The organism is Geodermatophilus sp. SYSU D01180 (genome assembly GCF_054050415.1).
The window spans coordinates 114,096-199,108 of sequence record NZ_JBJGZH010000006.1 but is presented as its reverse complement, the minus strand read 5'-3'; the positions used below and the strand labels follow the sequence as shown (position 1 = coordinate 199,108).

The following is an 85,013-nucleotide window of genomic DNA, read 5'->3' as shown; positions in this document are numbered from 1 at the left end:
GCGGCACCCGCTCGGGTGCCGCGCCGGACTGGCGACCTACTGGAACGGCCCCCTGCAGGGTCCCGACGCGAGCTCGCGAGCGTCGGGGGGCAGGGGGTGCTTCCTCAGGACTCGGCGCCCTCCTGCTCGGTGCTGCCGGCGCCGCGGCCCTGGTTCAGGACGTCGCGCGCCCCCGGACCGCCGACCAGGCGGTCGTCGCCGTTGCCGCCGTCGAGCGTGTCGACGCCGAAGCCGCCGAGCACCACGTCGGCACCGTTCTCGCCGGACAGCGTGTCGTCGCCGGCGCCGCCGCAGATGACGTCGTCGCCGTTGCCGCCGCTGATGGTGTCCTTGCCGCCGAGGCCCATGATCACGTCGACGCCGTTGGTGCCGCGCAGGACGTCGTCCCCGGCGGTGCCGCGCATCGTCGGGACGAGGCCGTTGCAGCGCTCGTCCAGGTCGATCCCGACCAGCAGCGGGTCGTGGTCGCTCGAGCGGTACGGGGTCGCGGCGTACAGCGCCTCGTCGCCCGCGTACTGGTAGGCGAAGGACTCGACCGAGTTGATGTTCCAGTGCACCGCACCGGTCACCTTCCCCGTCAGCGACGCGGTGGCCAGGGCGTGGTCGAGCGAACCGGACAGGTTGTCGAACACGTAGCTGTACCGCTCGGGGTCGAACCGCGAGCCCAGGTCGGTCAGCCCGGCGCCGCGGAGGGCCACGATCGGGTCCTCCTGCGTGTAGGCGTTGTAGTCGCCGAGGGAGATGACGTCGGGGTCGCGCTCCCGCAGCTCGTCGATGAACGCGGCGAGCGACCCGGCCTGGCGGACCCGGTCGCCGTTCCACGCGCCCTGGCCGTCGCCGGTGTCGGCGTTGTCCCCCGTGGCGCCGGTCGGCGAGCCCTTCGACTTGAAGTGGTTGGCCACCACGGTGAAGGCGTCGCCGTCCTTGACGAAGGTCTGCGCCTGCGGCTCGCGGGCGTTGTCCCAGACCTCCTCGTCGACCAGACCGACGGGCTCCCCGACCGGCTGGACGACGCCGGCCTGGTAGATGATCGCGCTGCGGATGACGTCCCGGTCGACGTCGTAGAGCTCCTCCGGCAGCGGGACGTAGGCCCACTTCTCGTACCGGGCAGCCGTGTTGAGGCGGGTCACCAGGTCGGCGAGCGCGGCGTCGGCGTTCCCCGGGTCGCGGCCGGTCGAGTCGGTGTCCTCGATCTCCATGAGCGTCACGACGTCGGCGTCGAGCGCGTTGATCGCCGGGACGATCTTCCCCGCCTGCTGCTCGAACTCACGCTGGCTGGTGGCTCCCCGGGCGTTGGGACCGCTGAGCGTCAGGAAGTAGTTCAGGACGTTGAACGCGCCGACCTGCACGTCGCCGCCGACCGCGTCCGGCGTGGCCGGACGGGTGTTCTGCGGCGCGAAGACGCCCGCGGCGGTGCCGTCGGCCGGCTGCAGCCGCCACTGGTCGAAGCCGTAGCCGAGGACCAGCGGCTCGGTGAACGCGAGCTGGTCGCCCACCCGGACCGGGGTCTCCGGCGTCAGGTACGGCCGGGTGGTGACGCTCACCCGGGCGCTGACGCCGTCGTCGAGGACGATGCCGCGCATCGCGTTCTCGGCGGCGATGGCCTGCGCCTCGGCGCCGGGGCGGGCGAGCTCCGTCGGCTGCACGAGCAGGCCGCCCTCGGAGAGGGTCAGCTCGCCGAAGCTGGTCAGGTCGAAGACCTCGCTGACGGTGAGCGTGTCGACGGGAGCGACGAGCATGCCCTCGAGCCGCTCACGGACGACGTCGTCGGCCGGCAGGTCCAGCGGGGCCGGGGTCGGCAGGTCCGCGGCGGTGCCGTCGGCGCAGACCGCGACGTCGGTGCGTGCGGTGATCTGCGTCTGGCCGCCGAACTCCTGGGCCTGGCCGGTGACGGCGACGGTGTCGCCGAGGCCGACGTCGACCGGGCTGAAGACGAAGATCCCGTCGGAGGTGGCGGTGTCGCCGTCGCCGTCCACGTCCTGGAGGTGGAAGCCGCTGAAGCCGGGGAGGTCGGCGACGACGGTGCCGCGGACGGTGACCTGCTGCCCAGCGAACGGGGTGGTGGCCCCGGCGCCCTGGACGGCGCCGATCTCGCGCGTCGGGTCGGCGTCACAGACATCGGTCCCGACCGGCGGAGGCGTACCGATCACCGGGTTCACAGCGCCCCGGGTGTTGGCCGCAGCCGCCTGCCACTCGAGCCCGCCTGTCGCCGTGTCGTAGACGCGGGACAGGGACTGCCCTTCGGGCACCGCGTTCTCCGAGACCCCGATGTCGGTGCTCGTCCGGCCCTGGGCCGGGCCGTTCGTGGGGGTCAGGACACCCTCGTACGAGAGGAACTCGAGCACCTCTGCCCCGCGGACCAGCGCGATGCCGTCGTTGCCACCGTTCTGCAAGCCGTCGACGGGGTAGTCGACGACCACCACGGCAGCGGCATCTGCCGGAGCCGTCGCCACGGGGACCGCCGGAGCGGCCGGCGTGTCGTAGCGCTGGTTGTTCCCGCCGTTGTAGCGGACGAGCTCGAGTCCCTCCGAGGTCGTCCCGGGCGGAAGCGTGATCTCGACGAATTCACCGCTGTCGGTGCTGGCGTCGTCGTAGTGGATCTCGGAGATGTACGGCGCGGTCGGCGCGGCGGCCGACGCGGCAGTGGGGAGACCCGTGACGGCGACGGCCACGGCGGCGGCGCCGAGTGCCGCCCGGCGCGCGAGCAGGCGCCGGGAGCCGGTTGATGAGAGCACTGAGGACCCTTCAGGCAGGTACCAGGACGTGAGCGACGCTAAGCAGCCGCCGTGCACACTCCAACAACGGTTCGTAACGAGTGGGTGACTACCCGCAGGGAGTGTGACCCGGATCACCGACTTGTCGGCGTGTCACCGAGTCGACACGCCGACACGGCGACATGGCGGCCCACAGCCGCTGTCCGAACGCGTGTTCGAGCCCCGTGTCAGACTGCCGGGGTGGCAGGCGGGATGCAGCGGGGCAGGTCACGGCCGTCGCTCGGCGAGCGGGCCGCGGACTCCGGCGTCGCGCCGGCCCTGCCCCCGGAGGCGCCGCCCCGGCCGCCCGTACGCGAGCCCGCGCCGGGCCGCCACTGCTGGGTGCGCACCCCGCCCGGCGCGGACCGGACCGTCCCCGGCCTGCTCGTGGAGTGGCGCCAGGCCGCCAGCGGCTGGCAGGGCCGGGTCGCCTACGCCGTCCCCGGACCGCACGGGCCGGTGCTCGTCGAGGCGTGGCTACCGGCGGGGTCGCTGGAGCAGCGCTAGGGGTTTCCCGCCCGCATCGAGGGCTATGGCCTCCGGGACCGATGGACGACGACGCAGCGGAGGCACTGCGATGACCGAACCCGACCGCCCGACCCTCGACGACGTCATGGACACCGAGGAGTCGGCGCCGCGCGACCGTCAGCAGCACGGCAAGACCGACCCGCGCCCCGACGACGACTGGCTGCAGCACCGCACCGAGCAGGAGCGGCAGGCCGTCGGCTCCGACGACGCCGACCCGGCCGGCGCGGAGTTCCACGCCGCCACCGACTGAGGAAGGACCCTCCTGCCCCCCACCCCTCGCTCCGCTCGGGCGGGCCCCTGCAGGAGGGCCGCACAGTACGTCTCTCGGGGCGGGCGCCGGACGGCGCCCGCCCCTCAGCCCCGGCCCAGCGCGGTGCTGCGCCCGAGCAGCAGAGCCAGCACCAGCGCCCCGCCGATGCCGGTGCCCGCGACCGCCACCGCGCCCGGCCACCCCGCGGTCGCCCAGGCCCGGCCGGCCAGCGTGCCGCCCACGGACGAACCGACGTAGTACCAGAACGAGTACAGCGAGGCGGCCTGGCCGACCGGCCGCTCCCCCAGGGCCGCCCGCGCGGCCACCCAGCCGCTGGCCACGCCGTGCGCGGCGAAGAAGCCGACCGTCAGCACCGCCAGGCCCGCGACGAACAGCGCCAGCGGCGCGGCCAGGGTCAGCGCGAGTCCTGCCGCGGTCACCGCCAGCGCCACCGGGACCACCACCCGCCGCCCGACCCGCTCGGCCAGGCCGCCGGCCACCGGCGAGGCCACCGACCCCAGCAGGTAGGTCAGGAACACCAGGCCGGCCAGCGCGGGCGACAGCCCGTACGGCTGCGCCTCCAGCCGGAACGTGCCCGCGTTGTAGACCGCCACGAACCCGCCCATCAGCAGCGCCGCCAGCCCGTAGAGACCGAGCAGCACCGGGTCGCCGAAGCCGCGGGCGAGCTGGTGGAGCACCGGCGTCCCCCGCGGCACGGCGACGAACCGGCGCGAGGCCGGCAGCAGCACCCAGACGGCGACCGTGCACGCCACCGCGAGCCCGGCGATGCCGCCGACCGCCGCCCGCCAGCCGCCGAGGTCGGCCAGCGCCCCGGCGACCACCCGGCCGCTGAGCCCGCCGATCGCCGTGCCGCCGACGAACAGCCCGATCGCCCGGGAGCTCACCGACGCGTCCAGCTCCTCGCGCAGGTAGGCGACGCCGACGGCGGGCAGCCCGGCCAGCGCGAAGCCCTGCAGGCCGCGCAGGGCCAGCAGCGCCTCCCACGCCGGCGCCACCGCGGTCAGCACCGCCAGGCCGCTCGCCGCCGCCAGCGCCGCCCGCAGCACCGGCCGGCGGCCGACCCGGTCCGACAGCGGGCCGAGCACCAGCAGCCCCAGCGCCAGGCCCGCCGTCGCCACCGAGACCGACAGCGTCGCCGCGGCCGGCGACACGGCGAAGGCGCGGGTCAGCTCGGGCAGCAGCGCCTGCGGGGCGTAGAGGACGGCGAACACGGCGACGCCGGCGAAGAACACCGCCAGCGACGCGCGGCGCAGCGCGGGGTCGCCGGCCCGGTGCCCCCGCGGCAGCGGCTCCTCCCCGCCCGGTGCGGCGGCGGGAGGGGACGGCACGCGCCCATCGTGCCCGGCTGCTGGGATGGTCCCGTGTCCCGCCTCCGGCCCGCCGACGTCGCCTGCTGGGTGGTCAAGACGGCCCGGCCGCCCGACGCCGTCGTCCCCGGCTGGCGTCCCGGGGAGCCGGCGACGTTCTCCCGCTGCCTGCGCCGCTCCTACCGGCTGGGGCTCATGCGCCCCGGCGACCCGTGCCTGCTGTGGCGGAGCGGCCCCGACCGCCCGGGCGTGCACGCGACCGGGGAGCTCGCCGGGGAGGTCGGCGAGGACGCGGACGGGCCGGTCGTCGTCGTCCGGCTCACCCTGCTCGCGGCCCCGGTGCCGCGCGGCGACCTGCTGGCCGACCCGGCCGCCCGCGACGCCGAGGTGCTGCGCATGCCCGCCGGCAGCAACCCCTCCTACCTGACGCCCGCGCAGCACGCCGCCGTCCTCGCCCACCTCGGCTGACCCGCCTCCCGCGCGCGAAAGGCGGCAGGGGCGGGCGCGGGACCGGCTGGGACCATGGGCCGCATGCCCGGCAAGCGGATCACCTGGGGGGCGGTCGCCTGGCTGCTGACCCTCCAGTTCTTCGTCGTCGAGACGGTCGTGCAGTCGCGGTCGGTGCTGCCGTACTCGCGCTCGGCCGACACCATCAGCGCCCTGGGGGACGCCACCCAGCCGGCGCACGCGCTGATGAACGCCTCGTTCGTGGTGCAGGCGGGGCTGATCGGCGCCGGGGCGGTGGCGCTGCTGCCGGTGCTGCGGGGGCGGGCGGCGCGCCCGGCGGTGGCGCTGCTCGGCGTGGCCGCGCTGGGGGTGCTGCTGGTCGGCGTCTTCCCGCGGCTGACCTCGCCGGGCCTGCACACCGCCGGCACGGTGCTGTACCTGGTCGGCGGCGGCCTCGGGCTCATCGCGCTGGCCTACGCCGTGCGGCCGTGGTCGGAGGCGCTGGGCACCACCGTGGTCCTGCTCGGCCTGTTCGCCACCGCGATGACCGTCTTCTACGGTGCCGGGGTGGTCGAGCTGCTCGGCGAGGGCGGCACCGAGCGCGCGGCGGCGTACGTGCTGCCGATCGGGCTGGCGCTGGCCGGGGCGGGGCTGTGGTGGCTCAGCCGGACCCGCGCGGAGCCCGACACCAGCCGCCCGACCCGGCGGCAGCTGCGCGCCCGGGAGCGCGAGCGGGAGCGGCTGGAGCGGGCGCGGCGCGCCGCCGAGCGGGACGACGCGCTCGAGGCCGCCGCCCGCCGCGCCGACACGACCCGGGAGATCCCGGCCGACGCCCACGACGACGCCGACGACGACCTGGACCCCGACGACCCGTGGGCCGGCCCGCGCCGGCGCCGGGAGGGCTGACCCGCTCGCGGGCGTCCCGGCGCGCGGCCACGATGGGGCCATGACCGCCGAGGAGACCGCGCCCGCCCTGCAGGAGATCCCCGTCGAGGAGTGCCACCGGCTGCTGGCCACCCAGGAGATCGGCCGGCTCGGGGTGAACGCCGAGCACCACCCGCTGATCTTCCCGGTCAACTACGCGATGGACGGCACCACGATCGTCATCCGCACCTCCCCCGGCACGAAGCTGGCCGCCGCGGAGCACGCCAACGTGAGCTTCGAGGTCGACGAGATCGACCGGCGCACCCGCAGCGGCTGGAGCGTGCTGGTGCGCGGCGTCGCCGAGGTGGTGGGCCCCGAGCACCGCGCCGACCTGGTCGCGCGCACACGGGCCACGGGCCTGGAGCCGTGGGCGCCCGGGGAGCACGGGCACTGGGTGCGGCTGATCCCCACGGCGGTCACCGGCCGGCGGATCGTGCCCGGCGAGCTGCCGCCCGCGGTGGACCCCCGCGCCTACCTCTGAGCGGCCGCCTCCAGCACCGGCTCCGGCTGCCGCACCCGGCCGCGGCGGCGGGACAGCGCCACCCCGGCCAGGCACACGGCACCCCCGGCGACGGCGAGCGCCGGCGGCACCTCGTCCAGCAGCGCCCACCCGAGGACGACGACCAGCGGCGGCACCAGGTACGTCGTGACGCCGAGCCGGCCGGCCTCCGTGCGCGCCAGCGCGTAGGCCCAGGTGCTGAACGCCAGCGCCGTCGGGACCACGCCCAGGTAGACCATCCCCAGCACCGACGACGCCGGCGCGGCGGCCAGGTCGGACACCAGCGCGCCGGCCCACGGCAGGCAGCACGCCGCCCCGATCGCGCAGGCGGTCGCGGTCACCTGCAGCGGCGGCAGCCGGCGCAGCACCGGCTTCTGCGCCACCACGCCGACGGCGTAGGTCACCGCCGCGACCAGGCACAGCAGCACCCCGAGCAGGTCACCGCCGCTCCCCCGGCCGGCCACCCCGATGAGCAGCACCCCGGCGAAGGCGACGGCGAGCCCGGCGACCAGCCAGCGCGGGAAGCCCTCGCGCAGCCACACCCCGGCGAGCACCGCGATCAGGATCGGCCCGATGTTGACCAGCATCGCCGTCGTCCCGGCGTCCAGGTGCCGCTCGGCGGCGTTGAGGGCGACGTTGTAGACGGCGAACCAGCCGACCCCGCAGACCGCCAGCAGCCCCCACTCCCGGCGGGTGGGGGCGACCCAGCCGCGGCCGAGCGACAGCAGCGCGAGCACCGCCGTCCCGACCAGGAGCCGCCCCAGCGCCAGCGCGCCCGGGGAGAGGTCGGCGCCGACGGCGCGGATGCCGATGAAGGCCGACGCCCAGGCGAGGACGGTGACGGCGACGGCGGCGAGGACGGGCAGGGACACCGGACGGGCGGGCACCAGCCGACGGTAGGGGCCGCGTGTGCCCGCGCACCGGCGGTTTCCGGACCTGGCGCTGTCCTTGCGGAGATCGGCAGGAACGGCCCCCTCGCAGGGGCCCGCCGCGAGCCTGCGAGCGGTGGGGGCGAGGGGGTCCTTCGTCAGCCGCGGAGGTGCTCGGCGTAGGTGACCCGCCCGCGCGCCGCCTGCGGGCCCGGCAGCACGCCGCCCTCGCGGAACGCGGCCGACAGCCGGCCCGGCAGCGGGGTGGACACCACCCGCACCGAGGGCTCGCGGGCGGCGACCCAGGCGCGGGCGAGGTCGGCCGCCGAGAGGTCCTCGGGCCCGCCGAACTCGACGACCTCCCCGCCGGACGGGGACCCGGCGACGACCCCGGTGAGGAACCCGGCCGCCTCGCCGACGTCGACCGGCGCGGCGCTCCAGCCCATCGGCACGATCAGCACCGGCCCGCGGCGGGCGGTGCCGAGCATCTCGTCGACGAAGTCGTGCCACTGGGTGATCCGCACGATGGTCACCGGCAGCCCCGACGCCAGCACCACCTGCTCGGCGGCGAACTTGGCCCGGTAGAAGCTCCACGGCACCCGGTCCACACCGACGATCGACACGTACACCAGGTGCTGCAGCCGGTCGCGGTCCAGCGCCTGCACCAGCCGCCGGGTGCCGGCGACGTCGACCTGCCACGGGTTGCCCCGTGGGTCGGTGGCGGCGTGCACGACCACCTCGGCGCCGCGCACCGCCGTCGCGAGGTCCCGGCCGGTGGCCAGGTCGGCCCGCACCCCGCCCGGGCCGGTCCCCCGTCTCGACACCTGCCGCACCTGGTGCCCCGCCGCCTGCAGCGACGGGACCAGGACCCGGCCCAGCCTCCCCGTACCTCCGGTGACCACGACGTCCATGGGTGCAGTCTGGCCGGACCGGTCCTTCCCGTTCCACCGGCGTGCCGCACCAGCCGTATCTCACGTGCGAGATACCGTTCCCGACCGTGACGGCGACCGAGCTCCCGGCCGAGACCACGACCACCTCCTCCCCCACTCCCTCGCCAGCGGTGAGCGCGACCCAGCGCATCGGCCTGCTGGTCCGCGACGCGCGGCGGCACCGCGGGCTGACCCAGCAGCAGCTGGCCGAGCGCCTGGGCACCAGCCAGAGCGCGATCGCCCGGATCGAGCAGGGCGGGCAGAACCTCACCCTCGACCTGCTCGGCCGGCTGTCCGAGGCGCTGGAGAGCGCACTGATCAGCGTCGGCCCGGCCGGCCCCACCCACCTGCGGGTCACCGGCGGCACGCCGCTGCGCGGCAGCGTGACGGTCAAGTCGTCGAAGAACGCCGCCGTCGCGCTGCTGTGCGCCGCGCTGCTCAACCGCGGCCGGACGACGCTGCGCAACGTCGCCCGCATCGTCGAGGTGGACCGGATCCTCGACGTGCTCCGCTCGATCGGCGTCGTCGCCACCTGGGACGGGACCGGCCGCGACCTGACCCTGCAGGTCCCCGACCAGCTCGACCTGGCCGGCATCGACGCCGACGCCGCCCGCCGGACCCGCAGCATCATCATGTTCCTCGGCCCGCTGCTGCACCGCGCCCGCACGTTCCGGCTGCCCTACGCCGGCGGCTGCGACCTCGGCACCCGCACCGTCGAGCCGCACATGATCGCGCTGCGCCCGTTCGGCCTGGAGGTCGAGGCGCACGCCGGCGAGTACCACGCCACCGTCGACCCGCGGGCCACCGGGCGGCGCACCATCGTGCTGACCGAGCGCGGCGACACCGTGACCGAGAACGCGCTGCTGGCCGCCGCCCGAACCGAGGGCACCACGGTCATCCGCAACGCCAGCTCCAACTACATGGTCCAGGACCTGTGCCTGTACCTGCAGCTGCTCGGCGTCGACGTCGAGGGCCTCGGGACGACGACGCTCACCGTGACCGGCCGGGCGGTGCTCGACGCCGACGTCGACTACACGATCAGCGAGGACCCGGTCGAGGCGATGAGCCTGCTGACCGCCGGCATCGTCACCGAGTCCGAGCTCACCGTCCGCCGCGCGCCCATCGAGTTCCTCGAGATCGAGCTGGCGGTGCTGGCCGAGATGGGCCTGCGGTACGACCTCTCCCCCGAGTACCTCGCCGACAACGGCCACACCCGGCTGGCCGACGTCACCATCCGCCCGTCGCAGCTCAAGGCCCCGATCGACAAGATCCACCCGATGCCGTTCCCGGGGCTGAACATCGACAACCTGCCGTTCTTCGCGGTCATCGCCGCCTCGGCCACCGGCTCGACGCTCATCCACGACTGGGTCTACGACAACCGCGCGATCCACCTGTCGGACCTGACCCGCCTGGGCGCCGACGTCCGGCTCATGGACCCGCACCGGGTGCTCGTCACGGGCCCGACCCGCTGGCGCAGCGCCGAGGTGGTCTGCCCGCCGGCGCTGCGGCCCGCGGTGTGCATCCTGCTGGGGATGCTGGCCTCGCGCGGCACGTCGGTGCTGCGCAACGTCGACATCATCGCCCGCGGCTACGAGCACCTCTACGAGCGGCTGATCGAGATGGGCGCCTCCATCGAGGTCTTCTCCGACTAGAAGGACCACCCTTCCCCCCACGCCTCGCTCCGCTCGGCGCGGGTCCCTGAAGGGTGGCCGCTCCAGTACGTCACCTCTCCTGGGCGGTGGGGCGGACGAGGACCTCGTTGACCGCCACGTGCGGTGGCTGGGACACCACGTAGACGATCGCCCGCGCGACGTCCTCGGCCTGCAGCGGCGTCATCTCGGTGTACATCCGCTGCGAGGCGGCCTTCGCGTCCGGCTGGGTGATGTGGTCGGTGAGCTCGGTGGCCACCGCCCCCGGCTCGACCAGCGAGACCCGCACGCCCCGGGTGGTCACCTCCTGGCGCAGCGACTCGCTGAAGGCGTTCACCGCCCACTTGCTGGCGTTGTAGACGCCGGCGCCCTTGCGCGCGGTGCGACCGGCGACGCTCGAGACGTTGACGACGTCGCCGGAGCCCTGCTCGACCATGCCGTCGATCGCGGCGTGGGTCGTGTACATCAGCCCGAGCACGTTGGTCGACAGCATCCGCCGCCAGTCCTCGACGTCGGCGCCGACGATCGTGCCGAGCAGCATCACGCCGGCGTTGTTGACCAGGACGTCGAGCCCGCCGAGCTCCTCCCGCGTCCGGGCGACGGCGGCCCGGCAGGACGCCTCGTCGGTCACGTCCAGGTCGAGGGTCAGCACGCGGGCGCCGTCGCCCGCCAGCTTCTCCGCCAGCGCGGACAGCCGGTCGGCGCGGCGGGCGCCGATCGCCACGGCGGCGCCGGCGTCGGCGAGCGCGACCGCGGTCGCCTCCCCGATCCCCGACGACGCCCCGGTGACCAGGGCGACCCTCCCGGACAGTGGTCGGCCGGCGTCGGTCATGCGGTCCTCCTCCCGGGCCGCGCGGTGCGGCACCCCGGCCAGCCTGCGCCCGCCCGCGGGATCCGGCAGCGCGGGCGGCTCAGCCCTCCGGCAGGACGACGCCGAAGCCGCGCACGGCCAGCCGCAGCAGCACCGGCCCGCCGCGCTGCAGGTCGGCCACCCGGGCGGCGGACGCCGCCTCGAGCTGGGCCACCCGGCGGGCCAGCGCCTCGGGCCCGTGCAGGCGCGCCCGGTGCAGGACGGTCGTGTTGCCCCACACCCGGCGGCGCGACTCGCGCAGCAGCACCCGGGCCGCCGTCCGGTTGAGCCCGCCCATGACCCGGTCGACCGGCGTGCGGCGGCTGCCCGCCGCCTGCAGGGCGAGGTCCTCGGCGGCCACCCGGCCGGCCAGCACCTCGTCGATGCGCTCGTGGTCGCGGCGGCGGGAGTCCAGCAGCGGCGGGTCGGCGAAGTCGGCCGGGCCGATCACCCGCACCAGCGACTGCGGCAGGTCGAAGTTGATGTGGGCGTTCATGCCGAGCAGCACGTGCGCCTCCGGCCGGGCGGCCGGGTCCGTGCCGAACGCGGCCCGCCACGGCGCCGGCGGGGTGGCCGGGTCCCGGCGGTGCGCCTCCAGGGCGTCGAGGTAGAGCCCGGCGAAGTCGACGTCCCAGTCGGTCACCCAGTCCGGGTCCTCGAACCGGCCGGCGTCGATCGCCGCGTTCACCGCCTCCGTGGTGCGCAGGTAGGTGCCGAGGAAGTGGCGGGCGGGGTCGCGAACCGCGACGAGGGCGTCGAGCAGGTCCTGCATGCGGGCGACCAGCTCGTCCACCGGTGCGGTCACGCCCCGATCGTCCCCCGCGGCGGGCGTCCCGCGCGCGTCAGGCCGCGAGCAGGACCGGCAGCCGGTCGAGGGCCGCCGTCACCAGGTCCGGCAGGTCCCCGGCCTCGCCGGCCAGCCAGCCGGCCTGGGCGACCTCGAAGCAGGCGACGACGAGCTTGGCCAGCAGCAGCGCGTCCCCCGCCGGGACGCCGCGGGCGGTGAGCCCGTCGGCGAGCGCGGCCTCCCAGCGGCGCAGCTTCGCCGCCGCCCGCGACCGCAGCGCCGGCACGCCGGCCACCACCCGCTCGCGGGTGAGCAGCAGGTCGCGCAGCGGGGCCACCTCCCCGGCGATCGCGACGGCGGCCGAGCGCAGCGCGGCCCACGGGGACAGGCCCGGCGGGGCCTCGGCCACCGCCGCCGCGGCGGCCGCGAGCAGGTCGTCCTCGAGGCCGAAGAGCAGGTCGTCCTTGTCGGCGAACAGCCGGAACAGCGTGCTGCGCGAGACGTCGGCCGCCGCCGCCACCTGCTCGGTGCTCGTGGCTGCGTAGCCCTGCTCGGCGAACAGCGCGACCGCGCGGCGGGTCACCTCGGCGCGCAGCCGCCGGCGCCGTCGCTCCGCGGCCGTCTCGGTCACCCGCCACCTCCTGTTGACACGGAGTCCCGTCCTGACACAGAGTCTCACATCGGGACGACGTCCCGCGAGAGGAGACGCGATGAGCGACATCCGCACGGCCCTGGTCACCGGCGCGACGTCGGGAATCGGGCGGGCCGCCGCCGGGCACCTCGCCGCCGGCGGGGAGTGGCGCCTGCTGCTCGGCGCCCGCGACGCCGCCCGCGGCGCCGCGGTGGCCGCCGAGCTGGGGCCGCCGGCCGAGGTGGTCGACCTGGACCTGGCCTCCCTCGACGCCGTCCGCGCGGCCGCCACCCGGGTCGCCGCCCGGGTCACCGCCGGGGAGCCGCTGGACGCGCTGGTGCTGGCCGCCGGCGTCCAGGTGCCGGTCGCCGACCGGGCGAGCGCCGACGGCTACGAGCTGACCTTCGCGGTCAACCACCTCGCACACTTCCTGCTCACCGTGGAGCTGCTGCCGCACCTGACGCCGGGCGCCCGGGTGGTGGTGGTCAGCAGCGGCACCCACTGGGGCACCTGGCGGAAGTCCGGGCCGTTCCCGGCGCCGCGCTGGGCTGACCCGCGCGAGCTGGCCCGGCCGCGGCGCGAGTCCGGGCAGCGCGCCTACGCGACGTCGAAGCTGGCCAACGTCCTCTTCGGCGCCGAGCTCGCCCGCCGGCACCCGGAGCTCGACGTCGCGGTGTACGACCCCGGCCTGGTGCCGGGCACCGGACTGCACCACCAGTACCCCGCCCCGGCCCGCGCGCTGTACACCGGACTCGCGCCCCTGCTCGCCCGGCTGCCGTTCGCGTCCGGCCTCGACGAGGCGGGCGCGGGGCTCGCCGCCGCGGTCACCGGGCCGGCCGGCACCAGCGGGCGCTACCTGGAGCGCGGCGTCGAGGCGCCGTCGTCGCCGGACAGCCGCGACCCCGGCCGCGCCCGGGAGCTGTGGGAGGCCGGCCTGGAGCTGACCCGCCCTCAGATCAGCGCGTCGTAGCCGTCGTCGGGGGGCAGCAGCCCCGAGTCGACCGGCGGGCGGTGCGGCTGGTCCAGCCCGCGCATGCGGGCCGCGTGCAGCGCCAGCAGCAGGTTCAGCCGCAGCGTGGGATCGGTGGTGAAGGGCCCGAGCAGCCGCTCGAGCTTGCCGATCCGGTAGCGCATCGTGTTGTAGTGGAAGTGCAGCCGGCGGGCGGACTCCGCGACGTTGAGGTTGGTCTCCAGCAGCACCCGCAGCGTCTCGCGCAGGTCGGCCGAGTCCGGGTCGGCGGCGTCGGCCAGCGAGCCGAGCACCTCGTCGACGTAGGAGCGCAGCTCCGTGCTGTCCGGGATGAGCGACAGCAGCCGGAACACCCCGAGCTGGTCGAAGTGGGTGACCGCGGCCGTCCCGTGGATCTCCTGCCCGACGCCGAGCGCCCGCTGCGCCTGCTGGTGCGCCTCACCCAGCGCCGAGATCGACCCGGCGGGGCGGCCGATGCCGGTGCCGAGCACCCGGCCCACCCGGCGCACCCGCGCGTTGACCCGCGAGGTCACCGCGGTCACCAGCGAGGTGATCTCCTCCGGCGTCCGCCCGTCCAGCGGCAGCACGGTGACGATCTCGGTGGACAGCCCCGCGACGGCGGCGCCGCTCACCTCGGTCTCCAGCGCCGCCCGCCAGCCGTCGGCCAGCCGGTCGAGGACGTCGAGGGCGCGGGTGGGGTCGGCCGCCGGGTCGGCAGCGGTCTCGGTGGCGGTGACCAGGACGACGACGGGGCCGTCGAGCCGCCAGCCGAAGGAGCGGGTCTGCGCCAGCGCCCGCTCGGTGTGCCGCAGCGAGCCGCCGACCAGCCGGCGGACCAGGTCGCCCTGGAAGCGGAGTTCCACCGAGTGCACCGCCTGCTGGCGGATCACCGACAGCGCCGAGACGACGGCGGCCCGCTCCAGCACACCGCCGGCGCCGACCACCATCTGGCCGCTGCGGTGCACGGCGACCAGCCAGCCGTGCCGCTGGTCGCCGGCCATGATCGGCGCGACCGCGTACTCCCCCACCCCGCCGGGCAGCTCGTGGTGGCCGGGGACGAGGAGGATGCCGTCGGCCGGGGACAGGTCGGCGTCGGCGAGGACGTCGGCGGGCGTGACGACGGTCTGGTCGGCGCGCACGCCCGACAGCCGGTGGGCCGGCGCCATCATGGCCAGCTCGTCCTCGGCCTCGGCGTCGAGCAGCCACAGCCAGTCGCTGATCTCGGCCACGTCGCCGGGCGGGCCGGCGCTGGTGACGATCTCCCGGTCGGGGCCGAGCCCGAGGACGGCGGCGCCCTCGAGGTAGGTGGCCAGCTGCTCGGTGACCTCGGCGAGGCCGCCGCCGCTCAGGGCGACGTCGATGAACTGGTCGTGCATGCGGGCGGAGACGGCCAGCGCCTCGCCCTGGCGGCGCACGACCGCGCCGAGCACGTCCGAGACCGCCTCGTCCATGCGGACGGCGGCCGGCAGGGCCACCACGGGGAACCCGTGCCGCTCGGCCTCGGCGAGCACCTCGGCCGGCACCGGGGGTGGCCCCTCCGTGCGGCGGAAGGCCAGCGCGGCGGCGCCGACCTGCAGCAGCCGGTCCACCAGGGCCCGGCAGGCGGCGGCGTCGGCCGGGGGCAGCCGGGCGCCGAGGACGACGAGGACGTCGGGGCCGGCGGTGGCCAGCGGGGCCGACGGGTCGTCGACGACCATGTGCCGGACGACGCGGCCGGTCCCGGCGCGGCCGGCGACCACCTCGGCGCCCAGCAGGCGGGGCAGGCGCAGCGCCTCGTCCAGGCGCAGGCCGACGTTGTCGCGCCACCCGGCGCGCTCGTCGCGGGGCGGCAGCGCGCGGGACGGGGAGGAGTTCTGCCACCCGTGCGGCAGCTGCAGCGGCGCAGTCGGGTACATCGCCGAGGTCATCGGCATCTCACTGTGAGTCACGACTCGCCCTCCTCCTCACCCGTCGTCCGTCTCGAGTTGCGGGAAACTGGCAGGTGTGCCTGGACGGGCACCCCCATTCTTGGCCACATTCGCCATAAGAGGACGTGCGACGCGCCGCATAGCTTCGAGTCAGTCGGTCCGTCCGCTGGATGGTAGGCGTTCCCCTCAGGTGGTGCGTCTCACCCTCCGACGGCCGGTCCGAGGGGCGGGAGTCGAGCGGAGGGTCGCTCCCGCTGTCCGACGGGGAAGGGCTGCACAGATGCGCACCATCGACCACTCGACCACCGGTTCTCCGACCGCACCGGGGCGCGCCGCCCGTGCCGGCGTCCCGACGATCCCCCTGCCCCGCTCGTCGGCGCAGGAGACGTTGCGGACCGCGTCGCCGGCACGCGCCGCCTCGGCCGTGCCGGCCTCGGCCAGCACCGGCGTGGCCGACCTGCTGCGTGGTCCCGTCCGCCCGGCCCGGGTGCTCATGAGCATGCCCGCGGCGGTGTACCTCCAGGTGCCCACCGAGCGCGGCACCGACGTCGTCGGGGTGCTCACCAGCGACGCCGCCCGGCTGCCCCTGGGGTGCGTGCTCTTCCGACCCAGCAACGGACGTCCCCTCGTCGCGCTGCCCAGCGGTGCGCCCGCCGAGGTCGGCGGCGGCCGGATCGTCGTCGGCGACCTGGTCGTGCGGGCCGCGGCCTGGTGGGACCCCCGGCCGCGGCTGCCCAGCCCGCGTCCGGCGCTGCTGCCCGAGGGCGTGCGCCAGCTGCGCACCACCCTCTACGGCGAGGGCGTCCCGCACAGCGCGTTCACGCTGCCCGGCCTGCCCGCCGGCCCCGGCGGCCCGCTGGCCGCGCTGCGGGGCGCGGTGCGCCGGGCCGACCTCGACGCCGCGCTGCGCACCGCCGCCCGGCTGATCGGCCTGGGCCCGGGCCTCACCCCCGCCGGCGACGACGTCATGGCCGGCACGATGGCCGGCCTGGTGCTGCTGCGGCACCCGGCCGCGGAGCGGTTCGCCGCCGGCGTCTACTCGCTGGCCGCCGGCCGCACCACCGAGCTCTCCCGGGCGCTGCTGCGGCACGCCGCGGCGGGCCGGGTCAGCGGCGAGTACGCCGCGGTGCTGCAGGGCCTGGTCGGCGAGCGCCCGCTCGGCCCGGCCATCGAGGGCCTGCTGGCCACCGGCTCCACCAGCGGCCGGGCCATGGCGCTGGGCCTGTGCACCGCGATCGACCTGGTCGACCGGACCACCCGCGCCCGCTGACCGCACGACGTCCCGACAGCGGCCCCCTCCTTCCCGGGAGGGGGCCGCTGTCGCGTGGGCGACGGGTCCGCCCGGCCCGGGCCGTCTCCCCTCCCGGCACCCACCGACCCCGAGGAGCACGCGATGTCCTTCCAGGCCTACCTCGACGCGATCGAGGAGAAGACGGGCCTCACCCCGCGCCAGCTGCTCGCGCAGGCGCACGAGCGGGGCCTCGACGCCCCGGGCACCAAGGCGGGTGAGGTGGTGGCGTGGCTGGCGCAGGAGCACGGTCTCGGCCGCGGTCACGCGATGGCGCTCGTGCACGTGCTGAAGAACGGCCCGGTCATCGACGGCAAGCACGTCGGGAGCACCGGCGCGCACCGCGACGCCTCCGACACCCTCTGGCTCGACGGCAGGGCGACCAAGCCGGCCGGGTGACGTGCCGCGGCGGGGTCCTCCGCTCAGAGGCGGCAGGCGTGGATGCTCGTCACGAGGATGGCGCGGGCGCCGAGCTCCCAGAGCTCGTCCATGACCCGGTTGGTGTCGGACTGGCGCACCATCGCGCGCACCGCCGACCAGCCCTCGGTCTGCAGCGGGCTGACCGTCGGCCCCTCCAGGCCGGGGGTGAGCTCGGTGGCCCGGGCCAGCAACTCGTTCGGGCAGTCGTAGTCCAGCAGCACGTACTGCCGGGCCACGAGGACCCCGCGCAGCCGCCGGCGCAGCTGGGCGACGGCGGGGATCTCCTCCGCGCCCTCGCGGCGCACGAGCACCGCCTCGCTGGTGAGCACCGGCTCGCCGATGATCCGCAGGCCCGCGGCGCGCAGCGTCGTCCCGGTCTCGACGACGTCGCACACGGCGTCGGCCACCCCGAGGCGGCAGGCGGTCTCCACCGCGCCGTCGAGCTTGACCACGCCGGCCTTGATGCCCGACTCGTCCAGGTACCGCTGCAGCAGCACCGGGTAGGCGGTGGCGATCCGCCGGCCGGCCAGCTTCTCGACCGAGTCGATGCCCGACTCGACCGGGCTCGCGAACCGGAACGACGAGCGGCCGAAGCCCAGCGGCATGACCTCGACGGCGGTCGGGCCCTCGCCGTCGGCCGGCGCGGTCTCCAGCAGCATGTCGCGGCCGGTGATGCCGACGTCGAGGGTGCCGGCGGCCACGTAGACGGCGATGTCGCGCGGGCGCAGGTAGAAGAACTCGGTGTCGCTCTCGGGGTCGTAGACCGCGAGGTCCTTGGTGCTGCGCCGCTGGCGGTAGCCGCTCTCGGCGAGCATCGCGGCCGCGGGCTCGCTCAGGACGCCCTTGTTGGGCACGGCGATGCGCAGCACTGGGTGGCTCCTTCGTTGAGTGCTCGTCCGATGGTCTCTCGGCCCTCCTGCAGGGTCCCGCCGCGAGCGTGCGAGCGGTGGGGGGCAGGAGGGTCCTTCCTCAGAGGTGGGTGTAGACGTCGTCGAGGGTCAGCCCGCGGGCGAGCATGAGGACCTGCACGCGGTAGAGGAGCTGGCTGATCTCCTCGGCGGTCCGCTCGGGCCCCTCGTGCTCGGCGGCCATCCAGGACTCCGCCGCCTCCTCGACCACCTTCTTGCCGGCGGCGTGCACGCCGTCGCGGACGGCGGTCACCGTGCCCGAGGCCGGGTCGCCCGCGGCGACCTTGGCCGACAGCTCGGCGAACAGCTCGTCGAAGCGCTTCACGCCTGCCCCTGCCCGACGGCGGGGGTGACCTGGAAGCCGGTGGAGTGCCGCGGCCCGCGGAGGTCGCGGAGGGTGAGCGCGGTGGCCAGCGCGGCGACGGCGGCCTCCCAGCCCTTGTCCTCGGCGGAGCCGGGCAGGCCGGCGCGGTCGCGGGCCTGCTCCTCGGTGTCGCAGGTGAGCACGCCGTTGCCGACCGGCTTGCCGGCGTCCAGCGCCACCCGGGTGAGGCCCGCGGTGACCGCGTCGCAGACGTACTCGAAGTGCGGGGTGCCGCCGCGGATCACCACGCCGAGCGCGACGACGGCGTCGTGCCGCTCGGCCAGCGCCTGGGCGACCACCGGCAGCTCCACCGCGCCCGGCGCCCGGACGACGGTCGGCTCGCCGACGCCGCTGGCGCGGGCGGCCTCGACGGCGCGGGCGAGCAGCGCGTCGGTGATCTCGGCGTGCCAGGTGGTCGCGACGATGCCCAGCGTCAGCCCGGCGGCGTCGACCGCGCCGGCCTCGGGACGTCCCTGTCCACTCACAGCTGCTGCTCCCGCCGGCCGAGCGGGACGTCGGTGCCGGGGACGGTGGCGTGCTCACCGGCGGGGACGTCGGCCGGGCCGGACTCCGTCTCGGGCTCGATGATGTCGAGCAGGTGGCCCATCCGGTCGCGCTTGGTGCGCAGGTAGGACAGGTTCTCGGCGGTGACGTGGCTGGGCAGCGGCACCCGGCCGGTGACCTTGAGGCCGTAGCCCTCCAGGCCCGCGCGCTTGGCCGGGTTGTTGGTCAGCAGCCGCATGGTGTGCACGCCGAGGTCGACGAGGATCTGCGCGCCGGTGCCGTAGTCGCGGGCGTCGGCGGGCAGGCCCAGGTCGAGGTTGGCGTCGACGGTGTCCACGCCGGCGTCCTGCAGCTGGTAGGCCTGCAGCTTGTGCAGCAGGCCGATCCCCCGGCCCTCGTGCCCGCGGATGTAGAGCACGATCCCGCGGCCCTCGTGCGCGACGGCGGCCAGCGCGGCCTGCAGCTGGGGGCCGCAGTCGCAGCGCAGCGAGCCGAAGACGTCGCCGGTGAGGCACTCGGAGTGCACGCGGACGAGCACGTCCTCGCCGTCACCGATGTCGCCGTAGACGAAGGCGACGTGCTCGCGCTCGTCGTAGGAGCTGCGGTAGCCCACCGCGGTGAAGGTGCCCGGCGCCAGCGGCACGGTGGCCTCGGCGACCCGCTCGACCAGCTTGTCGAACCGCTTGCGGTAGGCGATGAGGTCGGCGATGGAGATCAGGCACAGGTCGTGCTCGTCGGCGAAGACCCGCAGCTCCTCGGCGCGGGCCATGCCGGTCGGGTCCTTCTCGCTGACCAGCTCGCACAGCGTGCCCGAGGGGCGCAGGCCGGCCAGGACGGCGAGGTCGACGGCGGCCTCGGTGTGCCCGGGCCGGCGCAGCACGCCGCCGTCCTTGGCGCGCAGCGGCACGATGTGGCCGGGGCGGGCGAGGTCGGCCGAGGAGGTGTCCGCGGCGGCGAGCAGCCGGATGGTGTGCGCGCGGTCGGCGGCCGAGATGCCGGTGGTCACGCCCTCGCGGGCGTCGACGGTCACGGTGTAGGCGGTGCCACGGCGGTCCTGGTTCACCCGGAACATCGGCGGCAGGTCCAGCCGGTCGGCGTCGGCCTCGGTGACCGACACGCAGATGTAGCCCGAGGTGTAGCGGACCATGAAGGCCACGAGCTCGGGGGTGGCCAGCTCCGAGGCGAAGATGAGGTCGCCCTCGTTCTCGCGGTCCTCGTCGTCGATGACGACGACGGGGCGGCCGTCCTTGACCGCCGCGATGGCGCTCTCGACCGTGTCCAGGCGGACTGCTCCGCTCATCGTCGCGCTCCCAGCAGGCGTTCCACGTACTTGGCGATCACGTCGACCTCCAGGTTGACCGGGTCACCCGGGGCGCGGCCGCCCAGCGTGGTCTCCCGGAGGGTGGCGGGGATGAGGCTCACCTCGAACCAGGGCTCGGGGTCGTCGGCCGCGCTGAGCGCGCTGACCGTGAGCGAGACGCCGTCGACGGTGATCGAGCCCTTCTCGACGACGTAGCGCGCCAGCTGCGGCGGCAGCGCGACGCGGACGACGTCCCAGTGCTCGCTCGGCGTGCGCGAGACGACCGTGCCGACGCCGTCGACGTGGCCCTGCACGACGTGCCCGCCCAGGCGCCCCCCGGCGGCGACGGCGCGCTCGAGGTTGACCGGGTCGCCGTCGCCGAGGGCGCCGAGGCTGCTGCGGCGCAGCGTCTCGGCCATGACGTCGGTGGACCACACCTGGTCGCCGCCGGGGCCGGGCTCGACGCCGGTGACGGTGAGGCAGACGCCGTTGACCGCGATCGAGTCGCCGAGGCGCACGTCCTCGAGCACGCGGCGGGCGCGGATGCGCAGCACCGCGGCGTCGGCGGAGTCCTCCCGCGCGGCGAGGGAGCCGACCTCCTCGACGATGCCCGTGAACACGTCAGCCCCTCTCGTCCGCGACCGGTCGGTCTCCAGTGTGCCGGGTCGGCCGCAGGCGGATCTGCACGTCCCCGCCCAGCAGGGTGACGTCCCGGACCTCCAGGGACAGCGCCGCGCCGATCGTGCTGATTCCCAGGTCCCCCACCAGCGAGGGACCGGCACCCAGCAGCTTCGGCGCGAGGTGGACGACGGCCTCGTCGACCAGCCCGGCGCGCAGGAAGGCGGCGGCGAGCGTCGGGCCGCCCTCGAGCAGCACGCGGCGCACGTCGCGGTCGAACAGGTCGGCCAGGATCGCCGCCGGGTCCCCGACCCGCGTCAGGTGGGTCGGCGCCGCGTCGTCGAGGACGCGGGCCGTGGGAGGCACCCGGTGGCCGCGGTCGGCGACGACGCGGAGCGGCTGGCGGGCGGCGTCGCGGCCGTCGGCGTCGCGGACGGTGAGCTGCGGGTCGTCGGTGAGGACGGTGCCCGACCCGACGAGGACGGCGTCGCAGCGGGCGCGCAGCGCGTGGACGGCGGCGCGGGCGGTCTCCCCGGTGATCCAGCGGCTGGTGCCGTCGGCGGCGGCGACCCGGCCGTCGAGGGTGGTGCCGACCTTCCAGACGACGTGCGGCCGGCCCGCGCGGGCGCCGGTGAGCCACGCGGCGAGCGCGCCCTCCTCGGCGGCCTGCTGCTCGACGCCCACCTCGACGTCGACGCCGGCCGCACGCAGCCGCTCGGCGCCGCCCCCGGCCAGGCCGGTGGGCTCGGGCACCGCGACGACGACGCGGGCGATCCCGGCGGCCAGCAGCGCGTCGGCGCACGGGCCGGTGCGGCCGGTGTGCGCGCACGGCTCGAGGGTGACCACGGCGGTGCCGCCGCGGGCGTGCTCCCCCGCCCGGCGCAGCGCGTGCACCTCGGCGTGCGGCCCGCCGGGCGGGGAGGTGGCGCCCTCCCCCACGACCGCGCCGCCGGCGTCGAGGACGACCGCGCCGACCGGCGGGTTGGGGCTGGTGGTGCCGAGGACGCTCTCGCCGAGCGCGCGCGCCCTCGCCATGGCGGCCTGCTCGGCCGGGGTGACCGTCACCCGGCGGCCGCCGCCGTGGCCTGGGCGCGCAGCGCGGCGATCGCGCGGGCGGGGTCGTCGGCGCCGTAGACGGCGGAGCCCGCGACGAAGACGTCGGCGCCGGCCTCGGCGGCCCGCTCGATGGTGTCGGCGTTGATGCCGCCGTCGACCTCGACCAGCAGCCGCAGGTGGCCGGTGTCGACCAGCTCGCGGGCGCGGCGGACCTTGGGCAGCACGTCGGCGATGAACGCCTGGCCGCCGAAGCCGGGCTCGACGGTCATGACCAGGAGGGTGTCGAAGTCGCGGAGGACGTCCTCGTAGTCCTCCAGCGGCGTGCCGGGCTTGATCGCCAGGCCGGCCAGGGCGCCGGCGGCCCGGACGTCCCGGGCGACGCCACGGGGGTCGCGGGTGCATGCCTCGGCGTGCACGGTGACGTTGCGGGCGCCGAGCTCGGCGTACCCGGGCGCCCACCGCTCGGGCGCCTCGATCATCAGGTGGCAGTCCAGCGGGATCGGGCTCACCGCCTGGATCGCCTCGACCACCGGCCGCCCCAGGGTGAGGTTGGGGACGAAGTGCGCGTCCATGACGTCGACGTGCAGCCAGTCGGCGTCGGCGACGCGGGCCACCTCGTCGGCCAGCCGGGCGAAGTCCGCCGAGAGCAGACTGGGGGCGATCATCGGGGTCCGGGCGCCGTCGTCCGAGTGCACGTCGTCCGAGTCTAGGCAGCCGGTGATCACCCCCTCCGGCCGCGCCCGCTCAGTCCCGGTCGGGCAGGGCGGTCCAGTCGGCCCACGAGACGTCGCGGCCGACGTAGCGCGGCGCGCGCAGCGGCCACTCCGCGGCCAGCCAGCGCGGGACGAACGCGTCCAGCGCGGCCTCGACCTCGGTGCCGGCCAGCCGGTCGACCACCCACCAGGACACCTCGGCGTCGGCGTCGCCGGCCTTCTCCGGCGGGTCGACGTAGACGCAGCCGAGCAGCTCGGTCTCGTCCTCGTCGAGCAGCGCGTAGTTGAAGCTCTCGTGCGCCTCGATCTCCCGCTCGTGGCGGGCGAGGTCCTCGCGGTCCTGCTCCTCGGTCATCGTCGCAGGCGGCCAGCCCCACGCCTCGCCGTAGATCCCCCACAGCCGCTCGCGGGAGCCCATGACGGCGGGGAAGTCGATGGCGGTGTCGGCCGCGCGGATGGGGCGCAGGTGCTGACCGGTGGGCAGCTCGGCGCGGACGGGGTGGACGAAGTCGTCGGGGAGCCAGGAGTCCGAAGGCGAGGGCACGGCGGGGCAGGCTAGGCGACGGACGCCGGTCGTGGGGCCCCGCGCGTCTCAGCGGGTGCGGCGCAGCAGGGCCAGGAACATCGCGTCGGTGCCGTGCCGGTGCGGCCACAGCTGCCCGTACGCGCCGCGCTCCATCCCGGGGACCTCGGGGAACAGCGGCGCCACCGGCAGCACCTCGACGTCGTCCCGCGCGGCCGCGGCGTCCGCGACCGCGACGGTCTCCGCGGCGTGCGGCGAGCAGGTCACATAGGCGACGACGCCGCCGGGGCGCACCGAGGCCAGCGCGCGGTCCAGCAGCGCGGTCTGCAGGTCCACCAGCGGGCCGACGTCGTCCGGCGTGCGCCGCCAGCGCACCTCCGGCCGCCGGCGCAGCGCGCCCAGCCCGGTGCACGGCGCGTCGACCAGCACCCGGTCGAACGAGCCCGGCGCCCACGGCGGCTCGCGCCCGTCGGCGACGAGCACCTCGACGTCGCCCTCCCCCGCCAGCGCCCCGCGCACCAGCTCGGCGCGGTGCGGCGCGCGGTCGGCGGCGGTCAGGTGCACCCCGGCCGGGCGGACGGCGGCCAGCAGCCCCGCCTTGCCGCCGGGGCCGGCGCAGACGTCCAGCCAGCGGGCGTCCGGGCCCTCCAGCGGCGCGCGGGCGAGCAGCAGCGCGGCGAGCTGGCTGCCCTCGTCCTGCACCGCGGCCCGGCCCGCCCGCACCGACGGCAGCTTCCCGGGGTCTCCCCCGCCCAGGCGCACCGCGTACGGCGACCACGGCCCCGGCGTCCCGCCGGACTCCTCGGCGAGCGCCTCGCGGGGCACGTGCCGGGCGACCAGGTGCACCTCGGGCGCGGCGTCGTCGGCGAGCAGCGCCTCCTCGAGCTCGGCGTCCCCGCCCAGCGCCTCGCGCCAGGCCGACACGATCCAGCCGGGGTGGTCGGTGGCCAGCGCCAGCCGCCGGTCGCCGTCGGCGCCGAGCCGCTCGAGCCACGCCGCGCGGTCCCCGCCGGTGGCCACCTTCCGCAGCACGGCGTTGACCAGCCCGGAGGCGCCGGCACCGACGATCGCGCGGGTGAGGTCGACGGTGGTCGCGACGGCGGCGTGCGCCGGCACCCGCAGGTCCAGCAGCTGGTAGGCGCCCAGGCGGAGCAGGTCCAGGACGCGCCGGTCGAGGTCGGCCAGCGGGCGGTCGACCAGCCGGGCGAGCACCGCGTCGAGGGTGCCCTGCGCGCGCAGCGCCCCGTAGGCCAGCTGGGTGGCGAAGGCGGCGTCGCGCGGGTCGAGGTCGCGCTCGCCGAGCAGCTGCGGCAGCAGCAGGTTGGCGTAGGCCTCCCGCGCCGAGACGCCGTCGAGGACGTCGTAGGCGGTCAGCCGGGCGCCGTCGAGGGCCGGACGGCGGGGCGAGCGGTCGCGGCGCCCGCCGCGCGGGCCGGCCGGGCGCCGGGGCGGGCGACTCATGCGCCGAACCGCTCGCCGGGCGCCGGGCGGGCGCCGCGGGCCCAGTCGGCGGCCGGCAGCATCCGCTTGCCGGCCGGCTGCACCTCGCCCAGGCGGACCGAGCCGCGGCCGGTGCCGACGACGACGCCGCCTGGCCCGGCCGAGACCTCGCCGGGCGCGAGGGCCAGGGCGGTCGGCAGCGGCTCGACCGGTCCCAGGCGCAGCCGGTCGCCGCGCCAGGTGGTCCACGCCCCCGGCGCCGGGGTCACCCCGCGCACCCGCCGGTCGACCACGTGCGCGGGCAGCGCCCAGTCGACCCGGGCGTCGGCGGTCTCGATCCGCGGCGCGAGGCTGACCCCCTCGACCGGCTGGGGCCGCGGGACGAGCGTGCCGGCCGCGATGCCGTCGAGGGTGGCGACCAGCAGCCGGGCGCCGCTGACCGCGAGCCGGCCGAGCAGGTCGCCGGCGGTGTCGCGCGGGCCGATCGGCTCGGTGACCAGGCCGAAGACGGGGCCGGTGTCCAGGCCCTGCTCGAGCCGGAAGGTGCAGGCGCCGGTGACCTCGTCGCCGGCCATGACCGCGTGCTGCACGGGGGCGGCGCCGCGCCAGGCCGGCAGCAGCGAGAAGTGCAGGTTCACCCAGCCGTGCGCGGGCAGCTCCAGCGCCGCGGGCGGGACCAGCGCGCCGTAGGCGACCACCGGCGCGCAGTCGACGGCGAGGTCCGCGAGCTGCTCGAGGAACTCCGGCTCGCGCGGCGAGCGGGGCTGCAGCACCGGCAGGCCGGCGGCGTCGGCGCGCTCGGCCACCGGGGAACGGCTGACCTTCCGGCCGCGGCCGGAGCGGGCGTCGGGCCGGGTGAGCACGGCGGCCACCTCGTGGTCGGAGGCCAGCAGCGCCTCCAGCGAGGGGACGGCGGCCTCGGGCGTCCCGGCGAACAGGAGCCTCAGTGGGGGCTCACCTCCACGCGCGGGACCCAGGCCCCCATGCCCGCCCACTCGGCCTCGGCCAGCGCGGCCCGCGCCGCGGCGGCGGCCTCGGGGTCGAGCCGGTCGACGAACACGACGCCGTCGAGGTGGTCGACCTCGTGCTGCACCGCGCGGGCCAGCAGGTTCGAGCCCTCCACCCGCACCGGGTCGCCGTGCGCGTTCCACCCGGTCGCGACGACGTGCAGGTGCCGCCGGCAGTCGAAGCGGAAGCCCGGGATGGACAGGCAACCCTCGGGCGCCTCCTCGGTCTCGTCGCCGACCAGGTCGACCGAGGGGTTGACCAGGTGGCCCACCTCGCCGTCGACGTACCAGGTGAAGACCCGCAGCCCGACGCCGATCTGCGGCGCCGCGAGCCCGGCCCCGCCGGCGGCGTGCATGGTGTCGGTCAGGTCCGCGACGAGCCGGCGCAGCTCCGCGTCGAAGTCGACGACGGGCGCCGCGGGCCGGTGCAGGACCGGGTCGCCCAGCAGCCGGATGGGGGTGACGCTCACCGGTCGATGGTAAGTGAGCGGCAGGAATGGCCATTTCTGCCGCCCGGGGGCCGCTCAGACCAGGTCGAGCGGGTCGAGCTGGACGCGCACGTGCTCGGGCACCTTGCGGGCGCTGCGCACGCCCTGCACCTCGGCCAGGGCGGTCGCCAGCGCCAGGCCCTCGGTGCGCGGCACCCGCACGAGGTACCGCTCGCGCTCGCCGTCCTGCCCGGGCCGCGGCGGCTCGGGCACCGGGCCGAGCAGGTCGGCGTCGCCGGGCAGCCGCGCGGCGGCGAGGAACTCCGCCAGCGCGGCCGGCGAGCCGGACAGCGCGGCCATCCGGGTGGCCGGCGGGAAGCCGAGCTCGCGGCGGTCGGCGAGCTCGCGCGCGGCCAGCCAGCCCGGGTCCCAGCGGACCAGCGCCTGGACGACGGGGTGCGCGGCGTCGGCGGCGACGACGACCGAGCCGTGCGCCCGCACCAGCGTGGCGGCGTTCATCCAGCGGCGCAGGGTCTCCTCCCCCGCCCGCAGGTCCGCGCGCCCGAGCAGCGCCCACGAGTCGAGCAGCAGCGCGGCGCCGTAGCCGCCCTCGGCGACCGGCTCGGCGCCCGGGGTGGCCACGACCAGCTGCGGCCCGGCCGGCACCGACGGCAGCACGCCGGACCCGCGCCCGGACACCCGCACCGGCGCCCCGGGGAACGCCCGGCCCAGCTCCTCGGCGGTGCGGTTGGCGCCGACGACGGAGGCGCGCAGCTTCGTCCCGTGGCAGTGCGGGCAGTCGAAGGTGGCCGCGGGGCGGGCGCACCAGCGGCAGGCGGGCACCCGTGAGCCGCCCGGTCCGGGCGTGGGCGCGATGCCCAGCGGCCCGGAGCAGACCGCGCAGCGGGCCGGCGCCCGGCAGCGGTCGCAGGACAGCCCGGGCGCGTAGCCGGCGCGCGGCACCTGCACCAGCACCGGGGTGCCCTCGGCCAGCGCCGCGCGGGCCACCCGGTGGGCGAGGCTGGGCAGCCGGGCGGTGCGCGCGGCGGGGTCGCGGGCCAGCTCGTGGTCCTCTCCGAGAGCCTGCACCCGCGGGGCGACCGCGCGCAGCGTGGCGCGGTCGGCGGCGAGCTCGTGCGCCCAGCCGCTCTCCACCAGCAGCGCGGCCTCGGCGGTGCGCGCGGTGGCCGCGACGACTGCGGCGCACGAGGACAGGTGCGCGCGGTGCACCAGCACGTCGCGGGCGTGCGCGTAGGGGGCGCGCGGCTCGGCGTGCAGGTCGTCGCCGTCGTCCCAGATGGCGACCAGGCCCAGGTCGGCGACGGGCGCGAAGGCCGCCGCGCGGGTGCCGAGGACGACCTTCGCGCTGCCGCGGGCGGCGTCGAGGAAGCGGCGGTAGCGGGCGTCGGGGGCGGCGTCGGCGCGGAGCACGACGAACGACCCCGCCGGCAGCCGGGCGGCGGCCGCGGCCTCCAGCCGGTCCAGGTCCCGGCCGTCGGGGACGACCACCAGCGCGCCGCGGCCGCCGGACAGCGCCGCCTGGCACAGCTCGGCCAGCCGGGCGGGCCAGTCCTCCCCCGGCAGCGCCGTCCACACCGCGCGGGCGGGCCGACCCTCGGCGACGGCGGCCAGCAGCGCCGGCCCGGTCGGGTAGCGGGCGAAGCCGGCTGGGTCCGGCGCCGCCGGCGGGTCCGGGGGCCCTGCCGGCGGGCGCTTCTCCGCGGCCGCCCGGCGCGGCGGGACGGCCAGCCGCAGGACGTCGGTCAGCGTGCCGCCCCAGCGCTGCGCGACCGAGCGGGCCAGCGCGGCCACCTCGGGGGTGAGCACCGGCTCGGAGGAGACCAGCTTGGCCAGCGGGGCCAGCTTGCGGCCGGACTCGCTGACGTCGGTGAGCTCGAGCACGAACCCGTCGACCAGCTGCCCGGCGAAGCGCACCCGCACCCGGCAGCCGGCCCGGACCTCGCCGGCCATCTCGTCCGGGACCGCGTAGTCGAAGGCCCGGTCGAGATGGGCCAGCGGCACGTCGACGACGACCCGGGCCACGCGTTTCGGCCCCGCGCGGAGGCTCGCCCCGAGCTCGCGAGGGGGAAGGGGCGCGGGGTCCGTCGACAGCGCTGTTCTCCGTTCGGCGGGGTCGTGTCGCAGCAGTGTCCCCGCCGGGTCCGACGATCCTGGCCCCGCCGCGACCCCGGTGACGTCCTCCGTCAGCCCACCGCGGAGCGGAGGGCCTCCACGCGGTCGGTGCGCTCCCACGGCAGCTCGACGTCGGTGCGGCCGAAGTGGCCGTACGCGGCGGTCGGGCCGTAGATCGGCCGCAGCAGGTCCAGGTCGCGCACGATCGCGCCCGGGCGCAGGTCGAACACCGTGGTGACCGCCTTCTCCAGGACGTCGTCCGGGACGGTGCCGGTGCCGTGGGTGTCGACGAACAGGCCGACCGGGTGCGCGGCGCCGATGGCGTAGGCCACCTGCACCTCGCAGCGGCGGGCCAGGCCCGCGGCGACGACGTTCTTGGCCACCCAGCGCATCGCGTAGGCGCCGGACCGGTCGACCTTGGACGGGTCCTTGCCGGAGAACGCGCCGCCGCCGTGGCGGGCCATGCCGCCGTAGGTGTCGACGATGATCTTGCGGCCGGTCAGCCCGGCGTCGCCCATCGGGCCGCCGATGACGAACTTGCCGGTCGGGTTGACCAGCAGCCGGTATCCGTCGGTGGGCAGGCCGAGGGCCCGCAGCTCCGGCTCGACGACGAGCTCCTGCACGTCGGGGGTGAGCAGCTGCTCGATGGAGATGTCCTCGGCGTGCTGCGAGGAGACGACGACGGTGTCGACGCCGACCGGCCGGTCGTCCTCGTAGACGACGGTGACCTGGGTCTTGCCGTCGGGGCGCAGGTAGGGCACCGAGCCGTCCTTGCGGACCGCGGCCAGCCGGCGCGAGAGCCGGTGCGCCAGCGCGATCGGCAGCGGCATGAGCTCGGGGGTCTCGTCGGTGGCGTAGCCGAACATCAGGCCCTGGTCGCCGGCGCCCTGGCGCTCGATCTCGTCGTCGGTGGTGCCGGTGGTGCGCGCCTCGTAGGCGGTGTCCACCCCCTGCGCGATGTCCGGCGACTGGGAGCCCAGGGACACGCTGACGCCGCACGAGGCGCCGTCGAAGCCCTTGCGGGAGGAGTCGTAGCCGATCCGCAGCACGGTGCGGCGGACGACGTCGGCGATGTCGACGTAGCCGGCGGTGGTGACCTCGCCGGCGATGTGGACCTGGCCGGTGGTGATGAGCGTCTCGACGGCGACGCGGCTGCGCGGGTCCTGCGCCAGCATCTCGTCGAGGATCGCGTCGCTGATCTGGTCGGCGATCTTGTCCGGGTGGCCCTCGGTCACCGACTCGGACGTGAAGAGGCGGCGTGGCACTCGGTTCTCCCTGGGTCGGTGACGAGATCACGGCGCGGCCTGCCCGCGCCGTGGGAGCAACTTACCGGCGCGTCCCGCCCGTGGCAGCCGCCGGTCAGGCGAGACGGGGCAGGACGACCTGCCAGACGGCCGCGGCGACGGCGTCCTTGCTGCCGTGCGGCACCTCGGTGGCGGTGCCGTCGGCGGCGAGGACGACGGCGGCGTTGTCCGGGCGGCCGAACACCCCGCCGCCGGAGACGTCGTTGACGACCAGCAGGTCGCAGCCCTTGCGGGCGAGCTTGGCACGGGCGTGGGCCAGCACGTCGGCGTCGGCGTCCCCGGTCTCGGCGGCGAAGCCGACCACGAGCTGCCCGGGGGCGCGCTTGGTGACCAGCTCGGCGAGCACGTCGGGGTTGCGCACCAGCGGGACGGCGTCGGGCTCGCTCGCGCTGTCCTTCTTGAGCTTGGTCCCCGCGACTGTGGCCGGCCGGAAGTCCGCGACGGCCGCGGCCATGACGACGACGTCGGCTGCCGCCTCCCCGCCCGACCCGGCCTCGGCGAGCATCGCGGCGCGCAGCTCCTCCGCCGTCCCGACGGGGACGACGCGGACGCCGAACGGCGCGGGCAGGTCGACGTTGGCCGCGACGAGGGTGACGTGGGCGCCGCGGGCGGCGGCGACGCGGGCCAGCGCCCAGCCCTGCTTGCCGGACGAGCGGTTGCCCAGGTAGCGCACCGGGTCCAGCGGCTCGCGGGTGCCGCCGGCGCTGATCAGGACGCGGCGGCCGGTGAGGTCGGCGCGCACGACGTCGGCGCCCGCCGCGAGGACCACCTGCGCCAGCGCGGCCACGTCGGCGGGCTCGGGCAGCCGGCCGGGGCCGGAGTCGGGACCGGTCAGCCGGCCGACGGCGGGCGGCAGCACGACCGAGCCGCGGCGGCGCAGCGTGGCGACGTTGTCCTGGGTGGCCGGGTGCAGCCACATCTCGGTGTGCATGGCCGGCACGAACACCACCGGGCAGTGCGCGGTGAGCAGCGTGGCGGTGAGCAGGTCGTCGGCGCGGCCCGTCGCGGCGCGGGCGAGCAGGTCGGCGGTGGCCGGCGCGACGACGACGAGGTCGGCGGTCTGCCCGATCCGCACGTGGGCGACCTCGGGCACCTCCGACCAGACGTCGGTGGTGACCGGGTGGCCGGACAGCGCCTCGAAGGTCGCCGCACCGACGAAGTGCAGCGCACCGGGCGTGGGGACGACGCGGACGTCGTGCCCGGCCTCGGTCAGCGCGCGCAGCAGCAGGGCGGCCTTGTAGGCGGCCACGCCCCCGGCGACGCCCAGCACGATCCGGCTCATGCGGCCCATCCTCCCGCAGACGCGACGACGCCCCCGGCCCGGGCCGGGGGCGTCGTCACTCGCAAGGGGCTGGAACGGCCCCGTCGCAGGGCCCCGCGCCGAGCGTGCGAGGCGTGGGGGCGAGGGGGTCCTTCGTCTAGTTCTCGCCGGCGGTGTGGGTCAGCAGGCCCTCGTTGATCTCGCGCAGCGCGATCGACAGGGGCTTCTCCTGGGGCGCGGTGTCGACCAGCGGGCCGACGTACTCGAGCAGGCCCTCGGAGAGCTGGCTGTAGTAGGCGTTGATCTGGCGCGCGCGCTTGGCGGCGAAGATCACCAGGCCGTACTTGCTGCTGGTGCGCTCGAGCAGCTCGTCGATCGGCGGGTTGGTGATGCCCTCGGGGGCGGGTGCGACTCCGGACACGGGCGGGCGTGCTCCTCGGTTGGCTCGGTGGGAGTGAGGGGCCTCGGGTGGCCGGTCACTCGGAGGCGCCGACGGCCTTCCCGGACGACGGCGCGACCAGCAATCCTACCAACTCGTCCGCGGCCTTCGCGACGTCGTCGTTGACCACCACGACGTCGAACTCCCCCGAGGCGTCCAGCTCGGCCTGCGCGATCGCCAGCCGGCGCTCCTGCACGGCCGGCGGCTCCGAGCCCCGGCCGGCCAGCCGGCTCTTCAGCTCCGCCCACGACGGCGGGGCGAGGAAGACCAGCTGCGCCTCCGGGGCGCGCGCCCGCACCTGGCGGGCGCCCTGCAGCTCGATCTCGAGCAGCGCCGGGGCCCCGGCCGCGAGGCGCTCGCGGACCGGGGCGGCCGGCGTGCCGTAGCGGTTGCCCGCGTACTCGGCCCACTCGAGCAGGCCGTCCTCGGCGACCAGCCGGTCGAACTCGGCGTCGCTGAGGAAGTGGTAGTGCACCCCGTCGACCTCGCCCGGGCGCTGCCGGCGGGTGGTCACCGACACCGAGACCCACACGTCGGGGTACCGGCGGCGGACCTCGGCGACGACGGTGCCCTTGCCGACCCCCGAGGGTCCGGAGAGCACCGTGAGGCGCGCCGGGGCAGGGATCGGCTGGGCAGTCGGCAACGGGTGGTCCCTCGTGGTGCTGGTGTCGGGCGGGTGGTGCGGCGGGCTGACCTCAGACCGTCGAGTCGGCGGGCACCTGGTCGGCGGCCACCGGATCGCCGCCGAACTCCGCCTCCAGCGCCTTGCGCTGGTTGGCGCCCAGGCCGCGCACCCGGCGGGTCGGGGAGATCTCGAGCCGCTCCATGATCTTCGCAGCCCGCGCCTTGCCCACGCCGGGCAGGGACTCCAGGACGGCGGAGACGCGCATCTTGCCGATGACCTCGTCGGTCTCGCCCTGCTTGAGGACGTCGCCGACCGTGGCGCCCTTGCTCTTCAGCCGCTCGCGGAGCTCGGCGCGCGCCTTGCGGGCGGCGGCGGCCTTCTCCAGTGCGGCGGCGCGCTGTTCGGGGGACAGGTCGGGGAGGGGCATGGTGCGTCCCATCGTGTCGTTGCCGGGGATCTGCGACCCGGCGGGTACGTGCGGTGTCGGGTGCGGGCCCGCGGTCTGGGCACCGACGATCAACCTAGTAACCACGAATCCGCAGGTCACGCGCTGTTTGCACGAGCTCTTCGATCTGCCGTCGTCCGCTCGTGACGCCCCGTGGAGGGTCGGCGTGACCGTCCGTGAACACCGCAGGTCACAAAGTATACGAAACGCATTCGTATCGGCTCGGACGCCCCGTCGCATCGGGACGTGACACGCCGGACGACGCGCTCGGCACGCCCGTCCGGCGGCCGTCTCAGCTGGTGAGCTCCTCCGCCCACCGGGCCGCGGCGGCGCGCAGCGCGGCCGGGTCCGGGCCCGCGGCGAGCACGTCGCGGGAGACGGTCGGGACGACGGCGCGGCCGGTGCCGAACAGCCGCCGCAGGTCCGCGGCCGAGCCGCCCTGGGCGCCCAGCCCCGGCGCGAGCACCGGCCCGCCGAGCCCGTCGAGCTCGACGTCGGGCTCGCGCAGCGTGGCCCCGACGACCACGCCGAAGGACCCGGTCGTGGCGCCCCAGCGGCTGCGGAGGTCCTGCACCGCGCCGAGGTCGGGCAGCGGGTCGCCGACCGTCCAGCCGGGGGTGTTCCAGCCGCGCACGGTGTCGACGACGACCTGCGCCACCGACCGCTCCCCCACCGCCGCGTGCTGCAGCGTGCCGGCGTCGGGGTTGGACGTGCGGGCCAGCACGAACAGCCCGCCGCCGGTGAGCCGGGCGGTGTCCACGGCCGGCTGCAGCGAGCCGGGCCCGAGATAGGGGCTGACGGTGAGCGCGTCGACGGCGCACGGGTGCTCCGGGCGCAGCACGTCGGCGTAGGCGTCCATGGTCGAGCCGATGTCGCCGCGCTTGGCGTCCAGCAGCACCAGCGCCCCGGCCTCCCGCGCCCGGGCGACGGCGTCCTCCAGCACGGCCAGGCCGCGCGAGCCGTGCCGCTCGAAGAACGCCGACTGCGGCTTGAGCACGGCGACCTCGCCGGCCAGCGCGTCGACCACCGTGTCGGTGAACCGGCGCAGCCCGTCGACGTCGTCGGCCAGGCCCCAGCGCGCCAGCAGCGGCGCGTGCGGGTCGATGCCCACGCACAGCGGCCCGCGGGCGGCGACGGCGTCGGCGAGCCGCTGCCCGAACGGCGCGCTCACCGTGGCACCGCTCGCGGCAGGGTGTCGCCGTGCGCGGCGATGCAGTCGCGGGCGAGGAAGGGGTCGGCGAAGGCGCCCGAGGCGGACTGCACGGCGTCGGCGCCGGCGTCCCACAGCGCCGCGAACGACGCCGGGTCGGTCACCCCGCCCATCGCCAGCACGTCGAAGCGCCGGCCGGACGCCTCGCGCAGCGCCACCAGCCGGCGGGTGAACTCCAGGGCCTGCCCGCGGACCGCCGCCCCCGACAGCCCGGCCACCGCGCGGGCGGGGAAGGTCGGCTCGCCGTCGCCGCGCACCACCCGGCTCGCGACCGTGTTGATGCCGGCGACGCCGTCGACCAGCGGCGCCAGCCGGGGCACCAGCGCGGCCAGCCGGTCCTCGTCGAGCCAGGACAGCTTGGCGACCAGCCCGGTGCGGTCGGCCAGCGCGCGGCGCACGCCCTCGACGACGGCGACCGTGGCGTCCGCGTCCAGGCACAGCGGTGGCTCCACGCCGTCCGGGGAGGCCGACAGCGTGTTCGGGCAGGACAGGTTCAGCTCGACGACGGTCGCGCCGGCCTCCTGCGCCATCGCCGCGACGCGGGCGAAGTCGTCGACCAGGGCGGGGCCGTCGCCGGACCCCATGACGCTGACCAGCAGCAGCTGGTCGGCGTCGACGGTGGCCAGCGACCGCTCGAGGTCGGCCATCCACTCCTCCGGCGCCGGCGAGGGGACGCCGAACGAGTTGACCGTGCTGACGTCCGGGGAGCCGGGCTCGACCCAGTCCCAGGGGTCGGAGACGACGGCGTCGCCGGGCGGGCGCGGCGCGAACGTCCAGTTCGGCTGCACGTTGGGCTCGTGCGCCCGGCTGCGCACCGTCTTGTAGGTGAGCACGCTGAACCCGTTGCGGGCGTGGAAACGCACCCACTCCTCGCCGCCGTTCAGCACGCAGGCCGGCACACCCAGCGGGAAGGCGACGTCGCGGCCGAGCACCCGCCACCGCCGGTCGCCGGCCCGCGGCCGCTCGGGCAGCCGCGGGCCGACCGGGGTCGTCAGGTTGTCCCGGTAGGAGCCGAGCAGGTCGTAGGACGGCGTCCGCACCCCGTGCGCGGCGAGCAGCCCGCCGTGCCCGGCGAAGAACGCCACCCGGGTGAGCAGCGGCAGGTCGCCGTCGCCGGCCTCCCCTGTCGCCAGCCGGGCGGCCAGCCCCTCGGCGCCGCCGCGCAGGGCGTCGAGCTCGGACGCCGGCGGCGTCGCGAACCGGGTGACCCCGGCGAGGAACGACGCCGCCAGCCCGTCGAGCAGCCCGCGCGCGACCAGGTCGTCGCGCACCCGCCCGACGACGCTCACGAGCGCGGCGGCGCGGCGGCGATACCGGCGTGGACCTCCTGCAGGCTGCGCACCCCGAGCCCGCCGCGGCGCAGCGCCTCCACGCCCTGCACCGCCGCCGCCAGCCCCTGCACCGTGGTGACGCACGGGATGCCGGCGGCCACCGCCGCGGTGCGGATCTCGTAGCCGTCCAGCCGCGGCCCGCTGTTGCCCGGCGACCCGAACGGCGTGTTGACCACGACGTCGACGTCGCCGGCCAGGATCCGCTCGACGCAGTTGCCCGGGCCCTCGCTGTACTTGCCGACCACCTCGCACTCGACGCCGTTGCGGCGCAGCACCTGCGCGGTGCCGGCGGTGGCCAGCACCCGGAAGCCGAGGTCGGCCAGCCGCTTGACCGGGAACACCGCGGCCCGCTTGTCCCGGTTGGCCAGCGAGACGAACACCGTGCCCTCGGTGGGCAGCGAGCCGTAGGCGGCGGCCTGGGACTTGGCGAACGCCGTCCCGAAGCCGTCGTCGAGGCCCATGACCTCGCCGGTGGACTTCATCTCCGGCGACAGGACCGTGTCGACGCCGTGGCCCTCGACGGTGCGGAACCGGTGGAAGGGCAGCACCGCCTCCTTGACCGCGATCGGCGCGTCCTCGGGCAGGTCGGTGCCGTCGCCGGTGGCCGGCAGCACGCCGGCGGTGCGCAGCTCGGCGATCGTCTCCCCCACCGCGATCCGCGCCGCGGCCTTGGCCAGCTGCACCGCGGTCGCCTTCGACACGAACGGCACCGTGCGGCTGGCCCGCGGGTTGGCCTCCAGCACGTACAGGACGTCGTCCTTGAGCGCGTACTGCACGTTGAGCAGCCCGCGGACGCCGATGCGGGCGGCCAGCGCCTCGGTGGCGGTGCGGATCTGCGCCAGGTCCGAGGAGCCCAGGGTGATCGGCGGCAGCGCGCACGCGGAGTCGCCGGAGTGGATGCCGGCCTCCTCGATGTGCTCCATGACGCCGCCGAGGTAGAGCTCGGTGCCGTCGTAGAGCGCGTCGACGTCGATCTCGACGGCGTCCTCCAGGAACCGGTCCACCAGCACCGGGTGCTCGGGGCTGACGTCGGTGGCCTTGGCGATGTAGGCCTCGAGCGTGGCGTCGTCGTAGACGATCTCCATGCCGCGCCCGCCGAGCACGTAGGACGGGCGGACCAGCACCGGGTAGCCGATCTCGGCGGCGATCGCGCGGGCCTCGGCGAACGTCGTCGCGGTGCCGTGCTTGGGCGCGAGCAGGCCGGCGTCGGCGAGCACCCGGGAGAACGCGCCGCGGTCCTCGGCGTCGTCGATGGCCTCCGGGGAGGTGCCCAGCACCGGCACCCCGGCGTCCTTGAGCCGCTGGGCGAGACCGAGCGGCGTCTGCCCGCCGAGGGTGCAGATGACCCCGGCCACGGGACCGGCGGCCCGCTCGGCCTCGACCACCTCGAGGACGTCCTCGAAGGTCAGCGGCTCGAAGTACAGCCGGTCGGCGGTGTCGTAGTCGGTGGAGACCGTCTCGGGGTTGCAGTTGACCATCACGGCCTCGTAGCCGGCGTCCTGCAGCGCCATGACCGCGTGCACGCAGGAGTAGTCGAACTCGATGCCCTGGCCGATCCGGTTGGGCCCGGAGCCGAGGATCAGCACGGCCGGCTTGTCGCGCGGCTCGATCTCGGTCTCCTCGTCGTAGGACGAGTAGTGGTACGGCGTGCGGGCGGCGAACTCGGCGGCGCAGGTGTCCACGGTCTTGAACACCGGCCGGACGCCGAGCCGGTGGCGCAGCAGCCGGACGCCGTCCTCCCCCGACAGCTCCGGGCGCAGCGCGGCGATCTGCCGGTCGGAGAGCCCGTGCCGCTTGGCCCGGCGCAGCACCGCGGCGGTGAGCGCCGGCGCCTCGCGGACCTCGGTGCCGACCTCGCCGACCAGCGCGATCTGGTCGACGAACCACGGGTCGAACCCGCTGGCCGCGGCGACCTGCTCGACGGTGGCGCCGGCGCGCAACGCGGCCTCGGCGACGTAGAGCCGCCCGTCGACCGGCGTGCGCAGCGCCTCCAGCAGCTCCTCGGCGCTGGACCCGGCGACGTCTCCACCGGCCCCGCCGGCCCCGGTCCAGAACCCGGCGACCTTGGTCTCCGTGGACCGCATCGCCTTGCCCAGCGCCTCGGGGAAGTTGCGGCCCATCGCCATGACCTCGCCGACGCTCTTCATCGTCGTGGTCAGCCGCGGGTCGGCGCCGGGGAACTTCTCGAACGCGAACCGCGGGATCTTCACGACGACGTAGTCCAGCGCCGGCTCGAAGCTCGCCGGGGTGACGCCGGTGATGTCGTTGGTGATCTCGTCGAGGGTGTAGCCGATGGCCAGCTTCGCCGCGATCTTGGCGATCGGGAAGCCGGTGGCCTTCGACGCCAGCGCCGACGACCGCGACACCCGCGGGTTCATCTCGATGACGACCAGGCGCCCGTCGGCCGGGTTGACCGCGAACTGGATGTTGCAGCCGCCGGTGTCGACGCCGACCTCGCGCAGCACCGCGATGCCGACGTCGCGCATCCGCTGGTACTCGCGGTCGGTGAGGGTCATCGCCGGCGCGACGGTGACCGAGTCGCCGGTGTGCACGCCCATCGCGTCGACGTTCTCGATCGAGCAGATGACGACCACGTTGTCGCTGCGGTCGCGCATGAGCTCGAGCTCGTACTCCTTCCAGCCGAGCACCGACTCCTCGACGAGCACGGTGTGCACCGGGGAGTCGGCCAGGCCGTGGGAGGCCATCCGGCGCAGCATCGCCTCGTCGGTGGCGAAGCCCGAGCCCAGGCCGCCCATGGTGAAGCTGGGCCGGATGACGACGGGGTAGCCGACCTCGGCGGCGGTCTCCAGTGCCTCCTCGACGGTGGCGCAGACCCGCGAGCGCGGGGCGTCGGCGCCGATGGACCGGACGATGTCCTTGAACATCTGCCGGTCCTCGCCGCGGTTGATCGCGTCGACGTCGGCGCCGATCAGCCGGACGCCGTAACGCTCCAGCGTGCCGTTCTCGTACAGGCCGATCGCGATGTTCAGCGCGGTCTGCCCGCCGAGGGTGGCCAGCAGCGCGTCGGGGCGCTCCTTGGCGATGACCCGCTCGACGAACTCCGGCGTCAGCGGCTCGACGTAGGTGGCGTCGGCGACGTCGGGGTCGGTCATGATCGTCGCCGGGTTGCTGTTGACCAGGCTGACCCGCAGGCCCTCGGCGCGCAGCACGCGGCAGGCCTGGGTGCCGGAGTAGTCGAACTCCGCGGCCTGGCCGATGAGGATCGGCCCGGAGCCGATGACCAGGACGTGCGAGATGTCGGTGCGCTTGGGCATCAGGCGTTCTCCCCCGTGCTGGACTGGACCCGCGGCGCCGGGCTGACCGCTCTGCCGTCGTTCCGGTGGGCGTCCATGAGGTCGACGAACCGGCCGAACAGCGGCGCGGCGTCGTGCGGGCCGGCCGCGGACTCGGGGTGGAACTGGACGCTGAACGCCGGGGCGTCGAGCAGGCGCAGGCCCTCGACGACGTCGTCGTTGAGGCCGACGTGGCTGACCTCGACCCGGCCGTGGGCGGTGTCGGTGGGCCGGTCCAGCGGCGCGTCGACGGCGAACCCGTGGTTGTGGCTGGTCACCCGGACCGTGCCGCTCACCCGGTCGAGCACCGGCTGGTTGAGGCCGCGGTGGCCGAAGCGCAGCTTGTAGGTGCCCAGGCCCAGCGCCCGGCCGAGGATCTGGTTGCCGAAGCAGATGCCGAACAGCGGCCGGCCGGCGTCGAGCACGCCCCGCACCGCGGCGACGGCGTAGTCGGCCGCGGCCGGGTCGCCGGGGCCGTTGGACAGGAACACGCCGTCGGGGCCGGCCGCGAGCAGGTCCTGCGCGGTCGCGGTCGAGGGCAGCACGTGCGTCTCGACGCCGAGCTCGGCGAGGTGCCGCGGGGTCGCGGTCTTGATGCCGAGGTCGAGCGCGGCGATGGTGAACCGCCGCTCCCCCACCGCCGGGACGACGTAGGGCTCGCGGGTGCTCACGTGCGGCGCGAGGTCGGCGCCGACCATGCCCTCGGCGGCGCGCACCCGGGCGAGCAGCGCGTCGGCGTCGGTGGACTCGCTGCTGATCCCGGCCCGCATGGCGCCGCGCTCGCGCAGGTGGCGGGTCAGGGCGCGGGTGTCGACGCCGCTGATCCCGACGACGCCCTGCGCGGCGAGCTCGTCGTCGAGGCTGCCGGTGGCCCGCCAGTTGGCCGGGCGGCGGGCGGGGTCGCGGACGACGAACCCGGCCACCCACATGCGGCGGCTCTCGTCGTCCTCCCCGTTGACGCCGGTGTTGCCGACGTGCGGCGCGGTCATCGTGACGATCTGGCCGGCGTAGCTGGGGTCGGTCAGCGTCTCCTGGTAGCCGGTCATCCCGGTGGCGAACACCGCCTCGCCGACCGTCGTGCCGACCTTGCCGTAGGACTCGCCGCGGAACGTCCTGCCGTCCTCGAGGACGAGGATCGCCTCGCTCACTTCTGTGCCTTTCCGTCCAGGACGGTCGCCTCGCCCCGCAGGAACGTGGCGACCACGCGGCCGGGGAGCTCCCGGCCGGCGTAGGGGCTGTTGCGGCTGCGGCTGGCCAGCGCGGCCGGGTCGACGGTGGCCCGGGCGGCGGAGTCGAGCAGCAGCAGGTTGGCTGGCTCACCGGGCGCGATCGGGCGCCCGTGTCCGGTCAGGCGGCCGATGGCCGCCGGGCGGGCCGACATGCGGTCGGCGACGCCGGCCCAGTCGAGCAGGCCGGGCTCCACCAGCGTCTCCAGCACCACCGACAGCGCCTGCTCCAGCCCGAGCATCCCGGGCCGGGCCTGCGCCCACTCGCTCTCCTTGTCCTCCACCGCGTGCGGCGCGTGGTCGGTGGCGACGGCGTCGATGGTGCCGTCGGCCAGGCCCTGCCGGAGGGCCTGCGCGTCCTCGTCAGTGCGCAGCGGCGGGTTGACCTTGAACACCGGGTCGTAGGACTCGGCGCAGGCCTCGGTGAGCAGCAGGTGGTGCGGGGTGACCTCGGCGGTCACCTGCACGCCGCGGGACTTGGCCCACCGCAGGATCTCCACCGACCCGGCGGTGGAGACGTGGCAGACGTGCAGCCGGGCGCCCACGTGCTGGGCGAGCAGCACGTCGCGGGCGATGACCGCCTCCTCGGCGGCGGCCGGCCAGCCGATGAGCCCGAGCCGCGCGGAGCGGTCGCCCTCGTTCATCTGCGCGCCGGCGGTCAGCCGCGGCTCCTCGGCGTGCTGGGCGACGACGCCGTCGAAGGCCTTGACGTACTCCAGTGCGCGGCGCATGAGCGCGGGGTCGGCGACGCAGTGCCCGTCGTCGGAGAAGACCCGCACGCGGGCGGCGGAGTCGGCCATCGCGCCGAGCTCGGCCAGCCGCTCGCCCCGGAGGCCCACCGTCACCGCCCCGACCGGGACGACGTCGACCAGCCCGGCCTCCTGGCCCAGCCGCCACACCTGCTCGACGACGCCGGCGGTGTCGGCGACCGGGTCGGTGTTGGCCATGGCGTGCACCGCGGTGAAGCCGCCGAGTGCCGCGGCCCGGCTGCCGGTCTCGACCGTCTCGGCGTCCTCGCGGCCGGGCTCGCGCAGGTGGGTGTGCAGGTCGACCAGGCCGGGCAGCGCGACCAGCCCGTCGGCGTCGACGACGGTCGCGCCGGTCGCGGACAGCCGGTCCCCGACCGCGGCGACCCGTCCGTCCTTGAGCAGCAGGTCGGCGGGCTCGCCGCCGAGGACGCGCGCCCCCTTGATCAGCGTGGTCACGCGTTCCCTCCGAGCAGCAGGTAGAGCACGGCCATGCGGACGGAGACGCCGTTGCCGACCTGCTCGACGATCGTCGAGCGGACCGAGTCGGCGACGTCGGCGGCGATCTCCATGCCGCGGTTCATCGGGCCGGGGTGCATGACGATCGCGTCGTCGGACAACGCGGCCATCCGGTGGGCGTCCAGGCCGTAGCGGCGGCTGTACTCGCGGGCGCTGGGGAAGAACGAGGCGTTCATCCGCTCGGCCTGTACCCGCAGCATCATCACCACGTCGGCCTTGGGCAGCACGGCGTCGAGGTCGTAGGAGACCTGCACCGGCCAGGACCCGACGCCGACCGGCAGCAGCGTCGGCGGCGCGACGAGGGTGACCTCCGCACCGAGCGTCGTCAGCAGCCAGACGTTGGAGCGGGCCACCCGGCTGTGCAGGACGTCGCCGACGATCGCCACCCGCACGCCGTCGAGCCGGCCCAGCCGGCGGCGGACCGTGTAGGCGTCCAGCAGCGCCTGGGTGGGGTGCTCGTGGGTGCCGTCGCCGGCGTTGACGACGCTGCCGCGCACCCAGCCGGCCAGCCGGTGCGGAGCGCCGGACGCCGAGTGGCGGACGACGATCGCGTCGCTGCCCATCGCCTCCAGGGTGAGCGCGGTGTCCTTGAGGCTCTCGCCCTTGGAGACGCTGCTGCCCTTGGCGGAGAAGTTGATGACGTCCGCGGACAGCCGCTTGGCCGCGAGCTCGAAGGAGATGCGGGTGCGGGTGGAGTCCTCGTAGAAGAGGTTGACCACCGTGCGGCCGCGCAGCGTGGGCAGCTTCTTGACCTCGCGGCCGGCCAGCGCCTGGTCGATCTGCGCGGCGGTGTCGAGGACGAGCGTGGCGTCGGCGCGGTCGAGGTCGGCCGCGTCCAGCAGGTGCCGCTTCACCGGCCGGTCACCAGCACCTCGTCGGCGCCGTCGGTCTCGGCGAGGTGGACCCGGACCTTCTGCGCGCGCGAGGTGGGCACGTTCTTGCCCACGTAGTCGGCGCGGATCGGCAGCTCGCGGTGGCCGCGGTCGACCAGCACCGCCAGCTGCACCGCGCGGGGCCGGCCGAGGTCGCGCAGCGCGTCGAGGGCCGCGCGCACCGAGCGGCCGGAGAACAGCACGTCGTCGACGAGGACGACCAGCCGGCCGTCGATGCCCGCGGGCGGCAGGACGGTGTCCTCCAGCGCCCGGACGCCGCGCATCCGCAGGTCGTCGCGGTAGAGGGTGATGTCGACGGTGCCGACGTCGACCGCCGTGCCGGCGAAGGCGGCGATGCGGGCGGCCAGCCGGCGGGCCAGCGGGGCGCCGCGGGTGGGGATGCCGACCAGGACGAGGTCGGGCAGGGCGTCGCCGGCCTTCTCGATCACCTGGTGGGCGATGCGGTCGACGACGCGGGCGACGTCGGCAGCGGCGAGCAGCACGGTGGGCGCCGGGCCGCCGGACGGGTCTGTGGACTGGTTCCCGGGCAGGGGCCCGGTCGTGCCGGCCATCAGGCCTCCTTCCCCGCCTCACGGGACGGGTCGTTAAAGGAGTGGGTGGACCGGTCTCGACCGTACTGCACCCCTCCGTGTGACCGTCGTCGCGCGTCGTGGCCCCGCAGGTGGGCGCGGGAGTCCCAGGATGGCCCGCACGAGGGAGGCGCTGTTGCCATCCGCCACTTGTGAGTACGCTGCGTGACGACCCAGCCTCCGACACGACGACGGACAGTGAGCAGAGACGCATGAGCACGGACTACTCACGGGCACTCGGCGCCCGGCTGCGGGCCATCCGCAACCAGCAGGGTCTCTCCCTCCAAGGCGTGGAGGACAAGTCGCACGGCCGCTGGAAGGCCGTCGTCGTCGGGTCCTACGAACGCGGGGACCGCGCGGTGACCGTCCAGCGGCTCTCCGAGCTCGCCGTCTTCTACGGCGTGCCGGTCTCCGAGCTGCTGCCCGACCCGCGCCCCTCATCGGCCGTCACCTCGACGACCAAGATCGTGCTGAACCTCGAGTCGCTGGGCTCGCTGCCGGCCGACGAGGCCGGCCCCCTCGCCCGCTACGCCTCGACCATCCAGGCGCAGCGGCACGACTACAACGGCAAGGTCCTCTCCATCCGGGCGGAGGACCTCAAGTCGCTGGCGATCATCTACGACATGAGCCCCGACGAGCTCACCACCCGGCTCATCGAGTGGGGCGTGCTCAACCCCGGCATGGACGGCGTCGGCGGCCCCGTCGACGACGAGGACGAGGCCTGGGACCGTCGCCGCGCCCCCCGCTGAGGAGACACCGCTGCCCAGCGGCAGGCCTCGCGACAGCACGACGAGACCGGGCCACGGAGTGCGTGCGCCCCGGCCACCGGCCGGGTCGGTCCGGCTCGGGTGACCGGGGCACGTGTCCGCGCCCGCCCGGGCCCGCGGTCACAGCCGCGCGGACAGCCGCCGACCGCGTAGCGTCAACTCCCCCCGGGCGCCGTTCGAGGGGCCTGTGCGCGGTGGCGGGTCCACGAGCGCGTCGGACAGCTCGGTCCGACCGGTGATGCCGAGCTTGCCGTAGATGTGAGAGAGGTGCGCCTCGACGGTGCGCACCGACACGACCAGCCGGTCCGCGATCTGCACGTTGCTCAGCCCGAGGCTGGCCAGCCGAGCCACCTCCTGCTCCCGTGCGGTCAGGGACGGGGGCAGCAGCGCCTGCAGGGACTGACTGCCTGCCAGGCCGCACTCGCGTGCCAGCGTGACGGCCCGTGCCATGGCCGTGGCCGCCGCACGCCGCGCGCCGCGGCGCTCGTGGGCGGCCGCTGCCTCCGCGGCGGCGTCCGCAGCGGTCAGCACCAGGCCGGCCTCCTCGAAGCGGCGGCTCAGCACGTCGAGGTCGTCCCCGTTCTCGGCCACGATCGCCCCCACGTGGTCGGCGAGGTCCTGCACGTAGGCCGACTCGCAGCGCCGGGCGAGGACGCCGAGCCGGTCGACCACGTGGAGCGGGCGCCCGAAGCGGAAGGTGGTGTGCAGGACGACCGCCTCGGTCGCCACCTGCCCCTGTTCGGCGGCGCTCCGAGCGGCCTCCCGGCTGAGCCGGGCGGCCTCAGCGGAGTGTCCCTGGGCACCGGCCACCACGGCGCGTGCGACGAGGACGAAGGGGGCGTAGACGGGGAGCGCGGAGGCGGCTTCGTCGAGTTCGGCAACGAGCCCGCGTGCGGCGTCGACGTCGCCGAGGAGCGCCCGCGCCATCGCGAGCTGGGAGCGGCACAGCGGCAGGAGACCCAGCGGGTCGGCCCTCCGCAGGCCCGCGTACGCGCTCACCAGCCAGCGGGCCGCCAGTCGTACCCGCCCGGCGGCGAGCGCGGCCCAGCCACAGTGCAGGGAGGCGACGGCGTCCCCGTACCACTCCGGACCGGCCAGGTTGCGCCGGTGGAGGTCGGCCGCGAGGGACTCGAGCTCACGCGCCCGTCCGCTCAGGCGGAGCGCCATGACCTCGGCCTGCGTCAACGCCAGGTACACGAAGGCGGGCACGCTCCTCCCATCCGGCCACGTCAGACGGGCCCGCCCCTCGGCGACCCTGGACAGCGCCGACCGCGGAGCTCCGGTGACGGCGTGCCCCAGTGCAGCCGCGGCGGTCGCGATCTGCCAGGCCGGCTCCCCTTCGCGGGCGGTGGAGCGCACAGCCGTTGCCTGGTCCACCGCCCCGACCGGGTCGCCGCTGCAGAAGGCGAGAACCGCCCCGGTCGCCGCGAGGAGGGAGCGGCCGTGGTCCGAACGGACTGCCGGGACCACCGCGTCGAGCACGGCCTGCGCCTGGGCGACCTGACCGAGGGCGCAGGCCAGGTCGAGCACCCGGATCACCGTGGCCTCGACGCGGTCGTCGTCCGTGACGGCGACCTCTGCGGCGTGGCGGGTGAGGTCCTCGGTCTCCACCGGGGACCCGGGCCAGGTGGTGGCCTCCACCAGCGCGAGGTACGCCGGCGCCTGCCCGCCCGCCTCGACGGCGGCCCGCGCCAGGCGCCCGGCGAGGCGGTGGTCGAGCATCGCGGCCGCACTCCGTGCGGCCGCGGCGAGCTGCCCGGCGTCCGGCACCGGCTCCCCCCCGTCGAGCAGCGCCAGGCACCGGGCTGCGACGTGTGCCGGGGACCGGTCGTTCCCGGAGCCCGCGAGGAGCTCGCGGCGGATGGATCGGAGCACCGCCTCCGGTGTACGGCTCCGGACGACCTCCGTGTACAGCGGGTGTGCCGTACGGACGAGACCCGGCGTCCCCTCGGCGTCGTCGACGACGACGCCGAGGCGTTCGAGCCGGGCGACGGCCTCACGGCTGCTCAGCGCCTCGACCTCGCGGGCCGACAGCGGTTCGACCGTGGCGAGGACCTCCAGCACCCGCCACTCCGCGGCATCCAGCTGCCCCAGCTGGGCCAGCACGATCTCACCCAGCCGCTGGGACGGCAGCATGGCGTCCTGCCACCGCCACGCCCCCTCGCACCTCGTCAGCCGCCCGCTCCAGACGCCGTCCTCCAGCAGCTCCCGGAGGAACAACGGGTTGCCTTGACTCAGGTGCCAGAGTCGCTCACCCGTCCGGGCGTCCACGTCCCCGCCGAGCACCTGGCCGACCAGCCGGACGAGCTCGGCGCGGCGCAACGGCTCCAGGTGGATCCGGTCGGCCAGCCCGTCCTTCCACAGCGGGGCGGCCGGATCCGGCTCCGTCGCGCCGGTGCGCACGGTCAGGACCAGCATGACCGCACCGCTCGCGGCGAGCTGGTGCAGGAGGGTCACCGACATCTGGTCGAGCAGATGGGCGTCGTCGACGCCGAGGACCGGGGTCGGACCGGTCCCGTCCCCGGCTATGGCCGCGGTCGCCCGTTGCAGCAGGGCCAGTCCGGTTGCGCCGTCGTCCACCGCGGGCAGGAGGTGGGCCAACGCGCCGAGCGGCACGAGCGCCGCGGCACTGGTGGCCACGGCCCACGCGGTCGGGTGGCCCCGCTGGGCGGCGGCGGTCAGGGCCTCCCGAGCCAGTCGGGACCGCCCCACCCCCGGGGGACCTGTGATCACCAGGCTGCGCTCCGGCCTCGCGGTGAGCGCAGCGTTCATGGTCCGGAGCTCGGCTTCCCGACCCATGAGGGGCCAGCGCATCGCCTCCATCAGACGGGACGAGCGCGATCAGGGACGGACCACGGCATCCCGTGTCCCGTCCGTCGTTCCACCGCTCCCGGCATGAGCTCCCTCGCCACTGCCGCTCCCCCGAGCTACTGGTACGGATCCCGCGCGGCGACTTTAGTCACGGATTCGTCCCGAATTCGACGTCCGGGCTCCCCCGCGGCCCGGGTCGTGCCCCTGTGCTACGCGTCCCTCACAATCAGTTCGCCCGACCGGAGGCCGCTCCCCCGGTCCCCGCTCCCGGACCGACCACGAGGACAGACGGCCCCCCGCCGAGGGCGGCAGCCGGCGGTGCCCCGGCGGTGGAGCCGCCGACCGTGACCTCCCAGTCCGCCTCCGCGGCCGCCGGCGACCCGACCCGGACCAGCCGATCGGGCGGGACCCCGTCCCGGAGGAGGTCCCCCCACAGCCCGGCCGGCACCGCCACGGTGCCGCCGGAGGAGGCCGGCCCGGCGATCCAGTCGGCGAGCTGCTGGTGCGGCGGGGTCCGCGCGGACACCGGCAGGAAGAGCGCTCCGGTGATCACGACGACCAGGGCGGTCACGAGGAAGGTGCCCCTGAGCAGCGGGTGCGGTCGGGCCGTCGCCGGGCCACCGGTCCACGCGGCAGCGAACAGGACGCCGAGCAGCCCCACGGTGCCCAGCACCACCGGGAGCGCCGTGCCGGCCCCGTGCCAGGGCACCACGGCCGACACGGTGGCCGCACCGGCGGCTGCCGCCGGCAGGCGGAGGCCGCGGAGGAGGAACCCGGTGCCGACGGCGAGCGCCGCGAGGAGCAGCAGCACGGCGCGCTCGGAGGCTCCGAGGGGGAGGTCGGCCGGACCGCTCGGCACGGTGGCCACCACAGCGGCGACCGGGAGGACGACGAGCGCTGCCAGCCACGGTCGGGTGTCGCCCTCCACCGTGTCCGGGCGGGCGTGCCGGGGTCCGCCCGCGTGCCGCGCGCGCCGGCCCGACCCGGCTCCGAGGTGGGTCCCGATGCCCACGGCCAGCGGGACGGCGACCAGGGGCTCGGTCGCCACGCCCACCGTGACGGCGGCGATCCCGAGCACTCCGGCGACGGGGCGCCGTGCCCGGGTCAGCACGAGCGCGCCCACGGCGGCCCACGCGGCCCCGACCAGACCGCTGCCGACCGTGGCGAGCACGGTGACCGCCGGCCCCATCACGAGCACCGCCAGCAGGGGCAGGGCCACCGCGACCGGGCGTACGCGCCGGGTCCGGGCGAGCACGAGGAGCGCCACCACCAGGACCGCGGAAGCCACGACCGCGAGTTCCCGGCCTCCCGCCAGGATCGTGTCGTGCCGCTCGAAGGCACCGGTCAGCCAGGCGTAGCCGGCCACCTGCAGGCGCAGCAGCCGGTCGCCGGAGCCCGCTGCGGCACCGTCCACGCCGCGCAGGGCGGCCCACGCGCCGTCCACCAGCCGGAGCTCCGCCGCGGTGGCCGGGTGCGACCAGGCGACGGAGGCCACCCGCACGAGCAGGAGGCCGCCGAGGCCTGCCAGCCCGACCACCGCACCGACCCGGCGGACGGCTGCCCGGTGGGCCGACCCGACCTGCCCGGCCCAGCGGACGGCGGGACGGCCGGCGACCAGGGCGACGGGACGCCGGGCGACCAGGGAGGCCAGTGACCACAGGATGAGCCCCAGGCCGAGCCACGGCAGGGCCAGGAGCAGGAGCTGGAAGACGCCCAGCGTGGTGGCCAGGACGTCCCCGCTCCGGGCGTCGGCGTCGAGGCGCCGGAGGTACTCCAGCGACGCCTGCCAGGCGACGGGCAGCAGGTGCGGCAGGGCGACGAGGACGGCGACCAGCCAGGCGAGCAGCGTGGGGACGATCAGTGCGACCCACAGCACGACCACCCGGCGCGCCCGTGGCCTGAGCTTGCGCAGGAGCGGGTGGGACGGGCGGCCCGGGAGCAGGCTCAGCAGCGCCGGCTTCACGAAGCCGAACAGCTCGGGGACCCCCACCAGGTCGGCGAGGATGTAGTAGCCGTCCATCCGAAGGTTGGGGAGGAACTGCCAGGCCGTCTGCGCGTGCATCGTGACCAGCGCGATGAGCAGCCACGGCTCGCCCGTCCCGAGGTAGCACAGGCCCAGCGCCAGCATGGCGATGCAGTTGAAGTAGACGCCGCCCAGGTCGGTCCGCAGCCGCCCGACCCGGTCGAGGCGGTAGCTGTCGGTGACCTTGCTGTAGAACGCCGGCCAGACGATGTAGAGCCCGACGCCGACCTCGCCGGGACGGGCGCCGCCGTAGCGGCAGGCGGTCACGTGGCCGGACTCGTGGAAGGCGGTGAAGACCACGGTGAGGCCGAGGAGGGCGAGCACCAGCCCGGGCTGCCGGGCCACGTCGACGACGGCGGACTCCATCCGGCCGAGGACGTCGCCCTGGGCCACGATCCAGACGTCGACGGCGAGGAACGCGGTGACCAGCGCCACCCAGGCCGGCCGGGTGAACAGCGGCCGGAAGAACCCGGCGATGCGCCAGCTGACGGCGGCCGGGATGACCCCGGCGCGGTAGCGGAGGCCCAGCAGCGGGTCGGCGCGGACCGGCGCCTGCAGGCTCGCGTCCCCGGCCCCGGCGACGTGCTCGTCGACGTGGTCGGCAGCGATGATCCCGGCGGGCCGGAGCCGCTCCTCGACCAGGAAGGTCACCTGCTCGGCGGTCAGCTCACGGCCGAGCTCGGCGCTCAGGTCGGCCGCGACCTGCTCGGTGTCCCGGCCGTCGAGGGAAGCGGCCACCCGGTAGAGCAGGCGGGGCAGCTGCATGACCTGCCCGTCGACCCGGCGGATGATGAACCGGGGGTCCTCGTAGGCGGAGTCCTGGTACTCGCCCAGCAGCTCGGTGCCCGGGGCCAGCCGTGGCAGCGGGATCCCACCCGTTGCCGGGCGGTCGAGGACCTCGGTCTGCGTCACGCTTCCCTCTCCGTCCCTCGTCGGCCGATCCGGACACGGGGAGGGGCGGCCGGGGACCGGCCGCCCCTCCCCTGGACGCGGCGGGTGCGTCAGCAGCCGCTGGGTCCGTGGCGCCGTCAGCCGAAGCGGACGTTGGCGCCGGCGAGGGCCGCGGCCAGGGCAGTGTTGACCTGGGTGCCACCGAAGTTGATGTTGCCGGCGTTCACCGCGATGGCGATGGAGAGGTTGCCGTTCTGGAAGAACCCGGCCTGCATGGTGGTGCGCTCGGGCAGCAGCTCGACCGTCTCGTCGGCGAAGAGCTCGAGGTCGTCGGACATGGTGTCTCCCTCAGGATCGGTACTGGGTGGAGGCCGCCAGGAACAGGACCCCGGCGTCACCGCCGGACCCTCCCGCTCGCCCCGTGGACCACCGATCCCGGCCGCGGTCCGGGATCGGCACGCGGAAGTCTCGGGCCGCCGCCGGACCGAGGACATCAGCGTTCAGCACGTATCTGCTCCGGCGCGGGTACCGACTCCCCGCCTCCGGGACCACCAGCCACGCCGGGCGGCGCACGTACGGGGCGCAGTCGGGACGCAGTCGCCGACCATGCGCCGGTCTGCAGGCCACGTAGGTGCCCGCGGAGACGTGTCGGCGCCGCGTGCGGCGAGCGGAACGCGAAGAGGGGCGGCCGGGAACCGGCCGCCCCTCCCCGGCCCGGCACGCAGCCGGGCCTCCCCTCATCTCCTCGGCAGGAGGCCCAGGCCTCAGCCGAAGACGAAGATGTTGCTGCCGGCGGCAGCTGCGGCGACGGCAGCGTTGAGCTGGTTGCCACCCACGTTCACGTTCAGCACGTTGGCGGCCACCGCCGTCGCGGTGTTGCCGTTCTGCGAGATGAACTGCATCGTCGTGCGCTCGGGCAGCAGCTCGACCTGCTCGTCGGCGAAGAGCTTCAGGTCCTCGGACATGGGGACTCCCTCGGGATCGGTACGGAGCGGCGTTCCGGAGAGGCCGGTCCGGCCGTGGCGACAGGACCTCCCCGCACGCCTCGGGGACTGCCGGCCCCGGCCGCGGTCCGGGATCGGCGGAGTGGAGTCTCGGGTGGCGGCACGGGCGCCGGCATCCGGGGAGGACACGTATCCGGTCCGGCCCGACCCCCACCCCCGGCCGTCTCCACCACGGCCGGCCGCGGCGGCTCCACCGACGCGGGCGGTCCCGGCACGAGCCGACGCGCGGGACGTCGCGCGGCGCCGCACCACGAGAAGAGGGGCGGCCGGAACCGACCGCCCCTCCCCGGCCCGGCACACCGCCGGGCCTCGTGTCATCTCCTCGGCAGGAGGCTCAGACCTCAGCCAACGATGAAGACGTTGCTGCCCGCGAGCGCGAGGGCAGCCGCGACGTTGGCCTGGTTGCCGAACAGGTTGACGTTGCCGGCGTTCACGGCTGCCGCGGTCGCGCTGTTGAAGTTCTGGGAGAAGAACTGCATCGTCGTGCGCTCGGGCAGCAGCTCGACCTGCTCGTCGGCGAAGAGCTTCAGGTCCTCGGACATGGTGTCTCCCTCAGGATCGGTACTGGGTGGAGGCCGCCAGGAACAGGACCCCGGCGTCACCGCCGGACCCTCCCGCTCGCCTCGTGGACTGCCGGGCCCGGCCGCGGTCCGGGATCGGCGAAAGGGAGTCTCGGGCCGCCCCACGGACGGCGACATCCGTGCCGACCACCAATCTCGGCCGGGCCGCATCCCGGTCACGCCTCCGTCCACCACGGTGCCGACCCCGTGCGGTACGTAGAACGGGGAGCGGGCACGGATCCACCGGAGTCGTCCCTCCCGGACCCGCCGGCCGGGTCGTAGTCTCTGCGGCCCCGGGCCGTCCCGGGTCGCCGGCCGGGTGCGCCGGCGGACCTCCGTCGACGCACCCCCGGCGACCCGGTGACCCCGTGACCGAACGACCCACGACTCGGCGACCCGATCGACCGACCCGAACGGATCGTGAGCGCTCGATGAACCGTGGCATCCGCTGCCGAGCCCTCGGTGCTGTCGTCCTCGCCGTCGCGCTGCTGCCCGCCTGCTCGGCACGGGACAGCGCGGACCTCTCGGTCTACGGGCAGTCGGTACGCGCCCCGGACGCCGTGGCAACCGACGGCGACCAGCCGGTGCCGGTGCTGCGGCCGGAGGTCCTGGCCGAGGTGCCGCACGACCCGTCGGCCTTCACCCAGGGGTTCGAGGTGCACGAGGGGGCCCTCTACGAGGGCACCGGGCTCGCGGGCCGGTCCCAGCTGCGCGAGGTCGACCCCGCGACCGGCGAGGTTCGGCGGTCCGCCCCGCTCCCCGGCCGGCTGTTCGGCGAGGGCATCACGGTGGTCGACGACCGCATCTGGCAGCTGACCTGGCAGGACGGTGTGGTGCTCGAGTGGGACCGGACCACGCTCACCCTCCGGCGGGAGGTGCCGCTGGAGGGCGAGGGCTGGGGGCTGTGCTTCGACGGGACCCGCCTCGTGCGCAGCGACGGCACGGACCAGCTGCGCTTCCACGACCCCGTCACCTTCGCCGAGACCGGCTCGGTCGCCGTCACCTTCGACGACGAGCCGGTGACCCAGCTCAACGAGCTGGAGTGCGTCGACGGCCAGGTCTGGGCGAACGTGTGGCCGTCCGACGCCCTCGTCCGCATCGACCCGGCGAGCGGGCGGGTGACCGCGCTGGTCGACGCCGCCGGCCTGCTCGACCAGGAGCAGCGCGCGGACGCCAACGCGGTCCTCAACGGCATCGCCGCCCTGGGCGACGACGAGTACCTGCTCACCGGCAAGCTGTGGCCCGTCTCGTTCCGCGTGCGGTTCGTGGAGTAGTCCGGTCCGCCGGTGCGGGCGCGCCCGGTCCCGGGCACCGTGTCGTCCCCGGCCGTCCCGCACCAGCGGGCGGGCACCACCGACGCATCCGGTCGGCACCACCGAGGTGCGGGCAGGGACCACGGGACCGGTCCGGGGACCGCACCCTGCGCCGCCGCGACGTGCTGGGATGGCGCGACGAGGGGTGCGTCGCCCGCCGGCGGCGTCCCGACGACCACCCCACGACCGTCCGGAGGTACCCGTGGACAGTCGGTTCCCCGTCCTGCTCTCGGCGCTGCTCCTGGTGTGCGCCCCGTTCACCTGGAGCAGCTCCGCCGGTCCTGCCGGTCCGCTGTCCGGGTGGCTGAGCTCGATCGGCGTCAGCGCAGCCGCGGAGGGCGGCTCCGGGTCCGTGAGCCTGGTGTCCTGCTCCGGGGACTCCTGCTCGGTGACGCTGGGAGGGAGCGGCGCCCGGGCCCACGTGCTCGGGACGACGATCCGGCTCACCAGGACCGACGGCGACCGGGCGACCCTCCGGGTCGGGGACCGGGACCTGACCTGCACGGCGGGGCGGACCACCTCCGCGGGCGGGCTCCGCCTGACCTGCACGGAGGTCGCGGACGGCCGGGTGGCGTTCACGGTCACCCGCGGCTGAGGTCCGACCGCCGGCGGCGACCTCGGCCCACCGCCGCGCGACCGGCCGGCCGACTCAGCCCGTCGGCACCTCGGCGTCGAGGATGGCGCCGAGGACTCCGTTGACGTAGGCCGGCGAGTCGTCGGTCGACAGCGCGCGGGCGAGCTCCACGGCCTCGTCGATGACGACGGCGTCGGGCACGTCGTCGGCCCAGAGCAGCTCGAACACCGCCATCCGCAGGATCGCGCGGTCGACGTCGGGGAGGCGCTCGAGCGACCAGCCGCGGGCGTGCTGCCCGATCAGCCCGTCGATGCGCGCCTGGTGCGCCGCCACGCCCTCGACCAGCCGGACGGCGTGGTCGGGGACGGGCGGGGACGGGTCGGCGATCCGCTCGCGGAGCAGCTCCACCGGGTCGGTGCCCCGCAGGTCCGCCTCGTAGAGGACGTCGACGGCGCGCTTGCGCGCCTTGGTGCGGGCAGCCATGGCTCGGAGGGGCGCGTCAGTTGGCGCGGCCGAGGTACCGGCCGTCGCGGGTGTCGACCTTGAGCTTGTCGCCGGTGTTCACGAACAGCGGCACGTTGATCTGCGCGCCGGTCTCCAGGGTGGCGGGCTTGGTGCCGCCGGTGGAGCGGTCGCCCTGCAGGCCCGGGTCGGTGTGCTGGACGACGAGCTCCATCGTCACCGGCAGCTCGACGTAGAGCGGGGTGCCCTCGTGCACCGCGACGACGACCTCGGTGTTGTCGAGCAGGTAGTCCGCGCCGCCGCCGACGGTCTCGGACGGGACGTAGATCTGCTCGAAGGTGTCCCCGTCCATGAAGACGAAGTCGTTGCCCTCGCGGTACAGGTAGGTCATGTTCCGCTTGTCGACGGTGGCCGTCTCGACCTTGGTGCCGGCGTTGAAGGTCCGGTCGACGACCTTGCCCGAGAGCACGTTCTTCAGCGTCGTGCGGACGAACGCGCCGCCCTTGCCGGGCTTGACGTGCTGGAACTCGGTGACGGACCACAGCTGGCCGTCGAGGTTGAGGACCATGCCGTTCTTGAGGTCGTTGGTGGTAGCCATCTAGAGGACCAGCAGTTCCTTGCTCGTGAGGGTCAACAACTCGGGCGCGTCCGCCGTGACGACGAGCGTGTCCTCGATCCGGACACCGCCGTGGCCGGGGAGGTAGACCCCAGGCTCCACGGTGACGGCCATGCCGGCGGCCAGACTACCCGCGCCCAGCGGGCCGATGCCCGGCGCCTCGTGGATCTCCAGGCCCACCCCGTGCCCCAGGCCGTGGGTGAAGTGGTCGGCGTGCCCGGCCGCGGCGATGACGTCGCGGGAGGCCGCGTCGACGGCGACGACGTCGGCCCCGACCGCCAGCGCCGCCCGCCCGGCCGCCTGCGCCTCGGCCACGAGCGCGTAGACCTCGCGCTGCCAGTCGGCGGCGTGCCCGAGCACCAGCGTGCGGGTCATGTCGGAGTGGTAGCCGTCGACGGTCGCGCCGAAGTCGAGCTTGAGGAGGTCGCCGCCGGCCAGGACCGTGCGGTCGGGCCGGTGGTGCGGGATCGCGGAGTTCGCGCCGGTGGCCACGATCGTCTCGAACGACGGCGCCTCGGCGCCCAGCGCCAGCATGCGGGCGTCGAGCTCCCGGCCGACCTCCAGCTCGGTGCGCCCGGGCCGCAGCGCGCCCTCGCCGGCGAGCTCGGCCAGCGCCTGGTCGGCGACCGCGCACGCCCGGCGCAGCGCGGCGATCTCGTCGTCGTCCTTGACCGCGCGCAGCCCCTCGACCGCGCGGCGGACCGACACCAGCTCGGGCACGGTCCCGCCGGCCGCGGCGTCGGCGAGCACCCGCTCGAGCTGGGCCAGCCCGTCGACGGTGACCTCGTGGCTCTCGTAGCCGATCCGGCCCGCTCCGCGGCGCACCGCCTCCTGCGCCAGCGCCGGGACGGTGGCGCGGTCGACCATCAGCTCGACGTCGGGCACCTGGGTGCCGGCCTGGGTGGTGTACCGGCCGTCGGTGCCGAACAGGTCGGCGCCGTCGGTGCGCAGCAGCAGCGCGCCGTTGGAGCCGGTGAACCCGGTCAGGTAGCGGACGTTGAGCAGGCGGGTCACCAGGACGGCGTCCAGCCCGCGCTCGGCGGCGGTGGCCCGCAGCCGCTCCCGCCGCTCGGTGGTGCGCATCACGGGACCCCCTTCGCCGCGAGGTACCGCAGCGCCAGCTCGTAGCCCTGCACGCCCAGCCCGGCGATGACGCCGTCGGCGACGCGGGAGACGTAGGAGTGGTGCCGGAACTCCTCGCGCCGGTGGATGTTCGAGATGTGGACCTCCACGACCGGCGCGGTCACCGCGGCCAGCGCGTCGTGCAGCACCACCGAGGTGTGCGACCAGCCGCCGGGGTTGATCACGACCGGGTCGCCGGCGTCGGTCGCCTCGTGGACCCAGCCGAGCAGCTCGGCCTCGGAGTCGGTCTGCCGCACCCGCACCGTCAGCCCCAGCTCGGCGGCGGCCACCTCGACCATCGCCACGAGCTCGGCGTACGTCGTCGTGCCGTACACCTCGGGCTCGCGGGTGCCGAGCCGGCCGAGGTTGGCGCCGTTGAGCACCTGGATCGTCACGCTGTCTCCGATACTGCGGCCCACGCCGCGTCCAGCCACGCCTGCTCGGGGTCGGTCAGGATCGTCGGGGTGCCGATGCCGTCGAGGACGACGAACCGCAGCGTCGCCCCGCGGGCCTTCTTGTCCACGCGCATCACCGCCTGCAGTGCCGCCCAGTCGCCCCGGTAGCGGGTGGGCAGGCCCATCGCGGCCACCAGCTCGCGGTGCCGGTCGGCCTCGGCGCGGGTCAGCAGGCCGGCCTGCGCGCCGAGCTCGGCGGCGAACACCAGGCCGACGGCGACCGCCTCGCCGTGCCGCCAGCGGAAGTCCTCGACCCGCTCGATGGCGTGGCCGAGGGTGTGCCCGTAGTTGAGGAACTCGCGGACGCCGGTGTCGAACAGGTCCCGGCCCACGGCGTCGGCCTTGACCCGCACCGCCCGCTCGATGAGCTCCCCGGTGTCGCGGCGGCCGGCCGGGTCGGCGGCGAGCAGGTCCAGGATCGCCGCGTCGGCGATGAACCCGCACTTGACCACCTCGGCCATCCCGGCGCGGAACTCCGCCTCCGGCAGCCCGGCGAGCACGTCGGTGTCGGCGAGCACCCCGGCCGGCGGGTGGAACGCGCCGACCAGGTTCTTGCCCGCGCCGGTGTTGATGCCGGTCTTGCCGCCCACCGCGGCGTCGACCATGCCGAGCACGCTGGTGGGCAGGTGCACCACCCGGACGCCCCGGGTCCAGGTGGCGGCGAGGAACCCGGCGAGGTCGGTGACCGCTCCCCCGCCGACGCCGACGACGGCGTCCGAGCGGGTCAGCCCGAGCCGGCCGAACTCCTCCCAGGCGGCCGCGGCGACCGCGGCGGTCTTGGCCGCCTCGCCGTCGGGCACGACGACGGCCTCGGCGGCCACCCCGGCGGTCTGCAGCGTCTCGACGGCGGCGCCCGCGAGCGCGGCCAGCGGCGGGCTGTGCACGACCGCGGCCTTCGGCGTCCCGGCGAGCAGCAGGCCGAGCTCGGCCTGCGCGCCCGGCCCGATGACGACGTCGTAGGGCCTCTCCCCCGCGACGGTCACGCGCCTCACCGGGCGGTCCCGGCGGGCAGGGCGGACAGCACGTCCGCGACGACGTCCTCCGGCGTGCGGCCGGCGGTGGGCACGACCACGGTGGCGACCTCCGCGTAGAGCGGGGCGCGCTGCTCGAGCAGGGTGCGCAGCATCGCCCGCGGGTTGACCGCCAGCAGCGGGCGGTCCCGGGACAGGCCGGCCCGGCGGGCGGCCGAGGGGACGTCGACGTCGAGGTGCACCACGACGCCGCCGGCGCGGCCGTAGCCGGCCAGCAGCTCGCGGGTGGCGGCGCTGAGCACCGCGCCGCCGCCGAGCGCGAGGACGCCGTCGTGCTCGCCGAGCGCGCGGGCGACCGCCTGCTCCTCCAGCGCCCGGAAGTGCGGCTCGCCGTGCGTGACGAACAGGTCGGCGACCGTGGTGCCGGCGGCGGCCTCGACGTCGGCGTCGGTGTCCCGGAACGGCAGGCCCAGCGCGGTCGCCACCGCCGTCCCGACGGTGGTCTTGCCCGAGGCCGGCGGCCCCACGAGCACCAGCAGCGGCCGGCTCACCGGTACGGGAGCGCGGCGAGGTAGGCCTGCGCGTTGCGGCGGGTCTCGGCGACGGAGTCGCCGCCGAACTTCTCCAGCGCGGCGTCGGCGAGCACGAGGGCGACCATCGCCTCCATCACCACGGCGCCGCGCGGGACGGCGATGGCGTCGCTGCGCTGGTTGATCGCGACCGCGGCGTCGCCGGAGGCGACGTCGACGGTGGCCAGCGCCCGCGGCACGGTGGAGATCGGCTTCATCGCCGCGCGGACGCGCAGCGCCTCGCCGTTGGTCATGCCGCCCTCGATGCCGCCGGCGCGGTCGGTGACCCGGCGCAGCCGGCCGTCCTCGCTGACGATCTCGTCGTGGGCGACCGAGCCGCGGCGGCGGGCGGTCTCCAGGCCGTCGCCCACCTCCACCGCCTTGACCGACTGCACGCCCATGAGCGCGGCGGCCAGGCGGGCGTCGAGGCGGCGGTCCCAGTGCACGTGGCTGCCCAGGCCGGGCGGCAGCCCGTGGACGACGACCTCGACGACGCCGCCGAGCGTGTCGCCGTTCTTCCGGGCGTCGTCGACCTCGGCGACCATCGCCGCGCTGGTGGCCGGGTCGGCGCAGCGCACCGGGTCCTCGTCGATGCGCGGGTTGTCGTGCGGGCCGGGCAGCACGCCGTCGGGCACGGTGACCGGGCCGATCGCGACGACGTGGCTCACGACCTCGACGCCGAGCGCCTGGCGCAGGAACGCCTTCGCGACCGCGCCGAGCGCGACCCGGGCGGCGGTCTCGCGGGCGCTGGCCCGCTCGAGCACCGGGCGGGCGTCGTCGAAGCCGTACTTCTGCATGCCGGCGAGGTCGGCGTGGCCGGGCCGCGGCCGGGTCAGCGGCGCGTTGCGGGCCTGGCCCTCGAGCACCGCGGGGTCGACCGGGTCGGCCGACATGACCGTCGTCCACTTGGGCCACTCGGTGTTGCCCACCTGGACGGCGATCGGCCCGCCCATGGTCAGCCCGTGCCGGACGCCGCCGGTGAGGGTGACCTCGTCCTGCTCGAAGGACATCCGCGCGCCGCGGCCGTGGCCGAGCCGGCGGCGGGCCAGGTCGACGTCGAGGTCGGAGGTCTGCACCTGCACGCCGGCGGGCAGGCCCTCGAGGATGGCGGTGAGCTGCTGGCCGTGCGACTCACCGGCGGTCAGCCAGCGCAACATGTCGCCGATTCTGCCAGTTGAAGGACTGTGCACCTCCGGCCTCCCTGCAGGGGCCCACCGCGAGCTTGCGAGCGGTGGGGGCAGGGGAGGTCCTTGCTCCCTGACGAGCTCGGGGCGGGCCCCTGGGAGGGGGCCGTTCCATCACGTCACTGCAGCGGTCCCTCCACCAAGAGGGCGAGGACGGCTCCCAGGAGCAGGGGCGGGCCGAAGGGGACGGGGGTGCGCCAGCCGGCCCGGCCGGTCGCGACCAGGAGCAGCGAGGCGGCGGCGCCGGCGAGCAGGCCGAGGAACACCCCCGCGAGCAGCACGCCCCAGCCGGCCCAGCCCAGCAGCAGGCCGAGCAGCGCGAGCAGCTTGACGTCGCCGAGGCCCAGCCCCGACGGCCCGGCCAGGGCGGCGAGCAGCGCGATCCCGCCGGCGGCCGCCGCGGCCACCAGCGCCCGCAGCAGCGCGGGCCAGGTGCCGAGCAGGACGGCGTCGGCGAGCAGTGCGGCGGCGCACACGGCCGCGGCCGGGTAGGTGACCCGGTCGGGCAGCCGGTGGACGGCGAGGTCGACCTGGGCGAGGACGACGGCGGCGCCGGCCGCCCACGCATACGCGGCGGTCGCCGGGCGGGTGCCGGTGAGCAGCACCGTGCCGCACAGCAGCAGGGCGAGGACGAGGGCGGTGAGCAGCGCGCGGACCGGCGTGGCCCGGGCCGCGGGGTCCCGGCCGGCCAGCCGGACGGCGGCGCGCGCCAGCAGCGGGCCGAGCGCCGCGGCGGCCAGGACCGCGGCCGCCAGCAGCAGCTCGCGCGGGACCGGAGGGCTCAGCGGGCGTCCAGCGCGGCGCGCATCGGGCCCAGCGGCGCGGGCAGCCCGGTCATCAGCTCGACCTGCACCGTGGCCTGCCAGAACAGCACCTCGATGCCGCTGACGACCGTGGCGCCGGCCCGGTCGGCCGCGGCGGCCACCGGCGTGGGCCACGGCGCGTACAGCACGTCGAGCACGGTCTGCCCGGCGCGCCAGCCCAGGCCGGCGAGGTCGCGGTGCGCGCCGATCGGCACGGTGCTGACGACGACCGGCGCCTCCACCGGGCCGGCCTCGATCCGCCGGACCACCGCCTCGACGCCGAGCACCCCGAGCACCCGGGTGACCTCGGCGGCGCGGGCGGGCTCGCGGACCAGCACGTCGACCGACTCGGCGCCGAGCTCGGCCAGAGCCACCGCGGCGGCCGCGGCCGTCCCGCCCGCGCCGACGATCGCCGCGTGCGCGACCCGCTCGACGCCGCCGGTCTGCAGCGCCATCCCGACGCCGTGGACGTCGGTGTTCTCGGCCCGCCACCCGGCGTCGGTGTGCACGAGGGTGTTCGCCGCGCCCAGCAGCCGGGGCAGCGGCTCCACGGCGTCGGCGACGGCGACCGCCGCCTGCTTGCACGGCATGGTCACCGAGAACCCGCGCCACTCCGGGCCGAGCCCGGCGACCAGGTCGGGCAGGTCCTCGGCGCCCACGTCGAGGGCGTCGTAGGTCCAGCCGGTCAGGCCCAGCGCGGCGTACGCGGCGCGGTGCAGCAGCGGGGAGAGCGAGTGCCCGACCGGGCGGCCGAGGACGGCCGCCCGGCCGGGCGGGACCGGTGCGGGCACGGGCCGGTCAGCCACCACACCCGAGGCCGGCGTCGGCGCACCGCTGGCGGGCCGCCAGGAACTCGTCGTAGCTGGCGGTGAAGAAGTGCCGCCCGTCCGAGGACTCCAGCACGTAGTACAGGAGGTCCCCGGTCGTCGGCGCCAGCGCCGCCTCCAGGCTCGCCTCGCCCGGCGCCGCGATCGGCGTCGGCGGGAGGCCGGCCCGGGTCCGCGTGTTGTACGGGCTGTCGGTCTGCAGGTCGGTGACGGTGAGGTCGTTGCCGTTCTTGCCCAGCCCGTAGGCCAGCGTGGCGTCGATCCCGAGCGGGATGCCCTGCGACAGGCGGTTGTAGACGACCTGAGCGACGTCCACCCGCTCGTCGTCGACCTTGGTCTCCCGCTCGATCATCGAGGCGACGACGACGACGTCGTACACCGAGCGCCCGGCCGCGGCGGCCCGCTGCTCGAGCTGCACGTCGGCCGCCATGTCGGTGAACCGGGAGACCATCGCGCGCAGCACGTCGGCGGCGGTGTCGTCGGGCTCGACGTCGTAGGTGGCCGGGAACAGGAAGCCCTCGAGCTGCCCGTTCGCGTAGGCCGGCAGGCCCAGCGCGGCGGGGTCGGCCGCGGCGGCCTGCAGCTCCTCGACCGGGAGGCCGGTGTCGTCCGAGATCCGCTGCAGCGTGCCCGCGAGCGTGGAGCCCTCGGGGACGGTGACCCGCGAGACCTGGCGGGCCGCCGGGTCGAGCAGCAGGTCGAGGGCGGCCTGGCCGCTCATCTGCGACCGGAGCTCGTAGACGCCGGGCTGGATGCCGGTCGCCGCCGCGTTCGCCTCGGCGGCGTCGACGAACGGCTCGGAGGAGGCGATGACGTCGGCCTCGACGAGGGTGCGGGCGATGTCGCTGAGGGTGTCGCCCTCGCCGACGCGCACCTCGACGCTGCCGGTGCCCGCGCCGGCGTAGTCCTCGGCCTCGGGGTTGACCAGCCCGATGAGCGCCCGGCCGCCGAAGATGATGCCCGCGACGAGCGCGGCGAGGACCAGCAGCGCGAGGACGTTGGCCAGCGGGCTGCGGCGGCGGCCGGAGCGCCGGCGGGGCGCGGGTGCGGCGCCGGAGGAGTCGTCGTCGGGCAGGTCGAGCGCCCCGGTCTCGTCGGCGTCGTCGCCGAACACGGCGGCGTGCCCGTGCTCCTCGGCCTCGTCGCGGGCGCGCCGGCCGCGCCGGCGGGGGCGGTCGGCGGCCCCGGCGCCGAGGACCTCGAGGCCGCCGGTGGGCTCCTCGTCGTCGGCGGGCTCGTCGTGCGGGCCGACGGCGGCCGCGGCCACGGTGGGCGCGTCGTCGGGGTCGGCGGGCTCGTTGCGGCGGGCCAGCTTCGACCACGGGCCGGACGGCCGCGGCGGGACGCCGGGCAGCGGCGGCACGGGCTGGCTGTCCCCGGGCAGCGGGCCGGTGCGGTCGTCCTCGGACGCGCCGCCCTGGGCGCCGGCGTCGTCCGGGGCGGCGTGCCGGCCGGCGGTCACCGGCCGGACGTCCCGGTCCAGCAGACCGGCGCGGGTCGGACGGGCGGGCCGGGCCGGGCCCGGGCCCACCGGCAGCCGCGTCGTCGGCGGTCCGGCCGGCCAGGCGCCCGCGGAGGGCGCCGGGACGTTCGGCATGCCGGGGAGGCCCCGCCCGTACGGCGGGACCGGACCGGTCACCGGCACACCTCGCTGACGCTCGGTGCACCGGTGCCCTCCGGCGCTGTGTTCCTGCACGACCTCGCGAGCTCGGTCACGAGCGCCCCCGCTGGGCGTCGAGGTACGCCTGCAGGATGACCACGGCGGCGGCCTGGTCGATCACGGGACGCTGGGCGCGGCTGTCGAGCCCGTTCGCCCGCAGGGAACTGGCTGCGGTCACGGTGGAGAGCCTCTCGTCGACGAGGTGCACGGGCACGGTGCCGATGCGCCCGGCGAGTGACCGAGAGTAGGCACGTGCCTCCCGTGCGGAGGCGCCCGACGCACCCGACAGGTGCCTCGGCTCTCCCACGATCACCTCCGTCACCTCGTGTTCCTCGACGAGGGCGACGATCCGGTCGAGGTCGCCGCCGTCGCGGCGGCGTTCCACGGTCTCCAGCGGGCTGGCCAGCGTGCCGGTGGGGTCCGACAAGGCGACGCCGATCCGCACCGTGCCGACGTCGAGGCCGAGCCGGCGGCCCTGCCTGGTGCGGCGCGGCGGCAGCGGCAGCCCGGCGGGCAGCCCCTGCGACAGGTCGATCTCGGTGGTCTCGTTGCGCACCGGCGGGAAGCCGGCGCGCAGGTCGATCTGCTCGGTGCGGTGGTGCACCGGCTGCTGCGGCGGGGGCGGGGTCTGCCGGGGCCGCGCCGGCGGCACCGCCGGGCGGCCCTGCACGCGCCGCTCCCCCACCGGACCGGTCTCGTCGGGGCGCTGCTCGGGCACTCCGCTCACCTCCCTGTGGCGGTCGCGACCGCCTCTTCGCCGGCCTGCAGGGCGGCGGGGATGCCGCCCGGGTCCGTGCCGCCGCCCTGGGCGACGTCGGGCTTGCCGCCACCGCGGCCCCCGACCGGGGCCGCCGCGGCACGCAGCACGTCGCTGGCGGACAGCCCGCGCTGCTGGGCGGCGGGGTTCAGTGCTGCGACCAGAGCCACCTTGCCCCCCGACTCCGAGGCCAGCAAGACGACCCCGGGGCGCTCGCCGAGCCGCCCGCGGACGTCGAGGGCGAGGGTCCGGAGGTCACCGCCGGAGAGCCCGGCCGGCGCCGCGGTGACGACGGCGACCCCGCCGACGTCCGTGGCGCCCGAGGCGAGCTGGCCGGCCGCGGCCTGGGTCTGCTGGGCGCGCAGGTCGGCGACCTCCCGCTCGACGTCGCGCAGCCGGGACAGGATGCCGCCGACCCGGTCGACCAGCCCGTCGGTGGGCGACTTCAGCAGCTCGCCGAGCTGGCGCACCAGGTCGCGCTCGCGGGCCAGGTAGCGGAAGCCCTCGAGGCCGACGACGGCCTCCACGCGCCGCGCGCCCGACCCGACCGACGACTCGCCGGTCAGCGCCAGCGTGCCGATCTGCGCGGAGCCGGCGACGTGCGTGCCACCGCACAGCTCGCGCGACCACGGGCCGCCGATCTCGACGACGCGCACCTGCTCGCCGTAGGTCTCGCCGAACAGCGCGAGCGCGCCGATCGCCTGGGCCTCGGGCAGCGTCATGTAGGTGGCGGTGACCCGGTGGTCGGCGCGCACGGCCGCGTTGGCGACGTCCTCGATGTCGGACCGCTGCTGGAGGGTGAGCGCGCCCTGCCAGGCGAAGTCCAGCCGCAGGTAGCCGGGGCGGTTGTAGGAGCCCGACTGCAGCGCCTGCGGGCCGAGCACCTGGCGCAGCGCGGCGTGCACCACGTGCGTGCCCGAGTGCGCCTGGCAGGCCGACAGCCGCCACTCGCGGTCCACCTCGGCGGTGAGCTCCGCGCCCTCGGCCAGCTCGCCCTCGAGCACGCGGACCTGGTGCACGACCAGGCCCTTGACCGGCCGCTGCACGTCGAGCACCTCGGCGCGGCCGCCGTCCCAGGTCAGGGTGCCGGCGTCGGCGACCTGGCCGCCGGACTCGGCGTAGAAAGGCGTCCGGTCCAGGACCACCCGGGTGACCTCGCCCGGCCCGGCCGGCGCGGCGGGGGCGCCCTCCTCCGCGGCGAGGTCGGCGACCAGGCCGAGCACGCGGGAGTCGGTGCGCAGGGTGGAGTAGGCCCGCCAGTCGGTGGGGCCGTGGTCGGCCAGCAGCCGGCGGTAGGCCAGGACGTCGACCGAGCCGGTGCGCTTGGCGCGGGCGTCGGCGCGGGCCCGGTCGCGCTGCTGCTGCATGAGCGCGCGGAAGCCCTCCTCGTCGACGGTCACGCCCTGCTCGGCGGCCATCTCGAGGGTGACGTCGATCGGGAAGCCGTAGGTGTCGTGCAGGGAGAACGCCTGCTCCCCCGACAGCGACGGCGTCCCGGCGGCCTTGGCCTGCGCGACGGCCGTGTCGAACAGCGCGGTCCCCGAGGTGAGGGTGCGCCGGAACGCCTCCTCCTCGGCGTAGGCGACGGCGGAGATGCGGTCGAAGTCGGCGACCAGCTCCGGGTAGCTCGCGCCCATCGCGTCGCGGGAGACCGGCAGCAGCTCGGGCAGCGTGGCGGCGTCGACGCCGAGCAGCCGCATCGAGCGGACCGCGCGGCGCAGCAGCCGGCGCAGGATGTAGCCGCGGCCCTCGTTGCCGGGGGTGACGCCGTCACCGATGAGCATCAGGCCGCTGCGGACGTGGTCGGCGACCACGCGCAGCCGGACGTCGGCCTCGTGGTCCTTGCCGTAGGTGACCCCGGCGAGGTCGGCGGCGCGGTGCAGCACCGGCGCCACCTCGTCGATCTCGTACATGTTGTCGACGCCCTGCAGCAGGAAGGCCACCCGCTCCAGGCCCATGCCGGTGTCGATGTTCTTCTTCGGCAGCTCGCCGACGATCCGGAAGTCCTCCTTGCTCCGGACGTCGGTGAGCTCGTACTGCATGAAGACGAGGTTCCAGATCTCCAGGAACCGGTCACCGGCGGTGTCCACCAGCGGGCCGCCGTCGGGGCCGAACTCGGGGCCGCGGTCGAAGTAGATCTCCGAGCACGGGCCGCCGGGGCCGTCGGCGCCGGTGTGCCAGTAGTTGTCCTTCTTGCCCAGCCGCTGGATGCGGTCCTCCGGCAGGCCCGCGATGCGGTGCCAGGCGTCGGCGGCCTCGTCGTCGTCGAGGTAGACCGTCACCCAGATGCGGTCGGGGTCGAAGCCCAGCCCGCCGTCCTCCACCCGCCCGGTGACCAGGTCCCAGGCGTGCTGGATGGCCCCCTCCTTGAAGTAGTCCCCGAAGGAGAAGTTGCCGTTCATCTGGAAGAACGTGCCGTGCCGGGTGGTCTTGCCCACCTCCTCGATGTCGAGGGTGCGCACGCACTTCTGCACGCTGGTGGCCCGCGGGAACGGCGCCGGCTCCCGGCCGGTCAGGTACGGGATGAACGGCACCATGCCGGCGACGGTGAACAGCAGGGAGGGGTCCGGCGACACCAGCGAGGCGCTGGGGACGACGGTGTGGCCGCGCTGCTCGAAGTGCTGCAGGAAGCGGCGGCGGATCTCGGCGGTCTGCATGGCCTACTCGGTCCTCGGGGCGGGGACGGCCCCCGCGGGGTCGGTGCTCAGCGGTCGGCGGCGTGGGCGCCGCGTCGCCCGGGGAGCTGGAGCTGGGTCGTGTCGCGCTCCGGCAGCGGCGCGTCGAGCCCGGTGCCCGAGCGCAGCTCCTCCTCGCGCACGGCGGCCGCGGCGCGCACGTCGGCACCGAACTCCCCGATCGCGTCGGCGAGGTCGCGCAGGCCCTCGGCGATCGAGGCGCCGATGCCGGCGGGCGTCATCTTCTCGGCGGCGCGGGACAGCTTGCGGACGACGAGGGCGCCGATGGTGATGCCCATGGCCAGCCAGAACAGCCGGCGCATCAGGCGGCCCGCCGGGCGGCGCGGCGCGCGCGGCGCTCGGCCTTGTCACGGGCGGCGGCCTCGGCGATCGCCTGGCCCTCGCGGCGCTTCCGCGTCGCGCTGCGGACGCCGTAGCTGAACGCGGCGACCTTGATCAGCGGGCTGCCCACGGTGGCGGCGACGACGCTGGTCAGCGCCGCGACGTTGCTCGACACGTTCGCCGCGTTGCCGGTGATGTCGTCGACCCGTTCGAGGTTGCTGTTGACCTGGGCGATCGTCGTCTGGGCCTGGGTGAGGATCGGCCGGCTCTCCTCCCGGGTCTGCCGGATGGTCAGCGTGGCCTCGTCCAGCGTGCGTCCCAGCTTCAGCAGCGGGACGGCCAGCAGCAGCACCAGCAGCACCAGCGCCAGGGCGGCGATCAGTCCGGCCCACTCTCCTGCGGACACGCGGCGTCTCCTCTTCTCCGTCGGCGGCCGGCGTGGTCGGCAACGACCGGCGTGGCCACAGTAGTCGCGGCCCCGGGCGCCCCTCGGGTGCGCCGGACGACGCCGGCCCGTCAGGCGCCGCGGCCGGCCCGTTCCGCGCCCCGGCTCTCCCGGGGGTGCCGGCGCACGATCGCCCGGAGCTTGCCCAGGCGAGCGCCGATGCCGGCCTCCACGCCGCGGGGCGTGGGCCGGTAGTAGTCGCGGCCGACCAGCCCGTCGGGCGGGTACTGCTGCGGCACGATCCCGTCGGGCGCGTCGTGCGGGTAGACGTAGGTCGAGCCGTGGCCCAGCTTCTTGGCCCCGGCGTAGTGGGCGTCGCGCAGGCCGGCCGGGACCGGCCCGCCGAGGCCCGCGCGGACGTCGGCCACCGACTCGCCGATCGCCACCGTGACCGCGTTCGACTTCGGCGCGGTGGCCAGGTGGACGACGGCGTGCGCCAGCGGGAAGTGCCCTTCGGGCATGCCGATGAGCTGGACCGCCTGCGCGGCGGCGACCGCGGTCTGCAGCGCGGTGGGGTCGGCCATGCCGATGTCCTCGCTGGCGGAGATGACCAGCCGGCGGGCGATGAACCGCGGGTCCTCCCCCGCCACCACCATGCGGGCGAGGTAGTGCAGCGCGGCGTCGACGTCGCTGCCGCGGATCGACTTGATCAGCGCGCTGGCGACGTCGTAGTGCATGTCGCCCTGGCGGTCGTAGCGCACCGCGGCCTGCGCGACGGCGGTCTCCAGGGTGGCGAGGTCGACCTCGGCCGCACCCGCGGCCCGCGCGGCGCCCGCCCCGGACTCCAGCGCGGTCAGCGCCTTGCGCCCGTCGCCGCCGGCGACGCGGACGAGGTGCTCCTCGGCCTCGGCGGTCAGGGTGAGCCCGCCGCCGAGCCCGCGGTCGCTGGTGAGCGCCCGGTGCAGCAGCGTGCGGACGTCGTCGTCGGACAGCGGCTGCAGCGCCAGCACGAGGCTGCGGGACAGCAGCGGGCTGACGACCGAGAAGAACGGGTTCTCGGTGGTGGCGGCGATCAGGCTGACGATCCGGTCCTCGACGGCCGACAGCAGCGAGTCCTGCTGGGTCTTGGAGAACCGGTGCACCTCGTCGATGAACAGCACGGTGCGCCGGCCGGCGTAGGTGAGCTCGCGCTTGGCCGCGGTGATGACCGCGCGGACCTCCTTGACGCCGGCGTCGAGCGCGGACAGCTGCACGAACTGCCGCTTGGTGGCCAGCGAGATGACGTGCGCCAGCGTCGTCTTGCCGGTGCCGGGCGGGCCGTAGAGGACCAGCGACATCGGCTCGTCGGCCTCGACCAGGCGGCGCAGCGGCGCCCGCGGGCCCAGCAGGTGGGACTGGCCGACGACCTCGTCGAGGGAGCGCGGGCGCATGCGCACCGCCAGCGGCGCACCCGGGTCGACGGCGTCGCCGGCGACCTCCGCCGGCTCGTCGAACAAGGACGTCACGGGTAGCGACGCTACCCGCGGGGCACGACAGCCCCGTGCACCAGCGACGCATCGGAGACCGCACCGTCAGCGCGATCGGCCTGGGCGCCATGCCCCTGTCGACGAAGACCGACCGCCCGACCCGCGAGGAGGCGGTCGCCGTCGTCCACGCGGCCCTGGACGCCGGCGTGACCCTGGTCGACACCGCCGACGCCTACGCCCGCGACGAGGCCGAGTTCGGGCACAACGAGACGCTCGTGGCCGAGGCGCTGGCGTCCTACGGGCCTGGCGCGGGCGACGTGCTGGTGGCCACCAAGGGCGGGCACACCCGGCGGGGCACCGACTGGGAGCTCGACGGGTCGCCGGCCTACCTGCGGAAGGCGTGCGAGGCCTCGCTGCGCCGCCTGGGCGTGGACGCGATCGGGCTGTACCAGTACCACCGGCCCGACCCGGACACGCCGTGGGAGGAGTCGATGGGCGCGCTGCGGCAGCTCGCCGACGACGGCCTGGTGCAGACGGTCGGCATCTCCAACGCGGACGTCGCGCAGATCGACGTCGCCCGGTCGATCGTGGGGCCGGCGCTGGCGGCCGTGCAGAACCAGTTCTCGCCGGGGTGGCGCTTCTCGGCCGGCGAGGTCGAGCACTGCGCGGCACACGGGCTGGCGTTCCTGCCGTGGAGCCCGTTCGGCGGCGTGACGGCGGCCGGGTCGCTGTCGGCCACCGCGCCGGCGTTCGCGGAGGTGGCGTCCGAGCTGGGCGTGTCGGTGTACCGGGTGACGCTGGCCTGGCACCTCGCCCAGGCCGAGGTCGTGGTGCCCATCCCCGGCGCGTCGCGGCCGGCGTCGATCCAGGACTCCGCGGCCGCGGCCGACCTGGAGCTGTCGGCCGAGCATCTTGCCCGCCTGAACGGGTCGACGCCGGGTTGATCATCGGCTTGTTGCCGTCCGCCTCGGCGTGTCCACGCGTGTCGGCGGCAACGACTCGATGATCAACTCCCCGGGCGCCACCCACGGCTGAGCAGCGCCCGCCGCGTCCGCTCGACCACGACGGCGGGGCCGGTCAGGTGCCGCGCCGCGAAGCGGAGTACGAGCCACCCGCCCGCGGCCATCAGCGAGTACCGGTCGACGTCGCGCCCGACCTGCTCCGCCCCGGCGTGCTGTCGCCCCTCGTACTCGATCGCCAGCCGGTGTTCGGCGTACCCGAGGTCGGCGTGCGCGACCACCCGGCCCCGGTGGTCGAGGACCGGCACCTGCGCCTGCGGGGCCGGCAGGTCGCTCGTCGTCAGCCAGTAGCGCAGCAGGCTCTCCGGGCGGGACATCGCGTGCCGGGACAGCAGCGGCCCGCACTCCCGCGCGGGGACGACGCCCCGGGTCCGGCCGGCCCGGCCGAGGCGCCGCTCGAGCGCCACCGCGTCGAGGCGCCCTGCGCGGAGCAGGGCGTCGCCCACCGCGACCAGTTCGGCTGGCGGGAGCCGTGGCGCCAGGTCGAGGAACGTCTGCGCCCCGGAGGTCACCCGCAGACCCGCGACCTCGGTCACGTCCTCGCTGCGCAGCTCCCGGACGTGCACCGCGAGCCCGCGCCGCTGCGGGAGCACCGGCCGCGGACGCAGCACGACCTCGACCTCAGGTGGAGGGTCAGTGTGAGCACCGAGCAGCACGGCCGCCGTGCCCAGTCCGAAGGCCGTGTCCGGGGGCAGCAGCCGCGTCCACGCGCGGCAGCGGGCGGCCAGACCCGTCTCCGCGGCGGCGGAGAGGTACAGGCCACGGGTCAGCCGCCGCCCGTCAGCGGCCACCTGCCGCCGTCGGGCCCCGGCCGCGCGGGCCTCTATCCACGTGTGGACCAGCGGCAGCTCGACGTCGTCCATGCAGGGACCGTGCGGCCGGTCCGGACCCCCGCCGGGCCGGAGCGGCCGGTTGTGGACGCCGTGGCGCCTGTGGACACGCCGCGCCCGCTGTCGATCATCACCTCGTCGCTACTCACGTCGGCGCGTCTGCGCGTGTCAGCGGCAACGCCCCGGTGATCAACTCGCAGGAGCGGATCCCGCCGGTGCGCGGCGGCGGCCGTCCAGCAGGACCGCCACGAACACAGCGCCCACGAGCGCGGCCACCCACGGTCCCCAGTCCCGGCCCGTGGGGGACGCCGCCAGGCCGAAGACCTGCCACGCCCCCGACAGCGCGTCGCCGAGGGTCCGCGGCAAGCCGGCGCCGGGCCGCAGCAGGGGTTCCAGCCACGCCACCGCGGTCAGCGCCGGGCCGACCAGCCAGGCGCCCAGCAGGACCACCGGCCACACGACCAACCGCGCCACCGGCCGGACGCCCACCACCACCAGCGCCGCCGCCAGCAGGAGGGCCTGCAGCCACAGCAGCACCGTCCCGGCCACCGGTGAGAAGGGCGTCGATGGCAGCAGTGCCGAGAGCCACCCCGGCAGCAGGCCGGCCGCCAGCCCGAGCACCACCCCCGCCCCGGCGGGACCGGCGAGCACGAGCGACCCGGCGCCCCACGCGAGCACCCCGAGGCCGGCGGTCAGCACCGCGAGCCCGGTCAGCACGCGCGGGTCGGAGTCGAAGCCCGCGCCGGCGTCCGAGGCCGCCACCGACTGCAGCAGGGTGACCGCGATCCCCAGGACGGCGCCGCACCCTGTGGCGAGCAGCGCGGCCCGGCGCCGCCCCGCCGGCACGAGCAGCGCCAGCGCGCCGGCCAGCAGCCCGCCGACGGCGGCGCCGAGCACCAGCGACGTGAGCAGCCCGGCCCGCAGCGGCAGCACGATCGGCGCCCCGCGCCCCATCCCGTGCAGCAGCCAGGGCAGGAAGCCCGCGCACCAGGCCGGCGCGGCGAACGGCACGAGCGCCCAGACCGGGAGCCGCCGGGCGACTCCCGGCGGGGTGACCGCAGCGCTCAGCGGCCCAGCACCTCGCGCAGCGCGGCCAGCACGAGGGCGACCGTGTCGGGGCGGGCGTTGTGGCCCATGAGCCCGATCCGCCAGACCGTGGCCGCGAAGGCGCCGACCCCGCCGCCGATCTCCAGGTCGTAGCGCTCGAGCAGCTCCTTGCGCACGGCCGCGGAGTCGACGCCGTCGGGCACCCGCACGGTGGTGAGCTCCGGCAGCCGGTGCCCCTCGGCGGCGAACAGCTCCAGGCCCATCGCCTGCAGGCCCTCGTGCAGCAGCCGGCCGGCCTCGGCGTGCCGGGCGTGCACCGCGTCCAGGCCCTCGTCGAGGACCCGGCCCAGCCCGGCGTGCAGCGACACGACCATCCCGGTCGGCGCGGTGTGGTGGTAGGTGCGGCCACCGGACCCGGCCGCCTCCCCCGCGTAGCCGCCGAGCATGCCGAGGTCGAGGTACCAGCTGCGCGGCTTCTCCACCCGACGCTCCCAGGCCCGCTCGTTGACCGTGAACGGGGCCAGGCCGGGGGCCACGCCGAGGCACTTCTGCGAGCCGGCGTAGGCGAGGTCGACGCCCCAGTCGTCCAGCCGCACCGGGATGCCGCCCAGCGAGGTCACGCAGTCGGCGAGCAGCAGCGCGTCGCCCTTGCCGGCCGCCAGCGGCTCCAGGTCCGACAGCACGCCGGTCGACGTCTCCGCGTGGACGGCGGCGATCAGCTTCGGCGCGGGGTGCGCCTCGAGGACCCGGGCGGCGTCCACGGGAGAGCCCCACTCGTGGTCGACCCGCACCACCTCGGCGCCGCAGCGCCCGGCGACGTCGACCATCCGCTCGCCGAACAGCCCGTTGACCGCCACGACGACGACGTCGCCCGGCCCCACGGTGTTGACGAACGCCGCCTCCATCCCCGCCGACCCCGTCGCCGACAGCGGCAGCGTGCGCCGGTTGGCCGTGCCGAACACGGTGCGCAGCCGGTCGGAGGTCTCGTCGAGGACGGCGAGGAACACCGGGTCGAGGTGGCCGAGCAGCGGCTGCCCGAGCGCGACCGTCGCCTCCGGGTAGGGGTTGGAGGGGCCGGGACCGAGCAGGGTGCGGGCGCGCAGCGGCATGCGCCGCACCCTAGGACCGGCCTCCCGCGACCGCTCCCCGACACCCCACGGGCCGGGGTCGCGAGGATGGGCCGGTGAGCACCGACGACGCACCGGCCGCGCCGCGCCGCGAGGAGGCCGCGGCGATGTGGGCGGAGTACACGGCGAGCCGCCCGGGCGGCGGCCCGCCCGAGGACGAGCCGCCCGTCGAGCGCTTCGGCGACAGCCGCGCGCTCGCCGACGAGCTGGTCGGCCTGGTGCTCGCCGGCACCAAGCGGGCCACCGCGGGCCTGGTCGCCGACTTCGCGCACGAGGGCGAGCCGCTGCCCCGCATCGGCGGGCACTGGATCGCCTGCGACGGCGAGGGCCGCCCGCGCGCGGTCCTGCGCAGCACCGAGCTGCGCGTCGGCCGGCTCGACAGCGTCGACGACGCCTTCGCGTTCGACGAGGGCGAGGGCGACCGCACCCGCGCGGGCTGGCTCGAGGGCCACCGGCGCTACTTCACCCGCACGCAGGCAGCCCGCGGGCAGGCCTGGGACGACGCGCTCGAGGTCGTGTTCGAGCGCTTCCGCGTCGTCTGGCCGCCCGAGGTGGCCGACCGGGCCGGCTGAGCAGCCGGCCCGGCCGGGCCCTCACCTCGTCGGGTCGCTCGGGCCGGGGGCGCCGGGCTCGCCGGGCAGCGCGGGCTCGTCGGCGACGGCGTCGATGCCCGCCTCCTTGCGCTGCGCGTCGCTGATCGGCGTCGGCGCGCCGGTCAGCGGGTCGTAGCCGGCGCCGGTCTTCGGGAACGCGATGACCTCGCGGATCGACTCGACCCCGGCCAGCAGCGCGGTCAGCCGGTCCCAGCCCAGCGCGGCGCCGGCGTGCGGCGGCGGGCCGTAGGCGAACGCCTCGAGGAAGAACCCGAACCGCTCGCGGGCCTCCTCGCGGGACATGCCGAGGGTCTCGAACACCCGCTCCTGCAGCTCCGGGTCCGCGATCCGGACCGAGCCGCTGGCCAGCTCGTTGCCGTTGACGACGAGGTCGTAGGCGTCGGACAGCGCGTTCGCCTTGTCCTCCGCGAACCGCTCCCGCCACTCCGGGGTGGGCGAGGTGAACGGGTGGTGCATGAACGTCCAGTCGCCGTCCTCGGTCTCCTCGAACATCGGGAAGTCGACGACGAACAGGAACGACCAGGAGCCGGGCTCGACGAGCTCCAGCCGCCTGGCGATCTCGTTGCGCGCGGCACCCAGCAGCTCCTGCGAGGACCGGCGCGGGCCCGCGGCGAAGAACACGCAGTCCCCGGGGTCCGCGCCGACGGCGGCCACGAGCCCCTCGCGCTCGGCGTCGGAGACGTTCTTCGCCACCGGGCCGCCGAGGGTGCCGTCCTCGGCGACGGTCACGTAGGCCAGGCCGCGGTAGCCGCGCGAGCGGGCCCAGTCCTGCCAGGCGTCGAACGCCCGCCGCGGCTGCGACCCGCCGCCGGGCATGACCACCGCGCCCACGTAGGGCGCCTGGAACACCCGGAACGGCGTGTCGGCGAAGAACTCCGTGAGCTCGGTGAGCTCGATGCCGAAGCGCAGGTCGGGCTTGTCCGAGCCGAACCGGTCCATCGCCTCGCGGTAGGTCATCCGCGGGATCTCGGGCACGTCGTAGGAGGCCAGCTCCCGCCACAGCGCGCGGACGACGTCCTCGACCACGGCCAGGACGTCGTCGCGCTCGACGAAGCTCATCTCGAAGTCGAGCTGGGTGAACTCCGGCTGCCGGTCGGCGCGGAAGTCCTCGTCCCGGAAGCAGCGGGCGATCTGGTAGTAGCGCTCCAGCCCGCCGATCATCAGCAGCTGCTTGAACAGCTGCGGGGACTGCGGCAGCGCGTACCACTTGCCCGGCTGCAGTCGCACCGGCACGAGGAAGTCGCGCGCGCCCTCGGGGGTCGAGCGGGTGAGGTCCGGCGTCTCCACCTCGGTGAAGCCGTGGCCGGCCATGACGCCGCGGGCGATCCGGTTGACCTCGCTGCGCAGCCGCAGGATCCGGGCCGGGCCCTGCCGGCGCAGGTCGAGGTAGCGGTACTTGTAGCGGACGTCGTCGCTGGCGGCCTGGTCGGTCTCGATCGGGAACGGCAGCGGCGCCGCGGGCGACAGCACGCGCAGCTCGGCGGCGGCCACCTCGATCTCACCGGTGGGCAGCTCGGGGTTCTCGTTGCCCGCCGGCCGCTGCCGGACCTCGCCGGTCACCAGCACGCAGAACTCGGCGCGGAGGTGGTGCGCCTCCTCCTCGCGCACGACGACCTGGACGTAGCCCGAGGCGTCGCGCAGGTCGACGAAGACGACGCCGCCGTGGTCGCGCCGGCGGGCCACCCAGCCGGCGAGGGTGACGGTGGAACCGGCGTCGGACGCGCGCAGCGTGCCGGCGTCGTGGGTGCGGAGCACTGGGGTCTCTCTCTCAGGGGGTGGGGGGTGTCACCAGCGGTCGTGGACGTGCTGCCGGATGCGCTCGTCGTACAGCCGCTCGAGGTCGGCGAGCTCGGCGTCGGTCAGCGGCGCGAGGTCGGCGGCGGCGACGTTCGACCGCACCTGCTCCACCGAGCGGGCACCGGGGATGACGCAGGTGACGCCGGGCTGCTGGACCACCCAGCGCAGCGCCACCTGGGCCGGCACCCGGTCGCCGCAGATCGCGGTGAACTCGCGCGCGGCGGCCACGCCGACCTCGTAGGGCACGCCGGAGAAGGTCTCGCCGACGTCGAAGGCCTCGCCGCGGCGGTTGTAGCTGCGGTGGTCGTCGGCGCCGAACGTCGTCGACTCGTCGTACTTCCCCGACAGCAGGCCGCTGGCCAGCGGCACCCGCGCCAGGACGCCGACGCCGCGCGCGGCCGCGGCGGGCAGCAGCTCCTCCAGCGGCTTGCGGCGGAAGACGTTGAGGATCACCTGGACGGTGGCCACGCCGGGGTGCTCGAGGGCGGTCAGCCCCTCGGCGACGGTCTCCACCGAGACGCCGTAGGCCGCGATCGCGCCGTCGGCGACGAACGAGTCGAGCGCGTCGTAGACCCGCTGGTCGGAGTAGACGGCGGTCGGCGGGCAGTGCAGCTGCACCAGGTCGAGGGTGTCGACGCCGAGGTTGCGCCGCGACCGGTCGACCCAGGCCCGCAGGTTCTCCGGCGTGTACTGCGCGGCCTCGAACGGGTCGGCGCGGCGGCCGGCCTTGGTGGCCACGAACGGCCGCTCCGACCGGGCGGCCAGCGCCTTGCGGATGCGCTCCTCGCTGCGGCCGTCGCCGTAGACGTCGGCGGTGTCGAGCAGGGTCACGCCGGCGTCGAGGGCGGCGGCGAGGACCCCGCCCGCGGCCTCCTCGTCGACGTCGCCCCAGTCACCGCCCAGCTGCCAGGTGCCCAGGCCGACGACGCCGACCTCCGCGCCGGTCCGTCCGAGGGGTCGGGTCTCCATCACTCACTCACCGCAGCTCTCAGCGCCTCGAACAGGTCACCCACGGGGACGGCGCGCTGCTCCCCCGTGCGCAGGTCCTTCAGCTGGCCGACGCCCTCGGCCAGGTCCCGCTCGCCGACGACGACCGCGTGCGTGGCACCCGACCGGTCGGCGGCCTTCATCGCGCCCTTGAGCCCGCGGTCGCCGTAGACGGTGTCCGCGGACACGCCGGCCTCGCGCAGCTGCCCGACCAGCCGGACCGCCAGCCGCTTGGCGTCCGCGCCCAGCGGCACGACGAACGCCTGCACGCCGGGCGCCGCGGCCACGTCGAGGCCCTCGGCCTGCACGGCCAGCAGCGTCCGGTCGACGCCGACGGCGTAGCCGATGCCCGACACGTCCGGGCCGCCGAGGGCGGCGGACAGCCCGTCGTAGCGGCCGCCGCCGCCGATCGCCGACTGCGCGCCCAGCCCGCGGTGCACGAACTCGAACGTCGTCTTCGTGTAGTAGTCCAGCCCGCGCACCAGCCGGGGCGCCTCGGTCCAGGTCACGCCGAGGTCGGTGAGGTGCTGGCGGACGGCGTCGTAGTGCGCCTTCGTGGAGTCCGACAGGTGGTCGACCATCAGCGGCGCGTCGTCGAGCTGGGCCTGCACCTCGGGCCGCTTGTCGTCGAGCACCCGCAGCGGGTTGATCTCCGCCCGGCGCCGGGTCTCCTCGTCGAGGTCCAGCTTCTCCAGGTAGGCCACGAGCAGCTCGCGGTACTGCGGGCGGCAGGTGGAGTCGCCCAGCGAGGTGAGCAGCAGCTCGAAGTCGGTGAGCCCGAGGTCGCGGAAGCCCTGCACGCCCAGCGCCACGACCTCGGCGTCCAGCGCCGGGTCGTCGACGCCGAGCGCCTCCATGTCCACCTGCGTGAAGTGCCGGTAGCGGCCGGCCTGCGGGCGCTCGTAGCGGAACGCCGAGCCGACCGTCCACAGCTTCACCGGCAGCGGGCCGGTGTGCAGGCGGTGCTCGATGAAGGCCCGCATGAGCCCGGCGGTGAGCTCGGGGCGCAGCGTGAGCGAGCGGCCGCCGCGGTCGTCGAAGGTGTACATCTCCTTCGTGACGACGTCGGTGGACTCCCCGACGCCGCGGGAGAACACCGCGGTCTCCTCGAACACCGGCGTCTCGACGTAGCCGTAGCCGGCCCGCCGCAGCGGCGCGGTGAGCGTCTCGCGGACGGCGAGGAAGCGCGCCGAGTCCGGCGGCAGGACGTCGAAGGTCCCCTTGGGCGCGCTCAGCCCGCTCACAGACCCCGCCCCTTCGGTGCGCTCGCGGCCTCGGCCAGGTACGGGTTGGTCGCCCGCTCGCGTCCGATCGTCGTCGCCGGGCCGTGGCCGGGCAGCACGACGGTCTCGTCGTCCAGCGGCAGGACCACCTCGCGCAGCGAGGTGAGCATCGACTCCCAGGAGCCGCCGGGCAGGTCCACCCGGCCGACCGACCCGGCGAACAGCACGTCGCCGGCCAGCAGCCCCGGGGCCTCACCGAGGTCGAGAAAGAAGACCACCGAGCCCCGCGTGTGGCCGGGCGCGTGGCGGACGGTCAGCTCGACGCCGGCCAGGGAGAGCACGGCGCCGTCGTCGAGCGGCTTCACCTCGGTGGGGTCGGGCAGCCGGAGGCCGGTGATCAGGGGCGCCAGCGCCGGGCCGTGCCAGCGCGCGGGGTCGGCGAGCATGCCCGAGTCGGCGGGGTGCAGGTAGGCCGGGATGTCGTAGCCCTCGCAGACGGGCAGCACGGAGAAGGTGTGGTCGAGGTGGCCGTGGGTGAGCACGACGGCGACCGGCTTGAGGCCGTCGTCGGCGAGCATCCGGGCCAGCGGCTCGACCGCGTCCATGCCCGGGTCGACGACGACGCACTCCTGGCCGGGCCCGGGGGCGACGGCGTAGCAGTTGGTGCCGAAGGCGCCGGCCGGGAACGAGCGGATGAGCACCCGTGCAGGTTACGCGGGGGATCGGGGCCGCTCCGGTCCGGCAACCGAGGGTCCACAGGCGCGGCACCTACACTCGCGGATCGACCAGCGGGGAGACCGCGGAGCGCGGCCGAGGCCGGATCCGGACCCCGCGGAACGTCTCGTCCGTCCGAGGAGTGTCCCGACCCGTGCCGACCAACAAGCAGCGGCGGGTTGCCGCCCAGCGCCGCCTGCAGCGCCAGCTCGAGCGGCGCGCCGAGCTCGCCCGCAAGCGCCGTCGCAACCTGCTCGTCGTGGTGACCGTGATGGCCGTCGTGCTCGTCGCCGGGGCGGTGGCCCTGGTGGCCGGGCTCGGCGGGGACGACGACGACAGCGCCCAGGCCGCCGCCAGCAGCTCGGCCGCCGCCACCGAGGGCTCCGAGGCGACCGCGGCCCCGGCGGTCACCAACGCCGACGGCACCGTCACCTGCACGTACGCGCCCGACACGTCCGGCAACCCGAACCTGACCGACGTCGGCACGCCGCCGGACCCGGCCTCCACCCCGGCCAGCGGCACGGTGCAGCTGCTCATGAGCACCGACCAGGGCGACGTCCCCCTGACCCTCGACCGCGCGAAGGCCCCCTGCGCCGCGGCGAGCTTCGCCTTCCTCGCCTCGCAGCAGTTCTTCGACGGCAGCACCTGCCACCGCGAGGTCAACCAGCCGACCTTCGGCGTCCTGCAGTGCGGCGACCCGACCGGCACCGGCTCCGGCGGCCCGGCCTACAAGTTCGCCGAGGAGGTCACGCCGGAGACGACCTACCCGCGGGGCACGATCGCCATGGCCAACAGCGGCACGCCCGGCTCCACGGGCAGCCAGTTCTTCCTCTGCTTCGTCGACACCGACCTGCCGCCGGACTACACCGCGGTCGGCACCGTGGACGAGGCGGGCCTCGCGGTGCTCGACACCGTCGCCGCGGCGGGCAACGACGGCTCCTTCGAGTCGAGCCCCGGCGGCGGCGCGCCCAACCTCCCGGTGACCATCAGCTCGATGACCGTCGTCGCGTGAGGCCGGCGCGGGCGGGCGCGGGTCTCACCGGCGCCCTGCTGGCGCTGTCGGCCTGCACGGGCACGGTCCCCGGCTCGGCGTCGCCGGTCCCCGAGGGGACCGGCGACGCCGCCGGCGGCGGTGCGGGCGCCGCGACCGTGGCCTGCGAGTGGGTGGCCGCCCGGTCCGGCAACCCCTACGCGGTGGAGGTCGCCCCGCCCGACGACGAGGTGCCCGCCGAGGGCACCGCGGCGCTGCGGATGACGACCAGCCTGGGCGAGCTCACGCTCACCCTGGACCGGGCCGGCGCCCCGTGCGCGGCGGCGAGCATGCTCCACCTGGCCAGGCGGGGCTTCTTCGACGGCTCCTCCTGCCACCGCGAGGTCGACAGCGAGGGCCTGCAGGTGCTGCAGTGCGGCGACCCGACCGGCACCGGCGCCGGCGGGCCCACCTACGCCTTCCCCACCGACGTCGACGGCGACGAGACCTACCCGCGCGGCACGATCGCGATGGCCAACAGCGGGCAGGGCCTCGACGGCAGCCAGTTCTTCCTCGTGTGGGGCGACAGCTCGCTGCCGCCGGACTACACCGTCGTCGGCACGGTCGACGACGGCGGCCTCGCCGTCCTCGACGTCGTCGCGGCCAACGGCAACGACGGCTCGCTGGACCCCTCCCCCGGCGGCGGCGCCCCGACCGTCCCGGTGACGGTCACCTCCATGGCCCCCATCGGCTAGTGGCGGACCCCTACGCGGGGTTCCCGCCCGGGTTCTTCGCGCGCGACGACGAGCGGCCCGACGCGGAGTTCTACGGCCCGCCGCGGCTGGTCACCCACATCGACGACGCCGCGATCGCCGCGGTCGGCGACCTCTACGCCGCCCTCGGCATCGACGGCGCGGCGCCGGTCCCCCGCCGGGTGCTGGACCTCATGTCCTCGTGGGTGTCGCACTTCCGCACCCCGCCGGCCGAGCTGGTGGTGCTCGGCATGAACGCCCGCGAGCTGGCGGCCAACCCCGCGGCCACCGAGCGGGTGGTGCAGGACCTCAACGCCGACCCGCGGCTGCCGCTGCCCGACGGCGACGTCGACGCCGTGGTGTGCTGCGTGTCGATCGACTACCTGACCCGGCCGGTCGAGGTGCTCGCCGAGGCCGGGCGGGTGCTGCGCCCGGGCGGGCCGCTGGTGGTCACCTTCTCGAACCGCTGCTTCCCCACCAAGGTCGTCCACGGCTGGCTGGCCACCACCGACGAGCAGCACGGCGTGCTGGTCGCCGAGCTGGTCCGGCGCGCCGGGCTGTTCACCGAGCCGGAGGTGTCGCTGCGCACCCCGCCCGGCGTCGGGGACCCGCTGTACGCGGTGGTGGCCCTCAGGCGGTGACGCGCTCGACGTCGAAGACGCCCTCGACGTTGCGCACCGTCTGCAGCACCGCGCCCAGGTGCGCGGGGTCGGCCAGCTCGAAGGTGAACCGGCTGACCGCCACCCGGTCGCGGCTGGTCTGCACCGACGCCGAGAGGATGTTGACCCGCTCGTCGGCCAGCGCCTTGGTGACGTCGGACAGCAGCCGGTGCCGGTCCAGCGCCTCGACCTGGATCGAGACGAGGAACACCGAGCCGGGCTGGCTGGCCCACTCGACCTCGACCAGCCGCTCGCTCTTGCGCCGCAGGTCCGCGGCGTTGGTGCAGTCGGTGCGGTGCACGCTCACCCCGCCGCCGCGGGTGACGAAGCCGAGGACGTCGTCGCCGGGCACCGGGGTGCAGCACTTGGCGAGCTTGGCCCAGACGTCGCTCATCCCGTGGACGACGATGCCGGGGTCGCCACTGGCCGGGCGCCGGTGCAGCGGCCGCCGGGTGGGGATCGCGGTCTCGGCGATGTCCTCGACCGCGCCCTCGGCGCCGCCGAGCGCGGTGATCAGCTTGTCGACCACCGACGCCGCGGAGATCTGGTTCTCCCCCACCGCCGCGTACAGCGCGGTGACGTCGGCGTAGCGGAGGTCCTTGGCCAGCGTGACCAGCGCCTCGCCGCCGAGCAGCCGCTGCAGCGGCAGGCCGGCCTTGCGCATGGCCCGGGTGAGGGCCTCCTTGCCGGCCTCGACGGCGTCGTCGCGGCGCTCCTTGGTGAACCACTGGCGGATCTTGGTCCGCGCGCGGGAGGAGCCGACGAAGGACAGCCAGTCCTTCGAGGGGCCGGCCGTGGGCGAGCGGGAGGTGAAGATCTCCACGACGTCGCCGTTGGACAGCTTGCTGTCCAGGCTGACCAGCGTGCCGTTGACCCGGGCGCCGATGCAGCGGTGGCCGACCTCGGTGTGCACCGCGTAGGCGAAGTCCACCGGCGTCGACCCGCCGGGCAGGCTCATGACGTCGCCCTTGGGCGTGAAGACGAAGACCTCCTGCGGACCGAGGTCGTAGCGCAGGGTCTCGAGGAACTCGCCGGGCTCCTGGGCCTCGCGCTGCCAGTCCAGCAGCTGGCGCAGCCACAGCATGTCGTCGGGCGTGCCGACCTTCGAGGCGCCGAACTCGCCGGGGCCGGGCTTGCCGCCCTGCCGCGCCTTCTCCTTGTACTTCCAGTGCGCGGCGATGCCGTACTCGGCGGTGCGGTGCATGTCGTGCGTGCGGATCTGCAGCTCGACCGGCTTGCCCTGCGGCCCGATCACCGTGGTGTGCAGCGACTGGTACATGTTGAACTTCGGCATCGCGACGAAGTCCTTGAAGCGCCCGGGCACCGGCTGCCAGTGGGCGTGCATGATGCCCAGCGCCGCGTAGCAGTCGCGGACGGTGTCGACCAGGATGCGGATGCCGACCAGGTCCCAGATGTCGGTGAAGTCCCGGCCGCGGACGATCATCTTCTGGTAGATCGAGTAGTAGTGCTTGGGCCGGCCGGTGACGACGGCCTGGATCCCGGCGGCCTTGAGCTGCTCGGTGACCGCCGCGGTGACCTCGGCCAGGTAGGTGTCGCGGGAGGGCGCCCGCTCGGCGACCAGCCGGACGATCTCGTCGTAGCGCTTGGGGTAGAGCGTCGCGAACGCGAGGTCCTCGAGCTCCCACTTGATGGTGTTCATGCCCAGCCGGTGGGCCAGCGGGGCGAGGATCTCCAGCGTCTCGCGCGCCTTCTTCTCCTGCTTCTCCGGCGGGAGGAAGCGCAACGTGCGCATGTTGTGCAGCCGGTCGGCGAGCTTGATGACCAGCACCCGCGGGTCGCGGGCCATCGCCACGATCATCTTGCGGATCGTCTCGGCCTGGGCGGCGTCCCCCAGCTTCACCTTGTCGATCTTGGTGACGCCGTCGACGAGGTGGGCGACCTCGGGGCCGAAGTCCGCGCTGATCGCCTCGAGGGTCTTGCCGGTGTCCTCGACGGTGTCGTGCAGCAGGGCTGCGACCAGCGTCGTGGTGTCCATCCCGAGGCCGGCGAGCACGGTGGCCACGGCCAGCGGGTGGGTGATGTAGGGGTCGCCGCTCTTGCGCTTCTGGGTGGCGTGCGCGGCCTCGGCGACGTCGTAGGCCCGCTGCAGCAGCGCGAGGTCGGCCTTGGGGTGGCTCTGCCGGTGCAGCGCGGCCAGCGGCTCGAGCACCGGGCGGACCTCGCTGCGCTGGCCGGCGACGATGCGGCGGGCCAGCCGGTCGCGCACCCGGCGCGGGCGGGCGGGGGCGCCCTCCTCCGGCGGCTCGCTGCCGACGTCGTCGGGACGGCGGACCAGCGGCCGGGAGGGCAGCGGGGCGCGCTGGTCCTGCGGCGGGGCGGGGTCCTCCTCGGGCCGCGCGCCAGCCACTCGGGTGGCGGGCGCGTCGGGTGCCACGGCGACTCCTGCGGAAGCGGCGGAGGAACGACCAGGACCATGCTAGCCGCGCCCGGCCGGAGATCGGCCCCGCCGGGCTGGGTCGCTCCCCCTCAGGTGGCCCAGAGGGCGTGCACGGCGTGCGGGGCGAGCCGGTCGCGGCCGCCGAGGGCGGCCAGCTCGACGACCACCGACACCGCCGTCACCACGCCGCCGAGCTCCTCGACCAGCGCGACGGAGGCCGCCAGCGTGCCGCCGGTGGCGAGCACGTCGTCGACCAGCAGCACCCGCTGCCCGGGGCGCAGCGAGTCGGTGTGCATCTCGACGGTCGCGGTGCCGTACTCGAGCACGTAGTCGGCGGCGATCCGCTCCCGGGGCAGCTTGCCGGCCTTGCGCACCGGCACGACGCCGACGCCGGCGTGCAGCGCGACCGCCGCGGCCAGCAGGAACCCGCGGGCCTCGACGCCGACGACGACGTCGAAGCCCGGGTCGCCGGGGCGGCCGTCGTCGGCGTGCGCGACCGCCGCCGCGCGCGGGTCCACCAGCACCGGCGCGGCCAGGCCCTCCACCATGCGGCGGAAGGCCGGGCCGTCGGCGAAGACCGGCGTGAGATCGCGGAACACGACCCCGGGCTCGGGGAAGTCCGGGACGTCGACGGCCAGCGAGGCGATCAGCTCGTCGAGGGGCGGCAGCGCCTCGGCGGTGCTCACCGGCGCTTCTTCGCCCCGCCCGGCCGCTGCGGCCGGACGCCCGGCCGCGGCGCCGCGGTGGCGCCGCGCGGCCGGCCGGCGTCGGGACCGACCGAGGCCGGCGACTCGACGACGACGTCGGCCTCCGCCGGGCCCAGCGACCCGGCGTCCCGCTCGGCGAGGGCCACCCCGCCTCCGCGGGGGGCGCCGCCGCGGGCCCGGCGGGCGCTGGCGACCGGCCCGGCCGAGGCGCGGGCGCCCTGGCGGGCGGCGGCCGACCGGCGGGCGAGCACCCGCTTGCGCAGCGCGACGACCTCGGGCTCGCGCTCCTTGAGGTCGGCGACGATCGGCGTGGCCAGGAAGATCGACGAGTAGGCGCCCGCGGCGAGACCGACGAACAGCACCAGCGCGAGGTCCTTGAGCGTGCCGACGCCCAGCAGGCCCGCGCCGACGAACAGCAGCCCGGCCACCGGCAGCAGCGCGATCACCGAGGTGTTGATCGAGCGCATGAGGGTCTGGTTGACCGCGAGGTTGGCCGCCTCGCCCCAGGTCATGCGCGCGCTCTGCGCCAGCCCGCGGGTGTTCTCGTCGACCTTGTCGAAGACGACGACGGTGTCGTAGAGGGAGAAGCCGAGGATGGTCAGCAGGCCGATGATCGTCGACGGCGTGACCTCGAAGCCGACGAGCGAGTAGACGCCCGCGGTGACCACGAGGTCGTGCAGCAGCGCGGCGATGGCGCCGATGGCCATCTTCGGCTGGAACCGGATGGCCAGGAACGCGATGACCGCGGCGAGGAACACCGCGAGCGCGATGAGCGCCTGGTCGGTGATGTCCTGGCCCCACTCGGCGCTCACCGACTCGGGGCTGACGGCGCCCGCGTCCACGCCGGCGGCGCCGGCCACCGCCTCGACGACCGCTCGCTCGCCCTCGTTGTCCAGCGCGCCGGTGCGCAGCAGGATCTCGTCGCCGCCGACCACCTGGGCCGAGGCGACGTCGGCGCCGGCGTCGGTGGCGGCCTCGCGCACCTGCTCCAGCTGCTCGGTGCCGCCCGGCAGCCGGAAGCTGTTGCCGCCGGCGAAGTCGATGCCGAAGTTGAAGCCGCGGAACACCATCGAGGCGATGCAGACCAGCAGGATCACCGCGGTGACCTTGTAGATCAGCCGGCTGCGGCCCACGACGTCGAGGCCCGCCTCGCCGTTGTAGAGCCGGTGGGCCAGGGAGGCCCGCCGCTCGGGGCGGCGCGTCGCGCTGCCCTCCGCGGGCAGGCCGGCGTCGGCGAGCGCGGCGTCGTCGGCGGCCGCGTCCTCGGCGGCCGTCGCCTCGGCCGCGCGGGCCTCGTCGGCCTCGGTGCCCACCGGCACCGGGGTCTCCTCGTCGCGGCTCATGCCTTGCTCCTGTCCTGGGACGCGCGGGCACCCGACCCGGCGCCGACCAGCTCGCGCTCCGCGCGGACGGACGGGGCCGCCGAGCGCAGCGACCGGTCGACCTGGCCGAGGCCGGAGAACCGGCTTGAGCCGAAGGACCGGAAGCGGGCGAGCACGGCCATCAGCGGGTGGGTGAAGAGGAAGACGACGACCAGGTCCAGGACCGTGGACAGGCCGAGGGTGAACGCGAAGCCCTTCACGTCGCCGATGGCCAGCCAGTAGAGGATCGCCGCGGCGAGGAAGCTGACCGCGTCGGCCGAGAGGATGGTGCGGCGGGCACGGACCCAGGCGCGCGGCACCGCCGAGCGCAGCGTCCGGCCCTCGCGGATCTCGTCCTTGAGGCGCTCGAAGTAGACGACGAACGAGTCCGCGGTGATGCCGATGGCCACGATGAACCCGGCGATGCCGGCGAGGCTCAGCGTGAACCCGATCTCGCGGCCGAGCAGCACCAGGCTGGCGTAGACGACGACCGCCGACAGGATGAGGCTGGCGATCATCACCAGGCCGAGCAGCCGGTAGTAGACCAGCGCGTAGACGAAGACCAGCGCGATGCCGATGGCGCCGGCGATGAGCCCCGCCTTCAGCTGCTCGGCGCCGAGCTCGGTGGAGATCGACTGCGCGGTGGCCTGCTCGAAGGTCAGCGGCAGCGCGCCGTAGCGCAGCTGGTTGGCCAGCTCCTCGGAGCTCGCCTGGTCGAAGGAGCCGGTGATCGTCGTCTGGCCGTTGATGGCGCCCTGGATGGTGGGCGCGGACACGACCCGGCCGTCGAGGGTGAAGGCGACGTTGGTGCCGACGTTGGCGGCGGTGTACTCCGCCCAGGTGGCGCGGCCCTCGGAGTTGAAGTCCAGCAGCACGACCCACTCGCCGGTGGTCTGCTGCGTGCCGGCGCTGGCGTCGGCGATCTCGGTGCCCTCGATGATCGTGGGGCCGAGCAGGTACTTGACGGTGCCGTCCTCGCTGCAGGCCGCGACGTAGTCGTCGGGCCGGGCGACCTCGCTGGTGGTGTCCTCGGGGTCGCAGGTCAGCGTCGCGTACTGCGCCGCCGCCTCCTCCTGGGTCACCGCGGGCCGGTCGGTGTCGAGCGCGGGGTCGCTCACCGCGCCGTCGGTCGGGGTGGCGGGGTCGGTCGGCGTGGCGGAGTCCGTGGGCACCGCGCTGTCCGTCGGCGTCGCGCCGTCGGTCGGCGTGGCGGGGTCGCTGGGCGTGGCGCTGTCGGTGCTCTCGGCGGGGGCGGCCGGCTCGGGGCCGGTCACCACCGGGCGGAACCGCAGCTGGGCGGTCTGGCCGAGCTCGCGGGCCTGCTCGCCGTCGTCGCCGGGCACCGAGATGACGATGTTCGCGTCGCCCTCGGTGACCACCTCGGCCTCGGCGACGCCGAGGCCGTTGACCCGCTGCTCGATGATCTGGCGGGCGAGCTCGAGGTCCTCGGGCGCCGGCGCCTGCCCGTCGGGCGTGCGCGCGGTCAGCGTGACCGTGGTCCCGCCGCGCAGGTCCAGGCCGAGCTGGGGGGTGCGGTCGGAGCCGGTGAGGAAGATCAGGCCGTACATGACGGCCACGATCAGGACCAGCGCGCCGAAGTAGCGGCGCGCCGGCAGGGCGCGGTTGGCCACGGGTCCTCCGTCAGAGGGTCTTGCCGGTGGGGCCGTCGCCCGGCCGGTCGTCCCGGGGCGTGGTCTCGTCCGGGGCGGGCTCGACCACGGTCTCCCCGGTCGCCAGGGGGCCGGGCACCTCGCCGGCCACCGGGCGGACCTGGAGCACCGCCTGCCGGGCGTAGGTCACGACGACGCCCGGGGCGATCTGGACCTGGATGGTGGCCGGGTCGTCGAGACCGGCCACCGTGCCGTACACGCCGCCGGCCATGGTGACCGGCACGCCGATCGCCAGCGCCGACTGCGTCTGGTTCTGCTGGCGCTTGCGGGCCCGCGCGGGGAGCACGACCAGCGCCACGAACGCCAGCACGAGCAGGAGCAGGGGGAACAGTTCCACGACGGGAGTGCCTCTCTACCGCGCCGGCTGCGCGCGGTCGGTGCGGCCCGGGTCGGGACCGCTCGGGTACGTCGGTCGTGGCGCGCGGGGCACCGTCCGCGCCGACACGGGATCGCACGGCCGGGACCGGTCGGCCCGGGGAGGGCCGGGTTGCGCGCCAGCGCCGATGAGTCTAGGCGTCGAACAGGGGTTCCGACGACGCGCCCGGGTCACGCGGGACGGCTGTGACACCCCCGAGGGGGATGCCGCCGCGCGGCACCGGGTGGCCGAGGTGCCGCCAGGCCGCCTCGGTGGCCACCCGCCCGCGGGGGGTGCGGGCGAGCAGCCCGGCGCGGACGAGGAACGGCTCGCACACCTCCTCGACGGTGGTCGGCTCCTCCCCCACCGCGACCGCCAGCGTGGAGACGCCGACCGGCCCGCCGGAGAAGCGCACGACCAGCGCCTCGAGCACCGCCCGGTCCAGCCGGTCCAGCCCCAGGTCGTCGACGTCGTAGAGCGCCAGCGCGGCCTGCGCGACGGCGCGGGTGACCCGCCCGTCGGCCTCGACCTCGGCGTAGTCGCGCACCCGGCGCAGCAGCCGGTTGGCGATGCGCGGCGTCCCGCGGGAGCGGCCGGCGATCTCGGCCGAGCCGTCGTCGGTGAGCTCGACGCCGAGCAGCGCGGCGCTGCGGGCGAGCACC

The 85,013-nt window shown here is 75.9% G+C and carries 82 protein-coding genes (1 of these 82 only partly in view); 17 read left to right on the top strand and 65 right to left on the bottom strand.

The window, feature by feature from the left end:
* Positions 1-104 precede the first annotated feature (104 nt).
* Positions 105-2,735 (bottom strand): ExeM/NucH family extracellular endonuclease, encoded by a 2,631-nt coding sequence (locus tag ACI8AA_RS08405; protein ID WP_457044028.1) that lies wholly within the window; start codon positions 2,733-2,735, stop codon positions 105-107.
* Between the two features lie 219 nt (positions 2,736-2,954).
* On the opposite strand from ACI8AA_RS08405, the gene ACI8AA_RS08400 reads away from it, so the two are divergent.
* Positions 2,955-3,260, top strand: a complete 306-nt coding sequence (locus ACI8AA_RS08400; protein ID WP_457044027.1) for a hypothetical protein — start codon at positions 2,955-2,957, stop codon at positions 3,258-3,260.
* Between the two features lie 70 nt (positions 3,261-3,330).
* A complete protein-coding gene (locus ACI8AA_RS08395) occupies positions 3,331-3,531 on the top strand; it encodes a hypothetical protein (RefSeq protein WP_457044026.1) in 201 nt (66 codons plus the stop codon).
* Positions 3,532-3,635: 104 nt separating this feature from the next.
* Here ACI8AA_RS08395 and ACI8AA_RS08390 read toward each other — a convergent pair whose 3' ends face one another.
* Complete coding sequence (locus tag ACI8AA_RS08390; RefSeq protein WP_457044025.1) at positions 3,636-4,880, bottom strand: MFS transporter; 1,245 nt, start codon at positions 4,878-4,880, stop codon at positions 3,636-3,638.
* A 33-nt stretch (positions 4,881-4,913) separates the two neighbouring features.
* Here ACI8AA_RS08390 and ACI8AA_RS08385 point away from each other — a divergent pair, with 33 nt between their 5' ends.
* The 3 genes from ACI8AA_RS08385 (at position 4,914) to ACI8AA_RS08375 (ending at position 6,711) form a co-directional block, all read left to right on the top strand.
* Positions 4,914-5,327 carry a hypothetical protein gene (locus ACI8AA_RS08385; RefSeq protein ID WP_457044024.1) on the top strand — a complete coding sequence of 138 codons (414 nt, stop codon included), beginning with the start codon at positions 4,914-4,916 and terminating at the stop codon, positions 5,325-5,327.
* Between the two features lie 63 nt (positions 5,328-5,390).
* Entirely contained in the window at positions 5,391-6,212 is an 822-nt protein-coding gene (locus ACI8AA_RS08380) for a DUF998 domain-containing protein (RefSeq protein ID WP_457044023.1), read from the top strand.
* A gap of 40 nt (positions 6,213-6,252) precedes the next feature.
* Positions 6,253-6,711 (top strand): pyridoxamine 5'-phosphate oxidase family protein, encoded by a 459-nt coding sequence (locus tag ACI8AA_RS08375; protein ID WP_457044022.1) that lies wholly within the window; start codon positions 6,253-6,255, stop codon positions 6,709-6,711.
* On the opposite strand, the gene ACI8AA_RS08370 is transcribed toward ACI8AA_RS08375, so the two are convergent.
* Together ACI8AA_RS08370 and ACI8AA_RS08365 are read right to left on the bottom strand one after the other, a co-directional pair.
* Positions 6,702-7,616, bottom strand: coding sequence for a DMT family transporter (locus ACI8AA_RS08370; RefSeq protein ID WP_457044021.1), 915 nt, complete (start codon positions 7,614-7,616; stop codon positions 6,702-6,704). The genes ACI8AA_RS08375 and ACI8AA_RS08370 overlap by 10 nt on opposite strands.
* Before the next feature lie 140 nt (positions 7,617-7,756).
* Complete coding sequence (locus tag ACI8AA_RS08365; RefSeq protein WP_457044020.1) at positions 7,757-8,509, bottom strand: SDR family oxidoreductase; 753 nt, start codon at positions 8,507-8,509, stop codon at positions 7,757-7,759.
* Positions 8,510-8,595: 86 nt separating this feature from the next.
* Between ACI8AA_RS08365 and ACI8AA_RS08360 the strand changes: the two genes are divergently transcribed.
* The gene (locus ACI8AA_RS08360; protein ID WP_457044019.1) at positions 8,596-10,179 is read left to right on the top strand and encodes a helix-turn-helix domain-containing protein; all 1,584 of its coding nucleotides are present in this window, start codon (positions 8,596-8,598) and stop codon (positions 10,177-10,179) included.
* A 70-nt stretch (positions 10,180-10,249) separates the two neighbouring features.
* Here the strand turns inward: ACI8AA_RS08360 and ACI8AA_RS08355 are convergent, their stop codons facing one another.
* The 3 genes from ACI8AA_RS08355 to ACI8AA_RS08345 all read right to left on the bottom strand — a co-directional run bounded on the left by ACI8AA_RS08355 (position 10,250) and on the right by ACI8AA_RS08345 (position 12,444).
* Entirely contained in the window at positions 10,250-11,008 is a 759-nt protein-coding gene (locus tag ACI8AA_RS08355) for an SDR family NAD(P)-dependent oxidoreductase (protein ID WP_457044018.1), read from the bottom strand.
* Between the two features lie 79 nt (positions 11,009-11,087).
* A complete protein-coding gene (locus ACI8AA_RS08350) occupies positions 11,088-11,831 on the bottom strand; it encodes a DUF5995 family protein (protein ID WP_457044017.1) in 744 nt (247 codons plus the stop codon).
* Positions 11,832-11,868: 37 nt separating this feature from the next.
* Positions 11,869-12,444: a TetR/AcrR family transcriptional regulator gene (locus ACI8AA_RS08345; RefSeq protein WP_457044016.1), complete on the bottom strand. Its 576-nt coding sequence runs from the start codon at positions 12,442-12,444 to the stop codon at positions 11,869-11,871.
* Between the two features lie 79 nt (positions 12,445-12,523).
* Between ACI8AA_RS08345 and ACI8AA_RS08340 the strand changes: the two genes are divergently transcribed.
* Positions 12,524-13,414: an SDR family NAD(P)-dependent oxidoreductase gene (locus ACI8AA_RS08340; RefSeq protein WP_457044015.1), complete on the top strand. Its 891-nt coding sequence runs from the start codon at positions 12,524-12,526 to the stop codon at positions 13,412-13,414.
* Here ACI8AA_RS08340 and ACI8AA_RS08335 read toward each other — a convergent pair.
* Positions 13,396-15,342 (bottom strand): PucR family transcriptional regulator, encoded by a 1,947-nt coding sequence (locus ACI8AA_RS08335; protein WP_457044014.1) that lies wholly within the window; start codon positions 15,340-15,342, stop codon positions 13,396-13,398. The two genes, ACI8AA_RS08340 and ACI8AA_RS08335, sit on opposite strands and share 19 nt — an antisense overlap.
* 259 nt (positions 15,343-15,601) lie before the next feature.
* Between ACI8AA_RS08335 and ACI8AA_RS08330 the strand changes: the two genes are divergently transcribed.
* Positions 15,602-16,591 (top strand): DUF2877 domain-containing protein, encoded by a 990-nt coding sequence (locus tag ACI8AA_RS08330; protein WP_387986923.1) that lies wholly within the window; start codon positions 15,602-15,604, stop codon positions 16,589-16,591.
* Positions 16,592-16,714: 123 nt separating this feature from the next.
* Positions 16,715-17,008 carry a DUF4287 domain-containing protein gene (locus ACI8AA_RS08325; RefSeq protein WP_457044013.1) on the top strand — a complete coding sequence of 98 codons (294 nt, stop codon included), beginning with the start codon at positions 16,715-16,717 and terminating at the stop codon, positions 17,006-17,008.
* Positions 17,009-17,031: 23 nt separating this feature from the next.
* On the opposite strand, the gene hisG is transcribed toward ACI8AA_RS08325, so the two are convergent.
* The 24 genes from hisG to pyrR form a co-directional block, all read right to left on the bottom strand.
* Positions 17,032-17,898 (bottom strand): ATP phosphoribosyltransferase, encoded by an 867-nt coding sequence (hisG, locus tag ACI8AA_RS08320; RefSeq protein WP_456926801.1) that lies wholly within the window; start codon positions 17,896-17,898, stop codon positions 17,032-17,034.
* 100 nt (positions 17,899-17,998) lie between these two features.
* Positions 17,999-18,262: a phosphoribosyl-ATP diphosphatase gene (locus tag ACI8AA_RS08315; protein WP_387986919.1), complete on the bottom strand. Its 264-nt coding sequence runs from the start codon at positions 18,260-18,262 to the stop codon at positions 17,999-18,001.
* Positions 18,259-18,786, bottom strand: a complete 528-nt coding sequence (ribH, locus tag ACI8AA_RS08310) for a 6,7-dimethyl-8-ribityllumazine synthase (RefSeq protein ID WP_457044012.1) — start codon at positions 18,784-18,786, stop codon at positions 18,259-18,261. Before ribH ends, ACI8AA_RS08315 begins: the two co-directional genes overlap by 4 nt.
* Positions 18,783-20,105: a bifunctional 3,4-dihydroxy-2-butanone-4-phosphate synthase/GTP cyclohydrolase II gene (locus ACI8AA_RS08305; protein WP_456926799.1), complete on the bottom strand. Its 1,323-nt coding sequence runs from the start codon at positions 20,103-20,105 to the stop codon at positions 18,783-18,785. Before ACI8AA_RS08305 ends, ribH begins: the two co-directional genes overlap by 4 nt.
* Entirely contained in the window at positions 20,102-20,725 is a 624-nt protein-coding gene (locus ACI8AA_RS08300; protein WP_457044011.1) for a riboflavin synthase, read from the bottom strand. The genes ACI8AA_RS08305 and ACI8AA_RS08300 overlap by 4 nt, the downstream gene beginning before the upstream one ends.
* Before the next feature lies 1 nt (position 20,726).
* Positions 20,727-21,758, bottom strand: a complete 1,032-nt coding sequence (gene ribD / locus ACI8AA_RS08295) for a bifunctional diaminohydroxyphosphoribosylaminopyrimidine deaminase/5-amino-6-(5-phosphoribosylamino)uracil reductase RibD (protein WP_457044010.1) — start codon at positions 21,756-21,758, stop codon at positions 20,727-20,729.
* A 26-nt stretch (positions 21,759-21,784) separates the two neighbouring features.
* The gene (gene rpe, locus ACI8AA_RS08290) at positions 21,785-22,474 is read right to left on the bottom strand and encodes a ribulose-phosphate 3-epimerase (RefSeq protein WP_457044009.1); all 690 of its coding nucleotides are present in this window, start codon (positions 22,472-22,474) and stop codon (positions 21,785-21,787) included.
* Between the two features lie 49 nt (positions 22,475-22,523).
* A complete protein-coding gene (locus ACI8AA_RS08285; protein WP_457044008.1) occupies positions 22,524-23,036 on the bottom strand; it encodes a hypothetical protein in 513 nt (170 codons plus the stop codon).
* A gap of 48 nt (positions 23,037-23,084) precedes the next feature.
* Entirely contained in the window at positions 23,085-24,476 is a 1,392-nt protein-coding gene (locus tag ACI8AA_RS08280) for an RsmB/NOP family class I SAM-dependent RNA methyltransferase (protein ID WP_457044007.1), read from the bottom strand.
* Positions 24,473-25,450: a methionyl-tRNA formyltransferase gene (gene fmt, locus ACI8AA_RS08275; RefSeq protein WP_457044006.1), complete on the bottom strand. Its 978-nt coding sequence runs from the start codon at positions 25,448-25,450 to the stop codon at positions 24,473-24,475. Before fmt ends, ACI8AA_RS08280 begins: the two co-directional genes overlap by 4 nt.
* The gene (def, locus tag ACI8AA_RS08270; RefSeq protein ID WP_457044005.1) at positions 25,399-25,932 is read right to left on the bottom strand and encodes a peptide deformylase; all 534 of its coding nucleotides are present in this window, start codon (positions 25,930-25,932) and stop codon (positions 25,399-25,401) included. Before def ends, fmt begins: the two co-directional genes overlap by 52 nt.
* A gap of 54 nt (positions 25,933-25,986) precedes the next feature.
* Complete coding sequence (locus tag ACI8AA_RS08265; RefSeq protein ID WP_457044004.1) at positions 25,987-27,933, bottom strand: primosomal protein N'; 1,947 nt, start codon at positions 27,931-27,933, stop codon at positions 25,987-25,989.
* Positions 27,934-28,094: 161 nt separating this feature from the next.
* Complete coding sequence (gene metK / locus ACI8AA_RS08260; RefSeq protein ID WP_457044003.1) at positions 28,095-29,288, bottom strand: methionine adenosyltransferase; 1,194 nt, start codon at positions 29,286-29,288, stop codon at positions 28,095-28,097.
* Between the two features lie 94 nt (positions 29,289-29,382).
* Positions 29,383-30,609, bottom strand: a complete 1,227-nt coding sequence (gene coaBC, locus ACI8AA_RS08255; protein ID WP_457044002.1) for a bifunctional phosphopantothenoylcysteine decarboxylase/phosphopantothenate--cysteine ligase CoaBC — start codon at positions 30,607-30,609, stop codon at positions 29,383-29,385.
* A 136-nt stretch (positions 30,610-30,745) separates the two neighbouring features.
* Positions 30,746-31,009, bottom strand: a complete 264-nt coding sequence (gene rpoZ / locus ACI8AA_RS08250) for a DNA-directed RNA polymerase subunit omega (RefSeq protein WP_012949163.1) — start codon at positions 31,007-31,009, stop codon at positions 30,746-30,748.
* 55 nt (positions 31,010-31,064) lie between these two features.
* A complete protein-coding gene (gene gmk, locus ACI8AA_RS08245) occupies positions 31,065-31,670 on the bottom strand; it encodes a guanylate kinase (protein WP_457044001.1) in 606 nt (201 codons plus the stop codon).
* Between the two features lie 52 nt (positions 31,671-31,722).
* A complete protein-coding gene (gene mihF / locus ACI8AA_RS08240) occupies positions 31,723-32,079 on the bottom strand; it encodes an integration host factor, actinobacterial type (protein ID WP_456936409.1) in 357 nt (118 codons plus the stop codon).
* A 310-nt stretch (positions 32,080-32,389) separates the two neighbouring features.
* A complete protein-coding gene (pyrF, locus tag ACI8AA_RS08235; RefSeq protein WP_457044000.1) occupies positions 32,390-33,268 on the bottom strand; it encodes an orotidine-5'-phosphate decarboxylase in 879 nt (292 codons plus the stop codon).
* Complete coding sequence (locus ACI8AA_RS08230; protein WP_457043999.1) at positions 33,265-34,596, bottom strand: dihydroorotate oxidase; 1,332 nt, start codon at positions 34,594-34,596, stop codon at positions 33,265-33,267. The genes pyrF and ACI8AA_RS08230 overlap by 4 nt, the downstream gene beginning before the upstream one ends.
* Entirely contained in the window at positions 34,593-37,913 is a 3,321-nt protein-coding gene (gene carB, locus ACI8AA_RS08225) for a carbamoyl-phosphate synthase large subunit (protein WP_457043998.1), read from the bottom strand. The genes ACI8AA_RS08230 and carB overlap by 4 nt, the downstream gene beginning before the upstream one ends.
* Complete coding sequence (carA, locus tag ACI8AA_RS08220; RefSeq protein WP_457043997.1) at positions 37,913-39,079, bottom strand: glutamine-hydrolyzing carbamoyl-phosphate synthase small subunit; 1,167 nt, start codon at positions 39,077-39,079, stop codon at positions 37,913-37,915. Before carA ends, carB begins: the two co-directional genes overlap by 1 nt.
* Positions 39,076-40,362, bottom strand: coding sequence for a dihydroorotase (locus ACI8AA_RS08215; protein WP_457043996.1), 1,287 nt, complete (start codon positions 40,360-40,362; stop codon positions 39,076-39,078). Before ACI8AA_RS08215 ends, carA begins: the two co-directional genes overlap by 4 nt.
* Positions 40,359-41,276 carry an aspartate carbamoyltransferase catalytic subunit gene (locus ACI8AA_RS08210; protein WP_457043995.1) on the bottom strand — a complete coding sequence of 306 codons (918 nt, stop codon included), beginning with the start codon at positions 41,274-41,276 and terminating at the stop codon, positions 40,359-40,361. The genes ACI8AA_RS08215 and ACI8AA_RS08210 overlap by 4 nt, the downstream gene beginning before the upstream one ends.
* Entirely contained in the window at positions 41,273-41,866 is a 594-nt protein-coding gene (pyrR, locus tag ACI8AA_RS08205; RefSeq protein ID WP_457043994.1) for a bifunctional pyr operon transcriptional regulator/uracil phosphoribosyltransferase PyrR, read from the bottom strand. The genes ACI8AA_RS08210 and pyrR overlap by 4 nt, the downstream gene beginning before the upstream one ends.
* A gap of 230 nt (positions 41,867-42,096) precedes the next feature.
* Here pyrR and bldD point away from each other — a divergent pair, with 230 nt between their 5' ends.
* A complete protein-coding gene (gene bldD / locus ACI8AA_RS08200; RefSeq protein WP_387986855.1) occupies positions 42,097-42,633 on the top strand; it encodes a transcriptional regulator BldD in 537 nt (178 codons plus the stop codon).
* Between the two features lie 138 nt (positions 42,634-42,771).
* Here bldD and ACI8AA_RS08195 read toward each other — a convergent pair whose 3' ends face one another.
* From ACI8AA_RS08195 to ACI8AA_RS08175, 5 genes are all read right to left on the bottom strand, one after another.
* Complete coding sequence (locus ACI8AA_RS08195) at positions 42,772-45,450, bottom strand: LuxR C-terminal-related transcriptional regulator (RefSeq protein WP_457043993.1); 2,679 nt, start codon at positions 45,448-45,450, stop codon at positions 42,772-42,774.
* Positions 45,451-45,688: 238 nt separating this feature from the next.
* Positions 45,689-48,397 (bottom strand): hypothetical protein, encoded by a 2,709-nt coding sequence (locus ACI8AA_RS08190; protein WP_457043992.1) that lies wholly within the window; start codon positions 48,395-48,397, stop codon positions 45,689-45,691.
* Positions 48,398-48,513: 116 nt separating this feature from the next.
* The gene (locus ACI8AA_RS08185) at positions 48,514-48,714 is read right to left on the bottom strand and encodes a hypothetical protein (RefSeq protein WP_457043991.1); all 201 of its coding nucleotides are present in this window, start codon (positions 48,712-48,714) and stop codon (positions 48,514-48,516) included.
* Positions 48,715-49,140: 426 nt separating this feature from the next.
* Positions 49,141-49,341, bottom strand: a complete 201-nt coding sequence (locus tag ACI8AA_RS08180; RefSeq protein ID WP_457043990.1) for a hypothetical protein — start codon at positions 49,339-49,341, stop codon at positions 49,141-49,143.
* A gap of 380 nt (positions 49,342-49,721) precedes the next feature.
* Positions 49,722-49,922 (bottom strand): hypothetical protein, encoded by a 201-nt coding sequence (locus ACI8AA_RS08175; RefSeq protein WP_457043989.1) that lies wholly within the window; start codon positions 49,920-49,922, stop codon positions 49,722-49,724.
* A gap of 449 nt (positions 49,923-50,371) precedes the next feature.
* Here ACI8AA_RS08175 and ACI8AA_RS08170 point away from each other — a divergent pair, with 449 nt between their 5' ends.
* Both ACI8AA_RS08170 and ACI8AA_RS08165 read left to right on the top strand, forming a co-directional pair.
* Positions 50,372-51,214 carry a glutaminyl-peptide cyclotransferase gene (locus ACI8AA_RS08170; RefSeq protein WP_457043988.1) on the top strand — a complete coding sequence of 281 codons (843 nt, stop codon included), beginning with the start codon at positions 50,372-50,374 and terminating at the stop codon, positions 51,212-51,214.
* Between the two features lie 241 nt (positions 51,215-51,455).
* Positions 51,456-51,848 carry a hypothetical protein gene (locus ACI8AA_RS08165; protein ID WP_457043987.1) on the top strand — a complete coding sequence of 131 codons (393 nt, stop codon included), beginning with the start codon at positions 51,456-51,458 and terminating at the stop codon, positions 51,846-51,848.
* Positions 51,849-51,902: 54 nt separating this feature from the next.
* Here the strand turns inward: ACI8AA_RS08165 and nusB are convergent, their stop codons facing one another.
* The 15 genes from nusB to ACI8AA_RS08090 all read right to left on the bottom strand — a co-directional run bounded on the left by nusB (position 51,903) and on the right by ACI8AA_RS08090 (position 66,160).
* Positions 51,903-52,310: a transcription antitermination factor NusB gene (nusB, locus tag ACI8AA_RS08160; RefSeq protein WP_457043986.1), complete on the bottom strand. Its 408-nt coding sequence runs from the start codon at positions 52,308-52,310 to the stop codon at positions 51,903-51,905.
* Positions 52,311-52,326: 16 nt separating this feature from the next.
* Complete coding sequence (efp, locus tag ACI8AA_RS08155; protein ID WP_456926769.1) at positions 52,327-52,887, bottom strand: elongation factor P; 561 nt, start codon at positions 52,885-52,887, stop codon at positions 52,327-52,329.
* Positions 52,888-53,988, bottom strand: coding sequence for a M24 family metallopeptidase (locus ACI8AA_RS08150; protein ID WP_457044029.1), 1,101 nt, complete (start codon positions 53,986-53,988; stop codon positions 52,888-52,890).
* Positions 53,988-54,422 carry a type II 3-dehydroquinate dehydratase gene (gene aroQ / locus ACI8AA_RS08145; protein WP_457043985.1) on the bottom strand — a complete coding sequence of 145 codons (435 nt, stop codon included), beginning with the start codon at positions 54,420-54,422 and terminating at the stop codon, positions 53,988-53,990. The genes ACI8AA_RS08150 and aroQ overlap by 1 nt, the downstream gene beginning before the upstream one ends.
* Positions 54,419-55,474 (bottom strand): 3-dehydroquinate synthase, encoded by a 1,056-nt coding sequence (gene aroB / locus ACI8AA_RS08140; RefSeq protein WP_457043984.1) that lies wholly within the window; start codon positions 55,472-55,474, stop codon positions 54,419-54,421. Before aroB ends, aroQ begins: the two co-directional genes overlap by 4 nt.
* On the bottom strand, positions 55,471-56,004 hold the full coding sequence (locus tag ACI8AA_RS08135) for a shikimate kinase (protein ID WP_457043983.1): 534 nt from the start codon (positions 56,002-56,004) through the stop codon (positions 55,471-55,473). The genes aroB and ACI8AA_RS08135 overlap by 4 nt, the downstream gene beginning before the upstream one ends.
* The gene (aroC, locus tag ACI8AA_RS08130; RefSeq protein WP_457043982.1) at positions 56,001-57,179 is read right to left on the bottom strand and encodes a chorismate synthase; all 1,179 of its coding nucleotides are present in this window, start codon (positions 57,177-57,179) and stop codon (positions 56,001-56,003) included. The genes ACI8AA_RS08135 and aroC overlap by 4 nt, the downstream gene beginning before the upstream one ends.
* Positions 57,180-57,325: 146 nt before the next feature.
* A complete protein-coding gene (locus tag ACI8AA_RS08125; protein ID WP_457043981.1) occupies positions 57,326-57,811 on the bottom strand; it encodes a prepilin peptidase in 486 nt (161 codons plus the stop codon).
* 176 nt (positions 57,812-57,987) lie between these two features.
* Positions 57,988-58,800 (bottom strand): shikimate dehydrogenase, encoded by an 813-nt coding sequence (locus ACI8AA_RS08120; protein WP_457043980.1) that lies wholly within the window; start codon positions 58,798-58,800, stop codon positions 57,988-57,990.
* A gap of 7 nt (positions 58,801-58,807) precedes the next feature.
* Positions 58,808-60,475 carry an endolytic transglycosylase MltG gene (gene mltG / locus ACI8AA_RS08115; RefSeq protein ID WP_457043979.1) on the bottom strand — a complete coding sequence of 556 codons (1,668 nt, stop codon included), beginning with the start codon at positions 60,473-60,475 and terminating at the stop codon, positions 58,808-58,810.
* Between the two features lie 73 nt (positions 60,476-60,548).
* On the bottom strand, positions 60,549-61,214 hold the full coding sequence (gene ruvX / locus ACI8AA_RS08110) for a Holliday junction resolvase RuvX (RefSeq protein ID WP_457043978.1): 666 nt from the start codon (positions 61,212-61,214) through the stop codon (positions 60,549-60,551).
* 5 nt (positions 61,215-61,219) lie between these two features.
* A complete protein-coding gene (gene alaS / locus ACI8AA_RS08105; protein ID WP_457043977.1) occupies positions 61,220-63,910 on the bottom strand; it encodes an alanine--tRNA ligase in 2,691 nt (896 codons plus the stop codon).
* A gap of 47 nt (positions 63,911-63,957) precedes the next feature.
* Complete coding sequence (locus ACI8AA_RS08100) at positions 63,958-64,251, bottom strand: hypothetical protein (RefSeq protein WP_457043976.1); 294 nt, start codon at positions 64,249-64,251, stop codon at positions 63,958-63,960.
* Positions 64,251-64,676, bottom strand: a complete 426-nt coding sequence (locus ACI8AA_RS08095; protein ID WP_387986799.1) for a DUF948 domain-containing protein — start codon at positions 64,674-64,676, stop codon at positions 64,251-64,253. Before ACI8AA_RS08095 ends, ACI8AA_RS08100 begins: the two co-directional genes overlap by 1 nt.
* A gap of 110 nt (positions 64,677-64,786) precedes the next feature.
* On the bottom strand, positions 64,787-66,160 hold the full coding sequence (locus ACI8AA_RS08090; protein ID WP_457043975.1) for a replication-associated recombination protein A: 1,374 nt from the start codon (positions 66,158-66,160) through the stop codon (positions 64,787-64,789).
* A 35-nt stretch (positions 66,161-66,195) separates the two neighbouring features.
* Here ACI8AA_RS08090 and ACI8AA_RS08085 point away from each other — a divergent pair, with 35 nt between their 5' ends.
* A complete protein-coding gene (locus ACI8AA_RS08085) occupies positions 66,196-67,065 on the top strand; it encodes an aldo/keto reductase (protein ID WP_457043974.1) in 870 nt (289 codons plus the stop codon).
* Positions 67,066-67,127: 62 nt separating this feature from the next.
* Here the strand turns inward: ACI8AA_RS08085 and ACI8AA_RS08080 are convergent, their stop codons facing one another.
* The 3 genes from ACI8AA_RS08080 to ACI8AA_RS08070 form a co-directional block, all read right to left on the bottom strand.
* On the bottom strand, positions 67,128-68,003 hold the full coding sequence (locus ACI8AA_RS08080; protein WP_457043973.1) for an endonuclease domain-containing protein: 876 nt from the start codon (positions 68,001-68,003) through the stop codon (positions 67,128-67,130).
* Positions 68,004-68,159: 156 nt separating this feature from the next.
* Positions 68,160-68,981: a hypothetical protein gene (locus tag ACI8AA_RS08075; protein ID WP_457043972.1), complete on the bottom strand. Its 822-nt coding sequence runs from the start codon at positions 68,979-68,981 to the stop codon at positions 68,160-68,162.
* 53 nt (positions 68,982-69,034) lie between these two features.
* On the bottom strand, positions 69,035-70,126 hold the full coding sequence (locus tag ACI8AA_RS08070; RefSeq protein WP_457043971.1) for a pyridoxal-phosphate-dependent aminotransferase family protein: 1,092 nt from the start codon (positions 70,124-70,126) through the stop codon (positions 69,035-69,037).
* A 74-nt stretch (positions 70,127-70,200) separates the two neighbouring features.
* Between ACI8AA_RS08070 and ACI8AA_RS08065 the strand changes: the two genes are divergently transcribed.
* Positions 70,201-70,716, top strand: a complete 516-nt coding sequence (locus ACI8AA_RS08065; RefSeq protein ID WP_457043970.1) for an ASCH domain-containing protein — start codon at positions 70,201-70,203, stop codon at positions 70,714-70,716.
* A 21-nt stretch (positions 70,717-70,737) separates the two neighbouring features.
* Here the strand turns inward: ACI8AA_RS08065 and aspS are convergent, their stop codons facing one another.
* Genes aspS through ACI8AA_RS08045 form a run of 4 tightly spaced genes read right to left on the bottom strand, consistent with a single transcriptional unit; the run spans position 70,738 to position 75,466 of the window.
* Positions 70,738-72,513, bottom strand: a complete 1,776-nt coding sequence (gene aspS / locus ACI8AA_RS08060; protein WP_457043969.1) for an aspartate--tRNA ligase — start codon at positions 72,511-72,513, stop codon at positions 70,738-70,740.
* Between the two features lie 30 nt (positions 72,514-72,543).
* On the bottom strand, positions 72,544-73,524 hold the full coding sequence (locus ACI8AA_RS08055) for an aldo/keto reductase (RefSeq protein ID WP_457043968.1): 981 nt from the start codon (positions 73,522-73,524) through the stop codon (positions 72,544-72,546).
* Positions 73,524-74,786 (bottom strand): histidine--tRNA ligase, encoded by a 1,263-nt coding sequence (hisS, locus tag ACI8AA_RS08050; protein WP_457043967.1) that lies wholly within the window; start codon positions 74,784-74,786, stop codon positions 73,524-73,526. Before hisS ends, ACI8AA_RS08055 begins: the two co-directional genes overlap by 1 nt.
* The gene (locus tag ACI8AA_RS08045) at positions 74,783-75,466 is read right to left on the bottom strand and encodes an MBL fold metallo-hydrolase (RefSeq protein WP_457043966.1); all 684 of its coding nucleotides are present in this window, start codon (positions 75,464-75,466) and stop codon (positions 74,783-74,785) included. Before ACI8AA_RS08045 ends, hisS begins: the two co-directional genes overlap by 4 nt.
* Before the next feature lie 167 nt (positions 75,467-75,633).
* Between ACI8AA_RS08045 and ACI8AA_RS08040 the strand changes: the two genes are divergently transcribed.
* From ACI8AA_RS08040 to ACI8AA_RS08030, 3 genes are read left to right on the top strand one after another with little or no spacing between them, the layout of a single operon-like run.
* Positions 75,634-76,491 carry a peptidylprolyl isomerase gene (locus ACI8AA_RS08040; RefSeq protein WP_457043965.1) on the top strand — a complete coding sequence of 286 codons (858 nt, stop codon included), beginning with the start codon at positions 75,634-75,636 and terminating at the stop codon, positions 76,489-76,491.
* A complete protein-coding gene (locus tag ACI8AA_RS08035) occupies positions 76,488-77,204 on the top strand; it encodes a peptidylprolyl isomerase (RefSeq protein ID WP_457043964.1) in 717 nt (238 codons plus the stop codon). Before ACI8AA_RS08040 ends, ACI8AA_RS08035 begins: the two co-directional genes overlap by 4 nt.
* Entirely contained in the window at positions 77,204-77,842 is a 639-nt protein-coding gene (locus tag ACI8AA_RS08030; RefSeq protein ID WP_457043963.1) for a methyltransferase domain-containing protein, read from the top strand. Before ACI8AA_RS08035 ends, ACI8AA_RS08030 begins: the two co-directional genes overlap by 1 nt.
* Here ACI8AA_RS08030 and ACI8AA_RS08025 read toward each other — a convergent pair.
* The 6 genes from ACI8AA_RS08025 to ruvB all read right to left on the bottom strand — a co-directional run.
* Entirely contained in the window at positions 77,832-80,255 is a 2,424-nt protein-coding gene (locus ACI8AA_RS08025; protein WP_457043962.1) for a RelA/SpoT family protein, read from the bottom strand. The genes ACI8AA_RS08030 and ACI8AA_RS08025 overlap by 11 nt on opposite strands.
* Positions 80,256-80,347: 92 nt before the next feature.
* Positions 80,348-80,944 (bottom strand): adenine phosphoribosyltransferase, encoded by a 597-nt coding sequence (locus tag ACI8AA_RS08020; RefSeq protein WP_457043961.1) that lies wholly within the window; start codon positions 80,942-80,944, stop codon positions 80,348-80,350.
* Complete coding sequence (gene secF, locus ACI8AA_RS08015; protein WP_457043960.1) at positions 80,941-82,308, bottom strand: protein translocase subunit SecF; 1,368 nt, start codon at positions 82,306-82,308, stop codon at positions 80,941-80,943. The genes ACI8AA_RS08020 and secF overlap by 4 nt, the downstream gene beginning before the upstream one ends.
* A complete protein-coding gene (gene secD / locus ACI8AA_RS08010; protein ID WP_457043959.1) occupies positions 82,305-83,957 on the bottom strand; it encodes a protein translocase subunit SecD in 1,653 nt (550 codons plus the stop codon). Before secD ends, secF begins: the two co-directional genes overlap by 4 nt.
* A gap of 10 nt (positions 83,958-83,967) precedes the next feature.
* Positions 83,968-84,333 carry a preprotein translocase subunit YajC gene (locus tag ACI8AA_RS08005; protein ID WP_457043958.1) on the bottom strand — a complete coding sequence of 122 codons (366 nt, stop codon included), beginning with the start codon at positions 84,331-84,333 and terminating at the stop codon, positions 83,968-83,970.
* A 172-nt stretch (positions 84,334-84,505) separates the two neighbouring features.
* On the bottom strand, positions 84,506-85,013 hold the end of the coding sequence (gene ruvB / locus ACI8AA_RS08000; protein ID WP_457043957.1) for a Holliday junction branch migration DNA helicase RuvB. 617 nt of this gene lie beyond the right edge of the window; 508 of the gene's 1,125 nt are visible here — the last part of the coding sequence; the start codon falls outside the window, past its right edge; its stop codon occupies positions 84,506-84,508.

What these genes read in the sequence shown, in the direction of transcription:
- ACI8AA_RS08150 (WP_457044029.1), bottom strand. Translation starts at nt 53,988, where the DNA reads ATGCGCACCACCGAGCGGCGGGAGCGGCTGCGGGCCACCGCCGCCGAG.
- ACI8AA_RS08340 (WP_457044015.1), top strand. Translation starts at nt 12,524, where the DNA reads ATGAGCGACATCCGCACGGCCCTGGTCACCGGCGCGACGTCGGGAATC.
- ACI8AA_RS08325 (WP_457044013.1), top strand. Translation starts at nt 16,715, where the DNA reads ATGTCCTTCCAGGCCTACCTCGACGCGATCGAGGAGAAGACGGGCCTC.
- ACI8AA_RS08080 (WP_457043973.1), bottom strand. Translation starts at nt 68,003, where the DNA reads ATGGACGACGTCGAGCTGCCGCTGGTCCACACGTGGATAGAGGCCCGC.
- ACI8AA_RS08280 (WP_457044007.1), bottom strand. Translation starts at nt 24,476, where the DNA reads ATGAGTCGCCCGCCCCGGCGCCCGGCCGGCCCGCGCGGCGGGCGCCGC.
- secF (WP_457043960.1), bottom strand. Translation starts at nt 82,308, where the DNA reads ATGAGCCGCGACGAGGAGACCCCGGTGCCGGTGGGCACCGAGGCCGAC.
- ACI8AA_RS08180 (WP_457043990.1), bottom strand. Translation starts at nt 49,341, where the DNA reads ATGTCCGAGGACCTGAAGCTCTTCGCCGACGAGCAGGTCGAGCTGCTG.
- bldD (WP_387986855.1), top strand. Translation starts at nt 42,097, where the DNA reads ATGAGCACGGACTACTCACGGGCACTCGGCGCCCGGCTGCGGGCCATC.
- ACI8AA_RS08355 (WP_457044018.1), bottom strand. Translation starts at nt 11,008, where the DNA reads ATGACCGACGCCGGCCGACCACTGTCCGGGAGGGTCGCCCTGGTCACC.
- ACI8AA_RS08305 (WP_456926799.1), bottom strand. Translation starts at nt 20,105, where the DNA reads ATGAGCGGAGCAGTCCGCCTGGACACGGTCGAGAGCGCCATCGCGGCG.
- ACI8AA_RS08070 (WP_457043971.1), bottom strand. Translation starts at nt 70,126, where the DNA reads ATGCCGCTGCGCGCCCGCACCCTGCTCGGTCCCGGCCCCTCCAACCCC.
- ACI8AA_RS08185 (WP_457043991.1), bottom strand. Translation starts at nt 48,714, where the DNA reads ATGTCCGACGACCTCGAGCTCTTCGCCGACGAGACGGTCGAGCTGCTG.
- pyrR (WP_457043994.1), bottom strand. Translation starts at nt 41,866, where the DNA reads ATGGCCGGCACGACCGGGCCCCTGCCCGGGAACCAGTCCACAGACCCG.
- mihF (WP_456936409.1), bottom strand. Translation starts at nt 32,079, where the DNA reads ATGCCCCTCCCCGACCTGTCCCCCGAACAGCGCGCCGCCGCACTGGAG.
- ACI8AA_RS08170 (WP_457043988.1), top strand. Translation starts at nt 50,372, where the DNA reads ATGAACCGTGGCATCCGCTGCCGAGCCCTCGGTGCTGTCGTCCTCGCC.
- ACI8AA_RS08330 (WP_387986923.1), top strand. Translation starts at nt 15,602, where the DNA reads ATGCGCACCATCGACCACTCGACCACCGGTTCTCCGACCGCACCGGGG.
- efp (WP_456926769.1), bottom strand. Translation starts at nt 52,887, where the DNA reads ATGGCTACCACCAACGACCTCAAGAACGGCATGGTCCTCAACCTCGAC.
- ACI8AA_RS08175 (WP_457043989.1), bottom strand. Translation starts at nt 49,922, where the DNA reads ATGTCCGAGGACCTGAAGCTCTTCGCCGACGAGCAGGTCGAGCTGCTG.
- ACI8AA_RS08365 (WP_457044020.1), bottom strand. Translation starts at nt 8,509, where the DNA reads ATGGACGTCGTGGTCACCGGAGGTACGGGGAGGCTGGGCCGGGTCCTG.
- ACI8AA_RS08100 (WP_457043976.1), bottom strand. Translation starts at nt 64,251, where the DNA reads ATGCGCCGGCTGTTCTGGCTGGCCATGGGCATCACCATCGGCGCCCTC.
- ACI8AA_RS08395 (WP_457044026.1), top strand. Translation starts at nt 3,331, where the DNA reads ATGACCGAACCCGACCGCCCGACCCTCGACGACGTCATGGACACCGAG.
- coaBC (WP_457044002.1), bottom strand. Translation starts at nt 30,609, where the DNA reads ATGAGCCGGATCGTGCTGGGCGTCGCCGGGGGCGTGGCCGCCTACAAG.
- ribD (WP_457044010.1), bottom strand. Translation starts at nt 21,758, where the DNA reads ATGGCGAGGGCGCGCGCGCTCGGCGAGAGCGTCCTCGGCACCACCAGC.
- alaS (WP_457043977.1), bottom strand. Translation starts at nt 63,910, where the DNA reads ATGCAGACCGCCGAGATCCGCCGCCGCTTCCTGCAGCACTTCGAGCAG.
- carB (WP_457043998.1), bottom strand. Translation starts at nt 37,913, where the DNA reads ATGCCCAAGCGCACCGACATCTCGCACGTCCTGGTCATCGGCTCCGGG.
- nusB (WP_457043986.1), bottom strand. Translation starts at nt 52,310, where the DNA reads ATGGCTGCCCGCACCAAGGCGCGCAAGCGCGCCGTCGACGTCCTCTAC.
- ACI8AA_RS08380 (WP_457044023.1), top strand. Translation starts at nt 5,391, where the DNA reads ATGCCCGGCAAGCGGATCACCTGGGGGGCGGTCGCCTGGCTGCTGACC.
- ACI8AA_RS08055 (WP_457043968.1), bottom strand. Translation starts at nt 73,524, where the DNA reads ATGGAGACCCGACCCCTCGGACGGACCGGCGCGGAGGTCGGCGTCGTC.
- aroC (WP_457043982.1), bottom strand. Translation starts at nt 57,179, where the DNA reads ATGTTGCGCTGGCTGACCGCCGGTGAGTCGCACGGCCAGCAGCTCACC.
- ACI8AA_RS08195 (WP_457043993.1), bottom strand. Translation starts at nt 45,450, where the DNA reads ATGGGTCGGGAAGCCGAGCTCCGGACCATGAACGCTGCGCTCACCGCG.
- ACI8AA_RS08375 (WP_457044022.1), top strand. Translation starts at nt 6,253, where the DNA reads ATGACCGCCGAGGAGACCGCGCCCGCCCTGCAGGAGATCCCCGTCGAG.